We start from the raw sequence: 115,343 nt of genomic DNA, 5'->3' as shown, positions 1-115,343 counted from the left end.
GTTCGGCGTGAGCAATGTCGCGTGGGCCAGCAACGCCGCAGGGCCGAGAGCGCCCGCCCGGTGCAGTTGCTCCAAGGGTCTGACGCCGTAGAGTTCCAGGGAGCGTTCGACGGCGACCAGGTGCTCATTGACGTGGCTCTGGAACACCCGTCCGGCCTCTTCGCATAAGCGGTAGACCGCCTTCAGGGTCGAGTCCGTGGCGATTTCAGGAATGGGCACGGCCAGCGAAGGAGTGACCAGCGAGTCGTTGTCCCAATGCGACAAATGCCGTTCCGCCACCGCGAGAATCTGCAGCGCATCAAGCACTTGCTTGCCCTGAAGGTCGTTGCAGGTCTTCGCCAGTACGCAGCGGATGCCGACTTCATGAACGGCCTTGGCGATGGCTTCGACGCCTTCCATCGAACGCGTGCCGGCATCGCACACAGTGGTGAAGCCGCCGCGCAGCGATTCAAAAGCCGCCAGTTTGCTCGTCAGGTACAGCAACTCCGAATCGAGCGAGCCTTCGAGGGGAATCCATACCCGCCGAAAAATTTCCGAGGGTTCGCCGAAGACCAGGCCTTTGCCGAAGCTCTGGCTTAGATGGTGATGTGTATCGATGAAACCTGGCATCAATAACTGCTGTTCGAGACGCTGCACCTGATGAGCGGGATAACGTGCCTGCAATAGTGGCAGCGGTCCGACGTCCGCGAACGTGCCCTCGACCACCAGCACGGCCTGACCGCGCCGTGGGCCTTCTGGCAGCATCAGCCAGTCCGGCGCCAACAGCTGTTGTGGTACAAGCAGTTGTTCAGGAGAAGACGGTAAGTGCGTAGTAACTGTGCGATCCATGGAGCAACCTTAGTGAGTGTGTGGTGAGTGAGTCAGCTTGGCCTTGGCGTCCGCGGCGTTTTCCTGGCGACCCACACAATGGAAGAAGAAATTCATGACGGCGGCGGTGACGGCGCCCATGGCGACTCCATTGCCGAGCAGCCCGGCCAGGCCGTTGGGGAAATGGCTGTAAACCCCAGGCACCAGAATCGGCAATAAACCGACCGCCAGGGCAACGGACACCACGTACATGTTGCCGTGGTGACGCAGATCCACTTTGCGCAGCATGTCGATGCCCATGGTGCCGACGATGGCGAACACGATCAGGCTGGTGCCGCCGACCACCGCTTCCGGTACTCCGCCGATCAACCGCGCCAGGGGCGCCAGTAGCGCAAACAGCAGGAGCAGCACGCCGGACACCGCGGTGACATAGCGCGAGCGAACGTGCGTGGCGCGGATGACTCCGATGTTTTCGCCGCTGGTGATAATCAGCGAAGTGCCCATGAATCCGCCGAGGATGGACGCCAGTGCGTCGCCGCGAATGGTGCGGGTGACGTCCCTGTTGATATCCAGCGGCTTGTCCACGGCTTCGCTGATCGCCACGGTCTGCCCCGTCGCTTCAACCATGGAAACCAGACAAAAAAGCATCAACGGAATCGAGGCAAACAGATCGAATTGAGGAACGCCGAACGGCATGAGTGCCGGCAGGCTCAGCAACGGCCACCAACTCAACTGGGAGCTGTCAAAAGCCCCCAGGGCCACCGCCAGCAGACTGCCGCCGACCAGGCCGAGCAAGATGGATAACTGGCCAAGTGTTCCACGCAACAAACGTGAACACAGCACCGTTATGACGATCGTGGAGAACGCCAGCAGCAGTTGCTGCGGGGCGGCGAAGTCGGCGCTGCCAGGCCGGCCGACGATCAGCTCGCCCGACAGCTTGATCAGGTTGACGGACACCAGCAGCAGCATCGTGCCAACCACCACCGAGGGAAAGAAACGCAGCAGCCGGCGAAAGATCGGCAATACCACGAAGTAGAAGACACCCGTCAGAATTACCGCACCGGAGGCCGTCGCCACGCCGTTTTGCTGGGCGATCAGAATGAACAACATGATCGGCGCCCCACCGGGGAGCATGATGAAGGGTAAGCGCGCGCCACAACCGCGCAAACCTAATGACTGGATAAGCGTGCCCAGCCCGCAGACCAGAAAGGTCGCGCTCAGTAACTGCAGGGTCAGCTCGCTGGAAAAGCCCAAAGCCGTGGCCATCAGAAAGACCGATGCAACAGGCGACGCCGCCATCACCAGCACATGCTGCGCGCCAAAAATCAGCAGCTGCCGCCAGGGCAGTCGCTCATCAACAGGGGAAACGGGGTTTTTCTTGTTATCCGGCATATCCCACCTCTACGTAAAGCCAGCATCCACGGCTTATTGATTTATTGTTTTTAAACGTCACGTAGCTTTGGCTGGGATTGTGTAGGTAAATCCCAAGCCAAATCGATTTTGTTATGGACCCAAATCGATTTGGGTGAAATGTAGTCCCGTTCTGAAATGCTGTCAACGGTCTATCCGTCGTCGATGACACTGAGTGGCCGAGAACCTTCGGTGCGCGTATAACTCGGCGCATTGCTGACTGAGTTGCCCCAACCGATGCCAAACAACGACAACCACCGCCCTACCATTGCCGACGTCGCCAACGCTGCCGGCGTGTCGCGCACCACCGTTTCCCACGCGCTCAATGACCGCGGCCAGGTCGATCCGGTGACCCGCGCCCGAGTCAAAGAAGTCGCCGCCAGTCTTGGCTATAGCCCCAATCTGCGTGCCCAGCGCCTGCGCACGGGGCGGGCCAATGCCATTGCCTTGCTGTCCTCGATGCCCTTTGCCGTAGCAGGAGGATCGTCGCGCCTGGGCTTTTTGATGGAAATCGCGGCTACCGCGACGGAAGCTGCGCTGCGTCGGGGAGTGGCCCTGGTGCTGGTGCCGCCTCTGGACGAGGCCAAGGCCTTGCTGGATACGCTGGATATCGACGGCGCAGTGATCATCGAGCCGGTCGCCAATGACCCACACATCGCGCGCTTGCGTAAAAGAGGGGTGAAACTGGTATCGATCGGACGCCAGCCCGAGGCCGGTTTCACCTTGCCGTATATCGACATGCATGGCGAAGCGGCGGGCGCCCTGCTGCTCGATCACCTGCACGAGCAGGGGGCTCAACGGATCGGCTTGGTGATCGGGATTCAATCCCGGCATTCCTACTTGGACATGGAGCAAGCGTATCGCGCCTATTGCACCACCCATGGCCTGACCCCGGCGATAGTTCGCGCCGACGAAGCGGGTGGCGAAGCGGCCGGAGCTGCAGCGTGTGTGCAATTGCTGGACGAGCATCCGGACCTGGACGGTTTGTGCGTGCCGGTCGATGCTTTCGCGATTGGCGCGGTGCAGGCGCTGAGCGAAAAAGGCTTGAAGGTGCCGCAGGATGTGAAGGTGGTGACCCGTTATGACGGCTTTCGTGCGCGGGAATGTACACCGCCCCTGACTGCATTGAACATGCACCTGGAAGAAGTGGCTGCGCTGGCGATCGAGTTGCTGTTCGAACAGATTAATGAGTCCGACACCGGCCAACGTCAACGCATTGATGCGCCCATGGCCACGCTTGTCGTTCGTGAATCGAGCGCGAGTTCGCGCAAAAAAAAACCTTGAGCCGAGTCAAGCCCCGACAGGCAGTCGGGGCTTGAGTGGCTCATGCAGCATCAGGATTTGCGACCACCGCCGCCACTGTGCTCTCCACCTTTTGCCAGCTTCGGAGGATTTCTGCGGATCATCGGCGCAATTGCCGCCACGTCCGCCTTGTCCGCCACCCGACATACGCTCTTTGTCGCTGGATTGATTGCCTCCCGAAGCCTGGCTGCCTTTCTTGCCAGCTTCAGACGCCTTGTCCCGGTTATTGGCAAAATTGCCGGGATTGTATTTTCCGGTATTGGCCATTTCCATTCACCTCTAGCTGTCCGGTGGGCGAAAGTGGAAGGTAAATTTCAATGTCTGGGTTCGTCAGTCCAAGATTCCCTCGGTGAGCCCGTTCAATCATGTTCTGACGCGTTGTCGCTTAGAAGGCAGGGATGTTGTCTTAATGTCGCAGCAAGTACCCAATCCTTACTAAGGAAGCGATTTGCGTAAGTTGAGGGCGCGCTGAAGACAATCCTTGTGGCCTGCTCTTTCGAATCGCTTCCGGGATATCGCGAAGAAACTCATCGGCCTGCGACCCTAGAACGATTTGATCGCCATTCTGCTTGAAGTGTTCCCTCAGCATACTCGGGAACGCATTCCACTCTTCGCGAAAGGTCTTGGTTCTGGTGAGTTGCACTGCAAGGAACAAAGCTGAGGTTTGCTTTTGCTCATCCGAAAGGGACAAAAGCAAGTCAGCGTCGAGGATCGTGCTGACCACTAATTTAGCGTGCCCTTCTAACTCAGAGAGCACGACTCGATAGATAGCAGCTGGCCTTGATATTCAAAGTCGTAAAGCCGGTTTTCACTGGCAAGATTCTTTGTATTCGAAGAAAAGCTTGGTTAGTGGACTTATCATAGCCCCAAACTTGGTCTTTCTTTCAGTTACCGAAGTTCCGCATTAGAAATTGCGGCACGTAGTGCTGAACTTTTGCGATCTTCATCTTAGCGATGTTCTCGTGGTGTGTTAGAAGTGGCTGCGAAGAACGAGACATCGCCCCGAGAGAAACCCGACAAGGGTGACGGCACGCCCTATGGCCTTCTAGATTCGAAAGCAGCATCGATGACGCTACCTATTGGCCGTCACTGTGTCCACCGTCCGCTTCTGGCTGTGGATTCAACCGGTCGCGAACAGCTGCTGTCGGCCAAAAGCGGCCCCTCACAGAAGTGAGAACTTTTTGTTTTCGGCCTGGTGGCAAAGCTCAATCTCTATGCGTTAGGCACGAATCAATACCCTCGATAGCCATCTGAAGCTTCTGTCTAAGCAACGGGAGTTCTGATGCATTCAGCGCAAATGGTCTCCCTGCCATTCCAAGAAAGGCAGCCAGGGCAAGGTCAGAGTGCTTGACCAGTGCTACTAAATGCTCGCCTCTCGGTCCATTGTTTCCGGCCATCCAATTCTTAACTGTCCTCTCGTCAGCGCATAAGTGTTTTTTTCGCCTGATGCGTTCCACCAAGCTCCATATGAAGAGCTTTAGCCATTCCAGCTGCGTACTGTTTTTATGCCAGAAAAGAATTGCCCGTTTTCGTGAACATTTTTCTCCCCCGGTCTTCTACCTTCTTTAGAGCTATTTCAAAAACTCAGTGACCTGATCACGGCTTTGATTTCGCCCTACTGGCCGTCGGATCAGGTCGAGGATGTTGGCGATGCATACGCTCACTGGTGCGGGAGAGGCTCACCATGAATCAAGCACGACCTTGTCAGAGAGACCAACAAAGTCTGGATCACCGACATCACCTACGACCGGTTGAATCCGCCCAGTACAGCAGCTCTGATTGGCGCAGCTTTTTAAAGGCCAACAACCTGGTCGCTAGCATGAGCCGTCGAGGTAACTGTCACGACAACGCCGTAGCTGAGAGTTTTTTCCAGCTGCTGAAACGGGAACGAATCAAGAGAAAAATCTACACCACGCGGCAAGATGCTCGTGGTGATGTATTCGATTACATCGAAATGTTTTACAACCCAAAACGACGTCATAGTTTCAACAATCAGCTGTCACCGGTAGAGTTTGAAAAGCGTTACACAGCGAGCTTGGAGAGTGTCTAGAAAACCCGGGGCGATTCAATAATGGCCGGCCCGATCCGTGTTGATCGAGCCTGCCCTTGGTATCAGCGGTCGCATATTGTCTGATATGCGACCCGCTCACATCCGTACTTAACGCAACTGAAACCAGGTGGTTTTCAGTTGTGTGTATTTATCAAACGAATGCAGCGATAGATCGCGACCGAAGCCTGACTGCTTGCCTCCGCCAAACGGCACCGACACATCCAGCGCGTCGATGGTGTTGACCGAGACAGTACCGGCATTCAAGGCACGGGCCACACGGTGCGCGCGGTTCAGATCATCGCTCCACACCGACGCAGCCAGTCCGTAGATGCTGTCATTGGCTTGCTGCACCGCCTCTTCCTCAGTGTCAAAAGCGCTGACCGCCAGAACCGGACCGAACACTTCATCCCGAGAAATGCGCATGCCGCTCGTCACGTCACCAAAGATCGTCGGCTGAATGAAGTTTGAAGAACCATTGATGCTCAATTGCTCGCCACCGGACAGCAGCGTGGCCCCGTCAATACGTGCCTCTGCGACCGCTTTCATAATTCGGCTGGTTTGCTCACTGTCGACGATTGCCCCAGCAGCGCTCCCAGGGTTCAGTGGATCACCGGGCATCCACGCACGCGACTTGCTGATCAGCCGTTCAACAAATTCGTCATGGATGGAACGTTGCACGTACAGACGTGAATTGGCCGAGCACACTTCACCTTGGTTGAAGAAAATACCGAAGGCGGCCTTCTCCGCAGCCAGGTCCAGATCCTGACAGTCTTCAAACACCAGGTTCGGGCTCTTACCGCCGCATTCCAGCCAGACCTGCTTGAGGTTGGACTGTGCCGAGTACTGCATAAAGTACTTGCCTACCTGAGTGGAGCCGGTGAACACCAGACAATCCACGTCCGGATGCAACCCCAGTGCCTTGCCGGCGCTCTCGCCCAAGCCCGGTACCACGTTCAGCACGCCCTCTGGAATGCCTGCTTCCAAGGCAAGCTGAGCCAGACGCAGGGCCGAAAATGGCGATTGCTCGGCGGGCTTGAGTACCACGCTGTTGCCGGCCGCCAATGCAGGCGCAAGTTTCCACGCAGCCATGTCCAGCGGGAAGTTCCACGGCACTACTGCGGCAACTACCCCCAAGGCTTCCCGCGTGATGGTGGCCAACGCATTCTGGGCGGTAGGCGCGACCTGATCGTAAACCTTGTCGAGCGCTTCGCCGTACCAGGCGAAGACGTGGGCGGCGCCGGGCACATCCACGTTGTAGGCATCCATCACCGGCTTGCCCATGTTCAGCGAATCGAGCAGCGCCAGCTCTTCGCGGTGCACCATCAGCAACTCGGAAAGTTTGATCAGGATTTTCTTGCGCTCGCCGGGGGACATACGCCGCCAAGGGCCTGCATTGAAAGCCCGGCGTGCGGAGCACACTGCCAGGTTGACGTCTTCTTCGCCGCATGCGGCAACACGCGCGAGCAATTGATTGGTCGCAGGGTTGATGGCGTCGAATGTCGCTCCGGATATCGACGACACTGGCTGGCCGCCGATCAAGGCGGTGTCGATGAAGGATTGGCGGGCAACACGCTGCTGCCAGTAGTTAAGGTCGAACACGTTGTACTCCCACATTGACCGTCTACACGGTCAGTTGTTATTGATCTGGATGGATGGTGCGCAACTATCGAGGCAGGAAGCACTGTTACCAGACAAAATCAGGTCAGATGCGGCCAGCCTTTCGAGCACCTATGAGGAGGGACAAACCACCGTTTGTTCAGAGCCAGGCCATCGCGAAATCATGGTTTTTGCTGCTGCTCAGGTAAATACTTCCTCCCCCTTCAACTCAGGGGCTGCGGCTTGGTACAGGTCATTGAGCCGACTCAAACCGCAATAACCTGTTGTCAAAACCTGCGTGTTTTGGGATGTATCACTCCGCCATCTGCAAGTCCGGCATCTTCACCCTGAACCCACGCGTGACACCCAACAAACAAATCAGCCCCAAGCCCATCCAGCACAGACCAATCGTGAACGACATAGCGGAAAGGCTCGTCCACAGCCAAATGGTGCTGAGAAACCCCAGGGCCGGCAGCGCCGCGTACATCAGGTAGTTGCGTGTGCCGCGCAGTTTTTGGTCGACCAGGTAATGCTTGATCACCGCCAGGTTCACCGCCGAAAACGCGAAGAGCGCGCCGAAGCTGATCATGTTGGCGACGGTATCCAGGGTGATAAACAAGGCAATCAGCGAGAACAGGCTGACCAGCATGATCGCGGGGGCCGGCACGCGCTTTTTCGTGACCAGCTTGCCGAACACGCTCGGCAATGCACCATCGCGCCCCATAGCGAACAACACGCGCGAGACACTCGCCTGGGAGACCATTGCCGAAGCGAAACAGCCCGCTACATAGGTCGCGGTAAATGCGGTCACCAGCAGTTCACCGCCGACGCGGCGCATCACGTCCACTGAGGCTGAATCAGGGTCGGCGAAACTGTTCCATTCCGGAAACACCATCTGGGCGAAATACGAAACCAGCAGAAACAACAGCCCCCCGAACAACGACACCACCATAATGGCGAGCGGAATAGTTCTTCGCGGGTTGGGTGTTTCCTCGGCCATGGTCGACACGGCATCGAAGCCAAGAAACGACAGGCAGAGCACCGCAGCGCCCGCCATGATCAGCGGGACGCTGAAACCTTCATGATGGAAAGGTGCGAGCAGCGAAACCGGGGCGGAATGCCCACTCAGGTTGTGAAGCGATAACGCGACGAACACAACGATGAAGACCAACTGGGCAACCACAAGTATCCAGTTGACCCGAGTGATGGACTCGATGCCGACCAGATTTAGAACGGTGACCAGCGCAATTGAACCGAGCACCCACACGGCGGTAGGCACAGCGGGAAAATATTCCGACATGTAGATGCCGATCAGCAGATAACTGAGCAACGGCAAGAAGATGTAATCCAGTAACAAGGTCCAACCGGCAATAAAGCCGAAATACGCGCCAAATGCCTTGCGCGTATAGGTATAAACCGATCCTGAATAGGGGTGCGCCTGGACCATGCGTCCATAGCTGTAAGCGGTCAGCAACATGGCCACAAGGGTCAGCAGGTAGGCGGTGGGCAAGTGCCCTTTGGTCATCTGGGTGACGAGGCCATAGGTTGTAAACACCGCCAGCGGGACCATGTATGCCAGACCGAAAAGTACCAGTCCGACGAGCCCCAGGGGCTGTCGAAACCTACGCGATGAAGTGGGTTGCGATGGGGAATGATTGGAGGGAGTATCGGCCACGTTTGTTATTGTATTCATTGCTGACTCCTGGAAATGGGCATGCAGGACGCCGCGGTATCCGATGAAATCGATACCGTTATCCGTTGAGAAGTGGACTGCCCTATGTGTACGCAGGGCAATGTAACGATGCGATTCTCCACCCTTGAGCGGGGGTGGAAAACCGCTCACTTCACAGCTTTCTCGCGATCCGTGCGGTGCGGTCTACCGCGATACGGGTCTTGTCCACCAGTTCGTCGAGTTCCGCGCGCGTTGCTACCAGTGCTGGCGCCATGATCATGCGGCCGAGTGTCGAGCGAATGATCACACCCTCTTCAAAACCAAAGGTGCGGCACTGCCAGGCCAGGTCATTTTCATTGTCGAAGCGCTTGCGTGTGTCTTTGTCCTCGGCGAACTGCATGGCCGCGAGCAGACCGGTTCCCTGGATCTCGCCGATCATCGGATGGCTGCCAAACACTTCACGCAGGATCTGCTGCAAGTACGGCCCGGTATCTTCCTTCACCGTGCGAACAATGCCTTCATCACGCAACGCCTTGAGGTTGGCGAGGGCAACCGCCGCCGCGACCGGGTGCCCGGAATAGGTCAGGCCGTGGGCGAACACGCCGCCCCGCTCCACCAGCGCATCCGCAATGCGTTTGCTCAGCACCAGGCCGCCCATGGGGATATATCCGGAGGTCAGGCCCTTGGCGATCGACAGGGTGTCGGGCTCGAAGCCGAAATACTCGTGGGCAAACCACTCGCCCGTGCGACCAAAACCGCCAATCACCTCATCGGCGCACAGCAGCACATCGTATTGACGGCAGATGCGCTGGATTTCCGGCCAGTAGCTTTCCGGCGGGAAAATCATCCCGCCTGCGCCCTGGAAGGGTTCCGCGATAAAGCCCGCAACATTTTCGGCGCCCAGTTCGAGAATCTTCTCTTCCAGTTGCAGGGCGCAGCGACGACCGAACTCGGCCGGAGTCAAGTCGCCGCCCTGTGCGTACCAATAGGGCTCATCGATGTGCGCCACGTCCGGAATCATGCCGCCCATCTCGTGCATGAACTTCATGCCGCCCAGCGCAGAAGCCGCCAGGGTGGAGCCGTGATAGCCATTCCAGCGACCGATCATGATCTTTTTCTTGGGTTGGCCGACCACTTGCCAGTAGCGGCGAACGGTACGGATCAACACCTCGTTGGCTTCGGAGCCGGAGTTGGTGTAGATCACGTGACTGTAGTGGCCCGGGAGCAGGCTGAACAGCAGCTCGGACAGCTCAATCACCGCCGGATGAGTGGTGTGGAAGAACATGTTGTAGTACGCCAACTGGTCCATCTGCGCGGCGGCGGCGGCGGTTAGGTCCTTTCGCCCATAACCGAGCTGGGTGCACCACAGACCCGACATGCCGTCCAGGTAGCGCTTACCTTCACTGTCCCACAGATACAGGCCCTCACCACGCACCATCACGCGCGGGCCTTCGGCATTCAGCGCCTTTTGATCCAGAAACGCGTGGATGTGGTGGGCCGCGTCGGACTTCTGATAGTCCTGGGTCCGGCGTTTGGGTTCGAATGGTAGGTTCATGTTTTTTCTCTCTTGTTAGTCGTCATCCGCTCAGCGGATCTTGTTCATGTAGCTTTCAAGGGGGTCCTTGCTCAGCACGCCCTGTGCCTCGGCCAACGAATCGATGAACAGCGAAAACAGTTCCGATTGCGCACCGATATCGAGCTTGCTGTAGATGTGTTTGCGGTGAGATTTGATTGTGTCTTCCGATACACCCAGGCGCTCGGCAAGCGAGCGGGTGGAGTGCCCACGCAAGATCAATTGGGCGATACGACATTCGCGCTCGGTCAGGATCGACGAGCCAAAATTGTTCAGCGCCGAGTGAATACGCTGCTCCAGCAGGCTTTCAAAGCGGGAACCCTGCGCTTCCAGACCAACGAAGTGTTTGCCCAACACCGCCAGCACCCAGGGTGCTATACGCTTGAATTGTTGGGTGGTGGCCGCGTCCAGCTTCTGCGTAAATGCCAGTGATACCGCCAGACTCAACCCGTTGTTGGACTGCAGGATGTAGTTCAACTCATCCTCCAGGTGCGAATGTCGGTAAAACGACTGGAAGTACTCGCTGAGCTCGAAATGATCGGGGGCGACATCGGCAAGGTCGTAACACCCGGAGCCGACGCCCTCTACGCACGCGCCGTAAAACGGATCGAGCAAATAGAAGCCCGACAGGTACTGACGCACATTACCCTGCGGCAGCCATGGGCCTTCCAATTCAAATAATGCGCTGGGCATGCCACCGTGCGGATACAGGTAGAGCGTGGTGGCTTGGATCGGCCAGATACAACCGAGGGCCTCGAACAAAGTTGCGGCGAAGCCCGCTTGCCCGATGCTCTCGGTTACCTTAGCGATCTGTTCAAACCATTGCGCAGAAGAAAGCCGATCTTTTTCCACTTCGAAGACTCGCTGAAAGAACGTTAGAGATGGTCCCATACCCGGGAAACCATCGAAATCACCCTATAGGGTGAGCCTGCATCCGATATTTATGCTCACTTCCCAGCTTAATAATATTTTATTAATAGCCCCCCTCCCCCTAGCCTTGAAGTCATGCACGAACTGAATCCAACTGCATTACGCAAGGACAGACACATGACTGAAGCAATAACAAAAACAGACACCCTGGTAGTGGGAGCCGGTCAGGCTGGCGTGGCCATGAGTGAGCACCTGAGCAAACAAGGCGTGCCGCATCTGGTGCTGGAGCGCAGCCGCATTGCCGAGCGCTGGCGCACCGGGCGCTGGGATTCGTTGGTGGCTAACGGTCCGGCCTGGCATGACCGTTTTCCAAGCCTGGAATTCGATGACGTCGCCGCCGATGGCTTCGCCCCCAAAGAACGCGTCGCCGATTACTTTGAAGCTTATGCCCGCAAGTTCAATGCGCCGATCCGTACCGGCGTGGATGTACTCTCGGTGGTGCGTAATGTCGGCCGCCCAGGCTTTACCGTGCACACCAGCGAAGGCGTGATCGAAGCCAACCGCGTAGTGGCAGCCACCGGGCCGTTCCAGAAACCGGTGATTCCGCCGATTGCACCTGAAGACTCGGCGCTGCATCAGATCCACTCTGCCGATTATCGCAACCCTGCCCAACTGCCGGCCGGTGCCGTGCTGGTGGTCGGTGCAGGCTCTTCCGGTGTGCAGATCGCCGATGAGTTGCAACGTTCCGGACGCCAGGTGTACCTGTCGGTCGGCGCCCACGACCGCCCGCCCCGCGCCTATCGCAACCGGGATTTCTGCTGGTGGCTGGGGGTGTTGGGCGAGTGGGACCAAGCGGCGATGAAACCCGGTCGTGAGCACGTAACCATTGCAGTGAGCGGTGCACACGGCGGCAAGACAATCGATTTCCGTGAGCTCGCCCAGCAAGGCATGACCCTGGTTGGCCTCACGCAATCCTTCAGCGGCAACCTCGCCAGCTTCCAGCCCAACCTGGTGGAAAACCTGGCGCGTGGCGATGAAAACTACCTGGCCTTGCTGGATGCGGCCGACGCCTACGTGGAGCGCAACGGCCTGGACTTGCCGCTGGAGCCTGAAGCCCGTCGCGTGTTTCCCAACGCCGACTGTATCAAGAACCCGATTCTGGGACTGGACCTCGACAAAGCCGGCATCACCTCGATCATCTGGGCCACTGGGTTTGCCGTGGACTACAGCTGGCTGAAGGTCGATGCGTTTGACGCCGCCGGCAAGCCCCAGCATCAGCGCGGCGTCTCCAGCGAATCCGGGATCTATTTCCTCGGTTTGCCGTGGCAGTCGCGCCGTGGCTCGTCGTTTATCTGGGGCGTGTGGCACGACGCCAAGTACGTCGCCGACCATATCGCCATTCAGCGCCAATACCTTGAGTACCGCGACGCCGCCCCGGTGGTTCGTCAGTCCCCTGTCAACGCCTGATCCCTATTTTCCGGAGTTTTTTGATGCCTACTCACACTCGTATCCGTATGTTCAACACCAAGGAAACCTACCCTAACCAAACCCTGGACAACGACCTGTGCCAGGCCGTACGCGCCGGCAATACCGTGTATGTGCGCGGCCAGGTGGGCACTGATTTCGAGGGTAACCTGATTGGCCTCGGCGACCCACGCGCCCAGACCGAACAGGCGATGAAGAACGTCAAGCAACTGCTGGAAGAAGCCGGCAGCGACCTGAGCCATATCGTCAAAACCACCACCTACCTGATTGACCCGCGCTACCGCGAGCCGGTGTACCAGGAAGTCGGCAAATGGCTCAAGGGTGTGTTCCCGATCTCCACCGGGCTGGTGGTGTCGGCCCTGGGTCAGCCGCAGTGGTTGATGGAAATCGATGTAATCGCGGTTATCCCGGAGTAAGGAGGCTTCCCATGACCTTTTCAATCGTGGCCCGGTGTGCGGACACTGACCAGCTGGGCATTGCCATCAGTTCATCAAGCATCGCCGTGGGTGCCCGTTGCCCATGGCTGCGCCCTGGTGTGGGCGCGGTGTCGACCCAGAACATCACCTTGCCGGCCCTGGGTCCTGACGTGCTCGACCTGCTGGAACAGGGCCTCGCCCCGGCCGAAGCGCTTGACAAGGCCCTGACCAGCAATGGCTACAGCCAATACCGACAGCTGACGGCGATTGATCACCTGGGGCGCGCCGTGCATTTCAGCGGCAGCGAAACCCTCGGCACCCATAATGCGGTGTCGGGCGAGCAGTGCGTGGCGGCGGGCAACATGCTCGCCGACCGCGGGGTGATCGAGGCGATGGTCAGTACTTTCGAGCAAGGCGAAGGCCAGTTGGCCGATCGCCTGCTGGCCGCGATGCATGCGGCCATCGCTGCTGGCGGCGAGGCCGGTCCGGTGCACTCTGCTGCGCTGGTGGTGGTCGGTGAGCTGACATGGCCGATCATCAACCTGCGAGTGGATTGGGCCGACGAGAATCCTATCGGTGACCTTCAAAGCCTATGGGACGCCTACCGCCCGCAAGTTCAAGACTACATCGACCGCGCCCTCGCCCCCGATCGCTCCCCGGGCTACGGCGTGGCCGGTGATGACCGATGAGCAGCAGCCGCGAACTGCTGCAGACGCTGGTGGGGTTTGATACCACCAGCCGCGAATCCAACCTGCATCTGATCGAGTTTGTGCACGATTACTTGGCGGGTTTCGGTGTGGCCAGCGAACTGGTCTACAACGAAGAGCGAAGCAAGGCCAATCTGTTTGCCAGCATCGGCCCGGTGGAATTGCCGGGCATCGCACTTTCAGGGCATACCGATGTAGTGCCGGTGGATGGGCAGCCATGGACGGTACCGCCATTCGAGCTAACTGAGCGCGACGGCAAGCTGTTTGGCCGGGGCACGGCAGACATGAAGGGCTATATAGCCTGTGTGCTGGCGCTGGTGCCGGCATTGGTGAAGGCGCCGCTGCGGATCCCGGTGCATATCGCCCTGTCGTACGACGAAGAAGTCGGCTGCCTCGGTGTGCGTTCGTTGCTCAAGGTGATTGAGCAGCGGCCGGTGAAGCCGATGCTGTGCATTATCGGTGAACCGACCGAGCTCAAGCCGGTGCTCGGCCATAAGGGCAAGTTGGCCATGCGCTGTGATGTGCATGGCGAGGCATGTCACTCGGCCTATGCGCCGTATGGGGTGAACGCCATCGAGCATGCGACGGAGTTGATTGGTGAATTGGGAAGAATCGGGCAACGCCTGCGGGACACCCAAGATGCGCGTTTCGATCCACCATTCAGCACGGTGCAGACCGGGGTGATCAGTGGCGGCAAGGCGCTGAATATCGTGCCGGCAGATTGTCGGTTTGATTTTGAGATTCGTGCCTTGCCGTCGCAGGATCCGGGTGAGGTAGCTGAGGAGTTGCAGGCTTATGCCATGCAAAAAGTGCTGCCGCGCATGCAGGCAGTCAGTCGCCAGAGTGCGATTCGTTTTACCGAGTTGTCCGCTTACCCAGGCTTGGTCACCGACGAACGCAGCCAGGCGGCAGAATTGATCGCGGCGTTTTCCGGTTCGCGGGAATTTGGCACGGTAGCGTTTGGTACTGAAGGCGGGTTGTTCGATGCTGCGGGCATTCCCACGGTGGTGTGCGGGCCCGGGAGCATGGACCAGGGGCATAAGCCGGATGAGTTTGTGAGTGTGGCGCAATTAGCGGGGTGTGATGCGATGCTACTGCGGATGCTGGAATCAATCCGCGCCTGAGCCGCCTATCTACCAGACACCAAAAATCAAATGTGGGAGGGGGCTTGCTCCCGATTGCAGTGGTTCAGTCGATGCATAAGTTGACTGTCACAATGCTATCGGGAGCAAGCCCCCCTCCCACATTTTTAATCCTGGGTTTAGCCCAATAGTCGCACGAGTTCTTCGCGGCAGTAGTCGACAAATAACTGCACCGACTATGAAGCATTGCTGCCGTGGAACTGCTCACCGGAAATGCCACGGTAAACGGGAAGCGCATCTGACGGTAGGTGTGCTTCATGGATCGCATACGGTTGAGCAGCGCGGATCAGTTGATGTCGCTGATAATGTGCGCGGCGCCTTGACCACAATCGACCGTAATGAGGCGTTCATCAAGATGACGCTAGCTGTGCTGATGACGCTGTCCAGCATTGAGGCCGGCGCGATTCATACCCGGGGCCAAGCGTTAACAGGGCTGCAACAGGCGGTCGACAGTCTTGAGGTATTGTTGACGGTTCTGGGCGATGTGACGCCGCCGGTTCATCACTGACGCCGCTATCGGAAAAACTCTACCCCTAACTGGAAAAACTTTTCCATCTGAAAGGACCCCCAACCTGGGCGCTAGTGAAAATACTGCTCGCGCTTGATATTTTGAGTAGAGCAATCCACCAACGAGGTAAAGGCATGAGCAATCCAGGCGAGGATGATGTAGAAGGGCTTTACTATGCGGACGGGTATGCTGATGCCTGTGAAGGTAATGAGCCAGGCACGAACTGGAACGGCGACGACGATACGCCAGATGCCTTGTGGGATGCCTACGACGCTGGCTACAACGACGGCAAATAGCGACTATCCATAACGGCGTTTATGTTGAACAGGCCCCTACACTTTGATCCGTTGAGGGGGCTAGTTTTTTGCGGCGCGGAAACCATAACCCCAGAGGCTGGTTCACCGAGACCCGACTCTCTGGTTTGACGCACAGATCGCCAATTCGCCGAGAAGGAACTCCAGCCATGCCCTAAGCCCACGAAGGCCCGGCCACCGTGAACGTGATGGTGCTGTACATGGGCCATGAGCCCAATGAGTTGGCCTACCAAATACAGGAAGGTCTAGCGATGTCTAGCGATTTTTGCTAGACATCGCTAGCTTCGCGCATTAGTCGATCGCGGCCATGACCGCGTATTTACATGCGCTGACGCCCAGGCCAAAGGCTCGAGTCGCAAACGGCTGTAAATTTTGAGTGGATCGCAGTCGATCGTAACAGGCACCTATCGGCCCAGAGTGTGTAAAAACGCTTCGTCAAAATTGAAGTTTGCGCGTCTATGCGGAATCTGAAAATTAACGGCTGCTCAGCCGATCTGGATTTTGCGTAGAAACGCGATTTTCAGTCCAACACTGGGCTCCAATCGCGCTGAAAAACGTTTTTACACAGCCTCGGCCAGAAGCGGTCATCCGCGATCTCACACCGTAACGCCGATGAAGATCAGCAGCTCCAAAAGCGATTCGGTCCATTGCCTGCGTCGTAACTCGACATAAGCTTAGAGGGTAGCCATCCAGGTAACACACATTCCTGATGCCATCGCTTAGGGCCAAGGTGAGCGCGAACAAACTCCTTACTTCTTTTTACATCTTCGAACCCGGCATACAACGAAAACTTACATCGCCTTCCAATAATCGGCAATAACAAAAAGACCGATTACACGGAGAGTTTCAAATGCCCTTTACCCGTACTGTTCTAGCGTTGTCCCTCGGCCTGATTTTTTTGCAGAGCCAGGCCCAGGCGGCGCCGCCGCTGTCGCTCACTAACGGCAACTCCGAGCTGACTGCGCAAATCAGTAATGCCTGGATTGAAATCAACAAGACCGGGTTAGAGCACAATATCCGTACCCTGCAAGCGGAGCTGGCCGGCAAGTCGAAACTCTGTGCGGTACTGAAGGCCGACGCTTATGGTCATGGTATCGGGCTGGTGATGCCTTCGGTGATCGCGCTGGGTGTACCGTGTGTGGCAGTCGCCAGTAACGAAGAGGCGCGAGTGGTTCGCCAAAGCGGCTTTAAAGGCCAGTTAATCCGTGTTCGCACCGCCTCCCCGGGTGAGCTGGAAAATGCTCTGCAGTACAACGTCGAGGAACTGGTTGGCAACCTCGATTTCGCCTGCCAGGCGGCCGATCTTGCACATAAACACGGTCGCAAACTGCAGGTGCACATCAGCCTCAACTCAAGCGGCATGAGCCGTAACGGCGTGGAAATGGCCACCGAACAGGGCAAGAAAGACGCCGTGGCAATCACAAAGGTACCGAATCTGGAAGTGGTCGCGATCATGACCCATTTCGCGGTGGAGGATAAGGACGACGTACGCAAGGGCCTGGCAACCTTCAACGAACAAGCGGCCTGGCTGATGGACGTGGCCCAGCTCGATCGCAAGAAAATCACCCTGCACGCGGCCAACTCCTTCGCCACCCTGGAAGTACCCGAATCGCGCCTGGACATGGTGCGCACAGGGGGCGCGTTGTTTGGCGATACCGTCATTTCGCGCACTGAATATCGGCGCGTGATGCAATTCAAGTCGCATGTGGCCTCGGTCAATAGCTATCCCGCTGGAAACACAGTGGGTTATGACCGCACCTTCACCCTGACACGTGATTCGAAACTTGCCAACATCACGGCCGGTTACTCCGATGGGTATCGCCGCGTGTTCACCAATAAAGGCGTGGTATTGATCAATGGTCATCGCGTGCCGGTGGTGGGCAAGGTTTCGATGAACACCGTGATGGTCGATGTCTCGGATGCACCCGACGTCAAGGCAGGTGATGAAGTGGTGCTGTTTGGCAAGCAAGGCGCAAGCGAAGTCAGCCAGGCTGAAGTCGAAGAGATCAACGGCGCGCTTCTGGCCGACCTCTACACCGTCTGGGGCAGTGCCAACCCGAAAATACTGGTCGAGAAGTAATCCCACCACCATCGTAAATTACAGGGCGCGCTCATTCGGGCACAGTTTTGCCGAGCGCGGAAAAGCTCAAATGTATGGCTGGGGCCGACAGGAGAGAGGTCGCTTTCTCTTGTCGGAAGGTGACCATTATGTTTTTTTCCGCGCTGACTCAACGTATCGCCGGTGACGGCGCAGTTGCCTGAGATATTCACTACTGCGCCATGGCGTTGAACAGCCTAGTCCGGCACCATCTGGACAAATTCCCACCACCTCGCTCAAAAGAAAAATCAAACCTGCTAGGAAACGCCGTTACACATGGATCAAGCGAAACGTCCATCAGTGTTCGGGCCTACACAGAGAGGCTGTTGTGCTTCAGCCTAACCACCCCATTCATAAAATCACGAACCTAGCACACTGAGTCAGACTGCTAGCCTTCAGCGGGAAAGGCCGCTTTGGGTCCAGGCTGTGTGAAAACGTTTTAGAGCACGTTCGGCAGTCAGAATCGGAACGAAAATCGCGTTCCTACGTAAATTTTAGGTCTGCTGACTAACCAAACACTGGCAGATTTTACGCAGCAACGCAGACTTCAAAACGATTCGTGCGTTTTCACACAGCCTGGGTCGTTTTCTGCCTGTCACCAGCGTCAACTTTGGGCCGATTGCAGCCCTTGGTGACAGTCAGCAATCGGCCCAGAGTGTGTAAAAACGCTTAGTCAAAATTGAAGTCTACGCTTCTATGTAAAATCTGAAGTTTATCGGCTGGTTGGCAGACCTGGATTTTGCGTAGTAACGCGATTTTCAGCCCTGGGCGCCAATCGCGCTGAAAAACGTTTTTACACACTCTGGGCCAGAAGCGGACGTTCAATACGGATTAAGACAGGATGCGACGACCCGTTCTCAGCTTCAGGGCACGTGCTGTATCAACACAAAATTCGTTCCCGCGTACTCGTCGATGGATCGAATACTCCGGATCGATTATTCGGGAATCCCCGTCACCGTATGCACTACACGCATCGCACAGGGAGGTCGCGCTCCTTCCGGGTTAAGCTGTTCGCATTTCTTCAGCAGCGGGTAAGCATCGGCAAACTTCATCGCCGCCACCTTTTCAGCGTATTGCTGCGAAACGAAGCAGTGCTCGAATCGATAGGCGGCATACACCTCGGGCTGTAGAGCCTGATGATCGTAAACCTCGTCGACGATACTCTTCAGCATCTGGGACATCTGCGTGTTGGCCTCGGGGGAAATCCTGGTGAGTAGATCGTCCTTAGCGACGCCCGCCTGCCTCGCCCCAATAACCTGCTTCGATGCGCCGATCGACGCCTGCATTCCCTCCGGAAACGGGCAACCAGAAGCACCCAATACCGATGTCGAAGTCATGCAACTCAGTAAAATGAAAACTGCGGCCATCCTTGTCATGGAACTCCTTCGTTTGAAGTCAGCATTGTTGAAAAGACGATGCGGATATTAATCGATGTCAATTGAGTTCGCTTTACATAATCCTTGTCCGATATGGGTCGGTTTCAGCCGGTCGCGACAGGCAAAAATCGGCCAGAAGCGGACTTTCACTTTTCACCCTGGTACGAGAATGCGACCGCTGACCCAATTGCTTTTCCTTCACGCCCCGCGTTACCCTCGCCACAAGTCGAACACTGTAACCAAATGGACTTGCCGTCGTGACGTATTATTCCCGTCGACCAAATAAACTGATTGGAAGCTGAGGGGTAAATTGGACTTTAAAGAAGCATTCATCTTAGTAATGGATCTGGCCCACGCCATGCCTGCGATATTCGACAAGGTCGAAATAGAACTCGCCTTTGGTGACGCTAATCCCGCCATCGGCGACTGGTCGGACCCAACCAACAAAGGAATGCTCGTAACTGGCGATGGAGTTGGTTGCAAGAGCGGTGTGTACTTTTTTGGCTCTCCTGAGGGGGAAATCCTCTACATCGGAAAAGCAACCAAGAACAACCTGCACCATAGGGTTTGGGACCATGTTAAGACGCCAAGCATCCGAGAAGACGGAAGACGAACCTTTCCCAATCACCGGTTCACTGGGCTTGAGCAAGCCAAAAATCAAATGCCCCACGTTCAAAGCGGCGAAGCACGGATTGCAGTAATTACGGTCTCTGACCCTGTAGTGGTATCCCTCATTGAGGTGTATCTACATACGGCCCACAAAAAACGGCACGGTACATTGCCAGCTTTCAACAGACAAATTGGATAGACACCTAACTGGCGTTCCAAGTCGCTCGTTGGGACGGGCTAACAAAATTGGATCATCAGCAGACAATCGTATTTGACCGCTTTCGGCCGTGAGCCCACCTATCACGACAGACAGCAATCGGCCGTTAACTGTCGTCCACGAAAGGCAGTTATGGTCACTTTCAGCCCGTCACGACGGGCTTAAATTAGCCGTTTTCTGCACGTCACTAAGGGCTGCATCGGCCTGCTGAAGCATAGACTTGCACCTTAGGATGGTTCAGATTAATTTTCAACGGGATGTAATTCTACGATCTTGGGTAATAATGTGTTGGCGGAGTTAGTGTCTTCATAGTGGTGCCGAATTTTATCGCCGTCATTACTAAAATAATGACCATTCTTCATAAATATACTGTCGAACAACCCTGCCGGGCTTGGTAGGGGAATTCTTCGCGATCCGAAAGCCTCCCCCAATATTAAATTTTTAAGCTCCCTATTTTGATTCTCAGACCAGTTTTCTAAATGCTCTCCTGTTACCTCGTTCCAAACAGTGCTTGCAAAGTATGAGCAGTTCTCTTGAAGGCTCCATGCGTCATGATTTTTTATTGAATCTGAAAGCTTATGCAGTTGATGCGTTGTTATAATGGTGGTGCGATATGTATTGGGGTGCCGGCCATTTTCAAGGTCGATGTTAAGCCCTTTTCTAGATGTACGCTTACCTACAGGAATTCCTTCGTTCCACGTACCTGCAGTCCATTTTGTTCGGCCGTCGAGAGATTCATAACTCAACCAACTGTGACCAAGATAATTTGAAAGAAGTGAAGATGAGGACTGCCCCTCAATACTAGAGTGTATGGTTAGCCGGCCCACCCACTTATCGGATTCATTTTCCGAAAAGGAATCTCCTGCTCTCGCGATGCCACAGCTAATAGTTGCGCAGAGTATGTAAACTATAACTCGGAAGCTCATGCTTGCAGAAATCCCTTTGCTAATTGGATGTTTAAATTGTTCTGAAAGGCTGTTTATTGGGGGGCAATCTCAGAATGAACTGGCACTCTACTATAACATCTTCGTAATGGAGACGTTCTTCGAAACCTCTTAACGTATGGATGCGGATCAACGAGAAGCCCTCTTAAGGAAGGTCTGAAGTACCCACCGATTTTTGATGCCTTCACTACTTGAGGTTCAAAAAAAATGAATCGGTCGAAAAACAGCCCTTCTTGTCCTTAATTCACGGTTCTTTCCTCTGATCGCGCTGTTTCAGGGCGATTAGCCCGCATTACAGACGCACCTCGCCCATCCCCATCAACCGTTTTCGCACCATCCACAGATTCGACAAAGCGAACAAGGTTGTCTGTTGAGCGATGTTTTTCGACAAGCCACGAAAGCGCACTTTCGTATAACCAAACTGGCGCTTGATCACGCGAAACGGATGCTCAACCTTGGCCCGCACCTGCGCTTTCGCGTATTCGATCTTGCGTCGCATGCGCCCGATCAGGCTCTTTTTTGCGTGCTTTTTATAGCTGCTTGGTCGGGCGGCAATCGACCAGATCATCTTGCGATCCTGATGCTCGGGACGTTTGTCCACGCCGGTGTAACCGGCGTCGCCACACACGTAAGTTTCCTCACCGTGCAGCAACTGATCGACCTGCGTCACGTCCGCCACATTGGCCGCCGTGCCCACCAGGCTATGCACCAAGCCGGATTCGGCATCGACGCCGATGTGCGCTTTCATACCAAAAAAATACTGATTCCCTTTCTTGGTTTGGTGCATTTCGGGATCGCGTTTACTGTCCTTGTTCTTGGTCGAACTCGGCGCGTGAATGATCGTCGCATCGACCACCGTGCCCTGACGTAGCATCAACCCTCGGTCGCCAAGATAACCGTTGATGACCTGCAAAATCCCACCGGCCAACTCATGTTTTTCCAGCAGACGCCGGAAGTTGAGGATCGTGGTTTCATCGGGGATCCGATCCAGGTGCAGCCCCGAAAACTGGCGCAAAATTGTAGTCTCATAGAGCGCTTCTTCCATCGCCGGATCGCTGTAGCCGAACCAGTTTTGCATCAAGTGAACCCGCAACATGGCCATCAATGGATACGCCGGACGGCCCCCTTCGCCCTTTGGATAATGCGGCTCGATCAAATTAACCAAGCCCTTCCAGGGCACCACCTGATCCATCTCGATCAAGAAGCGCTCGCGGCGGGTCTGCTTACGTTTGCCGGCATACTCGGCATCGGCGAAGGACATCTGTTTCATCGGGACTCAACCGTCGTGTTCGTGTCAGGCGGGTATTTCACCAGATTTGGAAGTCTTCTTCAGAGTTTCCTTAAGCAGTTTTCTGCCTGTCGCTATCGGCAGCTTTGGCTCGCTTGGAGCCCTTGCGACAGCCGATTGCTGCATTCCACGACGGGCTGCTATGGGTCGAATAGCGACAACGGCGCACTGTGCCTGATCCACCCTGTCCTCCCCAGACGTGGAGGACGCCACCATGAACACTATTGCTACATACAGCCATCAGCCTTGGAACAAGGGAAAGTTAGTCGGCCAGAAAGCCCCGCTTAGAGTCAGAGATATCTGGGCCATCCGGGTCAGACTCCAGCTCGCGGAGAAGACACGGGATCTGGCTCTCTTCAACTTGGCTATCGACAGCAAGCTGCGTGCCTGTGACTTAACCAAGCTGCGAGTACGAGATATAGCCCATGGAGAACATGTGTCGTCACGGGCCATCATGATGCAGCAGAAAACTCAGCACCCAGTGCAATTTGAAATCACTGAGCAAACCCGTACGGTTCTTGAGGCTTGGATGCATCAGGCCCGCCTCCGCAGCGAGGACTTCTTGTTTCCGACCCGGTTGCACGACTCAGACCATCTCTCCACCAGACAATACGCTCGAATAGTCAAAGCGTGGGTGACAGCCATTGGCCTTGACCCAACCATGTACGGTACTCACACGCTACGGAGAACCAAGGCATCGCTAATCTATCGCAGGACAAAGAACCTGAGAGCTGTCCAACTCCTGCTTGGTCATACGAAGCTTGAAAGCACGGTCAGATACCTGGGAATCGAGGTCGATGATGCCCTGGAAATGGCGGAACAGACGGAACAGACGGAAGTCTGACCATCTATAGCGACGGTCGATGCTAGACCGTCGCTATCCGACCCAAAGCTGACATTAAAACTAGCGCCAAATGGTCGAAAGCGGCCGTTTACTCCAGCATTTGTCGCTGGTCCACGATATCGTTGGCCTGTCGGACTACATGCGTGAAATTCCAGTCCTGAAGATCTTCACCCTGGGCCAGGCGCATGAGCCGAGACTGCGCGTCGCGCGGAATTCTGTCCCCCCAAACGGCCTCTACGAGCAAGCCTTTCTTCCTGAGCCCCCTGGCTTGGACAAATCGCCCATCATTGGCAATCTCGATGGCCAACTCCTTGAAGAGTGCATCGAGCTTGACTGCCTCGTTCGCCGCTAGCTCTTCAAATCGGTTTTCGTGCCCGGCTATGAACTCAACGAGCAGATTGATCAGATCGTCGTACCAGTCTGTGTTGACAGCGCAGTAACGCGTTAAGCCCTGGCCAGCGTACGCATAGGTCACCCGATACTGTTTTCCATCCCGTGCTTTCATGTGATCAGGAATCATGGAAAAGCACTCTCCGATGGTCGGTGCGGTAACATTCCGACTGTTAAGTAATGTCTCTCGTCCTCCTGCTTCGAGGATTTCTGAGCGAATCAACTCGTGGACATCCAGCGCCCTGCTGCTACGGAAGACAAGTGAAGGTTGGTCTGCGCGCAAGGCCGTGGCCATCGAATCTGGAGAAAGAAAGACAACACTGCCGTCAGCCACGCTGATCAATTCGGCCTCGACACAAACCGGCTTTACATCATGGATAGCATCCACCACTGGTTTGACGAGCGTGTCAAGTTCAGAGTCCATTTTGAGCATTGTGAATCGCCTTCAAGCTGTAGGCAGGTTTCAGCCTCTATAAAGCAGTGTTTTTTGCCAATTGTAGCCTGTCACGAATGATTTAATTGGCCGTTAACTGCCTGTCCAGGATGGCCGCAATCCACAACCTGGAATGGTTACTAACGTACATTTGAGCGGTCGGCAGAATGCGCAGCATTTGTTCGGCATCAGACTTAAAGTCCTCTCAATTCTTCCGCTGTTGCCGGCCGTCCGAGCGATTGGATGTGCGCGATGTCGGCCGGGACTAGATCAAACCACTCACCCTCGAGGCGCTGGGCGCGAAAGGTGTCATGTAGTGTGCGCTCGGCCTCGGAGTAGTTTTCGAACCATGCGTAGTGCTCAACGGTAATCGGAAACGGCAACTTGACTTCGAACAAACGGGTCCGTGATTTCATGTTAACGGTCTTCCCGATCTTGAAACCGTGCGGTGATCGGATCAGGTATACATAGCCGGGAGTAGCGATAGTTGGCAAACGACGGGTGATGCTTGGAGATGGCCTGCGACTCGCAAAAGTAATTGAGTCCATGTCGGGGAAGCGTTCGGCAAAGAGATCGGCAAACCCGTAGCGCTCATTCACAGTGTCTGCAAAATTGAAGAAGGGCTTTGAACGCCAATGAGTTCTGCCAGATGGGCTTGGCTTCAGCGTGAGATCGACCTCACGCCAGTCGATCCGCGCTCCAGCGGGGCTTTGTTCAATACATACGCCCAAGGCGAAGACATATCCAAGACGTGTACCCTCATTCCACGAACCCAAGATAAGCCCTTCTGCTGAGGCGAGACGCCGCATGAGTTCGGGGGGCTCGGAGAGAAGATCTTGTTCCAATGGTGAGTAGTCAGTCGGTAAAGCTGACGTGGCAAGATACCAGTAGTTCTTGATGATCATGGCAACAGTGAGCCTGGGGTCTTGTGGTGACTAATGATTAAGGTAGCCGACGAGTAAGCGCAGCTTTCTTTAGCTCCCTTGACCCGTGGTGCTTAGCTTAGCGGAGGCTGACGCCGGTGAGAGCCGATATCAAACCCTGCCATTAGCGACAGTCTGCTCTTTGCCGAGTGCAGCCCATCGCGACAGGCAGCAATCGGCGCAGAGTGTGTAAAAACGCTTCGTAAAATTGAAGTCTGCGCGTCTATGCGAAATCTGAAAATTATCGGCTGCTCAGGATCTGGATTTTGCGTAGAAACGCGATTTTCAGTCCAACACTGGGCTCCAATCGCGCTGAAAAACGTTTTTACACAACCTCGGCCATTAGCGGTCACTGGTTGCGCCTCAAATCCGCCATCAGCAAACGTCCACCCAACCCGCACAACCCGTCATGACGCCTGTTGACGTTCTATTCAGACCTTTTATTGTCTTCGGTGACTGGATGGCCCGCTTGATTCGCGACGCGGTAACGAGGTAAGTCAATTGGACGGTGAGATCGATCCCGATGCCGAGCGCGGTAATGAATATGACTTCTGGCCAGGACAGAGCCGTCAGATCAAATGCATGGGGCAACACCGCGCCGAAAAATACGACGGCTTTAAATTACCCAGAGTCAGCACGGCTCCGGCGAGAAGGCCCGACCTGCTGAGCGCTTTGGAGGTGCCTGCATTTGTTCGGTGTTCTTGACCATAAGTTCCAGGCGATGAACAGGATAAAGGCAACGCCGAGCCATTTCACCGCGATGAAGACCGACTCGAACTGCAGGGCCAGTGCTGCAAGTCCGAGGGTGGCGACCAGCAGCCCAGGCAAACTGATCTACAGGCCGCGTTGACGTCGATGTGCGTGGCTAATCCAGGATGAACAGGTCCCCTTCCACATCCGTATCGCCGTGTTTACGACTCTCCGCCGCAGAGTCGTAGACGATCATCAGAACCTCCCCAGGCTGCTCGCCCGATTGGAACAAACACATGCCCTCAGCGTGATCGTTGCCTTGCCCGAAAGGCACCTCCAGCACCTTCTCCAATTGATCTGTGAAGACCACGCTTTCCTCGTCGGACGCGAAACCGCCGCGCCAGCGGAAGACCGTTACCGGACCGTCCTGCTCCATGGTGGGGCCCGCCAGGATCAGCAGATCGTCACCGCGGTTGCACAGGTCACGCAAGCCCAGGCCATTGAGCGCGAAGAAGTGCTTGCGGTAGCGGCGCCCATCCGGACCGATCTTCTTCAGCACCAGCGTGTCAGACGAGGCGTCGTTCAGCTCGGGGTCGATCTCCAACAACACGGCCCAGCCGCGTAGAACCGGTCCACGCAGCCCCAGCAGAAGGCGCGAGCCGATCACCGCCAACCCTTCGATATCGAAGCCGTTGTCCTTACCCGGGATAAGCAGGAAGTCGCGTAGCTGAGGATCTTCAGCAATGGCCGCGGTCAGGTCGTTACCGACTTCGTTGCCCTGCAGCTGCGCCGCTGTACGTCCATCGGCGTCCACCTTCCTGGCGAGTGCATAGCTGTCGTTCTGCTGTACCACAGGGATGCGGGCCAGCAGAAAGCGATTGCCGTCCGCCTCGACCGTCGATAGGCGCTTGATATTCTTCTGTGCAGGAGTGCCGGTTTCGGCCTTCTTGCGCTTCAGGCTATGGGAGCCCACCACCCAGAGGTAACCACTGTCATGGACATAGGCCAAGCCCTCGATATCGATCTCGGCGTCTTGTTTCGGTAGGGGCAGATCCAGATACTCCAGGAGCGGAAACGATTGGTGCTCGTCGCACCTTACGACGCCGCCGGGCGCAGCATCCTGGATTTTCAGGCGTTCCAAGCTCGTGGTTTCGTCGTTCGCCACCCAGAGTGTGTCGTCAATCTGCTGAGCGACTGAAAGGCCATCGCGCAACGACGCAAACGCCGGATCAAAGCTCAACAGCGCAAAATTGCTTCGGTGGCTCATGAGCGGTCTCCTGTCTTTATGGCGCTCCGCGCCGGTTATTCAGAACCGGATTCTGCGCGTGTTCTTCGTCCAGTGCATGCGCTCGTCCTAGCCGACCCGTCCACCGCTGATGGCTTAGGTTTCTTCGCTGCAGCTGCTAAGCAACCCGGATTAGTTCCATCAACTCCAAAAATAGCCGACTAACGGTGACCCCCGTAGGCACAAAGCCTGCAATAACCACCTCGACGAACATTTGACGTCAATCTACCGCCATACGGATTTCCTAATCAACAGACCCAATTGACACAGCTCAATAGCGTCGGTTCGAGCGCAACTGCGGCCGCAACATTCCCCGCATACAGGATTATTGACATGATCGACCTCGCCACCTGGAATTTAAGCATCCCTGAAGGCAGCCCACCGGCCACCATAGAAACGCCTCGACTGGCGCAAGGCTTCAAGGACCAGTATTTCAGTTCTGAAGCCGCTACCCTTTCCTTCTGGGCACCTGTGACCGGTTCCAGGACGGCCAACGCTGTTTACCCGCGTAGCGAGTTGCGGGAAACCTATAGCGATGGAAGGCTGCGCAACTGGCAGTATTCAGCGGCGGATAACACCCTGCGGGCGAGTCTGGCCGTCAATCAAGTGCCCAGCACCGGCAAGATCGTGATTGGCCAGATCCACAACAAGGACAGCAACAGCCCCATGGTGAAGCTGGAATACCAATACAAAACGTCGGCTTCGACGGGAAACATTGTCGCCAAGGTGCGCATGCGCCCCGACGATGAAGAGGGCCAGGTCATTACCATTGCGACGGGTGTGCCGCTCGACCGCAACTTTTCCTACCAGATCCACCTCAGCCCGAAGGGCGCGCTGGGCATCAGCGCAGCAGGATACAACTGGAGAACCACCATCGACCCGAGCTGGAAGACCAAACCACTGTATTTCAAAGCGGGTGCGTATGTGCAGGACAACACCGGCTATCCCACCGAGGGCGAAAAAGTGACGTTCAGGATGCTGGAGATCCAACACAACATTTAGTCGCTTCTTTAGATCACTACTGTTGGCACGCCGATCCGAAGGGTGAAGACTTTAGTAGATTTCCTCGTCGATCGGCTACCTAGTGGCTAGCTGTCAGTGAACTCAACCGCGCGGGCGGCAAATGCCCTCGAAGCCTTTCAAAACCATTGCGTGCTCATACAGTGGGATACGCTGCTATCGCAGTGTCGAAGGTCGCGGCACGCATCCTTACATGGTGCGATCACGTTCACTATCGCAAAGAAGGCGAGCGGGATGAGGAATGCATCAGATTGGTGGCGGAGGCTACCCAGAGAAGATTTATCCTGAATTATGAACGCTCTTTCCTGCGCCCGGTGCTGGATTGAGTTAACTAACCTTAAGGGCGTCGGTCGATTGCACCATTTCGCGATGGGCAGCTATCGGCCGAGGCTGTGTAAAAACGTTTTTCAGCGCGATTGGAGCCCAGTGTTGGACTGAAAATCGCGTTTCTACGCAAAATCCAGATCGGCTGAGCAGCCGATAATTTTCAGATTTCGCATAGACGCGCAAACTTCAATTTTGACGAAGCGTTTTTACACACTCTGGGCCAGAAGCAGACACTCTTGGTAGTACTTGGCGATGGTGTTTTTGGCGAATGGCTTTTTGAAGCAAAGCAGTATGACGCTCTGATACATTCGCCCTTTTTCAGGAGGGGAAAATTATGCGAAGGATTATCGCAACGGGGGCGGTCTTGCTGGCCTTGGGCGGGTGCGCAACATCACCCATGCGGGTTTCTGAAGCGCGGCCAGTGCCGGCCAATGAGATATACGCGTTCAAAAGCCAGGGTACGAAAGATCCGGGACGCCTGACCATTCTCCGTGATGACGGGTTTGTCGGTTCGGGATGTGACGTCGTGTTCTACATTGATGGTCAGCGCGCAGCCAAGATAGGTCCCGGTCAGAAGGCATCTTTCGTTTTGCCTGCCGGTGAAGTGAATCTCGGCACCGGGCTCGCCGAGTCTGGATTATGTGCTGGTGTGGCGATCAAAACTGTCGCGGCCAACATCAAGCCAGGGAAAGAAGTGATTTATCGAATCAACTGGGATACGCAAGGTTTCTACTTGGGCCCCTACGTTGAACATGGACGTTGAGCCCAGACAGTTCCGGCCTGTTTCGCACGCCACACCACCTATAGTGAGTGATCGCAAACACCAAAGCGTACCCTGAATACTGAACGGGTGGCTCGCAACAACTCATTCCAAAACCGGGCAATCCCTCTGTCATTACGTTGGATGAAGCGTTTCTACCTGATGCGCGTCAGAGAAAGTGGCTGATTCAAAAAAGTGGGGACACCGTGTTTCACTTTGAATGCCGACGGATGCCACCGTCTGTTCAACAATGCGCCGCATCACAAGTTTGCCTGCTGCCCCGTCAGCGACATGCCCAGGTAGCCCCGATCTTCAAGGCTACGACTTAGCTCTGCTGAGTTGATCAACACCACTCGCTTCGCATCCATTTTGCGCGAGTGGCCATCGCAAGCGCGATGGAGGATGCCATTTTTCCCAGGCTCAAATTGAGCCTACCGACATCAACATTCCCCAGGGGTCTCTGCCCCTCGGGACAGGTACCTCTGATTCGTCTCTGAGGTTCCTATGACAAAACAGATTCCTAATGCTGATACGCGTGTCGCACAGGACAATACCAGACACCAGGAAGACCTGTTGATTGAGCAGGCCATCGCGGTTCTGGAGCATCGAATATTCAAACGTGGTCCCTGCCTGGACAACCCGCAGGAAGTCCGTCGGTATCTGCGACTTAAACTCGCTGGTGAAACCCAAGAGGTTTTCTCTGTGTGTTTCCTAGACTCTCGTCTACAGGTGATGGCATACGAGTCATTGTTCCACGGCACCATAGATGCAGTTAGCGTGTATCCGAGGAGGATATTGCAGCGGGCATTAGAACTGAACAGTGCCGCGATTATCGTCGCTCACAATCACCCTTCCGGAAACACTGAACCGAGTCAACACGATAAAAACATCACTGTCCTCCTGAAAGATTGGCTACCCCGAATGGACATTCGACTTGTCGATCACTTCATCATAGGCAAAGGCGAACCCTACTCCTTTGCAGAAGCCGGCTTAATTTGAAACGTTGACACAACCTGAATATCCGACCTCACTCCAAAGCGCCCTACAGGGCGCTTTTTTCTGCACTCGAGGAATCCGGTCAATAGGGAGCAGCGTCGTATCCGTTTTTGAAGGGAAGACGCCTGCTACCACTGGTTCACTGCGCACACCGCTTTGCGCAGGATCAAACCATGACCCACATTCATTCAAAAACTTACCGCTCCGTAGCGGTTGTCGTAGCGATGGGATTACCGTTGTCGGCACCGGCTTTCAATACCGCAGCAATCACTGCCTCCAGCCTATCTCCCGACTGCCTGGCCTATCGCGTGGTTGGCATCTGTTACTGGCTCTACTGCACCAATTTCGGCTGCAAAGTCCGCACCTCCCCCAAGGTTCGTCACTACGTACCTGATGCTGTGGTGTCGAGCTACAGCAATACCGGAGACAATCCCTGGTCGGAAGTCCGAGTACTGAGCTCGAGCAATTCCACCGCCCGAGGTGGTGGCGACGGCAGCGCTGGCATCAGTCACGAAAACGATCTCGCCAAATTCAAAAACGCTGACGTGATCGGCCATCCCGGCGGCGCACTATTCAGTCAATTCGCGGGCCAGTCCGGATACGCCTGCCCAGGCACCGGCAAAATCCTCATGCCCTATTTTCTGAGCACGCTGGACACCATCGCCTGGCGCTACAACGTCCCCGAACTGGTATTCCCCGAAGCTCTCACACCAGGTGTGCGAGAGATCGGCAGTCGCACCAGTGCGAATCTGTGGGGAGCGGTATACCCCCGTGGTGGATTCCTGCATGGAGTCGACGACCACAAAAGCGCAGCTGTTGTTGCTCAACGGGCTGGCGACATCGTTACCCGCCGCGGACAGATTCATGTCTATCAGCCCATGCTAGGCAAAAAGCACGATGGATATTGGCCTGCCGGCCCACTCAAGGAAAGTGATTCCAGCACGGGTAAATGGCAAGAACTGGCTCCCAGCCAATCTCAAACCTGCGCAGTGTTTCCAAACAACCTTGCTCACACTCAATCCCCACGAGGTGATTATGCGTGGGCGCTCTGGCGGCCCTACAGCTGCTGCGAACGCAAAGGCCAACTCTTCCTGGGAAGTACAGATTTCGCCGGAGCGAACCAATGAAAGCAGCCGACCTATTCGTTGCTACCTCCTCTCAGCTCAAGCCATCCAGGATCCTGATAGCAGCCCTACTGCTGTCAGCCGCCACAGCTAATGCCGCGAGCAAATACGAGATCAACCAAAGCGGTACAGCGATCGGTGACGACGTGCTCTACAGCATCGGAGGAGGAAGTGCCGTCACCATGGGCGGTGCTGCCAGCATGGACAGCATCAGCGTCGGGGCTGGTTGGGACACTAACTTGATCTGCGGCGACATGAGCCTGAACACCACCCTGCAGAACCAACTTAACGGTGCGACAAGCGGCTTCAAGTCCATCATGAGCAACGTGATTCAGAACGCGACGAGTGCTGTGGCCTCCCTCCCCGCACTGATCATCCAGCGTGCCGACCCCGGTCTGTACAACCTGCTGACCAACGGAATCCTGCAAGCCCGTCTCGACTTCGATCGCTCTAAATCCACCTGTCGGGCCGTTGCCGAACGCATGACCGATGTCGCAGGCGGCCAGCTCGGTTGGGGCGAATTGGCTGAAGGAATGGCACTCAGTAATACAGTCAAAAGCCATGATGCCGTGGCAGCCGTTGAACAGGCCGAGAAGCATCGAGGTAACAACGGCGTTACTTGGGTCGGAGGAAACTCGGCCGGGGGCAAAAGCCAACCGTCCATCAAAGTGGTTTCCGATGTCACCCGCGCCGGCTTCAACCTACTCAACGGACGGGATGTCGGCAATCGATCTGCAATCGCCAAAAATACCTGCGGCAACCGCCTGAGCTGCCAAACCTGGTCGTCCCCACAGGAGGCGGAGGCCTGGGCAACCCGAGTCCTGGGCGAGCGCGAGCACCAGACGTGCGACAGCTGCACCAAAACTAAAACCAAACCTGGCGTGGGTCTCACCCCACTGATTCAAGAAGAGTACGACACCAAGTTGCAGGCCCTTGAAGCTCTGGTGAAGGGCAGCAAACCGACCTCCGTCGAGAACTTGCTCGCAGCTAGCAGTCAATCACTGCCCATTACCCGAGGCGTGATCGAAGCGCTGCGTGATGAACCTGACCAGGACTTGCTGGCAAGACGCCTGGCCTCTGAGGTGGCGCTCTCCAGCGTCCTGGAAAAAGCCCTCCTACTCCAACGAACCCTGATGACAGGACGCAAGGAACCCAACGTAGCTGCCAATCAGTTGGCTCAGCAGGCCATCAGCACCGAAAGCGAAGCCCTGACACAGGAAATCAACAGCCTCAAAACCGAGCTCGAACTTCGCCGCACCCTGGCGGGCAATTCCCCCATGGCGCTGATCCAGCGCCAAAACGACCGAGCAGCAGGTTCTCGTGGCGTCTATCAGGGTGATCCAGTGCGCAATCGTCTGGACCTGATCCAGCAAGCGATACCCAAGGATTAGTAGCCATGAAACAAGCCCAAACTCGTCGAACACCCAAAGGTCAGCTCATCCTCTGGGTGGCACTGATCACCCTGGCAGTAGTCGTCATCGGCCTGTTGGGCATTGACGCAGCTCATAACATCACAGGCTTGAGCCAGTGGCTGCGCACACAAGCGTCAGCCCTACTGATCTGGCGTCTGACTCTGTACAGCGGCACCGTATACGGCTGGTACCGCATGCGACGGCGCTTCGCTTACCAAGGATTTACTTCACCACGGCATCAACGTCTGCTGCACGCAGAAGTCGCCGCCGTTTCTGCGATTGCACTGCTCGAATTAATGACCTTCAGCTCGAACTGACCACGGACGATCCCATGACGCTCTACACAAATGACTATCTGGAGTTTTACCTGACTTTGGTTGGGTGGATCGTCAACAACGGAATCTGGGAGCTGCTGGTTGCCAGCGGCGTGTTCGCCCTGCCCTTTCTGGTGATCATTCTTCAGGAGTGGCTCAGAGCTCGAACCGAAGGTGCCGATGAGGGCAACAAAGGCGTGCTGTCCTCATTGCGAATCGAAAACCGAGTGTGGGTCGCCATCATCGTCATCATGTTCGCGGGTATCCCTTTCATTGATGTCGACTTGAACACCATTGAGTTCGACAGCACTCGCTCCAACCAATGCCAAGTCAGCGTCCCCAAGCCAGAAGACACTCGCTGGTCCAACAGCTTCACAACGCTCAACAACCAAAGCGCCAAAGTGCCCATCTGGTGGTTCTTCATGCACTCGATTTCCAAGGCTATTACCGGAGGATCCATCGCAGCCATTCCGTGCGGTACGGACCTGCGGCAAATGCGCATGGACATTGACGCCACTCGCATCGACGACCCAATTCTGGCTCAGGAAGTAGCTGACTTCAGCAACGATTGCTACGGGCCGGCGCGTGCCAAATTGTTCATGAGCCGTCCCACCCTGAGCGACGAACAATTGGACGACATCAACTGGATTGGCTCAAAACACCTGCTCAACACCAGCGGTTACTATGACAAGTATCACTCCAAGACACCTCGCAGCCGTTGGCCATTCAACACCGCGCGCGACGCTGGACTAGCTCAAGTACCAGGTGGCGGGGGTTATCCAACCTGCCGGCAATGGTGGTCAGATGCAGGCCACGGATTGCGATCAAGGCTTCTGCAACAGGTCGACCCAGACCTACTCACCCGACTCAGTAAGTGGGCAGGCTTCCTGAGCAAAACTGAAGCCGATGACGCCGTCATCCGCTCCGTCGTATCCCCACGTCAACAGACGCTGAACCAAGGACAGGTCTACTCCAGCTACGGGGGCCAGATCGACATGAAGGCGTCAAACATCGCTGCGCGCGCTGCCGCAGACTTGGGTCTGACCGTTGGATCAACAGCCTTCTTTCCGGCCATGGATGTCGTTCGCCAAGCCCTACCCATGGTCCTTTCCTTCCTTAAGATGGCACTGACCATCTGCATCCCACTGATCCTGGTCATCGGCACCTACGACCTCAAAGCCCTCATGACCATCAGCTGCGTTCAGTTCGCCCTGTTCTTCGTAGACTTCTGGTTTCAACTGGCCCGCTGGATCGACAGCACTATCCTCGACGCGCTGTACGGCTGGAACTCACCGCACAGCAATTTCAACGTACTCATGGGTCTGAACAACTCCTTCAGCGACATGCTGCTGAATTTCGTTATGGCGACGATGTTTATCGTTCTACCAGGGTTTTGGGTTGCGAGCTTGGCTTGGGCAGGCGTCCGTGTGGGAGGCATCCTCCAATCACTCAATGACAGTACGAAACAGGCTGGAGATGCAGGTTCCAAAGGGAGCAGCCTGGGCCTGAAAATGCTCAAGTGAACCCCTTCCTTTGAATCAATCATCAAAACGGGGATCATCCGGATCGTTGAAATTAATGGGGTCATAGAAAACACTTTTTTTATGATCGTTTGGATCTCCAACGGCCCACTCCCCGCTTTCTCGTGCTGAGTCCACATGGCATTTTGATGATACATAAGCGATGGCTACGATCGCAGCGAGCGAACCGACCACGAGCAGTATCATCAGAAGGAGATTGAACCGCATTGTCCACGCCAAGGTACTGGCAACATAACCAGACATTCCTTTGCCTTTGAACCAAAGGATCGCCTCAGTCTCTCGGCGAACATATCTGCGCCATTGTCTCCCAGCCCATTGACCAAATCGCGCCGCCCTCGTAGGTCGTTCCCCCTCCATTTCAAACACCTCCCTGTTCGCAGAATCCTGCTGTCCATAAAAAGGGGACGACTCGCTCGCCCATTCAACGTAGCGACCACCAAGCAGGTTGCCGCAGCCTCAAAAGGTAAACGGAAAAAAGGAACGGACCAAGGGAATGGAGCACAAGGGGAAAGGCCCTACCCAAAAAGGAGAAAAGTCCTTCCTCCAGACCATGCTAACAGGAGGAAACATGCTTTCAATTTTCTATCGCAAGCCCAAACCAACTCAAAAGGACACTGCCCAAGCCGAGCAATCAACTCCCACAGGACTCACCGCTCCGATGTCAGCTCTGTCACTGCTGGCAACAAACCGCCGACAAAAATTGCTAAACAACATTTGGCAGCGTACCGCCCTCTCCCGCGACCAATTCAATAAGCTCTACCTTGATCCCATCAGACGCTATGCCGAATTGGTACAACTGCTTCCTGCCTCAGAAAGTCACCACCATGCCTATCCCGGCGGAATGCTGGACCATGGCCTCGAGGTAGTTGCCTACGCCTTAAAACTGAGGCAGTCCCTACTCCTTCCCACGGGTGCACAACCGGAAACTCAGATCGCCCAAGCTGAAGCCTGGACAGCAGCAATCGCCTACGCCTCCCTTGGCCACGACCTGGGCAAAATCGCTGTCGATGTACACGTCGAATATGCCGACGGGACGCTCTGGCATCCGTGGCACGGTCCTTTGTCACGCCCCTACCGACTGCGCTACAGAAAGGATCGCCAATACCGGCTACACGGCGCTGTATCAGGCGTGCTGATCTGCCAAATACTGAACAATGACATTCTGGATTGGCTCTGCACATTCCCTGAACTCTGGACCTCGCTGCTGTTCAACCTGGCAGGCCAGCAAGAGTACGCCGGCGAGCTAGGCACTCTTGTCTCTCAAGCCGACCAGGCGTCAGTAGCCCAAGCACTCGGTGGCGACCCAAGCGTGGCGATGACAGCACCCAAACACGCACTGCAGCGAAAGCTATTGGAAGGACTCCGTTACCTGCTCAGCGAAGAGCTGAAAATCAATCAGCCTCAAGCCTCAGATGGATGGCTTACCAATGACGCACTGTGGCTCGTCAGTAAAACAGTCTCTGACAAACTTCGCGCACACCTACTTTCACAAGGCGTCGGCGGCATTCCAGAAAAAAACATCGCCGTCTTCAACGTCCTTCAGGAGCACGGTATCGCTCTACCGAGTGCTGACGGAAAAGCCATCTGGAATGCTACCGTCACTAGTGATACCGGCTGGACCTACAGTTTCACCTTCCTGAAATTGTCGCCAGCATTGATCTGGGAGGCCGGTGCGCGCCCAGAACCATTCACCGGAAGCATCACCGTCGACGTAATCGATAAACCGATCAACTCTGCCGGCACCGCCATCGTCGTCTCCAACCCGCCATCGCCACCTGCAAATGCAACAAACCAAGCTCTGTCGAAACCAAACCCACCAGCAGCACCTGCTCCTGGACGAGCAGCACCAGATTCAGTTGATATGTTGATGGATCTGTTCGGCTCCCCTCCTCCCTACTTTGAAGAGCTAGACGCCATGGAGGACATTGAGCTTCAAGTCATACAGGCACCGACTATCCCGACCATCGTCGAGCCATCTGGAGCCCACTTCATGGAGTGGTTTACCAAGGGCGTTCAGACACATCGCATCATCACGAACGACAAGAGAGCACTGGTCCATAGCGTCAGCGACACTCTCTACCTCGTCACACCCGGGATCTTCCGACGCTACGCACAGGAGCATCCTCACCTGGCCAAAATCGCCAAGCAGCAAGGTTTGTACGATTGGGAATGGATACAGAGACGCTTCGAAGAGCTGAAGCTGCATCGAAAGCAACGCAGCGGGCTGAACATCTGGGTGTGCGAAGTCACCGGCCCACGCAAAACAAGGTTACTGAACGGATACCTGCTCAAATCACATGGAGGCTTACTCAACGATCTTGCCTTGAACAATCCATACCTGAAGCTGGTGAAGCCTGGCCGAACAGAAGAATCGCCACCCGCTTCAGGACACACTCAGTAACCGGTTTTTGGATTGACAGAGCACGCGTTTGAAAGCACTTTAGGGAAACTCTGAAGAAGACTTCCAAATCTGGTGAAATACCCGCCTGACACGAACACGACGGTTGAGTCCCGATGAAACAGATGTCCTTCGCCGATGCCGAGTATGCCGGCAAACGTAAGCAGACCCGCCGCGAGCGCTTCTTGATCGAGATGGATCAGGTGGTGCCCTGGAAGGGCTTGGTTAATTTGATCGAGCCGCATTATCCAAAGGGCGAAGGGGGCCGTCCGGCGTATCCATTGATGGCCATGTTGCGGGTTCACTTGATGCAAAACTGGTTCGGCTACAGCGATCCGGCGATGGAAGAAGCGCTCTATGAGACTACAATTTTGCGCCAGTTTTCGGGGCTGCACCTGGATCGGATCCCCGATGAAACCACGATCCTCAACTTCCGGCGTCTGCTGGAAAAACATGAGTTGGCCGGTGGGATTTTGCAGGTCATCAACGGTTATCTTGGCGACCGAGGGTTGATGCTACGTCAGGGCACGGTGGTCGATGCGACGATCATTCACGCGCCGAGTTCGACCAAGAACAAGGACAGTAAACGCGATCCCGAAATGCACCAAACCAAGAAAGGGAATCAGTATTTTTTTGGTATGAAAGCGCACATCGGCGTCGATGCCGAATCCGGCTTGGTGCATAGCCTGGTGGGCACGGCGGCCAATGTGGCGGACGTGACGCAGGTCGATCAGTTGCTGCACGGTGAGGAAACTTACGTGTGTGGCGACGCCGGTTACACCGGCGTGGACAAACGTCCCGAGCATCAGGATCGCAAGATGATCTGGTCGATTGCCGCCCGACCAAGCAGCTATAAAAAGCACGCAAAAAAGAGCCTGATCGGGCGCATGCGACGCAAGATCGAATACGCGAAAGCGCAGGTGCGGGCCAAGGTTGAGCATCCGTTTCGCGTGATCAAGCGCCAGTTTGGTTATACGAAAGTGCGCTTTCGTGGCTTGTCGAAAAACATCGCTCAACAGACAACCTTGTTCGCTTTGTCGAATCTGTGGATGGTGCGAAAACGGTTGATGGGGATGGGCGAGGTGCGTCTGTAATGCGGGCTAATCGCCCTGAAACAGCGCGATCAGAGGAAAGAACCGTGAATTAAGGACAAGAAGGGCTGTTTTTCGACCGATTCATTTTTTTTGAACCTCAAGTAGTGAAGGCATCAAAAATCGGTGGGTACTTCAGACCTTCCTTAGGGCAATGTTTTGCTGATTCGATCAGCTACATGCCCAGCTGACAGGATCTTTCAGTCGGTGCTACGGTTCAACCGTAGGATCCATCCCAATGACCGCATCGCTTCCGGTAGCGCGGTCAGTCGACTAAGTCGATGGAAGCACAGTTTTTCTCACCCACGACGGGCCTTCCCGTTGTGGGTAGGCCTTTGTATTTTTTTGGAGGCCTTATGAAAATGGAACTGGCTCTATATACAGCGTTGATTTCGATCAACGTCCCCGAGCTGAAAGCCCATGCAGTCATCGAAGCGTTGGAATCAGACATGCAAACCTTTCTAGCAACCAAGAGTGATATCAGTATTCTTGAACATCGGCTGACCAGCGATATTTCTACTCTTGAACATCGGCTAACGGCGGAGATTGCTAAAGCTGATTTGAAACTTACAATTCGTATGGGTGTGATGCTGTCGGCTACCATTGGTATTTTGATCGCAGCTATGAGGTTCATTCACTAAATAATCTGGCTAGAACTAATCCGGAACCACCTGTCTTACGACAGGTGGTTTTTTTATGCGTATCTAGTGGGTGGAAACTGCGGATGAAGCGCATCCGATTTTCTGAGACAACTGCCCGCGTTTAGATTTCAGATCTGCCTGAACGTCCTGTGACAAACTGCTCCACAGCGTCAGACCCGAACGTTCTTCTATCTCTTCTACCGTCACCTGGAAGTCACAGAAGCTCGCTGAGCGTGGGATGCTTTGCTCCATGATGAAAGCCGCATAGAGGCCGTTGGCAGGAGTACTACCAGTAAAGATCACTTTCCAGTAGCCACTGGGGATCGTATGGATCTTGTTTGTGCCTGGTAGCGAACCGATGTTCTTTTCGTAGAGAGGACCTGTGGCCACATACACGGCATCGATGTCAGGCGCCTTGCTCAGGTTGCGTTCTTGATCCTCTAAGCGAGCCCATGCGCCTTGGTTCAAGTCAGCTTTTTGCGGGGTGATGTTGGTGAGGTAGTTCAGGGTCTGCCAATCGGTTACGCCGCCCATGGAAGCGAGGTTTGCCTGGTGGCCCCTGTCAATTTTCAGGGCGACGCTGGCTCCGTTGTAGTCGACCGGGTTTAGCGTTTCTCCGGTGGGAACGTCGGGGTCTGTTTTCCAGTTTCGGGGGCGTCCGCTGGCTGGGGTTTCCTTTGTGATTTTGTAGGCAACCCAGTTGGCAAATTTCGTTGAGCCGTTGTTGTTTAGGGTATAGGTCTGACGGTTGAGTGTCAGTTCACTGCCGCCAGAGGGACAGCCTACTGAGCAGTTGTCGACGGCTGAGGATGGCGCTAACTGAGGTCGCTGGGACTTACTGGAAACGTCAGCTGGCAGGGGAATGGTGCACGCCGCTAAAAGTGGGATCGCGGCGATGGATAGGAACTTGATTTTTTGCACTCCTTGCATCGAAAAAATCTCCTGAAAATGGCCGCTGAGCATAAAGATCAACCGCTAGTAAGGCCATATCGCGGACGTGCCAATATGTATCAGGAAATGCGAAGGCTCACTCCTGAGCGACCAAAAACCGTAACTCCGATGCGACTCGGGACGCATCCTAAGGGGCTGGCTCCGGAAAGAAATGGGAGCACAGCATCGGGGATCAGGTGGTGACTTTGAATGTGGGGCTTATGGAGCGCTTACTTCAGATCGACCTTGCCGGTCAGTGCCAAGGGAGAAACTTCCACCACCAAGGGTGCATTGCCAGCCTCTGGTTTGACCGTCGGCTCAACAATGGCAGCAATAGACGCGCTGGTGAGCAAGAGTAGAAATAGCCAGTACACATAAATGACGCTCCATGACATCGATTGAGAAAGCAGCTTTTCCGAAGCTGCCTCCCAAACTTAGGCGATGTCTGTAGCCTGTCAAAAATGTGTCCGTTACAGGATGTGAAACAATCAGGGTTCGAGGCGACGTTGCTGGTAGATCCAGTCAACGATCTCGCCATCGGGGGTGTAGCCGCTGACGGTTTCGCGCAGGAGCTGACGGACGCGACTGTAATCGTCATGATCGACAGCAATCAGCAACTCCCTCAAACGGCCCTTGAGTACATCCCAGGGCAGATGATCTTCGTTCGCGCTCATGATCATCGGATGTTGCGTCGCTGCCACGTTGTCGCCGATCAGCAACTCCTCGTAAAGCTTCTCCCCAGGACGCAGACCGGTGAATTCGATGGAGATGTCACCCTGCAAATTCTTGTCTGAACGAACGCTTAAACCCGACAGGTGAATCATCTTCTCTGCCAGCTCGACAATCTTCACCGGCTCACCCATGTCCAGAACGAACACATCACCGCCCTGCCCCATGGAACCCGCCTGGATCACCAGTTGCGCAGCTTCGGGGATGGTCATGAAATAGCGAGTGATTTTCGGGTGGGTGACCGTCAACGGGCCACCTGATTTGATCTGCCTGTGAAACAGCGGGATCACTGAGCCGGATGACCCCAGCACATTACCAAAGCGCACCATGGTGAACCGGGTCTTGTTGACCCGGGAAACATTGGCCGTATCGCCAAACAGCACTGGAGCGATTTCGCGACTCAAGGCTTGTAGCGTCAGTTCAGCAAGGCGCTTGGTACTGCCCATTACGTTTGTAGGCCGGACAGCTTTATCCGTGGAAATCAACACGAAATTCGCTACGCCCGACTGTAACGCTGCCTGAGCGGTATTGAGGGTACCAATGACGTTGTTCAAAACCCCTTCAGCAATATTGTGCTCGACCATGGGTACGTGCTTATACGCGGCAGCGTGATAAACGGTATCCACATGCCACGTCTTCATCACATCCAGAAGTTTGTCCGGGTGGCGGATGGAGCCCAGAATCGGCAATAAGCGGACCGAAACAGACTCTCGGCTGACCCGATGTTCCAGCTCAGACAGGATGCTATAAAGGTTGAACTCACTATGTTCGAATAACAAAAGCGTGGTCGGCCCGAGAGAAAAAATCTGCCGGCAAAGCTCTGCCCCAATCGATCCGCCAGCCCCCGTCACCATCACGGTCTTGCCTTTGACGCAGCGCTCTAGGAGATCAGGTTGCGCTGGCACCGAATCACGCCCCAGCAAGTCGGCGATATCCACTTCCTGGATATCCTCGACCTTGACCCGGCCACTGGCCAGATCGGTGAAGTTGGGCACGCTGCGAACATGAAGCGGGAAATCTTCCAGAAGATTGAGAATTTCCCGACGTCGTGCACGAGTAGAGGAAGGGAGCGCCAAAAGGATTTCTTGCGCTCCGGTGACATCGATCATTTGCTGGATGTGCTTGGGTTTATAAACTTGCAACCCGGAAATGGATCGATCGGAAATACTTGAATCATCGTCAATAAATGCCACTGGGCGCATTACGCGTCCCATGCGCAGCGCCGCCACCAGCTGATTCCCGGCCACGCCTGCTCCATAAATAGCCACTTTGGTCAAACCATCGTCGCGATTAGTGAAAGGAACGTGTTGCGCCGCGGTGAACCAATCCCCCATGAAGTACTGCCGCATACACAAGCGCAAACCGCCTATGATCACAAGGCTTAGCCACCAATAATTGAAAATGATAGAGCGCGGGATGACGGTCTCGTGATTGCTGTACCAATAGACCACGAGTGCCAGAATCAGCGAGGACATGCTGACGGCCTTGATTATCGTGATCAGCGCATCATTGCCGAAGTAACGCATGACCGCCCGGTACATGCCAAAGCGGATGAAAAGAGGAATGGCGATCACAGGCGCGCTGGCGAAGAGCCAGAAGTGAACACGGAAAGGGTTGTACATATCATCAATGCCAAGACGCACGATGAACGCCAGCCATAGCGCAATCCAAACAAGAATGCCGTCGGTGGCGACTTGAATCAGTCGTTTTTGCCTGCGAGGCAGACCCAGCAGAAAAATTCGAAATTTATCCATAAATAATTGGCCGTCTCTGGCCCCATCCCCCTACAGAAACCGATGGCTCATTGTACGTAATTGTGGACACCGCCCGCTAACCAAAAATTCTTACCTAAAGCATTATCCATAAAGTTTCACCCCTGACCTTGTAGTAGAGCCCTCTAAACCTCCCCCCTTTTCCACAATCGCGACAGCCCCTATGGGCTGAACAGCAGAATCAACACTTCAAAACAAAGTGAGAAGCATTTCTAAAGCGCCAACTCCGTACCCGTGCGCCAGTGCAGGCCAAATGCCAGCCAATATCGAAAAAAAAGCTGTCGAGCGCTGCGCGTCAGGCAAAAATGGACGGCTGACTAGTGAAAAAACCTGGCCCAATGCGATACCATGCGCGACGCGGCTGGAGCCGGGTGCTGCACGAACAGATCGTGCCGGCAAACCTTATCTGGCCGACACCAATCAAGGCGATAAATGCATGGAAACGTATAGGCAGGACTATAACGGGAGGGCCCGATTTTCTCCCTCGCAACGGATCATCGCTCCCATCGTTCAAATCATGTTTTCAAATGGGCCACTAGCAAAAGAAGTCGAGTCAAATCACTGATGCAAAATTACTCAGCACACCCTTTCGAAATGATAAAAAGCCTGTGGCGTAACAAACGTCTCATTGTGCAACTAAGCAAACGTGAAGTGCTCGGAAGATATCGTGGCTCGGCGTTGGGTTTATCATGGTCTTTTTTCAACCCAATATTAATGTTGGTCATTTATACGTTTGTGTTTTCAGTTGTGTTCAAGGCCCGCTGGGGTACAGGAGCAGATGAAAACAAAACTGACTTCGCCATCATTCTGTTTGTCGGCTTGTTAATTCACGGTTTTTTTGCCGAGTGCATAAACAAATCGCCCACGCTTATTACTTCCAACGTCAGTTACGTGAAAAAGGTTGTCTTTCCGCTCGAAATTTTGCCGTGGGTCGCCTTTTGCTCCGCCTTGTTCCATGCAGCCATCAGCCTGTTGGTATTGCTGGTTGCTCAACTGATTTTCAAACACAGTATTCCAGTCACAGCCCTGCTTCTCCCTATTGTGGTGCTGCCATTGCTGCTCGGCATTATGGGGTTGAGCTGGCTATTTGCGTCGCTGGGTGTCTACCTGCGGGATATCAGTCAGATAACGGCCATGTTCTCCACCGTCCTGCTATTCATGTCGGCAGTATTTTTCCCGATAACCGCCCTGCCGGAAAAATATCAGTTCTGGATCAGAATTAATCCTTTGGCCTCCCTGATCGAACAGAGCCGCAACGTGCTCGTGTTTGGTCAACTCCCCGATTTCACTGCTTGGGCCATCATGTTTACCGTAGGAGCATTGATCGCGTGGTGCGGATTCGCCTGGTTCCAAAAGACACGCAAGGGGTTCGCTGATGTCCTCTGATGCGGTCATTAAAATCGACAACCTTAGCAAGTGCTATGAGGTCTATGACAAACCGCATAAACGCTTGCTGCAAATGCTGTTCCGGGGGAAGCGCAAGTACTTCCACGAGTTCTGGGCATTAAAAAGCGCCTCTCTGGAAGTCAAACCGGGTGAGACCGTCGGTATAATAGGAAGTAACGGCTCAGGCAAGTCGACATTGCTTCAGATGCTTTGCGGAACCTTGAATCCAAGCTCAGGCACAATCACCGTCAAAGGTCGGGTTGCCGCCCTTCTGGAGCTTGGCGCAGGCTTCAATCCCGAATTTACCGGCAAAGAAAACGTCTACCTCAACGCTGCGATTCTGGGTCTGAGCCGCGACGAAATTGATAGCCAGTATGCGGCCATTGAAGAGTTCGCGGAGATTGGCGAATTCATCAGCCAGCCTGTAAAGACCTACTCTTCCGGGATGTACGTTCGACTCGCTTTTTCGGTTGCCGTCCATACCAAACCCAGCATCCTGGTGGTTGACGAAGCGCTTTCCGTGGGTGATGCACGCTTTCAGGCCAAATGCCTGGATCGCATCAAGCAGATGAAAGAGTCCGGGGTCAGCATCTTATTTGTTTCTCATGACGTCGCAGCAGTGCGCACATTATGCGATCGGGCGCTTTGGCTAGATAAAGGCACTGTACGCGGTCTCGGCGACGTCTTCCCGATCACGGCACAATACACCGAGCACCTGTTTAACAATGCGCCCAACACCGGAAATGCGCCGAGCAAGGCAGTCACCGATACCGAACCGCATAAAGCCAGCCAACCCATTAATCATTGGGGTTCACATATTGGCATTATTCAGGATGCCGGTATTTACGACAGCACTGGCGTAAAAAAGAATCTGTATTCCGATCACGAAAAAATGTTTGTGAAGATCAGGTTCAATATTGATGCACTCCGAAGTATAGAGGGCCTGTCCGTTTCATTTTCACTGAAAAACTTGTCTGGCAGCGATCTGATTGTCGGTAGCACTTGGAACGACAAGCTGAAATTCTCCAACGACGAAAAATTTCAAGAAGTAAGCTTTGAACTTGAAAACCCACTCTGTTCTGGAGAATACCTGTTAGTCGCTGCGATAGAAAACCGCTCTTCCGCCGCTATCCATTACTACGAGTACATGGAAGGCGCGCAGTATTTTTCATCATCTTTCCTCAGCAATGCATCCGGGCAATTCATGCCTCGAATCTCTATCAATATTGAAAAAAGCAATTCCGGCAAGGGAGCAACAACACCATGAAAAAACCGTCTGATTCCATAACGACCACTGGTGAAGTGAACTCCAAGACTTACTGGGATTTTCGCTTTTCAAATGACTGGGAAGAAAACTTCGGCAGAGAGCAAAGTATCTTTTTCAGTGAAGTGGCGGCCGAGAAAATTCCCGCATGGTTGTCATCGCTGATCGCCACCGACAACCTGACGATGTGCGACTGGGGCTGCGCGCAAGGTGACGGCACCCAACACCTGTCCAAGCGCCTGAACACTCCCGGCCTTGTGGGCGTGGACTTTTCTTCGGAAGCTATTGAAAAAGCGAAGCAGGCTTATCCGCAGTGCCAATTCCTGTGTGATGACTTTCTAGCAGGCAGCGACGCTCCACAATGGGACATTCTGTTTTCGTCCAATACGCTCGAGCACTTCGAGTCGCCATGGACTGTGCTGGACACCGTATCGGCCAAAGCGAAAAAATTCATCGTCCTGTTGCTGCCTTTCCGGGAAAAAGAACTCATTGATGAACACTTCTACTCCTTTCAGTTCGACAATATTCCAGCTTTTTTCGGAAATTGGGCACTCACGCACAGCAGCATCACCGATACATCGGACTGCCAGCCAAACTACTGGCCGGGCGAGCAAATTCTGCTGATTTACACCAATGTCCAGGAACACTCAGCCCAGACGCTGAGCCTGGCCAACGTTCATGTGGAAGCCGACACAGCCCTTTCGGACCTGAAGCGCCGAATGGTAGAGGCACGCAACAAAATCACCGAGACAAATGCAACTATTGACGAGCTAATGACGCGTCTGGCTGATACGGAGCAAGCCCTTCACAAGAGCCAGGAAAATAGTATTGCCATCTCCGACCACCTTGTTCTTATCCAGTCGCAATACAACGAGGTAATCAACAGTCATTCCTGGAAGATCACTCAGCCGCTGAGATTCTCGACTCGCCTACTGCGTCATGGCCTGCAACCCAGCGACAAGCGGGCTCTGAAGAACAAACTGCGCAGCATTTTCAATCGACTTCCTTTACCAGAAGCCATCAAGACAGCTATTCGCAAGTCATATACCCACTTGGTCCGCACGCCTATGTCCGCGATGAAAGGGCAGTTTCTGGCAGGTGGGCAATTCGACCTTCCCGGTATTGTGCCAGCACCTCAGGAAAAAGGGCTGCCTGACTATATCTTCTGGGGCGTGATTGACTGGCACTTCAGACACCAACGCCCCCAGCAATTGGCACAGGCCATTGCGGGCGCGGGACGGCGGGTTTTTTACGTTTCGGTCAACCTGGTTGATGATCCCCGCGGCGGCTTCACCGTTGAGCAACTGGATAGCGCCGGGCGGCTCTTCCAGATCAATCTTTACGCCAAAGGTGCGCCCGTTATCTACAACAACCCACCGGGCGTTGATATCGCCGATCAGTTGAAGGCATCTATTGGCCAGGTTTTGAACTGGGCACAATCCGGTCAGCTCGTCTCGGTGATTCAGCACCCATTCTGGTACGAAACAGCGGCAGTGCTGCCTGACAGCGAACTCGTCTACGACTGCATGGATCACCACGAAGGATTCGGAAACGTCTCTGAAGAGGTGCTGTCCATCGAGCGAGCGCTGATGCGTAACGCCGACATCACAATCACCACGTCCACCTGGCTGGATGAAATCGTCGCGCAGCATACCGACAACCGGGTTCTCATCAGAAACGCGGGCGAATATGACCATTTCGCAGTCAAGCCTGCCGACATGTACGTCGATCCTCAGCAACGCAAGATCATTGGTTATTACGGCGCCATCGCCGAATGGTTTGATGTCAAGCTGCTGGAAAACGTCGCCAAGGCGTTCCCTGAACATTCGATTTTGATGATCGGTGCTGACACCGTCGGAGCCCGTGAAAAACTTGCGCACTTAAGCAACGTGACGTTCACCGGCGAGATGGCCTACAGCGAACTGCCGAAGTACTTGCATGCCTTTGATGTTTGCCTGCTGCCGTTTCAGGTCATCCCCCTCACCCTGGCCACCAATCCGGTCAAGGTGTACGAGTACCTGAGCGCGGGTAAACCGGTAGTCTCGGTTGACCTGCCGGAAATCAAGCAATTTGAAAACCTGGTCCATGCAGCACCAACCACCGAAGCCTTTATCAGTGCTATCAATGAAGAATTGAACGCCACGGACTCGGCTGACCGAGTGCAGGCCCGCCAACACTTTGCCAAGAACCAGACCTGGGCGCATCGAGCCGAACAGATGATCAACCGGATCGAACTGTCTCGGTCAGTACCTAATGTCAGCGTCATTGTGGTGACTTACAACAATATCGAGCTGACCAAAGCCTGCCTCGCCAGTCTAGACATGCACTCCAACCATGAAAATCTGGAAGTTATTGTTGTAGACAACGCGTCTGCGGACGGCACGCCTGCCCTCTTGCAGGAATGGGTGACCCAAGGCTCGAACCGCTCGATCATCTTGAACGAAGACAATCGAGGCTTTGCTGCCGGCAACAACCAGGGCCTGGCCGTAGCCACTGGCGAATACCTGGTGCTGCTCAATAACGATACCTATGTCACTCCAGGCTGGGTCCGGACGCTTTATCGTCATTTGCAACGCAACAAGACCATCGGGATCATCGGCCCGATCACCAATAACATTGGTAACGAAGCCAAGATCCAGATCAGTTACAACAACATGGACGAGATGCTCGTGGAGTCGGGCAAGTACACCCGTAGCCATATTGGCAAGGTCCAGCAACTGTACACAGCCGCCTTCTTTTGCGTGATGTTTTCCCGCAAGACCTACGAAACCATTGGTCCATTGGACGAAGCGTTTGGTCGTGGCTTTTTCGAAGATGATGATTACTGCCGCCGAGTCGAGCAGCTTGGCCTAACCATTGGTTGCGCCGAAGATGTCTTCATCCACCATCATTTGTCGGCTTCGTTCAATAAGATGAGAAGTGCCGATCGCCAGGCTCTTTTCGAACAGAACAAAGCCACGTACGAGGCTAAATGGGGCACTTGGACACCTCACACTTACAAGAACACCCAGAAATGAGTACATCAATGGCTCTTCACAAAGCATCGACATGCTCCCCCTTTTTTCCGACGTGGCGATGAACAAGGACCTCGACTTCCCCAGTGCGATCAAGAAGGTACTTGATCGTCATTGGTATGTGCTTGGGGAAGAAGTCAGCAACTTTGAAAACGAGTTTGCACAATACGGTGGCATTAATACTGCCTTTACCTATGGACTGTACTTCGGCCTGCAAGTGATTATGCCTTACCAGGTTGCCTATGCATTTGCATTTGCACTGGGTATCGTTTTTTCATACTGGTTTAATTCGACAATTGTGTTCAAAACACCCGTCAGCTGGAAAGGCTTCATGACCATTCCGCTGGTGTATTTGATCCAATATGTGCTATCCGCCATACTACTTGGATTTTTTGTCGAACAGATTGGCATTAATCAACTTTTTGCGCCGCTGTTCGTCATCATCGTTACCGTCCCCACTACCTTCATACTGACCCGCTGGCTCCTGCGAAGAGCGAAGGTCCCACCCAATTCAATAAATTTTGCATAGGAAACACTATGAAAATGAAAATTATCTGCACCGTCGGCACACGCCCGGAAGCCATCAAGATGGCCCCCGTCATCCTCGCCCTCAAGCAACAGCCTTGGGCAGAAGTACGGGTTCTGGCCACAGCGCAACACCGCCACATGCTCGACCAGGTCCTGAACTTCTTCGGCATCGTACCCGACATTGACCTGAACATAATGCGCCCGAATCAGACGCTGACTGCGCTGACCGCCCGACTCCTGCTGGAACTGGATGACGTATTACTAGCCGAGAAACCTGACGTAGTTCTGGCTCAAGGTGATACGACGACCGTTATGGCCATGTCCCTGGCCTGCTTCTATCACCGCATTGCGTTTGGTCACGTCGAAGCAGGGCTGCGGACCTGGGACATGCAGAACCCGTTCCCCGAGGAAGCTAATCGCGTACTCGCTGGCCGGCTGACCCGCTGGCATTTCGCGCCTACCGAGAGCTCCAAGAGCAACCTGATGCGCGAAGGTATCGCGGAAAGAGACATCACTGTGACCGGCAATACCGTGATTGACGCCCTGCTGATGACCGCTTCGAAGGATTTGACTCTGGACATCGAACTGGATGACAGCAAGCGCCTGATTCTTGTGACATCCCACCGCCGTGAGAACTTCGGCGAACCCTTCAAAGGCATCTGCCGCGCACTGAAGGCTCTGGCCGAGCGCAACAGCGATGTGCAGATCCTGTATCCGGTTCATCCGAACCCGAATGTCAAAGACGTCGCTTACGAAATTCTGGGCAATACGCCAAATATCATTTTGTGCGAGCCTCTGGATTACGCGCCGTTCATTGCCGCGATGAAAAAGTCCTACCTGATCATCAGTGATTCGGGTGGCGTTCAAGAAGAAGCTCCGGCACTGGGTAAACCGGTTCTGGTCTTGCGTGATGAGACAGAGCGACCTGAAGCAGTGGAAATGGGCGTCGTGAAACTGGTTGGCCCGAACCATGACCGAATTCTGGAAGAAGCGCAGACATTGCTTGATAGCCAGGACGCTTACAAAGCGATGGCACGGGGCGTCTCTCCTTATGGTGATGGCAGAGGCGCAGAGCGCATTGTGGCGGTTCTTAAAGAGCACTGCCGTTAATGCGTCTTGTCTATTTGTCACCCGTTCCATGGTCCAGTTTCGCCCAGCGACCGCAAAAGTTCGCACGCTGGTTCCATGCATCAACCGGTGGCGAAGTACTGTGGCTGGACCCCTACCCCAGCCGCTTTCCTTCTTTGGCAGACTTCAAAAAAATTGGCGTCAGCGATCAAACGGAAAAAGACGACCTGGAACCGTGGTTGACCGTATTGAAGCCCAGGGCTTTACCTATAGAACCGTTACCGGCATCAGGCCTTATCAATGGCGTGTTGTGTTGGGCTGATCTGCTTAAGACGGTCCAGGCTTTTTCGCAACAAGGCAGTACTTTACTGGTCATCGGAAAACCCACCGTACTGGCCCTGAAAGTGTTGAACCAGCTGAAAGATCATCCATCGGTATATGACGCCATGGATGATTTCCCGACGTTTTATTCGGGCATCTCAAAAAATGCCATGGCGCGTCGAGAGCTCGAAATCGGTCGAAAAACAACCTTTTTGCTGGCATCTTCGACAAAATTGAAGAAAAAGTGGGAACGTCAGCGACCAACCGTTAAATTTGTTCCCAACGGCCTCGATGTCACGCTCTTGCCACCCGCGAAAGAGAAAAGTGGTAACCCATCGCCAAAGGTTTTCGGGTATGTCGGAACTGTTGGCGCGTGGTTCGACTGGAAATGGTTGATCAACCTCGCAGAAAGCCGGCCAGATGATCAGATCCATGTCATAGGGCCCGTGTTTAACCCGACCACACTGATGCTGGCACCGAATATCACGTTTTTTCCGCCGTGCAGCCATAAAGATGCCCTGCAGAAAATGCTGACATTCGATGTCGCACTTATCCCGTTTCTGCAAAATGAACTTACATCGTCTGTTGATCCGATAAAGTATTACGAGTACCGAGCGTTAGGCTTGCCGATTCTCTCAACAAGCTTTGGTGAAATGGCTTACCGGGGGGAACAGGACGGGGTTTATCTTTGCGATTCACCCGCTGACTTCAATCCTGCGATAGGCCAAGCGCTTGAATACTCAAATACAACAGCATTTTCCGAGCAGTTCAAACAGGAAAACAGCTGGGAGGCACGCTTCAACGACGCCGCTTTAGTTTGAGTCCCTGAGAGTACTCACTCCATGACCGGATCGACGGAACATGGCGTGAGTACACGTCAGAAAATTGCGCCCGTACAGCCGCTACGCGATTTACCCACATACCCATGTAATGTCCCTCCCGGTCAGCAGGTCACTCCTGTCACTCGATAGTTAAAAGAGCCGATCTACTTTGAGCTCTCCGGCCTCCCCCTCCCGCCCACCTTTTTACTGGCAAAGTCAGTGACCTGTAACGATGAAACGATTAAGATATTGGCAATCATGCCGAGAACCTGAATCTTGGTCCTGCCTTGTTGAAAAGGGAGTTAACAGTGGAAACGCTACAAAAAATTGCGGTCGTAATACCCAGCTTCAAAGTAAAAGGGCAGATATTGGATGTCATTTCAAAAATCGGCCCAGAAGTAAATCGCATTTATGTAGTTGATGATTGCTGCCCGCAAAACACCGGAAATTACGTCAGTGAACATTGCACGGATCTACGTGTCAACGTTCTGTACAACCCTGTAAACCTCGGTGTAGGGGGAGCCGTGATGAATGGTTATAGCGCCGCCATTCAAGACGGGATGGACATCATTGTTAAAGTCGATGGTGATGGGCAAATGGACCCTCGCCTGATTCGGCAGTTCGTAGCACCGATTATTGGTGGTGAAGCGGATTATACAAAAGGAAATCGTTTCTTTGACCTTGAAGAAATTCACGCAATGCCAAAAATGCGTTTATTTGGCAATGCTGTTCTCTCCTTCTTGACAAAACTTTCCTCCGGATACTGGGACCTGTTTGACCCCACCAATGGCTTTACCGCGATTCACCGGGATGTGGCCAAACACCTGCCGTTTCATAAAATTAGTAATCGCTACTTTTTCGAGACCGACATCCTCTTCCGCCTCAACACACTAAGAGCCGTTGTGATCGACATCCCAATGGACGCTAAGTATGGTGACGAAGAAAGCAATTTGAAGATATCAAAAATTGTTGGTGAGTTCCTTGTTAAACACCTGAGGAATTTGTCAAAGCGAATCTTCTATAACTATTACTTGAGAAATATGTCGCTGGCTTCCCTTGAACTACCACTGGGCATTTTGATGCTCACCACAGGCACTGTGTTCGGTATAAGCCACTGGGCAATGGCAATTAACTCTGGCATTCCCACTCCTGCTGGTACGGTGATGCTATCCGCGTTGCCGATAATTTTGGGCACCCAGTTTATACTTGCTTTTATCGGCCATGACGTTGCCGCAGTTCCTAAACGCCCATTCCATTTAAATGTACAGTTTAAAAATCACCGGCTCGACCAATGCAAAGATTGATCAACCGCACACAATCAATGTTGGCAAAATGTTTCATGACGCTTGGTAGCCTTTAATATGTACGACAAAAAATTATTGCCAACGCTGGTCGCAGGCCTACTTCTATTATTTACAATCAGCATCCCGATGCTGATTAATCAGTACTCAGGGACTTTCCCCTATTACTGGAACCTGCCGCTGATATTAGACACTCTCGCCTGGGCACTACTTGTACTTCTGTTCGCTGCGTTACTGACATTTACAGGCTCAAGATACTCAAACCATCTACTTATTGGTGGATTATTTATCTACCTAGCTTTGGGTACTGGTGTATTGTCAGCACTGTCCAGCCTCTTATTTATCACCTCAGCCTATTTACTCGGCAGAGGGGCGTTTCACCTAACCTCGAACAATGATGACCACAAGACATATTTTTATCGCGCAACATTGGTAGGCATCGCCCTATATGTCGCACTGTTCAGTATCCTAATTCATTTCCCAATCAATACTAGATCGCTTTACCTGGCGATTGTTGCTCTGCCCTTCTGCACACTGACCCTACGTTCGTTCCGCGAGACACTCTGGTTAGCCCTAACATCAAAAGCACAGAGAAGTTCCCAAGCGCTGCAAGCAATATCCTTTCGCTCCGTCGTCGCATCCACTTTTATCATCGGCTATATTTTACGCTTCGCGTTCTTTCCGACTATAGGTAGTGACGACAATGTCATGCACTTACGGATGTGGACCGAACTCACCAATACCCTGCACTACAGTTTCAACGTTGAAAACCAGATTTGGTCCGTCGCACCCTTTGCCTATGATTTACTCCACGCCATACTGTCGATCATTTCCAACGCAGATGCGCGTGGCTCGCTGAACCTGATCGTTTTAACCCTGTTACTTTACGCTCTTTGGGCTATTTCGGCCTCTACCCTAAAAAGCAATGCTGACAGACTATTGGTGATACTACTTTTCTGCAGCACCCCCATTATCGCGCCGCTATTGATCTACTTACAGACTGAGCTTTTTTTGGCATTTCTTGTGACCAGTGCGGTAAAAATTCTGCTTGAAAGGGAAGAGAATGCAGCTGTATCCAAACTAATATCGGTTCTGGCAGTAGCTGCCCTATGCGCTGCAACAAAACTACCCGGAATGGTCTTGGGCGCCATTGTGCTGACTGCATACCTCCCGGCACTCATAAAGGATAGAAATTTACTTCTCAAAGGCAAAAACACGTATAAAACACTCGCTTTCTTAGCATTAGCTGCTCTTTTTTCTTTCGTAGCTTTACAATCATATGCCTTTTCATGGCTGAGGACGGGCAACCCTCTTTTCCCGCTTTACAATGGAATTTTCAAATCCCCCTACTATTCGCTAGATAATTTTTCAGACCCTCTTTACCAGAAAGGCTTCACGCTACAAAGTTTCTGGTCACTGTTCTATAACAGCGGCGCTCATTACGAGGCAAATAACTTTACCTCTGGCTTCCAGTATCTGTACCTTTTCCCGCTAGGGCTGATTGCACTTATAGCCAGCAAGGCGACCAGTCGAGTTATAAAGTTTTTACTTGTATTACCAGTGTTTGGATTTGGGCTGGCGATGTTTTCCGCTACGCAATACTGGCGATATCTATTCCCGATCCTGCCCCTTGCTAGCATCATCATTGGTTACCTTTTGGTCAATCCTAAGAACATCGATGGCACACCCGAAATCGGACACAGAGTTACTCAAACTGTATTTGTTTTCCTCATCGGCGTAAACATTTACTTTCTTCCTGGAATTGCGTGGTTTCTGACTACCCCGGCACAAGATGCTTTCACCAATAACGGCAAAACCAGCATTAGTGAGAGCCTGGCCCCTTCCAGAGCGATAACAGCCTATTTGAACGCCACCACGCATAACCCGGTGGTGCTGTACGATGTCAGCGCATCCTATGGTGCAACTTTACTAGGACAACCCATCTATACCAGTTGGTACTCCCCGGCGAAAAGCAGGGCGTTCGGCAGTGTAAAAACTAAAGATGAAATCGCCTTGCTGATAGATCAATGGAAAATCGAATACGTTGTCTGGAATTCATCTTTTGCAACGTCCATCGCGAGTCGTCAAGCGATGCTGGGCTATCTGACAGAGCACGGCCAGCCTATCTACCAAATGGGTTCAGTCTTTCTTTACAAGCTTTCTAAAGAAAAAATCGACTATCAGCTTGTTTACAGCCTCCAACAGCAAACCGCCTCTAACTTAATAATGACTGAGACCCAGAACTTCGTCGCCGATACAACACCTCGGGTTATTTCGACGATTGACAGCCAAAACTCCAAGTCTGCGAAGTATGATGTAACGTTTGAATGTTCGAGCAACAGCGGTTCGTTCATTGCACAAATCAACTGGAATGTTCCGCCCGTTTATTACAAGCTCATCCCTTGTAATGAGGGACGCACCAGATTTACAGAAACACTTCCTATCCCGGTAGGTGCTACATCTGGAGATGTTTACATTACAGCTAGAGACCGTGACAACGTCGAGGTGATCAGCCTTACTGTTGGTGTTGCCCACCCCTGAATCAAAGAGTCAGGCAGCGTTAGTGACCGATAAAGCCGGTTGCTAATGCTGCTGCTGGCAAGTACGGTCGCGGTAGGAATGGCAGTCACCTGCCACCCCCCGCACAGATCCGTACGTGCGGAATTACCGCATACGGCTCCCGCCTTGGGGTTTGACGCCGAAGCGGGTTATGGGATAAGGGTGCATCGGTAACTCACGCGGATAGGGGATGAATAGTCTTGCCAGAGCAGTCATGCGCTCCCAATTCAGACGGTGTCGCTGACTCCGCCGTTTAAGAGCATGCCTCCATGCACTGATAATTTGGTCGCGGTAGGAATGGCAGTCACCTGCCACCCCCCGCACAGATCCGTACATGCAGAATTACCGCATACGGCTCCTGCCTTGGGTTTTGACGCCGAAGCGGGTTATGGGATGAGGATGCATTGGTAGCTCGCGTGGATAAGGTATGAACAACCGGGCCAGTGCAGTCATGCGCACCCAATTCAGTCGGTGTCTCTGACTCCGCCGTTTAAGGGCATGCCTCCATGCGTCGATAATTTCACGGCGAAAAGCATCCAACCGCCGCGTATTACCGGGGACATTGTAATAGTTGCAATACCCTCTAAACAGCCGGCTCAACCACTGGCCAATCACTGGGACTGGCTCATGCCTGCGTTTGTGAAGTTGCGCCCGTATCTCTTTGAGCGTTGCCCTCATACGTTTGCCGATGGTTACACGCCCAACCACGAACATACCGCTCTTGGTTTGATCACAGAAATGGGTGAACCCGAGAAAATCGAACGTTTCGGGCTTACCTTCTCCGCGCTTATTACGATCTTCGACCGCGAACCAGCCAAACCGCAGCAAACGTGTTTTCTCGGGATGCAAAGTCAGGTTGAACTGGGCAAGTCGAACTTCCAACGCATGGCGAAAACTCCGTGCATCTTCATGTTTTTCAAACCCTAGCACGCTGTCGTCTGCGTACCGCACGGCGATCATCTCGCCCTGTGCTGTACGCCCACGCCATTGCCTAACCCACAAATCCATCACGTAGTGCAGGTAGATATTGGCTAATAGCGGTGAAATAGGCGCACCTTGTGGTGTGCCCTGCTTCGCAGGAGTTCGCTTTCCGTTTTCAAGAACACCTGTACGCAACCATCGGGCTATTAACGCTAACACCCGTCGATCCGCGATTCGGTGTTGCAGGAAACACATCATCCACTCGTGATCGATGGTGTCAAAGAACGCACGAATATCCACGTCCAATACCCAGCGCACACGAGAGTTTTGTATTCCTACCGATAAAGCATCCAATGCATCGTGTTGCCCTCGACCAGGGCGAAACCCATACGAAAGTCCGAGAAAGTTCTGCTCGTAAATTGCATTGAGCACTTGCACGACTGCGGCCTGGACGATCTTGTCTTCCAGCGCAGTAACGCCCAGCGGTCGCTCGCTGCCATCTGCCTTTGGGATGTATACCCGCCGAACAGGTTTGGCTCGATAGCGACCACTGTGCACTTTGTCGTGCAGGACTTTCAGCTTCGTGAGCAGGTCTTGCTCGTACTCTCGCCACGATAGGCCATCCACACCACTGGCCGCATCTCGTTTGAGGTTGTAGAAACTCTCGCGCAATAACTGTATCCGCTCCATGAACTCCACATTCCAAGCGGATAGCTGACGGCTGATGCTGTGCTCCCGATTTCCATCAGGAGCCCATCACCATGATGCGTCCCAATGCCAACGTTGAAAAAGTGTACCTCTACCCGAAGCCTGTAGATTTTCGAAAGTCCATCGACGGCCTGGCTGCATTGGTCGAACTGGACATCAAAGTTGCGGTGTTCGACCCCGTGCTTTTCGTCTTTCTAAATCGCCACCGCAACCGCGTCAAAGTGTTGTACTGGGAGCGCAACGGCTTCTGCCTTTGGCTCAAGCGCCTGGAGTCTGAACGTTTCAAACTTTCCCCTGATGAGGTCGACGAGGCGATCGTGCTGACTGTCCAGGAATTGAACTGGTTACTGGATGGCTTTGATCTCTGGCGCAATCGTCCTCATAAGGTTTTAACGCCAAGATTCGTCGCCTGACGGGTATAATCCCCGGCATGAATTTGATACCCGAAGACCTTCCCGATGATCCTGTTTTGCTCAAGCAAATGTTGCTTGAGGCACTCAGTCGTCAGCAAGTAACGGCTGAGGCATACCAGACTCATATCGTCGATTTGAAAGAACAGATCAAGCTGCTGCGCGACCGTTTGTTCGGTCGAAAATCCGAGCAGACGATCGAGCCCAACACGCCGCAACTGGCGTTGTTCAATGAGCCCGAAAGCGAGCCGATGCTTCCAGTCGGCGACGCTGACGAAGAAGTTGTTGCTTCGACGCCACGTCGCGGCAAACGCAAGCCACTGTCGGCTGATCTACCACGCTTCGAAGTGACCCACGAACTGCCCGAGCACGAACTGACCTGCGCTTGCGGCTGCCGCAAACACGTCATCGGTGAAGAAACCAGCGAACAGCTGGAGATCGTGCCGATGCAGATTCGCGTACTCAAACACATACGCAAAGTTTACGGTTGCCGCGGTTGTGAAACCGCGCCGGTCACCGCAGACAAACCCGCTCAGATGATCGAAAAGAGCATGGCCAGCCCCAGCGTATTGGCCATGCTCTTAACCACCAAGTACGTCGATGGCCTGCCGTTGCATCGTTTCGAAACCGTGCTGAGTCGACACGGTGTGGATATTCCAAGACAAACACTGGCGCGCTGGGTCATCCAGTGCAGCGAACACTTCCAGCCTTTGCTGAATTTAATGCGCGACCGATTACTGGAAAGTCCGGTCATCCACTGCGATGAAACAAGAGTCCAAGTATTGAAAGAGCCGGATCGAGACCCAACCAGCCAATCGTGGATGTGGGTGCAGGCCAGCGGGCCGCCGGATCGAAAAGTTGTGCTGTTTGACTACACCTCCAGCCGTGCGCAGGAAGTGCCTCTACGCCTGCTGGAAAGTTATCGCGGCTACGTGATGACCGACGACTACGCGGGTTACAACGCGTTGGCGTTGCAGCCAGGTGTTGAGCGGTTGGCGTGCATGGCGCATGCACGACGTAAGTTTGTCGACGCGCAGAAAGTGCAGCCCAAGGGCAAGAGCGGACGTGCCGATATCGCGCTGACGATGATCAACAAGCTGTATGGAATCGAGCGTGAACTCAAGGACGTCAGCGATGAACAGCGATTTATCGGTAGACAAGAAATGAGCCTGCCGATCTTGGCCCAGCTGAAAAGCTGGCTGGATAAAACACAGTCACAGGTGACGCCACAAAGTGTGTTGGGTAAGGCCGTGAATTATCTGGCGAACAACTGGAGTCGGCTGGAGCGCTACGTGGAGGCTGGGTTTTTACCAATCGACAACAACGCCGCCGAAAGAGCGATAAAGCCTTTTGTTATCGGGCGCAAGGCATGGCTGTTTAGTGACACGCCCAAAGGCGCGGCGGCCAGTGCACAGATCTACAGCTTGGTCGAGACCGCCAAGGTCAACGGCCAGGAACCCTATACGTGGCTGCGCCACGTACTGGAGCGGCTGCCGCAAGCGCAGTCGTTGGAAGACTATGAAGCGCTGTTGCCGTGGAACTGCTCGCCAGAGATGCCACGGTAAACGACTGCCTCATCTTGAGGTAGGTGTAGTTCGTGGATCGGTTACAGTTGATCGGCATCCGCGTGGCTGATGTGACGCTGGAAGCCACGCCCTCGGTGTGCCTGCACGGCAAAGGGCGTAAGCAGCGAACCGTGTCGCTGTGGAAGGAAACGGCCGTCGAGATCCGTCACTGGATGCAGTACGTTGGTTTGCGGGCGGAGCAGCCCCTCGTCCCCAGCCGACGCGGACTGCCGATGACGCGCTCAAGTGTGGCTGAGCGGATTGCCTTGGCTGTCACTGGGGCGATAAAGACGTGCCCCCAGTTGCAGCAACGCAAGGTATCACCACACACGCTGCGTCATTCGACAGCCATGCACCTTTTGCAGGCCGGGGTGGATATCACCGTCATCGCTCTATGGTTGGGCCACGAAAGCCCGGTCACCACTCACGGTTATGTCGAAGCCGATCTGGCCATGAAGGAACATGCGCTTGCCACCATCGGCCCACCCGAAACCAAGCGCACGCGCTATCGTCCGACTGACGCCCTGCTGAAGTTTCTGGAAAGTCTCTGAAATTATGCAACGTCGGCAGTGGTGTGCAGCCAGGCGTACTGCCACCGCCGCCGCATACCCGACATAATTTCCGACTGCGGATAATTGCGATTATGCCAAGCTTAGCATAAGCGCAAGAACTGGCTGTTCAGCGCCCCCCCCAAAGGCGCCACGGCCAGCGCTCAACTTTACAGTTTGGTCGAGACAGCTAAAGCCAACGGTCAAGAGCCCTATGCTTGGCTGCGCCATACACTTGAACGGTTGCCGCGAGCCGCTGCAGTAGAAGACTTCGAAGCCTTACTGCCGTGGAACTGCACGCCGCAAATTCCAAGAGAGCCATAGATCCCCACCTTTAAAATGTGGGCTCATGGTGCTCTTACGTAAGTACAATAAGCGCACTTATTGCAAAGTGGGGATCGTGGTGCGATCACGGTGAATTCATGTGCGATAGCTTTTGATGTAGTTCATCAATAGCATTTTGCATCGTAGGCCAATCGAGAAAGCCACGTCGTTCGTAATAAAGAGGTTGCTGATGCGGAGGCTGCTCCAGACGCTGTCTATTGACATCTTGTAACTGTTGGACACCATGAAATAAATAATGACCGCCCACGAATGGGAATAAACCCAACCAAGTCCGCCATTGAGATGGATAGGACAGACAAAGCCTTATGTATCGAAAACGATTTCGCCAAGCAATAGGCTGTCGTTCAATGGGACCATTTTCTGGAAGTGGTGACAATACGCGAAAAAGTGGACCAATGCAGTTTCTGGCATTGTAAAGTGAATATTGCCGAACGGTGACCGAGGTTGCTCGTGTCATCAGTAACTCCACGGCAATAGCATGCAGTAGGTCATGATCAGGGTGGCCGCCTTCCCAAGCAGGCACAAAACAGGCCTGGAGAGATGAGTGGTCATTAAGAAAACAATCAAGCCAGTCTGTAAATACGCCAACATGCTGATGCAGTTGACCATCAGCAATTGACAGATGGCGGCCGACAAAAAGAATGTCCGTCGTTGCAACACCTAGCTTCTGAAGCACTGCTCGCGACTCACGATCTCGGCGGTTAGAATCAGCAGTGGCAGCGCCATCGGTGATGTATATACAGCGGACCCAGCGACCAGCAACTAACTCATGCTCGATTTGATGGAACACCCCGAACTCGTCATCTTGGTGAGCCATCAGAAATATAGAACTTGGTTTCATGTGCGCACCTCGAAATCACGGTATATCAATTGTGTCGATATTTAGGTACTTGATTTTTTCCAGAAAGGCATTATTTTTTTCCGCCTGTTCGGTAAGGCATTTGTAGCCAAAGCTTCTCGGCTCGAAAAGGAAATTTGGCACCTTGATAAAAAAAACGCCTGGACGATAGGCGGACAACGTGATGACAAGCCCGAAATTGGAAGAGTAAAGCCCATCACTGCCGAGTAGGTTGACCAGGAATGGTTTCTTTCTAGTGAACCATCCACTTGCTGGCCTTGCCAATTTCCATAAGCCACTTTGGTTGATCGGCTTTCTAAAAAAACGCCAAAAAAATGGTACACCCACATACAAGTATAAACTTCCATTAATGGTCCAGCCCAAGCCTTTTTCACGTATCCTTCTAATATTTTTATTGGGGTAGCCACAAACCACATGTATATCTTCCTCAAGGAATGATTTATACAGTCGTTTCCCTAGAATAACCGATGATCCTTTTTGAGTTCCATCGGACATGGTGTCTGTAGAAAGGAAAACAGCGGAGTCCTCGTGGCTTAATCTTAATCCACAATAAGCCGCCACCATGGTGCCGTCTTTGACGCTATAACAAATTCTTGAGTCGTTGAGCAAGTATTTTTGAAAGACACGGGTCGCATTTTTCTCGGCGCCCCCGAAACACCTCTGGAATAAACGAGTCCACTGCGCAATGAGTTCATCGCTATAGCTGTTACGCCTAACGATATGAATGCCATCATCCAATAAGTCACTCATGAGAAGTCTCGTTCCTTTTGAAAATTATAAATTTCGATTGTGCATAACTGATGAGTACAAGGAGTACGTCGGACAGGATTTTGGCGACAACTTCCATCGACGTGATCCACAGCATGGCAGACAGAATCAAGGCTGAAAGTGGAATATTCAGCGCCAAGAGAGTGAAGTAACGCACCGCTTGCTGGGCCCGGCCCTTGGCGTTTATCACCCTAAAAGTGAAGGCCCGGTGTGCGGCGAACGAAAATACCCCAGCTAAAACCTTGCTGATCATATTGGCAAGGAGCAAATCCATTCCGAAAACATTAAACAGCAGAAGGAACACGCTAAGGTCCGCGCAATAGGTTAGCCCCCCGACGAGCAGGTAGCGAGCGAACTGAATTAGACTTCGTTGCATTAAATTCCTGCGGGTGCATATCCGCTTAACAGTAGTACTACAACAGAAGGTCCTTGAAGCTTTGATCCCTTAATAAATCAGCAAACCAACGCACATCAGTCCTCCCCTTTTTTACGGCCGGTTTTGGGGCTTTCCTGTGATCAGAGTATCGCAGATACATCGTAACCAATAAAGCTAAGGAAGAGCTGAATACCAGCAAGGAAAGGCAAGGCTGACCGTATCGTGGTTCCCACAGCTGTGGGAACCGTGGCGATCCGAATAGTCACCGGTGATGGTTTCACCCGTGATCAGCTCTTCTGTCTCGAGTGTCCCAAGCGGTTAATTCAATAACCGATTCTTTATCATCCCTAGCCTTGCTTCGTTTACAGAGCTGATGATTGATTCAGCCGTCTTGTTCCACCGGAAAGGGTGGGCCGTAAGGTGATTTGGGGCTTCAATAAATTGACGAATAGCCGCTTTCAGTTCGGAAACGCAGCTGAAGACACCCCGATGCAGTGCCCGTCTTTCCAGCTGTGTGAACCAGCCTCCCACGGCGTTCAGCCACGAAGTACTGGTTGGCGTGAAGTGCAGCTTGAAACGCAGGTGGTTCCCGAACCATTGCTTGACGGCCGCCGCTTTGTGAGTCGACCTATTTTCCAGGATGACGGTAACCGCTCCACAAACTCCGCATTCAAAGCTGCGATGTGATGCCCGATGCTGTGCTACCGATCTCTTTCAGAAGCCAGCGGCCATGATGCGTCCCGATGCCAAAGTCGAAAAAATGTACCTCTACCCTAAACCCGTAGACTTTCGAAAATCCATCGACGGCTTAGCCGCACTGGTGGAGCTGGATATAAAAGTGGCGGTGTACGATCCGGTGCTTTTGTCTTTCTCAACAAACCCCGCAATCAGGTAAAGATTTTGTATTGGGAACGCAACGGCTTTTGTCTTTGGCTCAAACGCCTTGAATCCGAACGCTTCAAAACGTCGCCCGATCACACCGACGAAGCCATCGTGTTGACGGTCCAGAAGCTGAACTGGCTGCTCGATGGTTTTGATCTGTGGCGCAACCGTCCACATCAGGTTTTGACACCTCGATTTGTCGCCTAATTCGGTATAATCCCCGGCGTGATTTCCATGCCCGACAACCTTCCCGATGACCTGACTGCGCTCAAGCAATTACTGGCTCTGATGCAGTCCAAGGTTGTTCATCTCGAAGAAGAAAATGCGCTGTTCCGTCAGCGTCTCTTCGGGCGAAAATCCGAACAAACAGTCGATCCCAGCGACCCGTAATTGGCTCTTTTTAATGAAGCCGAAAGGGTCGCTGAACCTGCCGCCGAATAGGCGGAGGAAGAAGTCGTCGCTCCGACCAAACGCCGAGGCAAACGCAAGCCTCTGCCCGCCGACTTACCCCGTATCGAAGTCATCCACGAACTGCCCGAGCACGAGCTGACTTGTGCTTGCGGCTGCCGCAAGCATGCCATCGGCGAAGAAACAAGCGAGCAGCTGGAAATCGTGTCGATGCAGATCCGCGTGATCAAACACATCCGCAAGGTCTACGCCTGCCGTGGCTGTGAAACCGCGCCGGTCACCACTGATAAGCCAGCGCAATTGATTGGAAAGAGCATGGCCAGCCCGAGTGTGTTGGCGATGCTGTTGACCACCAAGTATGTCGATGGATTGCCGCTGCATCGTTTCGAGACGGTATTGAGCCGACACGGTATCGATATCCCACGTCAGACCCTTGCACGCTGGGTTATCCAGTGCGATGAGCACTTGCAGCCGCTGCTGAATTTGATGCGCGAGCGCTTACTGGAAAGTCCAGTCATCCACTGTGATGAGTCTCGCGTCCAGGCACTCAAAGAACCGGATCGAGATCCGACCAGCAAGTCCTGGATGTGGGTGCAGGCCAGGGCCCGCCGGATCGAAAAGTCGTGCTGTTTGTTCGACTATACGTCCAGCCGTGCGCAGGAAGTGCCGCTACGAGTGCTGGAAAGTTATCGTGGCTACGTGATGAGCGACGATTACGCAGGTTATAAGTATGCGTCCGGCCAAGTCATCTACCCAGCCCCGCAAAGCCAAGACATGGTGTGCACTTAAATTTAAGTGGGCACCAGTTCTAGCCTTTTAAGCGGGTATTTCATGCAGCCACAACGCCGTTCCTACTCCAAATCCTTCAAAAGCCCAGGTCATTCAAGAGTGTGCCCAGCCCGGCGCTTCGATTGCCAGCGTCGCGCTGAGCCACAGTCTCAACGCGAACCTCGTCCATAAGTGGATTCGGCTACAGTCGCAGAAAAGTGTCGCCCTGCAACCTGCCTTTATCCCGGTGGCATTACCGTCGCCAGCGTCACGATCGGATTTCACCCCGGCCATGATCTGCCTCGAAATCCCACACCCACTCGGCACCGTCAAAGTGAACTGGCCGACCGACAGCGCGGCTGTCTGTGCGACCTTTCTTCGAGACCTGTTGCGATGATCCGCATCGACGCCATCTGGCTCGCCACCGAGCCCATGGACATGCGCGCCGGCACTGAAACCGCTCTGGCGCGTGTGGTCGCCGTGTTCGGTGCGGCGCAGCCGCACTGTGCTTATTTGTTTGCCAACCGCCGCGCCAATCGCATGAAAGTGCTGGTGCACGACGGGTTGGGTATTTGGCTGGCGGCGCGCCGCCTGCATCAAGGCAAGTTCTTCTGGCCCGGTTCTCGACACGGCTCTCAGATGGAATTAGGTGCCGAACAACTGCATGCCCTGGTGCTGGGTTTGCCTTGGCAAAGAGTTGGGCCAAGCGGCGCGATTTCCATCGTGTGACGCCTGCCATGGCCAGCCTGGCCGTGCAATTGTCCGATGAGTCTATCGCCGGTGTAGCCTTGCTCTGGCAAAATCGGCGGCATGACTTCGCTTCCAAACCTCGACCAACTAAACCCTGAACAACTGTAAGCGATCCAAGAACTACACCTACCTCCAGATGAGGCAGTCGTTTACCGTGGCATCTCTGGCGAGCAGTTCCATGGCAGCAAGGCTTCGTAGTCCCCAACCGATTGCGCCTGCGGCAGTCTTTCCAGTACGTGGCGCAGCCACGTATAAGGCTCCTGGCCGTTGACCTTGGCGGTCTCGACCAAACTGTAGATCTGCGCACTGGCGGTGGCACCCTTGGGCGTGTCGCTGAACAGCCATGCCTTGCGCCCGATTACAAACGGCTTTATCGCGCGCTCCGCCGCGTTGTTGTCGATCGGTAAAAAACCGGCCTCCACGTAGCGCTCCAGACGGCTCCAGTTGTTGGCCAAATAATTCACGGCTTTACCCAACACACTTTGCGGCGTCACCTGCGGCTGCGTTTTATCCAGCCAGCTTTTCAACTGCCCCAGGATCGGCAGGCTCTTCTCCTGACGACCGATAAAACGCTGTTCATCGCTGACGTCCTTGAGTTCACGCTCGATTCCATACAGCTTGTTGATCATTGTCAGCGCGATATCGGCACGCCCGGTTTTGCCCTTGGGCTGCACTTTCTGCGCGTCGACAAACTTACGACGCGCATGAGCCATGCACGCCAATCGCTCAACACCGGGCTTCAACGCCAACGCGTTGTAACCCGCGTAATCGTCGATCATCACGTAGCCGCGATAACTTTCCAGCAGGCGTAGAGGCACTTCCTGCGCACGGCTGGTGGTGTAGTCAAACAGCACAACTTTTCGATCCGGCGGCCCGCTGGCCTGCACCCACATCCACGATTGGCTGGTTGGGTCTCGATCCGGCTCTTTCAGTACCTGGACTCTTGTTTTATCGCAGTGGATGACCGGACTTTCCAGTAATCGGTCGCGCATTAAATTCAGCAAAGGCTGGAAGTGTTCGCTGCACTGGATGACCCAGCGCGCCAGTGTTTGTCTTGGAATATCCACACCGTGTCGACTCAGCACGGTTTCGAAACGATGCAACGGCAGGCCATCGACGTACTTGGTGGTTAAGAGCATGGCCAATACGCTGGGGCTGGCCATGCTCTTTTCGATCATCTGAGCGGGTTTGTCTGCGGTGACCGGCGCGGTTTCACAACCGCGGCAACCGTAAACTTTGCGTATGTGTTTGAGTACGCGAATCTGCATCGGCACGATCTCCAGCTGTTCGCTGGTTTCTTCACCGATGACGTGTTTGCGGCAGCCGCAAGCGCAGGTCAGTTCGTGCTCGGGCAGTTCGTGGGTCACTTCGAAGCGTGGCAGATCAGCCGACAGTGGCTTGCGTTTGCCGCGACGTGGCGTCGAAGCAACAACTTCTTCGTCAGCGTCGCCGACTGGAAGCATCGGCTCGCTTTCGGGCTCATTGAACAACGCCAGTTGCGGCGTGTTGGGCTCGATGGTCTGCTCGGATTTTCGACCGAACAAACGGTCGCGCAGCAGCTTGATCTGTTCTTTCAAATCGACGATATGAGTCTGGTATGCCTCAGCCGTTACTTGCTGACGACTGAGTGCCTCAAGCAACATTTGCTTGAGCAAAACAGGATCATCGGGAAGGTCTTCGGGTATCAAATTCATGCCGGGGATTATACCCGTCAGGCGACGAATCTTGGCGTTAAAACCTTATGAGGACGATTGCGCCAGAGATCAAAGCCATCCAGTAACCAGTTCAATTCCTGGACAGTCAGCACGATCGCCTCGTCGACCTCATCAGGGGAAAGTTTGAAACGTTCAGACTCCAGGCGCTTGAGCCAAAGGCAGAAGCCGTTGCGCTCCCAGTACAACACTTTGACGCGGTTGCGGTGATTTAGAAAGACGAAAAGCACGGGGTCGAACACCGCAACTTTGATGTCCAGTTCGACCAATGCAGCCAGGCCGTCGATGGACTTTCGAAAATCTACAGGCTTCGGGTAGAGGTACACTTTTTCAACGCTGGCATTGGGACGCATCATGGTGATGGGCTCCTGATGGAAATCGGGAGCACAGCCTCAGCCATCAGCTATCCGCTTGGAATGTGGAGTTCATGGAGCGGATACGAACAACTGCGCGCTCTGGCGGCGCAGTTGATGCGGCGTGTCGAGAATCTCGATCAGAAAGTCGAGACGATGGGTAAGCAAATCCACCATCACAAAACGGTTAACGAGAAACTGGCCCACGAGATCGCGCAGCTCAAGCGCTTCAAGTTTGCCAAGCGCAGCGAGCAACTGAGCCCGGATCAGGCCAGCCTGCTTGACGACCTGATCGACACTGACATCGCAGCCATCGAAGCCGAACTTGAAGCGCTACAACCCGCTCCCGTTTCGACCGAGGCTCGACTGGCTAAACGATATTAAGATGAGCTGATGAGCGCCCTGACAGCCTCGGCATTGAATGTAAAGAAGGGGCGCAGCCGTGTCGGCTGCAACGGAGATTACGACGGATGAGATTATATCGACACGACACTGGGTGACCAAACTTGCAGAGTCGCCAACTTCAACAAAACGATCAATCTCGCAATCACTGGGCCCGGCGGTTTGGATACCGGCGCCTCGCCAGTCAGCGGTTGGGTGGCGCTGTCGTCGCAGAGTTTTACTGATGGATTTTCGGAAGTCGACGGGTTTGGGGTAGAGATAGACTTTTTCGACTTTTGCGTCGGGACGCATCATGAGGGGCTGGCTCCAGAAAGGAATCGGGAGCACAGCATCGGGGATTAGGTGGTGACTTTGAATGTGGAGTTTATGGAGCGCTTACGTTTTACTGAGTTCAAGATTCCGATGCTTTGAAAAAAATAAAGAGCAAGTGAATTAGAATGATGAAAGGCCGCTAGCCTTTCAGAAAGATTCAGCTCCTTCAAGAGCGATTAGAATCCCTCTTACCACAGTTAAACAGATGTTGATTTTACGTTTTTGGTCTGCCGCTAAGGAACTCTGAAATTGTTTTAGGCTCACTGTATGTAAACCCAAGAAGTCTCTTTATGTCTTCTGATAAATTGCTGGCATCAATATTGGCTGGCAGATTGATTTGTTGCTTGAAAAATGGGATGGTAAAAACGTGATTTAAACCTCTTCGAACAAGGCTTGTTGAGTTAAATCCACCTGCGTGAAAAAGCATGCAATCCAAAATGATGAAATCTCCGGCCATTGCCTCTATTTGAATCGCATTATTATTTATATATTCAGCTGAAGGGAAACTAGTTGACTTGTGCGACGCCGGCAAAACAAATGTGCCGCCATTGTTTTTCGTAAAATCGTCAACGCAAAATATTGCATTTATCGCAATGGGACTGCTAGAAGTGAAGTGCTGATATGGCAAGTCTCTATGCCAAGCCCCCTGGTTATACTGTTTCTTCGGAGGATTTATAATACTATTTTGCTGATTTAAAATGAACTGACCTTGTATTAATCTTCCGACCGTGAATAAAAGCGTTTCATTTGTGGCAATTTTCAGGAAGGACTCTGGCCCATGAGTTAGCGGTGCACGGACAGTGTTGAGTTCGTCAGTAGATGAAAGTTTGTCTAGTCCAAAGGTTTCAATGTACTGGTTGTGGTTTGAGTCAAAATCTTTTTGAAAACTGTTCAGCTCGTCGATGCTAAGTCCGGACGGAATAGTGGCGTACCCCAAAGAGCCAACTTGCTCTACAGCTAAGTCGATGAGATTTTCGGATATTGTTCTTTGCAGAACTCCATAGCTGCTCGTAGGAGTGTTATTAGACATTTTCTCTTCCTGAGTTGTGTATTGCTTTAATTATGGTATATGGGCGTTGTTTTATTTCCATAAAAATCTTTGATATATAAATTCCTTGAATTCCTAAAAACAATATTATCAGGCCAGAAAAAAGCCAGATGGAGGCGACTATTGAAGTGTAGCCACTAGGGATTGTGGAGTGTGATAGGAATTGAATTATTAATAAGAGAATGAAGCACGTGGCGGTTGCGGAGATTATAAGTCCCGAGTAAAAGGTGAAGACTAAAGGGGAACTGCTGAACGATGTTACGGCGTTAACTAAGTGACTGATTTTCCTTCGAAGCGAATATGTTGTTGGGCTGGTGTTGTGTTTCGTCACTTCGATGCCTGATTGTTTGAATCCAGTAATGACCCAGATGCCGCCGATATTTAGTTCGCGCTCTTTGTGCATTAGCAAGGCATTAACATAACGTCGCGACATCAGTCTTGCAGTAACTATGTTGTCTGGTTGATCTATGCCCGTCAGAGTTCTGAATAGCCGATAAAATAAAAATCCTGATAACCTTTCAAATCGCCCTCCTTTTCGAGTGCTTTGTGTTCCGTATACAACATCCAAGTTGTCGCTGTTGTTTATTGTCTCAGCAAAGGAGGCTAGCCATTCTGGATCTTCCTCTAAGTCACTATCAATTAAAAAAACCTGTTCGCCAGTTGCGTATGATAGACCGGTCATCATAGCCTTGTGATGACCGAAGTTTCGCGACAGATCTATTACTGTTACGTGTTTATCTGTTTTTGATATTTCTATCGCGATGTTCACGCTGTTGTCAGGAGAACCGTCATTTACGAAAATTATTTCGTAACTTTTCCCAGCATAAGTCTCTGCTGTCCACTTTGATCTTCTATAAAACTCATCAATATATTTTTCTGATTGGTATAAAGTGGATACTATTGATAGCTTCATCTTAATGGCATTCTCAGAATCGTAAAAACAACTTGGCCGTAGAGCATCGACAAAGTATACCGATATTGGCGTGGTGAGTCATAGCCTCGCTAAAAATTTGCTTGATTGACCCAGGACGATTGATTCCGCAAGATTTTAGGGGTGCTCCGCACGTTACTCCGACAAGTCAAGATGGACTAGATCAGCAAGTGATGAGAAGCTTAGCGCCCACAAAGGAGGTCCCCATGGACGTTTTGCCACCTGGTACGATACTGCAACTGATGTACCTCAAAGAGCGGATTTCTGGACTGAAACCAGGCAGATTTGTCGAGATCGGTGCCGGTTCTGGGCACATATCTCATCTTCTGCTGTCATTAGGGTGGTGTGGAAAGGCTTTTGATTTGTCACTGACAACAGCCGAAACGCTGCGTAATCGTTTCGCTGGCCAGATCGCCAATGGTAGTTACGATGTTGTCGTGGGAGATTGGCTGTCTGCGCCAACTGAGCCTTGTGATCTCGTGATTTCATGCATGGTCATGGAGCATTTTGATGACGAGGGGCAGCGTGCTTTTATATCGCATGGGCGGAATTGCCTGACTATCGATGGAACTATGATCTCTATTGTCCCAGGTTCTACTGCCCATTGGGGAATCGAAGACGAAATCGCCGGCCACTATCGTCGATATAATCGGGATACCGCGACAAGCGCTTTCGGTCAAGAAGGCATGAACATGGTCCACATTGCCGGGCTCACTTATCCAGTGTCCAATATATTGTTCCCCTTGTCGAACTTCATTGTGAAACGCAGCGAGTCTAAGAAGCTATCTCTCAGCATGATCGATCGGACGAAGCAATCGGGTATCCGCGGCGTTCCCATGAAGACTACTTTCCCTAAAGCTCTCGGCTTGCTTTTGAACGAAAAAGTGATGTTTCCGCTGCATATTATTCAGAAAGCTTTCGGAAAATCTGACAAGGCAATGGTCTTGTACTGCGAGACCAAGCGCACCGAAATCTAACACGGCCAACCATATCCCCGCCTTGTGCTTTTTTTCTGGAGAGAGTAATGACAGTAGCCGACAGAGACCGCGATATCCTCGCCCGCACGCTCTGAGGGAAAGCCTCGTGGTGAAAACTTGGCGGGGCAGCGCCGCGGCTTCGACCATCTGCAACCCCGTCAACGATAGCAAGGTCAAGTCGCGGTGGCTGAAAAAAGCTCTCGGCTACAGCGTTGTCATGGCAGTTACCTCCGCGACTCATGCTGCAGCCAGGTTGTTCGTCTTCAGAAAACTGCGCCAATCGAGTTTGCTGTACTCGCTGTCTTGGTCGGAGTGAATCATCACCTGCTGTTTTGGTTTGCGCCACCAACCAGCCATCAAGAACGCATTAATGGCTAAATCTGACGGTACTTGGTGGGAGGAAGAGCACCACGAGTTACTGGTCCTTCCCCCTAATGTCTACTTTCCCTCCGTAAAAAGACCCACGTCAATAATTGCAGCATCGATCGCGCTGTCGCGCTCTACATAGATATCTACTACACGACCATCGTGAACAACGCTCTCGGGTAATACCAAGCGATGCCAAAGTACGGATCGCTGATTCAGTGAGGTTTCAAGCAGCTGCTGACCGTCAATCTCGACTCGATACTTAAAGGTTGACACCACTGGTGATTCCCACAAGAAAGGAAACCGTCCTTCACTCATGAAGAAGGATATGACTTTGGTATCTGCTGACAAAGGGATCCGCATACCAGCACACTTGACGCCTGGCGGGGTCGAAAGCCTGACCCGCTTATAGTTTTTTTCGAGTATATATTTGTTTGAATCGCAATCCTTGCTGCCCTCTCGGGCTGGAGCAAGAGCTAACGCTTTAAGAGAGGGGCCGGGGCGTACGTGTTTTGCTATGTTCAGCAGAGCTAGAACTGCCAAAAAAATAACAAAGATCAGCGCACAGCCCGAGAGCACTTTCAACGCCATCGACCGACGATTATCATAAGCACTAGTCACCCGAGAGCGCTCAAAAAAACTCAGCCCCATAAAAAGAGCAAGTACCGGGGCAACGAGGATACTGTATCGCGGCTGAGACTCTCCCACTCCCAAAACAACAAGGGAAAACATCGCAAACCAAATAACAGCTACAAACCCAGGACCATTAAGTGTCGTGGTCAGCACAACCCAAAGTGACACCAGCAAATAAACGGCCATTAAACTTGCAAGCCAAGGGAAAAAACCGGAGTCAAAATAAACAGTACTTTCTTTTACTGTATATACAGTATCAGGATTGAAGCCGGGAAAGGGAAACGAGGAAAGCCCATAATAACCGGACCCGTTAAATAAACTGGCTGCCTTTTGGTATAAATAACCAGGCCACTCTGAGAAGCCATAAACAACCTCTAAATAGAGCTTTTCCAAGGCAGCCGAAGCACGAGCTTCTGGAGGGATAGAGAACCAAAAGTGCTCTCCCCATGGATAATTATTCCCAAAGTCCTGGGACGAAGAAAAATCGATCGAAGATAACGCTTTTAAAAACTGAAGTGGATCAGCTATACCAGGAGGAGTTACCAGGGAAAGGCCATATCCTATTGCGCCGTAAATAACTACAAACCCCAGAAAACACCCAGCGTAAATAAAGCTTTTTCTAATCACCGCATGATATAACGCCCACAAAAAAAACACGAGAATCAAAATAGGCCCAAGTGTTCGAAGAAGATTTGCGGAAAAAGTTATCAGCGCTATGCCACACAACAATAAGAATGATCTTGGGTTTACTAATAACCTTGGCAGTAAACAAAGAAACGACACAATGAAAAGCACTGCTGCATTATCGGTAGTAGCGATAGTCGAAGTAAACCACCACTCCGGATAGAAAAGCACGCATAGACTGGATATTGTAGCGACCTTTGCACCGTAGAATGACCGAACTCCAAAGTACCATACAATAGATGTCACTATGTGCAGAGCGGCATTAAACAATTTTAATTCAAAATAGCTATCACCTCCTACCCAAGAAAAAAGTGATGTATAGAGTAACGATCGAGACCAATAAATGAGGTTCTCGTGCAGATATTTGGATTGGCAGTTTTCCAACCACTGCAAAGTATCAGAACTTATAGCAGTTCCACACTTATAGTAGACGCCAAAATCGCTGTTTTGAACTGTATCAAAAAACAACACCCACCCTACTACAGCAAACGCTCCAAGCAAGACTACTAATTTACCAAGCCTATCCCAAACTCGGTCCGCAATATGAAATTTTGCCAAACAATGGTGACACAGCAAGGTGCCAGTCACCAAAAGCATGACAGTCAACTTAAGTAACGGAGGAACGCTCTGGGCAACGGCATAAGTGTATATCCCCAACACCAGGATAATACTTACCCAACTTCGCAAAAAAATTTCCAATAGAGAGACAAAAATCCCCCCTGGCGCCCGTAACGCATCAATATGTATAATCTTCAATTTTTGGTCTGCCAGATTCTATACTTGTTTTTGTAAAGCATCCGTCAATACACGAATCACATGATCTTGCTGCGCGTCGGTCAAGCCATTCCATAAAGGAAGCCTTATCAATCGTTCAGCATAATTTTCCGTTACAGTCAGATCACCGTGGGCGCGACCATACTTTTTCCCCGCTGGCGATGTATGTAAAGGTACGTAGTGAAATAGTGCAGATATATCATTTTCTTTAAATTTATCCAGTACTGCTCGACGATCAACTTCCGGCGATAGAAGAACATAGTACATATGTGCGTTGTGCTGGCACTCTACCGGAACTATAGGCCTTCTGAGCAATCCATCATTTTCCAAGCTATGCAATGCGGCATGATAACGGTCCCATTTAACCAGCCGCTCCTGCGTAATCCGATCAGCTTCCTCGAGTTGCGCCCATAGAAAAGCGGCGATAATCTCACCCGGTAAAAAGGATGAGCCAACCTCCTGCCAAGTGTATTTATCTATCTCGCCTCGAAAAAACCTGGAGCGATCGGTGCCTTTCTCCCGGATTATCTCTGCACGGGTTACTAGTGAACTGTCATTAACCAGAAGAGCACCGCCTTCACCAGAAATTACATTTTTTGTTTCATGAAAGCTATACGCGCCCAAATCACCGATACAGCCCAATGCTCTGCCTTTGTAACTTGACATAACACCTTGAGCCGCATCCTCTACCACCTTAAGACCGTGCTTGCTAGCAATGGACATGATTGTATCCATTTCACATGCAACCCCAGCATAATGAACTGGAACAATAGCTTTTGTGCGCGATGTGATGGCCGCTTCAATAAGACGCTCGTCCAAGTTCATCGTATCTTCGCGAACATCTACAAATACTGGAATCGCACCACGTAAAACGAAAGCATTTGCGGTAGAAACGAAAGTATATGACGGCATTATTATTTCGTCACCGGGTTCTAAATTGAGCAGTAAAGCAGACATCTCAAGTGCAGCGGTACAAGAATGCGTGAGCAAAACCTTACTCGATCCGGTACGCTGCTCCAACCAGTTATGGCAACGCTTCGTGAATGGTCCGTCCCCCGCTAAACATCCATTGAAATGAGACTCAGCAATGTAATAAAGTTCCTTTCCTGTCATATATGGCCAGTTGAAAGGAATATTGTTTTTACTCATCTTTATACTGCTCCATTCTCAAAGACTGCACGAGGCATGTATACCAAACTAGCAGATTTTTAAAAGTAAAAACCCAATAGAAAAAACATATCAAAAGCGACAATTAATTCCCACAGCGAACCTGAACAACATGGACAGAACCATAAGCTTTTCGCCCAAGCTCCATCAGTGACGAAGCGAAATGCTCACGACAGTACCCTTCAAGTAGCTGCTTATTCGCACCAACAATCTTTATACCGTCAGTAGTTGTTACCAGTTTATCAAATCCACGGGATTGCTGCTGCTCCATCGAAGCAAGAGAAAAAGGAGCAAGAGTGAACACTCCCAGCGCGTAGATCTTGAACTCCTTTGAAACAAGCTCGCTACCTCCTAACACAGGGTATAGCGACTCAAAGGGAAGCTCCCCCCCCCACACAACCACTGGTTCCGTGGGAAACTCTGCGAGTTCAGTAAGACTCTTTTTAGAAAGCGATGTTGCAATATTTGAATCGACAGTAACGAAGTATGAATTAACTACAGCCCCCGCAAACAATATGGCCGCTACAACAAATTGACGGGCGCCATGGAAGCGACTAAACAACAATGGGCTTAGCACAAGCAAACAGAGAACAGGAACGTAAACCCTTAATATCGCCGGCCGCCCTAGCAAACCAAGCAAACATATAGCCGAAATAAATAAAACCCAACTCAGAATAACTCTACGGCTTGGGAAAAATACGGAGAGAACCAAAGCGGAAAGTGTCAGAATAAGGAGTTTTGGATGCCACAAAGCCTCAATGCCGGCCCATATATTAGAAATAACAATAGATTCTTCCGGAAAAAAACCTATTTGAGAAAGCATCGACTCTAGCACTTTAGCATTGGCAATATTTGGATCTGCAAAAAACCAATTACTTACTAAATCGACGTCATTAACACTATAATAATTTTGCTCCAAAACATCCGTTCGTAATTTTAGAGTGGCTCCTGCTCCGAAGTCGGTAAATTTCGCTCTTACCAGATTGAAATCATTGAAAGCTTTCCATGACTCTCCCTGATATGCCTGTCGATCTATGATCGAAGAACTGGCCAAAAAGAGAAAAAGTATTAGGATCGTGCATCTGCAAACTTTGTCTTCATACATCTTCCTCAACGGAAGCAACGGTAGTGCAACTAAAATCACCAGTATAAACTCTTGGCTTCTAACTAAGAATGCACAAGACGATAAAACTAAAGCAGCAACGCATGCTGAGATGCTTCGATTGTTACCGAAAGAACACCAGCACAGCACTGCAGCGACACTAAGCAAGCCAGAATTCACCGTAAACTGAGGAAAAAGCATTGGCCGAAGCATTACTAACAGAAGAACCGCCGCTATGCACAGAACTCCTGCGCCCGCACGTGACAACAAAAAGAGAAACACCGCTCCCGTTAATACCAGCACAGCTACCGTTGCAACAGAGTAGCCGAGCACACCATTAATCGCTGGAATTAAGCGAACAATATCCCCCCATAAAACATTTGAAAAAATAATGGTGGGAGAGTCCGTTTTTGCCAATCCGTATCCATGGGCAACCATTGACATGGCAACGTCATCGTTCGTTTCCCATATCGGCGGATAAATGCTATAGATACAGGTAATGATCACCATAAAAATCAGAAGTGAAAACCAAAAGTTTCTTTGTACTAAAGACAAGAAACTATTTGCCGTTTTGTTCTTATCCACGCGCAGCCACCACGGTTCCGATCACTATAAAGGAGATCCCTAATATTTTTTGTAAAGTCATCGGCTCACTCAAAATCCATGTCCCTAAAATCAGCACCACAACAAAATTTAAACTCATGAAAGGATACGCGTGGTTCAAGTCGAATTTCGACATCGCAGCCATCCACGTAACTGAGGCCAAAAATGCGGCGAAGAAACCGGAAAATATTCCGGGATCCATAAATAAATTAGCAAAAAACTTAAACTTCCCAAAGAGATCTTCCGGTAAAGCACCGAAGCGTGAAATCCTCCATTTCAACATAAGTTGGCCATACACAGTAAAAGCGATAGTTGCAAATATATATACATAATCGAACAAACGAGCCATCAACTTCTCTCCAGTACAGCCAGGCCAAAGCCGGTTTTACCGTAGCCGTTGCCGTTATAAAGCATGTATCTTTTCCCTTTGTGGTCAAACACAAACGGGTATTCGATCATTTCCGAATCCCAGCCTTCAGGAGAAACATCAATAGCGGTTTCATCCAGCGCCAGTCGCCATTGCTTACCTTGGTCAGTGGTTGCGTAGCCTATTCGATACGTGTCCCCGGTTCCACTTCGATAGGAAAACCACATCTCCAGTCCACCCAGAGGATTTTTTGAAACGGTGGGGCGTGAAAAAGCTTGAGCGACACCTACTTCGAATGGGATTGCCAGGCCGTCACGATGCCAACTATGCCCGTCAAAGGAATGTGCCGAGTTGATAACGTGGATCATTTCTCCATTGCCGGAATCCCAAGTCCGGGTCGATCCATACCACATGTCATAACCGCCGCTGCCGTCTTCAAGTACCCATGGGTAGGAAAGGCTTATGGGGTCCATTTCGTCAGCGCTCATGAACGGAGCGTCGCTATCGAGCGTCAGTGTAATATCTGCATTGACAATTAGCCTACCGACGTCGCCTCGCCAATGCTGATTATCTGGCGATTGCCACCCCATGAAAAGCATGTACTGAACGCCGTCGACGGTGTAGCAATTGCCAATGCTCACGCCATCAGCATAAAAACTGCCTTTTGGTCCGTGCTCCAGAAACGGAAAATGGTGTTCCTTGATGACTTTTCGCTGTTCAATATCGATGTCTACTGCGCCGACAGAGGAGCGGTTGTCGCAATCTCGGCCGCTAAAAAATACTCGAAAGATATCATCGTGCAAATATACCGGTAACGGGTTGGCGGCGTGAGATACCAGCTTGGGATGGCGTTTCTCGCCCTCAACAACAAACAGCTGCCCGAGTTTTTTCCATGTCGACTTCATAGCTTTCTCAGCTTGCTGCTGGGTACTTTTGAGCGTTCAGTTGCCGTGCCAATAAATACGCCTTCCTGCTCAGCGTTTGCCAACAGCAATGTACCTGCGCCAATCACACACTTGTCTTCCACCTTTATATGATCGCGCAGCGTCGCATTGACCCCGATAAAACACTGTTCGCCGATGTGAACGCCTCCAGAGATCACCACGTGGGACGCGATAAAAGTATGGTCTTGGATCGTAGAGTGATGGCCTATATGGTTGCCACTCCACAAGGTGATGTTATTACCAATGGTCACAAATGGCTGAATGGTATTGTCTTCAAGGATAAAGCAGTTGTCGCCAATTCGGCCTTCGTTAAGCACGGTGGCATGACTGCTGATGTAATTGGCAAGGGTGTAGCCTAGTGCTTTTGCCGCAAGATACTTTTCTTTACGCACGGCATTGAGCTTTGAATAGCTCAGGGCGATAAACATCTCGTGGCTTTCGGTCGAGTAGTGGTCGGCGATATTTTCGAACGCGACGACGGGCAGCCCACAGAAGGTGGAATCCTCGATATAACTACCGTCTACAGTGAAGGCCACAATTTCAAAAGCGGAGTCTGTGCTGAAGTAAAAGTGCGCCAACTGTGCGATATCGCCAGAGCCAAATATCACTAATTTTTTTTTCATCACATTTTCCTTACAAGAATGGTGAACTCATAAAGGCCGTAGTCATGAAGAAGGGCAACTTGTCGGGAGTAACGTCGCTTGCATAAATCAAATAACAAGCAAGGGTCGGCGTAGTACAGATCATCCCGTTTCTTATCTTCGTCAGAGTAGGAAGTCAGGCAGTTGAAGGCAAATCCCAGACGGCTTGTTCGGTCCAGAACGTCAAGAGTGTTTTCAAGGTAGGTCAGCCATCCGGCGTCCGAACGACCCAGGCGAACATTGAAGATACCGCTAGCAACGACGTAGTCCGCCACAGAGTCGGGTTCAGAGGCAGAAATGAATCGAGCTTCAGGTGCTCCCATGTAGCGCTGCTTCGCGGCCTCGATCATTTCGGTTGAAATATCTATTCCAAGATATGAAAACGGTAGATTCTTGTTTTTCAGGTAATCGACCAGCGCGCCGTAACCACAGCCAAGGTCACTGATAGAGAACGCTTGCAGGCCGTTGATGACCTTGCACAGTTGTTCGAAGCGAAGGGCTTGGCCTTGCTCACCATTCCAGTCCACCCCGTTCGGCGTTTCACCGTGCAGCGCGAGCTTTTTCGAGTAATAGCTCGCTACTTCGTCAAGTAGTTCAGTCTTATCGCTGTGCATAAATCTGTCTCACGATGGTGTAGGGGCGTGGTTTTGATTCGAAAAATATCTTCGAAAAATAGATGCCAACTACCCGATAAACGAGATGATCGTTCCGCCAAGAAGCCAGATGGAGGCCATGACTGTTGTCAAGCCGCTCATCGGGTTCCCGAGGAAACATGCCTCATTTGGCGATGGGCATCTTTTCCGCAGTTGAAGAGCAGGTCAAGGATCGTAACACCATGGGTGAACTCGCCCCATAGTTGCGGATACTCCGGATAGCCTGCGTAGTCGAACCAGGTCAGTTTGATGTTCATCGTTTCGAATACCTGTTCATCGACGTAATCCCTGGCGGCTGGGCCAGAGATGTACTCGGTACCCCCCGCCTGTGCGCAGAGGCCGGCAAGGCGTTCCGTTTTACCGTCGATCAGTGCGTAGTCCCATGAATGACTGATGATGGTCGTTATTTCCATATAATCGCAAACAGCTTGAATAAATCGCTGATTAAGCTCTGAAATATGGGTGTACGAATTGTCTAGATAGAGGGGTTCCAGCCATTTTGCGATTTCATGAAAGTGCGGTGCGCGACTGTAATTCTGAACCAATGCTTTCCAGTGCATGGCGGCCCATTCGGAACCATCAATTTCAGTTTCCCTAATTTTCTGATGGTACTTGCCTTTCACCAGAACAGGTACGGTCAACCATTGCACACCTTGCGAAGTTTTGATCTGGTTACGGTTTCGCCAGTCACGCCTTGTATATTGCATGTCGTCATAGAGGATGAACTCATCCACTGATGCGATCATGTCAAAATACCCCTTCCAAGGAATGTAGTTTGATTGAAGAATTGCAACCTTTTTCACACTTTTCGCCCCAAAAGCTGTATCGCTAGTTAACTCGTCCGATAGCATCAAGCTGTTGGCCGAATCTCGTGGCACGGATTAACAGCTTCCGTACCATCCACTTGTTATTAGCCGCCGCTCAGGCCTGTTTTTATTAAAATCAGGGTTGACAGCTCATTTTTACTTCGTTTCGCAGACACCGGCATCGAACTTTATAGCAAGCCAGATCAATGGCGCATAGGTCAGTAGCAAGCCAGTAAATCCATCTAGCCGGTCTGTCCCCACCAAAAATGCCATAGGCAGCACCCACAACAAATTTACTCCTACGACACCTAGCGTCACTGTTTTGTGGCTTGAGTAATGCCGGGCCGCTTGCTGATAGGCATGACTGCGATGAGCCTGGTAAATTTTTTCTTTTCGAATCAACCGCCTGAGTAGAGTGATCGTAGCGTCTACTGTAAAAACGCCCAACAAAATCAGCCAACTCCACATTAATTCAGATCCCTCCCACGCAGCCTGGATTGTCAGTATCCCAATCACGAGCCCCAAAAAACCACTACCCGCATCGCCCATGAAAATCCGCGCAGGTGGATAGTTCCATACCAGAAAGCCAGCAACTGCTGCTGTCAGTAACAGTGGAGCCCATATCACCGAGTCATGACCGCTTATCCAGGAAATGACACCTGCCCCTGCACATACAAAAATCGCCTGTGTACTGGCCAGCCCGTCAATCCCGTCCATGAAATTGTAAAGATTGAGCGTCCATACCAAATAGATTACAGCGAGGAGATTACCTAAAACACCGAGGTCAACCGTGCTGCCAAATAAATCTATTGGTGGTAGACCATTCAGCCAGAACAACGCCCATGCGGCTGCAGCGAAATGCCCCAGCAACCGCCAACGCGCAGCGATGTGCCCGTGATCATCTGCAAATCCAATGACGGCTACCAACAAACCCGAGCCTATCAAGCCCCAGATTACTGGCCAACTCACTGCACCAAGAATGCTCAAGATCGGTAATGCCAAAATAAAGGCAACGACGATTGCCACGCCCCCCCCGCGCGGCGTCGGGATCGAATGCGAGCTACGTTCGTTCGGAACATCCATCAAGCTCTTGGCCAAGGCATAGCGCCGCAGCAAAAGTGTCAGTGCCCAGGATACGGCGAACACCGAAAGTAGCAGACACCAAAGAATCATTTCGTTTGCTTATCCATATAATGGCCTGCGGTCTGACGCATGGCTTTGTCCATGTCGATGGGTGGAACCCACCCCAACAATTCGCGATTTTTGCTGATATCGACCTGCAGCGAACCGCAGATACGTTGCGCAACCGCTTGCTTGCCCACTATTGATGCCACGAGCTTTAGCACCCCTTCAGGCAATGACAGTAACCAGGCTCTTTTGCCCAAGGCAAGCGCCAGGCGTTGCAGCAAACGTGTTGTGGATAAGTCTTCGCCGTCACTGACCAAGAAGGTCTGGTTGGCCGCCGCCGGATGATCAATACAGGTGATGACCAGGTCTACCAGATTATCGATCGCCACCAGACTCCGCTGATTGCCTATGGCACCCAGCGGCAGTGGTATGCCTTTATTGAGCCAATTCAACATGCTCAGGAAATTGGCTTTGACACCAGGACCATAGACCAGAGGCGGACGGATGATGACAACTTCCATGCCGGTAGTGTGGCCAAGCTGTTTGAGCGCCTCTTCAGCTTCATATTTCGACACGCCATAGGGGTCCGCCGGAGCGGGACGATCATCGGCTTTGAACGGCTTACCTGGAGCTGTACTTTCACCGTTGACCTTGATCGAGCTGATAAAAATGAAACGCTTTACCCCTGACTCAGCGGCATGCCGAGCCAGTCTGAGAGTGCCCTCAACGTTGACCTTGCGAAACTCGGCCAAGATATCACTGGCCGTTTCATTCATTACATGTACACGGGCAGCGGCGTGGATGATTACCTGAACTCCATCAAGCGTGGGCAAGCATTGAGTGTCTGTCAGATCAAACGGCACCACGGCGCACAAACCGTGCAGCGTTGTTGCACTTCGCGCTGCCGCGACGGGGATGAATTTACGGTCCAGCAATAGCCTGAACACCACCGCCCTGCCGACAAACCCGCTTGCCCCCGTGACGAGTACCTTCGGCTCTTTCATTCAGCTTTACTCCCTAACAACGCGGTCGCCCAGCAGATACAAAAGAAAAACAATTTATCGCGACCGCGACGCCGGCACTGCAACGACTTGAAAGACAGCTTCACCAAATCACGACGACGCAATCGCAGCCAGGTTTTGACAAAGGGATCGGAGCCCAGCCCTACCAAACAGGCAATTGTCTGCACCTGTTTGAACCACCAACCATCATGAATGGTTTTATAGCGTGCAATGAGCGGGCTCAGGCCCTTGTTTGCGCCGACCTGGTTGTTTTCATGCTGGCGGTAACTCATTGATGGCAACGGATCGATGTACCAGCGGTAATCGTGGCTCCGTACAAAGGCGTAGCAATACCAGTCGTGCAAAGTGACTGTCTGAAGTTGCCGCCAATTGGCAAGCATCGACGCTTTCAACGAATCAGCAAGACCTCTGCTGAACACGTAGGTGCATCCTGGGCCGGCAGCTTCGAACAAAAAGTCCCAAGCGACTTGCGGCTGGGCCTTGTCCAGTAAATGAGTTCTGCCGTCGGGCCAACAGGCTGTGACATTGCTTGAATAGGCGTCGACCTGGCGACTCTGAATGGCAGTAGTTGCGCGCTGCAACTTGTCGGCATGCCAGATATCGTCCTGATCGGCAAACGCAATGAAGTCATAAGCGGAATAGTCGACATCACGGATCAAGCGAAAGAAGTTGCGTGCTGCACCACCGAACTTACCCACCTCCGGTAAGATGATGATGTTCGGATGCGCGGCAGAAAACGTCGCACACCAAGCTTCGGTTCCGTCAGTCGAAGGGTCGATGCTGACATAAACAGTGACGTCGACGGCAATCTGATCAAGGATCGAGGTCAGTTGCTCCTCAATCCACTGCATGCCGTTATAGGCAGCCAGCAAAACCGCTATCTTTGGATATTTTACTGGCATGCCATTCCTGCTTGCACCGGTTGAACGTTACCGCTCGAAAGGATAAATCTGTCGACTCAAGAGGAAGGTGCATCCAACAGTTTTTGCAGGTACTGACCGTAACCAGTCTTTTTGAGCGCCTTGGCTTGAGCGCTCAATTGCTCAGAGGTGATCCATCCGTTGCTGTAGGCAATCTCCTCGAGGCAGGCTACTTTCAAGCCTTGACGCTTCTCAATGGTATGCACGAAGTGACTGGCTTCAAGCAACGAATCATGAGTACCGGTATCCAACCAGGCAAAGCCGCGGCCGAGCATCTCGACATTCAAACTCTTCTGCTCGAGGTAGGCACGATTTACATCGGTAATTTCCAGTTCACCACGCTCGGATGGCTTGATGTTCTTGGCTATCTCGACAACTTGGTTGTCGTAGAAGTACAAGCCTGTCACCGCGTAGTTGGATTTGGGTTTCAGCGGCTTTTCTTCGATGCTCAGCGCCCGGCCGGATGCGTCGAATTCCACAACACCAAAACGTTCCGGATCTGACACGTGATAGCCAAATACTGTTGCGCCATGCTCTTGAGCGCTGGCAGAACGCAGGTTGTCCGAGAAGTGCTGACCATAGAAGATGTTGTCGCCCAGGATCAGGCAGCAAGGATCTTCGCCGATGAACGCTTCGCCGATGATGAAGGCTTGTGCAAGGCCGTCTGGGCTTGGCTGCTCGGCATAAGTCAGCTTGATGCCATACAGGCTGCCGTCGCCCAACAACTTGCGGAAACAAGGCAAGTCTTCCGGGGTGGAGATGATCAGGATCTCTCGCATACCCGCCAGCATCAGCACCGACAGCGGATAAAAGATCATCGGCTTGTCGTAGATAGGCAGCATCTGTTTGGATACACCAAGGGTCAACGGATGCAGACGCGTGCCCGAGCCGCCAGCGAGGATGATCCCTTTACGATTTGTCGTGGTCATTTATTCAAAACTTCCCTAAGCATTCGGGTTACGCCACTTTGCCAATCCGGCAGGTGTAGTGAAAAATTGTCACATAGCTTCTGAGTATTCAAACGCGAATTCAAAGGCCGACGTGCAGGTGTTGGGTAAGCGGTTGTTTCTATGGGGTCAATCGCCGTTACGGTGAGCTCTTCACCGTTAGCCCTGGCAAAATCGATCACGTGGTTGGCATAGCCATGCCAGGACACTTCGCCGCTGGCCGCTAGGTGATACAAGCCTGCCAGTTCAGGGCGCTGCAAGACCTGCTGAATGGCCAAGGCAGTTACGTCGGCAACCAGATCGGCGCCAGTGGGGGCGCCAATCTGGTCATTGATAACCCTCAAGGTCTCTCTATCCTTGGCAAGGCGCAACATTGTTTTGGCAAAGTTGTTGCCTCGAGCGCCATAAATCCAGCAGGTACGGAAGATCAGATGCTTGCAGCCAGACGCAATAATCGCCCGTTCACCAGCAAGTTTGCTTGCGCCGTAGTGATTCACCGGAGCGACTGCATCCGTCTCAAGCCATGGCGTCGAACCCTGACCACTGAAGACGTAGTCGGTCGAATAGTGAATCAGCCAGGCATTCAGAGCTGCTACTTCCTCTGCGAGGATCTGACTTGCCTGACCGTTCACTCGGTCAGCCAAATCAGTTTCGGACTCGGCTTTGTCAACCGCCGTATACGCAGCAGCATTAACAATAATGTCGGGGTTTACCTGGCGGATCGTCGCACGCAACGCATCGAAATCAGACAAGTCACCGCATAAGCCATCAACCACATGACGATCCAGGGAAATCAATTCGCCAAGCGGTGCGAGGGAGCGTTGCAGCTCCCAGCCCACTTGGCCGTTTTTTCCCAGCAGAAGTATTTTCATGCTTTATTCGAACGATCTGCGTAGTTCTGATCGATCCACTGCTGATAGCTACCGCTCTTCACGTGAGCGACCCATTCGGTGTTGTTGAGGTACCACTCCACCGTTTTGCGGATGCCGGTTTCAAAGGTTTCTTCCGGCGTCCAACCCAGTTCACGCTGGATTTTGCTGGCGTCGATTGCGTAACGCTGATCGTGGCCCGGGCGATCCTGAACATAGGTGATCAGGCTTGCGTGTGGACGGTGAGCTGAATCGGGACGCAGCTCGTCGAGCAGTGCGCACAGGGTATGCACCACTTCGATGTTTTGCTTTTCGTTATGGCCACCGATGTTGTACGTCTCGCCGATCACGCCTTCGGTCACGACTTTGTACAGTGCGCGGGCGTGGTCTTCGACGTAGAGCCAGTCACGGACCTGATTGCCTTTGCCGTAGACCGGTAGCGGCTTGCCTTCCAGTGCGTTGAGAATGATCAGCGGGATCAACTTCTCAGGGAAGTGGCACGGGCCGTAGTTGTTCGAGCAGTTGGTGATCAGGGTCGGCAAGCCGTAAGTACGGCTCCAGGCGCGAACCAGGTGATCGGAACTGGCCTTGCTGGCGGAGTAAGGCGAGCTTGGCTGATACGGCGTGGTTTCGGTGAAGAGGTCTTCCGGACCTTCGAGGTCTCCGTAAACTTCGTCAGTCGAAATATGGTGAAAGCGGAAGTTGGCTTTACGCGCATCATCCAGCGCCGCCCAATAGTGGCGTGCAGCTTCCAGCAGGGTGTAAGTGCCGATGATGTTGGTCTGGATGAATTCAGACGGACCGGAGATTGAGCGATCGACGTGAGACTCTGCGGCCAGGTGCATGATCGCATCCGGTTGATGTTCACGCAGGACGCGGTCGATCTGATCGCGGTCGCAGATGTCGACGCGCTCGAACACGTAACGCGAGTTCTGGCTAACTTCGGCCAATGACTCAAGGTTACCGGCGTAAGTAAGCTTATCGACGTTAACGACAGAGTCGGTAGTGTTGGAGATGATATGACGGATGACTGCCGAGCCGATAAACCCGGCGCCGCCGGTTACTAGAATTTTCACGCGAAACCATACCCTTGAGTTACTGACAGGGCCGCCAACCGAGCACTGTCTAATCCATGAATGCAGAAGCCATCAAATCAGCTGAGGCCTCTGACAGAGTCAGTTTGAACCGACGTGGGCATATGCCACTATCGGACAAGCGCAGCATTTTACAGCTTAATGACGGTTTTACTAATGGATATAGACAAGCCGTGGCTAAAGTTTAGTGCGCCTTGCGCGTCATGTCGCAATCAGACAAGGCGCTTGCGTGAGACTCTGGACGTACGTCCCAGAAACCAGCCAAGAATCGGCCCGATCACCATCCCAATCAACAACGCAACAACCATGATCAGCGATACCGGTAGCTGCGGCCCCGCCCACCCCAGGAACAGCAGGGAAACCGATTGTTGATTCTCGAGAACGAACGCGAGGATCGCCAAAACCAGCAACAGGACGAATACGGCGAGCAGTACGCGCTTGAGGTTACGCATGAGCGGTTCCTTGCATTGCGGTGGCCGTCAAAGCCCTTCCTCCTCGTCCTCGTTCACACGATCGCGCAATTCTTTGCCTGGCTTGAAATGCGGCACGAACTTGCCGTCGAGGCTGACGGACTGACCGGTTTTTGGATTGCGACCTACGCGCGGCGCGCGGTAGTGCAAAGAGAAGCTGCCAAACCCACGGATCTCGATGCGATCACCGGTGGCCAGACATTGGGACATTTGTTCAAGCATGGTCTTGATGGCCAGCTCCACATCCTTGGATGAGAGCAGCCCTTGATGGGTGACAATTCGTTCGATCAACTCCGACTTCGTCATATTTTTCCCTTCTTTTTCAAGCAGCTAGATCAGCGCTTCAAAGGTTTTAGCACGCCCGGATCAATTTGAACAGCCCGAGTTTTTGACATTCTTCACCCGCAATGAGATGCCCTCTTCCAGAGCCACGGAACATTGATCGTGCACTCTCGCACTCATCTACAGATAACCAGCATGGTGCGCGTCAGATAGCCCGCGGGGTTGAAGCCAAAGGGATACTCATCCTCGTCTTTGGCATCATCGGACCTGGCTACAACTTTGTAGCCCTCCGCCTTGCACTCCTTGTTCGCTCGCTTGTGACACTTCTCCCACCCCGACCCCAGTCCTGAGCAATCGATCTCGATACCACTGACCCCACGTACGGCGTGAGTCTTGGCACTAGTGGTACAGCCCGCCAATGCCAGTACTGCTATTACGACAATGAGCTTGTTCATTCGCTTCCTTAGGTCGGACGCTCTGCCCGACGGTCGTTCGCTTCAGGCTAAAGACTAGCCGCAAATAAACGATTGATCCTATTAAAGAAAGAGACAGCTTTTGGACACAATTGGTTTCATGGGCATTTGCGGGAGGAGGCATGACCGGAAGATTCCTGCCTGCCCCCTTGACGATCCAGCGTGCGATCTCTTAGTTAAGGGCTGAGCGCGAGCCCAGACCAATGCGATCAGCTAGAAATACAGCTGCGCTCGCCGAGAACCTCACCTCCTCGGTGCAATCACAGGCCCCTGAAAACTTTTACTACGTAGCGAAATGCCTCAGGACTGGCCAATGTTCTTGCAACGAAAGGACGCTACTTTCACAATGGCAACGCGGGACAAGCGTTTGGTTTAAGGATGAGATCGCGTGTACAAACTTTCTTCGTTACAAGCCGCCAGAGGCTTGGCAGCTCTTATGGTCGTTGCATTCCACTCACTGTTTATTAGTTCTAAATATTTAGAAAGCAAAAATTTTCTACCGGAAATGTTTTTTTTCGGACAAACCGGCGTTGATCTTTTTTTTGTAATCAGCGGATTTGTGATGATTATCGCCTTCCGTAACAAATTCGGAAAAAAAGGTGAGATATTCAATTTTCTGAAAGGCCGCTTCTTTCGTATATACCCTACTTACTGGATTTACTTTCTCGCCGTTTTTCTTGTATTCCAGATAAAGCCCGAGATGATGAACGGATCGCAAAGTGGGAATGTTGACCTCACGGCCTCCTTACTGTTGCTACCCGCCTCGGCACTACCGTTGCTGATGGTCGCTTGGTCATTGATCCACGAAGTGTGGTTCTATCTGGTCTTTGCAGTAATTCTGCTACTGCCGTCCAAATGGGTACTGAGTGCCTTTTCCTTCTGGCTTATAGCAATCATTTGCGCATCTGTATTCGCAGCCACGCCGGATAACCCGTACTTACGCGTGATGACCCACGCGTTTTCCCTTGAGTTCATCTTTGGCGCATTGGCTGGCATCGCCTACTTGAAGCTCTCGAAACAACCTACGCTCTCGCCTCTCGCTGCGGCCTTGATGGTACTTGTCGGACTGAGCGCTATCGCTTATGCCTTGAGCGCAGGAGCTGTCGACGGCTCTGACGTGATTAAATCCATATCCCTGGAGCGGGCCTTTGCGGTCGGAGGCGGATACACCCTTCTTCTGTTGGCGTCCGCACTGCTAGAGTCGACCAACAGATTGAAGGTGTTCGGTTTGCTAAAGTCGGTCGGGGACATGTCCTACTCACTTTATCTCTCACACATATTGACGCTAAGTGTTTGCGGGAGAGTGTGGTTTTCGCTTGGGTATACGGGGAGTGGTGTTTGGGGGGCAATGGCGTTTTGGGCAGCCTCGTACGGCGCTGTTATTTTGGTCGCTTACTTGAGCCATCGCTTGATCGAAAAACCTCTACTTGCACTTACGACCTCTTATAGAAGCGTAAAACCTGTCAAACAGCCGCCCACTGCCGAGGGAGATACCTGATACGCCAGGAAGAGGAATAAGGTTGCCAGCACAAATTGGCAACTACCGCCTTGCACTCCGTGTTCGCTCGCTTGCGACACGTCTCCCATCCCGACCCCAGCCCTGAGCAATCGATCTCGATGCCACTGACCCCACGTACGGCGTGAGTCTTGGCACTAGTGGTACAGCCCGCCAATGCCAGTACTGCCATTACGACAATGAGCTTGTTCATTCGCTTCCTTTGGCCAGGCACGCCGCCCGACAGTCGTTCGCTTCAGGCTAGAGACTAGCTGTAAATAAACGATTGATCCTATTAAAGAAAGAGACAACTTGTCGGGAGGATTGGTTTCACGGCAAACGATCGCAGTGCCATGTAACCATCAGAATCACTAAATCGCAGGCGCAAAAAAGGGCGACCGAAGTCGCCCTTTTTCTATGGTCTGACAGAACTTAGTTCTGTTTTTCCATTTGTGCACGCAACAGGTCGCCCAGAGTGGTAGGACCAGCAGCAGGAGCATCCGAAGCTGGCTTGTCGCGCAGGCTTTGGATTGCTTCTTTCTCTTCAGCATCGTCTTTCGACTTGATGGAGAGCTGGATTACGCGGCTCTTACGGTCAACGCTGATGATCTTGGCTTCTACTTCCTGGCCTTCTTTCAGAACGTTGCGCGCGTCTTCAACGCGGTCACGGCTGATTTCGGAGGCTTTCAGAGTCGCTTCGATATCGTCGGCCAGAGTGATGATGGCGCCTTTAGCGTCAACTTCTTTCACGATGCCTTTAACGATTGCGCCTTTGTCGTTCTCTTGAACGTACTCGGAGAACGGATCGCTTTCCAGTTGCTTGATACCCAGGGAGATACGCTCGCGCTCTGGGTCAACCGACAGGATAACGGTGTCCAGCTCGTCGCCCTTCTTGAAGCGGCGAACGGCTTCTTCGCCCACTTCGTTCCAGGAGATGTCGGACAGGTGAACCAGACCGTCGATGCCGCCGTCCAGACCAATGAAGATACCGAAATCGGTGATCGACTTGATGGTGCCGGAGATTTTATCGCCCTTGTTGAACTGGCCAGAGAAATCTTCCCATGGGTTAGATTTGCACTGCTTGATGCCGAGGGAGATACGACGACGCTCTTCGTCGATGTCCAGAACCATAACTTCCACTTCGTCGCCGACTTGTACGACTTTCGAAGGGTGGATGTTCTTGTTGGTCCAGTCCATTTCGGAAACGTGTACCAGGCCTTCAACGCCTTCTTCCAGCTCAGCAAAGCAGCCGTAGTCGGTCAGGTTGGTTACACGAGCGGTAACGCGAGTGCTTTCTGGGTAACGGGCTTTGATAGCAACCCATGGATCTTCGCCCAGTTGCTTGAGGCCCAGGGAAACACGATTGCGTTCGCGATCGTACTTCAGAACCTTGACATCGATCTCGTCGCCAACGTTGACGATTTCGGAAGGATGCTTGATACGCTTCCAAGCCATGTCGGTAATGTGCAGCAGGCCATCGACGCCACCCAGATCGACGAATGCGCCGTAATCGGTGAGGTTCTTGACGATACCTTTGACTTGTTGGCCTTCCTGCAGGGATTCCAGCAGAGCTTCACGCTCAGCGGAGTTCTCGGCTTCGAGGACGCTACGACGGGAAACGACAACGTTGTTGCGTTTCTGGTCAAGCTTGATGACCTTGAATTCCAGCTCTTTGCCTTCCAGGTGCGTGGTGTCGCGCACTGGACGAACGTCAACCAGAGAACCTGGCAGGAACGCACGGATGCCGTTAACGTCGACAGTGAAGCCGCCTTTAACCTTACCGTTGATAACGCCCTTGACCACTTCTTCGGCTGCGAAGGCTGCTTCCAGAACAATCCAGCATTCAGCGCGCTTGGCTTTTTCACGGGACAGCTTGGTTTCACCAAAGCCGTCTTCAACCGAGTCCAGAGCAACGTGAACTTCGTCACCGACGTTGATAGTCAGTTCGCCAGCATCGTTGTAGAACTGCTCAAGCGGGATGAGTGCTTCAGACTTCAGGCCAGCGTGAACGGTTACCCAGCGAGCTTGGTAATCGATATCAACGATAACACCGGTGATGATGGAGCCTGCCTGAAGGTTCAGGGTTTTTAGGCTTTCTTCAAAGAGTTCCGCAAAGCTTTCGCTCATTTTAATTCCTGATGATAAGGGCGAAGAATACGCCCATCTCCACATCCCAGACGACGTGGGTTACGTTCATTTAAAGAAACAGCGCAGGACTATGACTGGTCCCCTGCAGAGTCTCTTGGTCACCCGGCGATATCGCGGAGTGCGATCTCGCTCATGATGCGTTCCAGCACCTGATCGATGGATAATTCCGTGGAATCCAGCTGTATGGCGTCAGCCGCCGGCTTGAGCGGGGCTACCGCTCGCTGGGTGTCACGCTCATCGCGTGCACGTATCTCATCTAGCAGACTCGACAGACTAACACCATCGACTTTGCCCTTCAACTGCAAGTATCGACGGCGAGCACGCTCCTCGGCACTGGCAGTCAGGAATATCTTCAGCGGCGCATCGGGGAAAACCACCGTGCCCATGTCGCGACCATCGGCTACCAGACCCGGCGGCTCCTGAAACGCCCGCTGGCGCTGCAGCAAGGCGTCGCGCACCGCCGGCAGAGCGGCCACTTGCGAGGCCCATGCGCCGACTTGTTCATTGCGCAGATCATCAGTGACATCGTCACCTTCGAGAATGATTCGTTGCGGATGACCTTCGGTCGCGCCGACGAACTGCACGTCCAGATGAGCGGCCAGCAGCTTCAGCGACTCTTCATTGGTCAGATCGACGCCATGGTTACGCGCGGCGAATGCCAGCAGACGGTACAGCGCACCGGAATCCAGCAGGCACCAGCCCAGGCGCTTGGCCAGAATCCCGGCAATAGTGCCCTTGCCCGAACCGCTAGGCCCGTCGATGGTGATGACCGGTGACTTGATAATCACGACTGAGCCTCTTGTGCAACACGGATACCGACCTGCGCGCACAGCGCGAGGAAGTTCGGGAACGACGTCGCGACGTTGGCGCAATCATGGATGCGGATCGGTGCAGTGGCGCGCAGCGAAGCAACACTGAAGGCCATCGCAATGCGGTGATCGCCGTGGCCGTGCACTTCGCCGCCGCCGATCTGGCCACCGTCGATAATGATGCCGTCCGGGGTCGGTTCGCATTTGACGCCCAGTGCCAGCAAGCCATCCGCCATGACCTGAATCCGGTCCGACTCCTTGACCCGCAGCTCTTCAGCGCCACGCAGGATGGTGCGCCCTTCGGCACAGGCGGCGGCCACGAACAGCACCGGGAATTCGTCGATGGCCAGCGGAACCAGCGCTTCGGGAATCTCGATACCCTTGAGTTTAGCTGCACGTACGCGCAGATCCGCCACCGGCTCACCGCCGACTTCACGCTGGTTTTCCAGGGTGATGTCAGCACCCATCAGACGCAGAATATCGATCACACCGGTACGGGTCGGGTTGATGCCGACGTGCTCGAGCACCAGCTCCGAACCTTCGGCAATCGATGCGGCCACCAGGAAGAACGCCGACGACGAGATGTCGCCCGGCACTTCAATGTGGGTCGCGGTCAGTTTGTGGCCGGACTCGACCGAAGCAGTCGCACCGTTGACCGTGACCGGGTAGCCGAAGCCACGCAGCATGCGCTCGGTGTGGTCGCGGGTTGGCGCTGGCTCGGTGACGGTGGTCTTGCCTTCGGCGTACAAACCCGCCAGCAGCAGGCAGGATTTAACCTGGGCACTGGCCATTGGCATGGTGTAGGTCAGGCCTTTGAGCTTATTGCCGCCTCGAATAGTCATCGGTGGACGACCTTCGGCAGCGGTTTCGATCACAGCGCCCATTTCACGCAGCGGATTGGCCACGCGATTCATCGGACGCTTGGACAGCGAAGCATCGCCCGTGAGCGTGCTGTCGAAGTTCTGCGCAGCCAACAGGCCAGACAGCAGACGCATCGACGTGCCGGAGTTGCCCAGATAGATCGGGCCCGGCGCAGGCTTCAAGCCATGCAGGCCGACGCCGTGAATGGTCACGCGACCGTGGTGCGGACCTTCGATCACGACGCCCATATCACGGAAGGCTTGCAAGGTTGCCAGGGCATCTTCGCCCTCGAGGAAACCTTCCACTTCGGTGACGCCTTCAGCCAGGGAGCCGAGCATGATCGAACGGTGGGAAATCGATTTGTCGCCCGGTACACGAATCCGCCCAGTCAGGCGGCCACCAGGTTGTGCCAGGAAAATCAGGTCGTTGGAATTCATAGCGTCCACATAAGCCCGGCGGGCCAGGATTTTACTGAAATGTTCGCGGGCAACCCGGGCGCGAGTGAACACGCCCAACAATTGGTGCCCATCCCCTGCATCGACCGCGTCGCGCAAGGCGTCGAGGTCGCTGCGAAATGTATCGAGTGTGCGCAGGACAGCTTCGCGATTGGCGAGGAAGATGTCGTGCCACATGACCGGGTCGCTACCCGCAATTCTTGTGAAATCGCGGAAACCGCCCGCAGCGTACCGGAAGATCTCAAGGTTTTCATTGCGCTTGGCCAACGAATCGACCAAACCGAACGCCAACAAGTGCGGCAAATGGCTGGTCGCCGCCAACACTTCGTCGTGACGCTCAACCTGCATGTGCTCGACATCGGCGCCCAATTCGCGCCACAACCGGTCGACCACTGCCAGCGCTGCCGGATCAGTTTGATCCAGCGGCGTCAGAATCACTTTATGGCGACGGAACAGCTCGGCGTTGGAGGCTTCCACCCCGCTCTGCTCGGAACCGGCAATCGGATGCCCCGGCACGAAACGCGACGGCATGCCGCCAAACGCCTCAGTTGCCGCACGCACCACGTTGCCCTTGGCGCTGCCGACGTCGGTCAGAATCGCTTGCCCCAGGTCCATGGCGGCCAATCGGCCGAGCATTTTTTCCATGGCAAGGATTGGCACGGCGAGTTGAATGACGTCGGCGCCCTGGCAAGCAACGGCCAGGTCTTCTTCGCAGCGATCCACCACACCCAGCTCAACCGCCAGTTTGCGCGACTGCGGGTCGAGATCGACCCCGATCACTTCGCGGCACAGCCCGCTTTCACGCAAACCCTTGGCAAACGAACCACCGATCAGCCCCAGACCGACCACCACCAGGCGACCGATCATAGGTTCAGCAGATGGCAGTGCAGTGACATCAACCACGAGCCAGAACCTTGGTCAGCGCTTCGAGGAAGCGGCTGTTTTCGGCCGGCAGACCGATGGTGATGCGCAAGTGGCTCGGCATGCCGTAGTTGGCCACCGGACGCACGATCACGCCTTCGCGCAGCAAACCCTGGAAGACCGGCGCCGCCACTTGCCCCAGATCGACGCAGATGAAGTTGCCCTTGGACGGAATCCAGCTCAACCCCAGCTCACGGAAACCCGCTTGCAGTTGCTGCATGCCGGATTCGTTCAGGCGGCGGCTTTCAGCCAGGTAGTCGGTGTCTTGCAGCGCAGCGCACGCAGCGGCCAGGGCCAGGCTGTTGACGTTGAACGGCTGACGCACACGGTTCAGCACATCCGCAACCACCGCGGTGGACAAGCCATAACCGACCCGCAACGCCGCCAGACCGTAGGCCTTGGAGAAGGTGCGCGAAACCAGCAGGTTCGGGTAAGCCGCCAGGTAGTCCAGGCCATCCGGCAAGTCGCTGCCTTCGGCGTATTCGATGTAGGCCTCGTCCAGCACCACCAGCACGTGTTCCGGTACATCCTGCAGGAATTCGTCCAGCGCCTCGGCGTCGAACCAGGTCCCGGTCGGGTTGTTCGGGTTGGCGATGAACACCACACGGGTATTGGCATCGATCGCGGCCAGCATGGCCGACAGATCATGGCCCCAGTCTTTGGCCGGGATCACTTTTGCCTGGGCGCCAACGGCTTGGGTCACGATCGGATAGACCGCAAACGCGTGCTCGCTGAACACCGCGTTCAGACCCGGCGCCAGATAGGCACGCGCGACCAGTTCCAGAAGGTCGTTGGAACCGTTGCCCAATGTCACCTGATTGAGCTCGACGCGGCACTGATCGGCCAGCAGGGTCTTGAGTGCAAAACCGTTGCCGTCCGGATAACGGGTCAGCTCGGCCAGCGCCTCGTGAATCGCTGCCAGCGCCTTGGGACTGGCGCCCAACGGGTTTTCGTTGCTGGCCAGTTTGACGATGCTGGCCGGATCAATGTTCAGCTCGCGCGCCAGTTCGTCCACGGGCTTGCCCGGAACGTAAGGCGAAAGTTGTTGCACGCCCGGCTGTGCCAGAGCGAGGAAGTCACCACTCATTTGCTACCGCCCTTAGAGAACTGCTTTCGGGTAGGAACCCAGCACTTTGAGTGCCACTGCTTCCTGACTGATCTTTTCCAGCACACCTTTTATCAGCGGATCGCGGTGATGGCCGACAAAGTCGATGAAGAACACGTAGGTCCATTTACCGCTGCGCGACGGACGCGTCTCGATGCGTGTCAGGTCGATGCCGTTGTCGTGGAACGGCACCAGCAACTCGTGAAGTGCGCCGGGCTTGTTGCTCATGGAGACGATGATCGAGGTCTTGTCGTCGCCGGTCGGTGGCACTTCCTGGCTGCCGATCATCAGGAATCGCGTGGAGTTGTCCGGGCGATCCTCGATTTTCTCGGCCAGACGGGTCAGCCCGTACAAGCCTGCGGCCATGTCGCCGGCAATCGCCGCCGAGTTCCACTCACCCTTGACCCGTTTGGCCGCTTCGGCGTTGCTGGACACCGCCACGCGCTCGACATTCGGGTAATGCGCGTCCAGCCATTTGCGGCACTGGGCCAGCGACTGGGCGTGGGAATAGATGCGGCTGATGCTGTCGGTCTTGGTGTTTTCACCGACCAACAGGTGGTGGTGAATCCGCAGCTCGACTTCGCCACAGATCACCATGTCGTGTTCGAGGAAGCTGTCGAGGGTGTGGTTGACCGCGCCTTCGGTGGAGTTCTCCACCGGGACCACGCCAAAGTTCACCGCACCGGCCGCCACTTCGCGGAACACTTCGTCGATCGCCGCCATCGGCTTGCTGATCACCGCGTGGCCGAAGTGCTTCATGGCGGCGGCTTGGGTGAAGGTGCCTTCAGGGCCGAGGTACGCCACTTTCAGCGGCTGCTCGAGGGCCAGGCACGAGGACATGATTTCGCGGAACAAACGCGCCATCTCTTCGTTGCCCAGCGGCCCCTGGTTACGCTCCATCACGCGCTTGAGCACCTGAGCTTCACGCTCAGGACGATAGAACACCGGCACTTCGCCTTCGGCCAGCGAGGCCATCTTTACTCGCGCAACTTCCTGGGCGCAGCGTGCGCGCTCACTGATCAGCTCCATGACCTTGGTGTCCAGAGCATCAATGCGAATGCGCAGTGCCTTGAGTTCTTGCTCAGACATTAACCGTGTTCCTTCTCGAACTCTGCCATGTACGAAATCAGTGCGTTGACCGCAACGATGTCGACGGCGTTATAGATGGAGGCACGCATGCCACCCACGGAACGGTGACCCTTGAGGTTCAACAGGCCACGTTCTTCGGCACCGGCCAGGAATGGCTTGTCGAGACGATCGTCAGCCAGACGGAACGGCACGTTCATCCACGAGCGATCCGACTTGTTGATCGGGTTGCTGTACAAGCCGCTGGCGTCGATGAAGTTGTACAGCGTGCGCTGTTTAACGTCGTTGAGCTTGCCGATGGCTTCAACACCACCCTGCTCCTTCATCCACTCGAATACCAGACCCGAGAGGTACCAGGCCAGGGTTGGCGGGGTGTTGTACATCGAGCCGTTATCGGCCGCGACCTTGTAGTTGAGCATGGTCGGGCAAATGGAACGGGCGTGACCCAGCAGGTCTTCGCGAATGATGTTCACGACGATGCCGCTCGGGCCGATGTTTTTCTGGGCACCGGCGTAGATCATGCCGAAGCGCGAGACATCCATCGGACGCGAAAGAATGTCCGAGGACATGTCGGCGACCAGAGGGACATCACCGGTTTCCGGGATCCACTGGAACTCCAGGCCGCCAATGGTTTCGTTCGGCGCGTAGTGAACGTAGGCCGCGTCCTTGGACAGGTTCCATTCGTTCTGACCGGGAATAGCGAAATAGTCGTAAGGCTTGGCGGTGGCGGCAACGTTGACGTTACCGTAGCGCGACGCTTCTTCGATGGCTTTCTGCGACCAGATACCGGTGTCGATATAGTCGGCGGTGCCGCTTTCCGGCAACAGGTTCAGAGGAATCTGAGCAAATTGCTGGCTGGCGCCACCTTGCAGAAACAGCACTTTATAGTTCGAGGGGATATTCAGCAGATCACGCAGATCCTGCTCGGCCTTGGTGGCGATGGACACGAATTCATCACTGCGATGACTCATTTCCATGACCGACAGGCCTTTGCCGTGCCAATCAAGGAGTTCACCCTGAGCGCGCTTCAGGACAGCTTCAGGAAGCGCCGCAGGACCGGCACAGAAGTTATAGGCTCTCTTGCTCACATCCAATCTCGCTCTGATTTGGTGGTATCACGCAATAAATAATCAGCGACACAGACCTTATTTGGAACAAGCTTTTGTGGGAGCTGGCTTGCCTGCGATTGCATCACCGCGGTGCACAAGACACACCGCAGCGCCTGCATCGCGGGCAAGCCCGGCTCCCACAAAAGCCCTTTCACACAGGATCTTCGTGGGTGTCGATATTTTCAACAGGGACAAACAACAAGGGGGCGAATTTTCATCCGCCCCCCGTTTGTCCGCTTATTCCTGCGGTTCTTCGTCGGCGGCGGCGTCGAGTTGCTGGTCTTCGGCAACGTCGTCGATCACGACTTCACCGTCGAACACTGCACCCTCTTCCTCTTCACCTTCCAGCTCTTCACCTTCGACTTCCGACGGTTCCTGAACCCGTTCCAGACCTACCAGTTTTTCATCGCTGGCCAGCTTGATCAGGGTCACGCCCTGGGTGTTACGACCCAGGCTGGAGACTTCGTCAACACGCGTACGCACCAGGGTGCCCTGGTCGGAAATCAGCATGATTTCCTCGCCATCGAGCACCTGGACTGCACCGACCAGACGGCCGTTACGGTCGTTGCTGACCATGGCGATAACGCCCTGACCGCCACGTTTGTACTCAGGGAACTCGGTGATCGCCGTGCGCTTGCCGTAACCACGCGCCGAAGCGGTGAGGATCTGGCTGCCTTCTTCCGGGATCAGCATCGAAATCAGCTTCTGGCCTTCCGGCAGACGCATACCGCGAACACCGCGAGCGGTACGGCCCATGGCGCGAACATCGGTTTCCTTGAAGCGAGTGACCTTGCCGCCGTCGGAGAACAGCATGACTTCGCGCTCGCCATCGGTAATGGAGGCAGAAATCAGCACGTCGCCTTCGTCCAGCTCCAGCGCGATCAGGCCAACGCTGCGCTGTCGGCTGAAGGATTCCAGCGGGGTCTTCTTCACGGTGCCGTTGGCGGTGGCCATGAAGATGAAGTGACCTTCGGTGTACTCATCGACCGGCAGCATGGTGGTGATGTATTCACCCTCGCCCAGCGGCAGCAGGTTGACCAACGGACGACCACGGGCAGCGCGGGACGCTTCCGGGATTTCGTAGGTTTTCAGCCAGTACACTTTGCCTTTGCTGGAGAACAGCAGCAGCGTGGTGTGGCTGTTGGCGACCAGCAGGTGAGCGATGTAGTCCTCATCCTTCACGCCAGTAGCCGATTTGCCTTTACCGCCACGACGCTGAGCCTGGTACGCAGCCAAAGGCTGGGTCTTGGCGTAGCCACCGTGGGAAATGGTCACGACGCGCTCTTCTTCCGGGATCATGTCACCCAGGGTCAGGTCGAGACGGGCATCGAGAATCTCGGTGCGACGCACATCGCCGTATTCGGCGCGGATCACTTCCAGCTCTTCACGGATCACTTCCATCAGGCGCGTGGCGCTGCTGAGGATGCGGATCAGTTCGCCGATCTGGTTGAGGATCTCTTGATACTCGGCCAGCAGCTTTTCGTGTTCCAGACCGGTCAGACGGTGCAGACGCAGTTCCAGAATGGCTTGCGCCTGTTCCGGCGACAGGAAGTACTTGCCTTCGCGCAGACCGTATTGCGGGTCCAGGGTCTCTGGACGGCACGAATCGGCACCGGCACGCTCAACCATCGCAACCACGGCGGAAGATTCCCACGCAGTCTTGATCAGCGCTTCCTTGGCTTCCGACGGCGTTGGCGAGGCTTTGATCAGGGCGATGACCGGGTCGATATTCGACAGGGCAACCGCTTGACCTTCCAGAATGTGACCACGTTCGCGGGCTTTACGCAGTTCGAACACGGTACGGCGGGTAACGACTTCGCGACGGTGACGAACGAAGGCTTCCAGCAGGTCCTTGAGGTTCAGGATCCGCGGACGGCCGTCGATCAGCGCGACGATGTTGATACCGAATACCGCTTGCAGCTGGGTCTGGGCGTAGAGGTTGTTGAGGATCACCTCAGGCACTTCGCCGCGACGCAGCTCGATCACAACGCGCATACCGTCCTTGTCGGACTCGTCGCGCAGTTCGGTGATGCCTTCGAGCTTCTTCTCTTTTACCAGCTCGGCGATCTTCTCGATCAGACGGGCCTTGTTCAACTGGTAAGGGAGTTCGGTGATGACGATCTGCTGACGGCCACCGACCTTGTCGATGTCTTCGATCATCGAGCGGGCGCGCATGTAAATGCGGCCACGACCGGTGCGGTAGGCTTCGATGATGCCGGCGCGACCGTTGATGATCGCGGCGGTCGGGAAGTCCGGACCAGGGATGTATTGCATCAGCTCATCGATGGTCAACTCGGGGTTGTCGATGAGTGCCAGGCAACCGTCGATGACTTCACCGAGGTTGTGCGGCGGAATGTTGGTCGCCATGCCCACGGCGATACCGCTGGAGCCGTTGACCAACAGGTTGGGAATACGGGTCGGCATGACCGCAGGGATCATTTCGGTGCCGTCGTAGTTCGGCACCCAGTCCACGGTTTCTTTGTGCAGGTCAGCCAGCAGCTCGTGCGCCAGCTTGGTCATGCGCACTTCGGTGTATCGCATGGCGGCGGCGTTGTCGCCGTCCACGGAACCGAAGTTGCCTTGACCGTCTACCAGCAGGTAGCGCAGCGAGAATGGCTGCGCCATCCGAACGATGGTGTCGTACACCGCGGTATCACCGTGAGGGTGATACTTACCGATCACGTCACCGACAACACGGGCAGATTTCTTGTACGGCTTGTTGAAGTCGTTGCCCAGCTCGCTCATCGCGAACAGCACACGCCGGTGCACGGGCTTCAAGCCATCGCGCGCATCCGGCAGTGCCCGCCCGACAATTACGCTCATCGCGTAGTCGAGGTAGGACTGCTTCAGCTCGTCTTCGATATTGACCGGGAGGATTTCTTTGGCCAGTTCGCCCATGAGAAGCCTGATTCCTTTTTCTGGTGAAACCTCGTCACATCCATATGGGACGAACGAAGCTCGCCGCTGCAGGCTGAGTGCCATGCACCGACTTACGACAAATCAACGAGTTATGCCATGGATCTGCGCAGTAAAGGCAGCCACATCGGGCCACCTTGGAAACCGCCGAATGTTATCACAAGAGCCGCCACGCACCTATCCCCCTGATGCGCATGGAGTGTAGTTAGTTGACTGGTGGCAGGCTGATAGGGGACTAGAGAGGCTTAGAGAGTTGTCGAATGAGGATTTCAGGCTGATTTGTTGACTTTGCGGGCCCTATCGCGAGCAAGCTCGCTCCCACAGTTGACCGTGCCTGATTGAAGAACGCGATCAAATGTGGGAGCGAGCTTGCTCGCGATTGCGATTTATCTGACACCAGAGACCGTCAGTGCAGACGCTTGCGGCACATCAACTGCGCCATTTTCGCGGTGTCCGGGCGCTCGACGATGCCTTTTTCGGTCACGATCACATCGATCAAGTCAGCCGGCGTCACGTCGAATACCGGGTTGAACGCATCGACATCGGCGCCGACTCGCTTGCCGCCGACTTCCAGTAACTCGCAACCATCTCGCTCTTCAATCGGAATGTCATCACCGCTGGCCAGGTTCATGTCGATGGTCGAACTCGGCGCCACCACCATGAAGCGCACGCCGTGGTGCATGGCGTTCACCGCCAGCTGATAGGTGCCGATCTTGTTGGCCACGTCGCCATTGGCGGTGATCCGGTCAGCGCCGACGATCACCCAGGTAATGCCTTTGGTCTTCATGATGTGCGCAGCGGCGGAGTCGGCATTGACGGTCACGGGAATGCCTTCGTTGGCCAATTCCCATGCGGTCAGCCGCGAACCTTGCAGCCAGGGACGGGTTTCGTCGGCATAGACGCGCTCGACCATGCCCTCAATGAACGCCCCCCGAATCACGCCAAGCGCCGTACCAAAGCCGCCGGTAGCCAGTGCGCCGGTGTTGCAGTGGGTCAGAATCGCCTGGGCGTTGCCCTGATGCTTGCGGATCAGGTCCACACCCAGTTGCGCCATAGTCAGGTTGGCTTCGCGATCACTCTCATGAATGGCAATAGCCTCCGCCTCCAGCACCGCCAGCGGATTGGCGTGATGCTTCAGACGCTCAAGTCGGTCGCGCATGCGGCCCAGCGCCCAGAACAGGTTAACCGCGGTCGGACGGGAGTCGGCGAGCAGCGCGAAATCCTCTTCCAGCGCCGCCTGCCAGTCGCCGCCCCGGGCAAACCGCGCGCGGGCCGCCAGCACAACACCATAGGCGGCACTGATGCCAATCGCCGGCGCGCCGCGCACCACCATCGAACGAATGGCCTCGGCCACGCCAGCAGCGCTGGTGTAGGCGATCCACGTTTCCTCGAACGGCAAAATACGCTGATCCAGCAGGTACAGGGCGCCATCACGCCAATCGATGGCCTTCACCTTCTCCGCAGCCAACAGTCGATCGCGCATCCCTCACCCCGCACTCATGAACAAAAGCCGTCGATTATAGCGATCCCCCTGCGAAGACGCTCGGGTATACTTCGCCATCCTTTACAAAAGCTCTGGAACCGACTCTCGATGCCGAACACTGCCGTTGCGCTCGACCTGTTATTACTGCCGACCTGGCTGGTACCGGTCGAACCCGCTGGCGTTGTCCTTAAAGAGCACGCCCTCGGCATCCGTGACGGGCGCATTGTCTTTATCGGCCCGCGCGCCGCAGCACTGAAGCTTAACGCAACCGAAGTCCGCGAATTGCCGGACATGTTGCTCTGCCCTGGCTTGATCAATGCCCACGGGCATGCGGCGATGACGCTGTTCCGCGGTCTGGCCGATGATTTGCCGCTAATGACCTGGCTGGAAAACCACATCTGGCCGGCCGAAGCCAAGTGGGTCGATGAAGCTTTCGTACGTGACGGCACTGACCTGGCGATCGCCGAGCAGATCAAAGGTGGCATCACTTGCTTCTCTGACCTGTATTTCTTCCCGAAGGCTGCCAGCGAACGCGTCCATAACAGCGGCATTCGCGCACAAATCGCGACTCCGATCCTCGACTTCCCGATCCCGGGCGCCAGCACAGCGGATGAAGCCATTCGTCAGGGCGTCGAATTGTTCGGCGATCTCAAGCACCACGAACGCATCAAAGTGACCTTCGGCCCTCACGCCCCCTACACCGTGGGCGACGAGACCCTGGAGAAAATCCGGGTGATCGCCGAAGAACTGGACGCTTCGATCCATATGCACGTGCATGAAACGGCTTATGAAGTGCAGCAGTCCGTCGAGCAGCGCGGCGAACGCCCATTGGCCCGCCTCGGGCGCCTGGGTTTGCTGGGGCCGCGCTTTCAGGCGGTTCACATGACTCAGATCAGCGATGAAGACCTGGTGTTGCTGGTAGAAAGTAATACCAACGTGATTCATTGCCCGGAGTCGAACCTGAAGCTGGCCAGCGGGTTCTGCCCGGTGGAGCGCTTGTGGCAGGCTGGCGTCAATGTGGCGGTCGGCACCGATGGCGCGGCCAGCAACAATGACCTGGACCTGCTCGGCGAAACCCGCACGGCCGCGTTGCTGGCCAAAGCCGTCGCCGGCTCGGCCACCGCGCTGGACGCTCATCGCGCCCTGCGCATGGCCACGCTCAATGGTGCCCGTGCGCTGGGGATCGAGGCTGACGTCGGTTCGCTGGAAGTCGGCAAAGCAGCAGACATCGTCGCGTTCGACCTCTCCGGCCTGGCGCAGCAACCGGTGTACGACCCGGTTTCGCAGCTTATATATGCCACCGGCCGCGATTGCGTGAAACACCTTTGGGTCGCCGGCAAGCAACTGCTCGACGACCGTCGCCTGACTCGCCTGGATGAAGAACAGCTGTGCGCCACCGCCAAGGCCTGGGGCCAGCGCATCAGCGGCCATACCGAATCGTAAGCACCCCGGACCTACCACCGTGGCAACAGGATTTTTCAAGTTTTAGAGGACTTAACCATGAGCAACGTCGACTACGCCGAAATCGCCAAATTCGAAGCCCTGGCCCATCGCTGGTGGGACCGCGAGAGCGAGTTCAAACCGCTGCACGACATCAACCCGCTGCGGGTCAACTGGATTGACGAACGCGTCAGTCTGGCCGGCAAGAAAGTCCTCGACGTCGGTTGCGGCGGCGGCATCCTCAGCGAAGCCATGGCCCAGCGCGGCGCTACCGTCATGGGCATCGACATGGGCGAAGCGCCGCTGGCGGTCGCGCAACTGCATCAACTGGAGTCCGGCGTGAGTGTCGAATACCGGCAGATCACCGCCGAAGGGCTGGCCGAAGAAATGCCCGAGCAGTTCGACGTGGTCACCTGCCTGGAAATGCTTGAACACGTGCCGGACCCGTCCTCGGTGATCCGCGCCTGTTTCCGCATGGTCAAACCCGGCGGCCAGGTGTTCTTCTCCACCATCAATCGCAACCCGAAGGCGTACCTGTTCGCCATCGTCGGCGCTGAATACATCATGAAGCTGCTGCCGCGCGGCACCCACGACTTCAAGAAATTCATTCGCCCGTCCGAGCTCGGCGCCTGGAGCCGCATGGCCGGCCTGACCGTCAAGGACATCATCGGCTTGACCTACAACCCGCTGACCAAGCACTACAAACTGGCCTCCGACGTGGACGTCAACTACATGATCCAGACCCTGCGCGAGGAGTAAGCCTATGCGTATCAGAGCAGTTCTTTTCGACATGGACGGCACGCTGCTCGACACCGCGCCAGACTTCATTGCGATCTGTCAGGCGATGCGTGCCGACCGCGGCCTGCCGCCGATGAACGACCAGCACATTCGCGACGAGATCTCCGGCGGCGCCAAGGCGATGGTTGCAGTGACCTTCTCCATGGACCCGGAATCACCGGGTTTCGAGGAATTGCGTCTGGAGTTCCTGGAGCGCTACCTCGCCGGTTGCGCGGTTCACAGCAAACTCTTCGACGGCATGGGCGAACTGCTGGCCGACATCGAGAAGGCCAACCTGATCTGGGGCGTGGTCACCAACAAGCCACTGCGGTTTGCCGAGCCGATCATGCAGCAGCTTGGATTGGCCGAGCGCTCGGCGCTGTTGATCTGCCCGGACCATGTGAAGAACAGCAAACCGGACCCCGAGCCGTTGATTCTGGCGTGCAAGATGCTCGAGCTGGACCCGGCCAGCGTGCTGTTTGTGGGCGATGACTTGCGCGATATCGAGTCCGGTCGCGATGCCGGCACCAAAACGGCTGCCGTGACCTATGGCTACATTCATCCGGACGACAACCCGCGGCATTGGGGCGCGGATGTGGTGGTCGATCATCCGCTGGAGTTGCGCAAGGTGCTGGATAGCGCCTTGTGTGGTTGCTGATCTGACTGGCTGCAGGATGCTTTGTGGCGAGGGGATTTATCCCCGTTGGGTCGCGAAGCGGCCCCCTGCAATTCCAGTCACACCGAATTGTTCAGGGTTTACGACTGCTGCGCAGCCGAACGGGGATAAATCCCCTCGCCACAAAAGCCCTCTCGCCACAAGTGCGATGCTTGCCTATTGAATTGTTGAGGGGTTTTTATGTTTGATTATTCCGCCCGCCCAGATTTGCTCAAGGACCGGGTCATCCTGGTCACCGGCGCTGGCCGTGGCATCGGCGCTACCGCCGCGAAAACCTTCGCCGCGCACGGCGCCACCGTGCTGTTGCTGGGCAAGACCGAAGCCAACCTGACCCAGGTCTACGACGAAATCGAAGCCGCCGGCCATCCACAAGCGGCCGTGATCCCGTTCAACCTGGAAACCGCCCTGCCCCATCAATACGATGAGCTGGCAGCGATGATCGAAACCGAATTCGGCCATCTCGACGGTTTGCTGCACAACGCGTCGATCATTGGCCCGCGTACGCCGATCGAGCAGCTGTCCGGCGAAAACTTCATGCGCGTCATGCACGTCAACGTCAACGCCATGTTCATGCTCACCAGCACCCTGCTGCCGCTGCTCAAGCTGTCTCAGGACGCCTCGGTTGTGTTCACTTCCAGCAGCGTCGGTCGCAAGGGTCGCGCGTATTGGGGCGCCTATGGCGTCTCCAAGTTCGCCACCGAAGGCTTGATGCAAACCCTGGCCGACGAAGTCGATACCGTGGCACCGATGCGCTCCAACAGCGTCAACCCGGGCGCTACCCGCACCAGCATGCGCGCCCAGGCCTACCCCGGTGAAAACCCGCTGAACAACCCGACGCCTGAGGAGATCATGCCGGTCTACCTCTACCTGATGGGTCCGGACAGCACCGGCGTCAACGGCCAGGCGTTCAACGCTCAGTAACGCCCGTGCGTCGCTTTTGTGCCGCGACGGCTTTCCGTCGCGGCCCTCAAAGTGCGGCGCAACCACACACCAATGGCAAGTCAAACAACTGCCACCGCATTCGGGGAAAATTTTAAAACAATCATCAAGCTATTGATTTATAACGTATTTTATTTGACGGAACTGAATGGCACGACTTTCGCTCTAAAATTGCTCAGACACGCAGTGTGAAAGCAAACGGGCGGACGCCACATGAAATCACCTTCCCAGACCAACGCAATTGACTTCGATGTTGCCAAATTGCAACGCCTGGGCTTTGGTCAGCAGACTTCCCTTCGGGAGAGGCCTGTCAACCTTGCGCAACTGCGCCAGAAGCTGAGCCTGCAGTTGCAAACCAGTCTTGAGCCGCAACGCATTCTCGGGCTCTTCTTTCGTGAAATTCAGCGACTCGTACCGCTCGACGCCTTGATCTATCAGCACAAGGCCAGCGACTTGCGCCTGGAGTTCGGCCTGCGCGGCCATCACTCGATCAGCTACAGCCTCAGCCATGAAGGCGAGCATCTGGGTGAACTGGTATTCCGTCGCAATCAGCGCTTCAGTGAGCAGGAACAAGCCAACCTCGAGTCGCTGCTGTCCGCATTGATGTATCCGATGCGCAATGCCCTGCTCTACCGCGCCGCCACCCAAAGTGCCTTGCGCGATCCGCTCACGGACACCGGCAACCGCATCGCCATGGATCAGACCCTGCAACGGGAAATCGAGATGGCCCGTCGGCATATGCAACCCTTGTCGCTGCTGATGCTGGACATCGATCACTTCAAACACATCAACGACAACCACGGACACAGCGCCGGCGATGACGTGCTCAAGGCCGTCGCAGCCTCGATCAAAAGCCAGTTGCGCAACGTGGACATGGTTTTCCGGTTTGGCGGCGAGGAGTTCCTGATTCTGCTGTCCAACACCAACCGGGAAGCGGCCGCCCTGGTCGGCGAGCGACTGCGGCTTGCCGCGCAGGCTGAAGATTATGCCGCCGACGGCCATTTGGTCGAGCTGACGGTCAGCCTTGGCTGCTCGACCCTATTGCCCGGCGAGTCTGCCGATAGCCTGTTGCGACGGGCCGACAGTGCGTTGTATGTGGCCAAGCGCGAGGGGCGCAACCGATTGGCGATGGCGGGCTGAACATCCGCCAGAGCAGGCTCGCTGGTGCAGCGGCCCGCATGGACAGGTATTAGCGAACAGTACCGCGCAAATCCCCCACCAACCCTTGTAACCGGGCGGGTTCTGCCGATTCAACCGACACCGCAGGCCCTGCCACCAGCGTCACCCGCGACCACAACCGGCGAAACACGCCCTTTTGCGGATCGCGGCTGAAGAAACTCCCCCACAACCCCTGCAATGCCAGCGGAATCACCGGCACCGGCGTCTGTTCGAGAATCCGCCTCAGCCCGCCCTTGAACTCGTTGATCTCGCCATCGGCGGTCAATTTGCCCTCAGGGAAGATGCACACCAATTCGCCGTCCTTCAGATATTGAGCAATGCGCGTGAACGCTTTTTCGTAGATCTGAATGTCTTCCTGCCGCCCCGCGATCGGAATGGTCCCGGCCGTGCGAAAGATAAAGTTCAGCACTGGCAAGTTGTAGATCTTGTAATACATCACAAAGCGAATCGGCCGACGCACCGCGCCGCCAATCAGCAAGGCATCGACGAAGGACACGTGATTGCACACCAGCAGCGCCGCGCCTTCATCGGGAATCAGCTGCAGATTGCGATGCTTCACGCGGTACATAGAATGGCTGAGCAGCCAGATCATGAAGCGCATGCTGAACTCGGGGACGATGCTGAAGATGTAGGCGTTGACGCCGATGTTCAGCAGCGACACCACCAGGAACAACTGCGGGATCGACAGCTTGACCATGCTCAGCAAGACGATCGAGACAATCGCCGAGATCACCATGAACAGCGCGTTAAGAATATTGTTGGCGGCAATCACCCGCGCCCGCTCGTTCTCGGGGGTACGTGACTGAATCAGCGCGTACAGCGGCACGATGTAGAAACCGCCGAACACGCCAAGCCCCAGAATGTCGATCAACACCAGCCAGGCGTGACCGAAGCCGAGGATTTCGATCCAGCCATGGCCGGTGACACTGTCGGGAATTCCGCCGGAGTGCCACCACAGCAGCAAACCAAACACCGTCAGACCGAACGAGCCGAACGGCACCAGACCAATCTCGACTTTGCGTCCGGACAGTTTCTCGCAGAGCATCGAACCGAGTGCGATACCGACCGAGAACACGGTAAGAATCAGCGTCACTACGGTTTCATCGCCGTGCATCCACTCCTTGGCGTACGCCGGGATCTGCGTCAGATAAACCGCCCCGACAAACCAGAACCACGAGTTGCCGACAATCGAACGCGACACCGCCGGGGTCTGCCCCAAGCCCAGTTTCAACGTGGCCCAGGACTGGCTGAAAATGTTCCAGTTCAGACGCATTTCAGGTGAGGCGGCCGCCGCCCGCGGAATGCTGCGACTGGCCAGATAACCGAGCACCGCAATGCCGATGATTGCCATGGAGACAATCGGCGCGTAATGACTGGACGACATCATGATCCCGGCGCCGATGGTCCCGGCGAGGATCGCCAGGAAGGTGCCCATTTCCACAAGGCCGTTGCCACCCACCAGCTCTTCGTCACGCAAGGCCTGCGGCAGGATCGAGTATTTCACCGGCCCGAACAGCGCTGAGTGAGTGCCCATGGCAAACAGCGCCACCAGCATCAGTGACAGGTGATCGAACATGAAACCGACTGCGCCGACCGCCATGATGGCGATTTCCCCGAGCTTGATCAGACGGATCAACGCGTCCTTGGCGAACTTTTCGCCAAACTGCCCGGCCAGCGCCGAGAACAGAAAAAACGGCAGGATGAACAGCAGCGCACACAGGTTGACCCAAATCGAGCGATCACCCTCGATAGTCAGCTTGTACAAAATGGCGAGGATCAGCGACTGCTTGAAGATGTTGTCGTTGAACGCCCCGAGCGACTGCGTGACGAAGAATGGCAGGAAGCGCCGGGTGCGAAGCAAGGTGAACTGTGAGGGGTGACTCATCTTCCGTGTGTCCCTGATTTGCATAAAAGAGTGGGTAGAGAGTGGCGTGGATTCAGTTATTGGAATATCGAACGACGATCCAGGCCACACATTACCTATCTTCGCCGGTTATTTCTTCAATCCGGCTATGCACGGCGAGACAAATAACTCGCCCCGCCACGCCCCTTGCACCGTACGTTTGGCGACGATCAGCCACATCACCGCCAGCAACACCACCAGCACACAACCGAAGACACTGAAAAACGTGAGGTTCAAGGTGCTGGCCAGTTTCAACGTCGCCAGAGAATAGACGCCCAACGGGAAGGTAAAACCCCACCAGCCGAGATTGAAAGGGATACCGACGCGCAGGTAACGCAGGGTGATGAGCACCGCGATCAGCATCCACCACAAACCAAAACCCCACAGTGTGATCCCGGCCACCAACCCCAGCCCTGCGGCGATTTCACCGATGCCCGGCAGACCGTTGGCCGCAAAGATGGCCGGCGCATCGGCACCCAGCAGCAACATGCCCAGCGCTCCGGTGCCGATCGGGCCGAGCGCCAGCCAGCTGGAGGCGGCCATGTTTTCGTGGGGCAATTTATGCAGCGCCATGCGCAGCAACAGAATGGTCAGAATGCTGAACGCCACCGGTAAGGAAAAGGCCCAAAGCACGTAGCTCGTCACCAGCACCACCAGTTGCGAATGGGCGTCCGCCAGGTGCGGCGCCAACAGACCACCGCTGGCGGCCGCCACTTCCGCCGCCACCACCGGCAACAACCAGACGGCAGTCATCTGGTCGATGCTGTGTTCCTGACGGGTGAACATCATGTAGGGAATCAGCACGCCGCACGCCAGCGATATCGCCACATCCAGCCACCACAGCACCTCGGCGACTGGAATCACGCCCTCGCCCCAACGCGGCAAACCGAACAACAGAAAACCATTAATGATGGTCGCCAGGCCCATGGGGATGGTGCCAAAAAACATCGAAACCGTGGAGTGACCGAAAATCCGCCGCGCTTCATCGAAAAACAGCGCCCAACGCGCCACATACATAACCGTGAATAAAACAAACAGCACAATATTGAACAGCCAAAGGGCTTCGGCAACCGCGTGCAAACCGGGATTTGCAGTAGGCAGCTGCGCCAGCGCCAACGCCAGCACGCCGGTGCCCATGGTGGCGGCGAACCAGTTCGGCGTGAACTGGCGGATGACTTCGCGCGGGTGCTGCAAATGACTGAAAGGTTTGAAACCGGCTGGGGCGGTGTTGGGGCATGTCATGGTGAACTCCTGTCCTCTATTGAGGTGGAGCTCATGGTAGATCCGAATCGAATATCGATATAACGGGTAATATTTATAACTGTTATCTGTTTTGCAGATATAGCGTCAGACGCTGCCTTCAGTTTCGATCACCAGGATTCTTGCCGCACCCTGCGGATGGGCAACGTGCTCGGTGCCGACATCGGCGTAAAAGATATCGCCTACACGCAACACCACTTGTTTCTCCTGACCGTCTTCGCGATAACGCATCTGCACGACTCCATCCAGCACCACGAACACTTCTTGCCCATCATTGATGTGCCATTTATAGGGCTGATCGGTCCAGTGCAAACGCGTGGTGATGCCGTTCATGTTGGCGATATCCAAAGCGCCCCAGGCACGGTCAGCGGTGAAGGAGTTGCTGCGGATGATTTTCATGCGTCGGTCCGTCGAAATGAATGGCGGCGCCAAGGCTAGCGGTCATCGCACATCGACGCCACAGACTTTCACGGACCGCTGACGCATCAATGTGAGCAGAGCGCCGACCGAGAGAATAATCAGCACCGCGCCGTAACCATCGGTGGTGGCCACTAGTCCAAAAGTCCGGGTCAAGTTTCCGGCCAGCAACGACGGCAAGCAGAACGCCATATAACTGAGCACATAAAAAGCCGACATCAACCCTGCCCGTTCATGGGGCAAGGCCAGCGGCACGACACTGCGCAACGCACCGAGGAAACCGGCGCCGAAACCACATCCGGCGACCAGAGTGCCGAGGAAAAACAGCGTCAGGCTGGCGCTGTGCACCGCCATTAGAATCAGCGCGATGCCGGCAGGCAGCAGACTGCCGCCCAATCGCAAGACCTTGTCGGCCGGCCGATTGCGCAGGGTGTAGATCATCAACGCGCCGGTCACCGTCAACACAGCGACCGTCGCACCGCCAATCAGATTTGAGGTCGATCCGGTGGCCGTACGAACCAGAGACGGTGCCAAAGAAGCGTAAAAACCACCGAGCGCCCACACCGCGATGTTGATCGGCAGCACCAGCCACAACGCGCGCCGCGCCTGGATCGGCACATGCAGTGTCGGGCGCAGCGAGGCCCAGGCTCCCGGTTGCCGACTGACGCTTTCCGGCAAGCGCCAGACGTACAGCGCCTGCAGCACAAACAGGGCGAACAGCACCCAATAGGTCAACTGCAACGGCAGCGGCGCAAACTCGGCCAACAAGCCGCAACCCATGGCACCCGCCGCCATGCCCAGCAACGGCGCGACACTGTTGACCAGCGGCCCTTGCTGGCGATCGGTGTCCAGCAGCGCCGCACTCAATACGGCAGTGGCCATCCCCGTGGCAAAACCCTGAAGCACTCGTGCACTGATCAACCAGGCGACACTGTCTGCATTGATAAACAGCAGCATCGCCAGCATGTTCAACATCACCGCGGTAAAAATCACCGGTTTGCGCCCCAGGTAATCCGAGAGCGAACCGACCGTGAGCAAGGCCACCAGCAAGCTGATGGCATACACGCCGAAAATCAGGGTGAGGGTCGCTGCCGAAAACTGCAGGTGTTCCTGGTACAAGTGATACAACGGCGTCGGCGCCGTGGACGCTGCGAGAAAACTGAGTAAGGTGATCGCCAGGAACCACAGGCTTGAACGATTGGAAGTTGAACTGGACATGGGCACACTCCGCAAAAGCTAACTTTTTGCTTTTGCGGAGTGTGCGACTGGCCAGCGCTTAAAGCAAATTCTTTGTGTTAAGGTCCGATGCATGGCTATTAAAGAAGGATTACGCCCCGGCGGTAGAAGCGCCCGGGTGCAAGAGTCGGTTCATTCGGCGGTCCGCCTTCTTCTCGAAGAGCAGGACCGTGCCACCGTGACCGTCCCGCAAATCGCCGCGCGCGCCGGCGTCACGCCGTCGACCATCTACCGGCGCTGGGGCGATCTGTCGGTATTATTGGCGGATGTCGCCCTCGCCCGCATGCGCCCCGAGAGCGAGCCCGCCACTACCGGCAGCCTGCGCGGTGACGTGAAGGCCTGGGCGGAGCAGTATCTGGACGAGATGAGTTCCGAGCCCGGCCGCCACATGTTGCGCGACGTGCAATGCAGCACCACACCGGCCGTGTGCGCGACGATCATTGGCGGGCAGTTGCAGACGATACTGGATCGTTACCCCGGTCAGCCAAAGCCCAACGTTGATCGGCTGATTAACATGGTGGCGGCGCCGACGGTGTTTCGTATCCTGTTTTCGGCGGCGCCGCTGGAAGTTGGGGAATTGCATCGGTTGATCGAGATTGCTTTGAATCAGTGATACCGCCATCGCGAGCAAGCTCGCTCCCACAGTTGATCTTCAGTGGATACGTAATTTGTGCCCGACATAGATCCAATGTGGGAGCGAGCTTGCTCCGGGCGGCGTTCCGACGATGAGGCCAGCACAAACACCCAAGATCGAACTGGCACACAGCCTGCGGCACCCCGCCGCGCCGCGACCTTGGTCGACACTGACTAACCCCTGACATCGTGCGAGACTGTCTGTCCGGGCGGGAGTCCCGGGTGTCTTTTGTCTGGAGTTCCCATGTCGCTGTCCAGCGGGCTGATCGCCGCCGTCGCCCTGGCCTATATGGCCATCTTGTTCGCCATCGCCTTCTACGGCGACCGTCGCAGCACGCCGCTGCCGCCGCGGGTGCGCGCCTGGGTGTACAGCCTGTCGCTGGCCGTCTATTGCACCAGCTGGACCTTCTTTGGCGCCGTGGGCCAGGCCGCCGAACAGCTCTGGTCTTTCCTGCCGATCTACCTTGGGCCGATTCTGCTGCTGGTGTGTGCGCCATGGGTCCTGCAAAAAATGGTGATGATCAGCAAGCAGGAGAACATCACCTCCATTGCCGACTTCATCGCCGCCCGCTATGGAAAATCCCAGTCGCTGGCGGTGGTGGTGGCGCTGATCTGCCTGGTCGGCGTGTTGCCCTACATCGCGTTGCAACTGAAGGGCATCGTGCTCGGGGTGAACTTGCTGATCGGCGCCGGTGCCGACGCCATGGGCACGCGCGCCCAGGACACGGCGTTGATCGTGTCGCTGGTGCTGGCGCTGTTCACCATCGTCTTCGGTACCCGCAACCTCGACGCCACGGAACACCACCGCGGCATGGTGCTGGCGATTGCGTTCGAATCGCTGGTCAAGCTGTTCGCTTTTCTTGCGGTCGGCGCATTTGTGACTTACGGCCTGTACGACGGTTTCGACGACCTGTTCGACCAGGCGATGCTCGCACCGCGCCTCGAAGAATATTGGAAGGAAACCATTAATTGGCCGTCGATGGTGGTGCAGACCGGCGTGGCAATGATGGCAATCATCTGCCTGCCCCGACAGTTCCACGTGACCGTGGTGGAAAACATTGACCCTCAGGATCTGCGCCTGGCCAAATGGGTGTTTCCCGCCTATCTGGCGCTGGCGGCACTGTTTGTCGTCCCCATCGCCCTCGCCGGCCAGATGCTGCTGCCGAGCTCGGTACTGCCGGATTCTTTTGTCATCAGCCTGCCGCTGGCCCAATCCCATCCTGCCCTGGCGATGCTGGCGTTTATCGGTGGTGCCTCGGCGGCGACCGGCATGGTGATCGTCGCCAGCGTGGCGCTGTCGACCATGGTCTCCAACGACATGCTGTTGCCATGGTTGCTGCGGCGCAACAACGCCGAGCGGCCGTTCGAAGTGTTCCGCCAGTGGATGCTCTCGGTGCGCCGAGTGAGCATCGTGGTGATTCTGCTGCTGGCCTACGTCAGTTATCGCCTGCTCGGCTCGACGGCGAGCCTGGCGACCATCGGCCAGATCGCCTTCGCCGCCGTGACCCAACTGGCGCCGGCCATGCTCGGCGCGCTGTACTGGAAACAGGCCAATCGTCGCGGTGTATTCGCCGGCCTCGCCGCCGGGACATTCCTCTGGTTCTACACACTGATTCTGCCGATCGCAGCCCACAGCCTCGGCTTATCCCTGAGCAGTTTCCCGGGGCTGGCCTGGTTGCACAGCAACCCGCTGAAACTGCCACTCACGCCGCTGACACAAGGCGTGGTGTTGTCGCTTGCGGCCAACTTCACGCTGTTCGCCTGGGTATCGGTGCTGTCACGTACGAGGGTTTCGGAACACTGGCAGGCGGGTCGCTTCATCGGTCAGGAAATCAGTGCCCGCCCCAGCGCCCGTTCAATGCTGTCGGTGCAGATCGACGATTTGTTGCAGCTGGCGGCGCGGTTCGTCGGCGAAGAACGCGCCCGTCAGAGTTTTATCCGCTTCGCCTACCGCCAAGGCAAAGGCTTCAACCCGAACCAGAACGCCGACGGTGAATGGATCGCCCATACCGAACGCTTGCTGGCCGGTGTGCTCGGCGCTTCTTCGACCCGGGCGGTGGTAAAAGCCGCTATCGAAGGTCGGGAGATGCAACTTGAGGACGTCGTCCGAATCGCCGATGAAGCCTCGGAGGTGCTGCAATTCAACCGCGCGCTGCTGCAAGGCGCGATCGAGAACATCACCCAGGGCATCAGCGTGGTCGACCAGTCGCTGAAACTGGTGGCCTGGAACCGGCGCTATCTGGAGTTGTTCAATTACCCTGATGGGCTGATCAGGCTTGGCCGACCGATTGCCGACATCATTCGCTACAACGCCGAGCGCGGCCTGTGCGGTCCCGGCGAAGCCGAAGTGCACGTCGCCCGCCGCTTGCACTGGATGCGTCAGGGCCGCGCCCACACCTCTGAAAGACTTTTCCCCAATGGCCGTGTGATCGAGCTGATCGGCAACCCGATGCCGGGCGGCGGTTTCGTCATGAGTTTCACCGACATCACCGCGTTCCGCGAGTCGGAGCAGGCGCTGACCGAGGCCAACGAAGGTCTGGAGCGACGGGTTACCGAGCGGACCCACGAATTGTCGCAACTCAACGTTGCCCTGACCGAAGCCAAGGGCACCGCGGAGTCGGCCAACCAGTCGAAAACCCGTTTCCTGGCGGCGGTCAGCCATGACTTGATGCAACCGTTGAACGCCGCGCGACTCTTCTCGGCCGCCCTTTCCCACCAAGACGACGGCTTATCCGGCGATGCGCAGAAACTGGTCCATCACTTGGACAGTTCACTGCGCTCGGCCGAGGATTTGATCAGCGACCTGCTGGACATTTCCCGCCTGGAGAACGGCAAGATCAACCCTGATCCCAAGCCTTTTGTGCTCAACGAACTGTTCGACATCCTCGGTGCCGAGTTCAAGGCGCTGGCCAGGGACCAGGGACTGAAATTCCGTGTCAGGGGCAGTACGTTGCGAATCGACAGCGACATCAAACTGTTGCGACGAATCCTGCAGAATTTTCTGACCAATGCCTTCCGCTACGCCAAAGGCCCGGTGCTGCTGGGCGTTCGCCGGCGCAAGGGAGAGCTGTGCCTGGAGGTCTGGGACCGTGGTCCGGGCATTCCAGAGGATAAACAGCGGGTCATTTTCGAAGAATTCAAACGCCTCGACAGCCATCAGACGCGTGCTGAAAAAGGCTTGGGGCTGGGCCTGGCCATTGCTGACGGACTGTGTCGCGTACTGGGTCATACCTTGCGCGTACGCTCCTGGCCGGGGCGCGGCAGCGTGTTCAGCGTCAGTGTGCCGTTGGCTAGTGCTCAAACCGCCCTGCCGACCAAGACCGTCGAGTTCAACGGCAAATTGCCGAGCGGCGCGCAGGTGCTGTGCATCGATAACGAAGACAGCATCCTGATCGGCATGAACAGCCTGCTCACCCGCTGGGGTTGTCAGGTCTGGACCGCCCGTAACCGCGATGAATGCGCGGCGCTGCTCAGTGACGGAGTGCGGCCGCAATTGGCGCTGGTGGATTACCACCTGGACCATGGCGAGACCGGAACCGAGTTGATGGCGTGGTTGCGCACCCAACTGGGTGAGCCGGTGCCTGGGGTAGTAATCAGCGCCGATGGGCGACCGGAGATGGTGGCCCAAGTGCATGCGGCGGGGCTGGATTACCTGGCAAAACCGGTGAAACCGGCGGCGTTGCGGGCGTTGCTGAGTCGGCATTTGCCGTTGTAGCGCGGCGGACCTGAACCTTGTCGTGGTGCAACTGCCGCCATCGCGAGCAAGCTCGCTCCCACATTGAACTGCATTCTATCTGGAAGAACTCGGTCAAATGTGGGAGCGAGCTTGCTCCGGGCGGCGCTCCGACGATGCCTTTTGGCTACTCCGGTAATTCGACCAAGCCATCCACATCGGTCATCGCCCGCTCCAGCAAGTCTGCCGGCAGGCTTTTGCTCGCCCGCGCGCCAAGCAACTTGAGCTGCTCGCTACGACTGACCAGATTGCCGCGCCCCTCTGTCAGCTTGTTGCGCGCAGAGCTGTAGGCTTTGTCCAACTGCTGTAAGCGATTGCCGACTTCATCCAGATCCTGGATGAACAACACGAACTTGTCGTACAGCCACCCGGCGCGCTCGGCGATTTCCCGGGCGTTCTGGCTTTGGCGCTCCTGCTTCCACAGGCTGTCGATAACACGCAGGGTCGCCAGCAAAGTGGTCGGACTGACAATCACGATGTTACGGTCGAAGGCCTCTTGAAACAGCGTCGGCTCAGCCTGCAATGCGGCGGAAAACGCCGCTTCGATCGGTACGAAAAGCAGCACGAAATCCAGGCTGTGCAAGCCATCGAGACGCTTGTAATCCTTGCCGGCCAGCCCTTTGACGTGATTACGCAAGGACAGCACATGCTGCTTGATCGCGATCTCGCCGATGGCATCGTCTTCGGCCGCGACGTATTGCTGATAGGCCTTGAGGCTGACCTTGGAGTCGACCACCACCTGCTTGTCGCCCGGCAGATAAATGATCACGTCCGGCTGGAAACGCTCACCGTCAGGGCCTTTGAGGTTGACCTGGGTCTGATACTCGCGCCCCTTCTCCAGACCCGCATGTTCAAGCACCCGCTCAAGAATCAGCTCACCCCAGTTGCCTTGGGTTTTCTGGCCTTTCAAGGCGCGGGTCAGGTTGGTGGCTTCGTCGCTCAAGCGCAGGTTCAGCTGTTGCAGCCGCTCCAGTTCCTTGGCCAGGGAAAAACGTTCGCGGGCTTCAGCCTGATAGCTTTCCTCGACGCGCTTTTCGAAGGACTGGATGCGTTCTTTCAACGGATCGAGTAACTGACCGAGGCGTTGCTGACTGGTTTCGGCAAAGCGCTGCTCGCGCTCGTCGAAGATCTTGCCCGCCAGCTCCGCGAACTGCGCTCGCAGTTCGTCTCGCGAGCCCTGCAGGTCGTTCAGGCGCTGCTGATGGCTTTCCTGCTGCTCACGCAGCTCGGCGTTGAGCGAGGCGGTCTGGGCGTCCAGACGACGCAACTCAGCCTCTTTGCCGGCGCGCTCCAGATTCCAGGCGTGAGCGGCGTCGCGGGCGTCGTCACGTTCGATCTGCAGCAGTTCGACTTCACGGCGCACGGCGGCCAGGTCTGCCTGCTTGGCGGCGTTGGCCTGGCCCAGATCACCGATTTCATCGCGACAGGCTTCGAGTTGGGCGTTCAATCCGTCCTGGGCCAGATGGGCCGTGGCCAGACGCTCTTCCAGCAGCGCAACCTCTGACTGC

Annotated in this window: 100 protein-coding genes and 6 pseudogenes (1 of these 106 only partly in view); 49 read left to right on the top strand and 57 right to left on the bottom strand. The window is 54.5% G+C overall.

What is annotated here, in order from left to right:
• Both ACYZT7_RS10340 and ACYZT7_RS10335 read right to left on the bottom strand, forming a co-directional pair.
• On the bottom strand, positions 1–828 hold the 5' portion of the coding sequence (locus ACYZT7_RS10340; RefSeq protein ID WP_462040937.1) for an amidohydrolase family protein. The gene continues 570 nt to the left of window position 1, outside the view; only the first 828 of its 1,398 coding nucleotides appear in the window; it begins with the start codon at positions 826–828; its stop codon lies beyond the left edge, outside the window.
• 9 nt (positions 829–837) lie between these two features.
• The gene (locus tag ACYZT7_RS10335) at positions 838–2,199 is read right to left on the bottom strand and encodes a uracil-xanthine permease family protein (RefSeq protein WP_462040936.1); all 1,362 of its coding nucleotides are present in this window, start codon (positions 2,197–2,199) and stop codon (positions 838–840) included.
• Between the two features lie 255 nt (positions 2,200–2,454).
• Here ACYZT7_RS10335 and ACYZT7_RS10330 point away from each other — a divergent pair, with 255 nt between their 5' ends.
• The gene (locus tag ACYZT7_RS10330; RefSeq protein WP_462040935.1) at positions 2,455–3,501 is read left to right on the top strand and encodes a substrate-binding domain-containing protein; all 1,047 of its coding nucleotides are present in this window, start codon (positions 2,455–2,457) and stop codon (positions 3,499–3,501) included.
• 6 nt (positions 3,502–3,507) lie between these two features.
• Here the strand turns inward: ACYZT7_RS10330 and ACYZT7_RS10325 are convergent, their stop codons facing one another.
• Complete coding sequence (locus tag ACYZT7_RS10325; RefSeq protein WP_462040934.1) at positions 3,508–3,786, bottom strand: con-10 family general stress protein; 279 nt, start codon at positions 3,784–3,786, stop codon at positions 3,508–3,510.
• A 1,486-nt stretch (positions 3,787–5,272) separates the two neighbouring features.
• Between ACYZT7_RS10325 and ACYZT7_RS10320 the strand changes: the two are divergent.
• A pseudogene (locus tag ACYZT7_RS10320) lies at positions 5,273–5,569 on the top strand (IS3 family transposase); the annotation flags it as partial.
• A 108-nt stretch (positions 5,570–5,677) separates the two neighbouring features.
• Here ACYZT7_RS10320 and ACYZT7_RS10315 read toward each other — a convergent pair.
• The 4 genes from ACYZT7_RS10315 to ACYZT7_RS10300 all read right to left on the bottom strand — a co-directional run bounded on the left by ACYZT7_RS10315 (position 5,678) and on the right by ACYZT7_RS10300 (position 11,301).
• Positions 5,678–7,168: an aldehyde dehydrogenase gene (locus ACYZT7_RS10315; RefSeq protein ID WP_462040933.1), complete on the bottom strand. Its 1,491-nt coding sequence runs from the start codon at positions 7,166–7,168 to the stop codon at positions 5,678–5,680.
• Between the two features lie 310 nt (positions 7,169–7,478).
• Positions 7,479–8,858, bottom strand: coding sequence for an APC family permease (locus tag ACYZT7_RS10310; protein WP_462041767.1), 1,380 nt, complete (start codon positions 8,856–8,858; stop codon positions 7,479–7,481).
• Between the two features lie 151 nt (positions 8,859–9,009).
• Complete coding sequence (locus tag ACYZT7_RS10305; protein WP_462040932.1) at positions 9,010–10,392, bottom strand: aspartate aminotransferase family protein; 1,383 nt, start codon at positions 10,390–10,392, stop codon at positions 9,010–9,012.
• 30 nt (positions 10,393–10,422) lie between these two features.
• A complete protein-coding gene (locus tag ACYZT7_RS10300) occupies positions 10,423–11,301 on the bottom strand; it encodes a response regulator transcription factor (protein WP_462040931.1) in 879 nt (292 codons plus the stop codon).
• Between the two features lie 114 nt (positions 11,302–11,415).
• On the opposite strand from ACYZT7_RS10300, the gene ACYZT7_RS10295 reads away from it, so the two are divergent.
• The 7 genes from ACYZT7_RS10295 to alr all read left to right on the top strand — a co-directional run bounded on the left by ACYZT7_RS10295 (position 11,416) and on the right by alr (position 17,932).
• On the top strand, positions 11,416–12,747 hold the full coding sequence (locus tag ACYZT7_RS10295; RefSeq protein WP_462040930.1) for a flavin-containing monooxygenase: 1,332 nt from the start codon (positions 11,416–11,418) through the stop codon (positions 12,745–12,747).
• A gap of 23 nt (positions 12,748–12,770) precedes the next feature.
• Positions 12,771–13,181 carry a RidA family protein gene (locus tag ACYZT7_RS10290; RefSeq protein ID WP_223513339.1) on the top strand — a complete coding sequence of 137 codons (411 nt, stop codon included), beginning with the start codon at positions 12,771–12,773 and terminating at the stop codon, positions 13,179–13,181.
• A gap of 11 nt (positions 13,182–13,192) precedes the next feature.
• On the top strand, positions 13,193–13,870 hold the full coding sequence (locus ACYZT7_RS10285) for a DUF1028 domain-containing protein (RefSeq protein ID WP_462040929.1): 678 nt from the start codon (positions 13,193–13,195) through the stop codon (positions 13,868–13,870).
• Positions 13,867–15,012 carry an acetylornithine deacetylase gene (gene argE, locus ACYZT7_RS10280; RefSeq protein WP_462040928.1) on the top strand — a complete coding sequence of 382 codons (1,146 nt, stop codon included), beginning with the start codon at positions 13,867–13,869 and terminating at the stop codon, positions 15,010–15,012. Before ACYZT7_RS10285 ends, argE begins: the two co-directional genes overlap by 4 nt.
• A gap of 337 nt (positions 15,013–15,349) precedes the next feature.
• Positions 15,350–15,538 (top strand): hypothetical protein, encoded by a 189-nt coding sequence (locus tag ACYZT7_RS10275; protein WP_462041898.1) that lies wholly within the window; start codon positions 15,350–15,352, stop codon positions 15,536–15,538.
• Between the two features lie 134 nt (positions 15,539–15,672).
• Positions 15,673–15,834, top strand: coding sequence for a hypothetical protein (locus ACYZT7_RS10270; RefSeq protein ID WP_462040927.1), 162 nt, complete (start codon positions 15,673–15,675; stop codon positions 15,832–15,834).
• Between the two features lie 868 nt (positions 15,835–16,702).
• Positions 16,703–17,932, top strand: a complete 1,230-nt coding sequence (alr, locus tag ACYZT7_RS10265; protein ID WP_462040926.1) for an alanine racemase — start codon at positions 16,703–16,705, stop codon at positions 17,930–17,932.
• Between the two features lie 953 nt (positions 17,933–18,885).
• Here alr and ACYZT7_RS10260 read toward each other — a convergent pair.
• Positions 18,886–19,326, bottom strand: a complete 441-nt coding sequence (locus tag ACYZT7_RS10260) for a hypothetical protein (protein WP_462040925.1) — start codon at positions 19,324–19,326, stop codon at positions 18,886–18,888.
• Between the two features lie 310 nt (positions 19,327–19,636).
• Here ACYZT7_RS10260 and ACYZT7_RS10255 point away from each other — a divergent pair, with 310 nt between their 5' ends.
• Positions 19,637–20,134, top strand: coding sequence for a GIY-YIG nuclease family protein (locus tag ACYZT7_RS10255; RefSeq protein ID WP_462040924.1), 498 nt, complete (start codon positions 19,637–19,639; stop codon positions 20,132–20,134).
• Positions 20,135–20,394: 260 nt separating this feature from the next.
• Here the strand turns inward: ACYZT7_RS10255 and ACYZT7_RS10250 are convergent, their stop codons facing one another.
• Together ACYZT7_RS10250 and ACYZT7_RS10245 are read right to left on the bottom strand one after the other, a co-directional pair.
• Entirely contained in the window at positions 20,395–20,898 is a 504-nt protein-coding gene (locus ACYZT7_RS10250) for a hypothetical protein (protein ID WP_462040923.1), read from the bottom strand.
• Between the two features lie 490 nt (positions 20,899–21,388).
• Positions 21,389–22,366 (bottom strand): IS5 family transposase, encoded by a 978-nt coding sequence (locus ACYZT7_RS10245; RefSeq protein ID WP_462039262.1) that lies wholly within the window; start codon positions 22,364–22,366, stop codon positions 21,389–21,391.
• 232 nt (positions 22,367–22,598) lie between these two features.
• Here ACYZT7_RS10245 and ACYZT7_RS10240 point away from each other — a divergent pair, with 232 nt between their 5' ends.
• Positions 22,599–23,228 (top strand): tyrosine-type recombinase/integrase, encoded by a 630-nt coding sequence (locus ACYZT7_RS10240; protein ID WP_462040922.1) that lies wholly within the window; start codon positions 22,599–22,601, stop codon positions 23,226–23,228.
• Between the two features lie 88 nt (positions 23,229–23,316).
• Here ACYZT7_RS10240 and ACYZT7_RS10235 read toward each other — a convergent pair whose 3' ends face one another.
• The 3 genes from ACYZT7_RS10235 to ACYZT7_RS10225 all read right to left on the bottom strand — a co-directional run bounded on the left by ACYZT7_RS10235 (position 23,317) and on the right by ACYZT7_RS10225 (position 26,931).
• Positions 23,317–24,051 carry a hypothetical protein gene (locus ACYZT7_RS10235; protein WP_462040921.1) on the bottom strand — a complete coding sequence of 245 codons (735 nt, stop codon included), beginning with the start codon at positions 24,049–24,051 and terminating at the stop codon, positions 23,317–23,319.
• Between the two features lie 194 nt (positions 24,052–24,245).
• Positions 24,246–24,956, bottom strand: a complete 711-nt coding sequence (locus ACYZT7_RS10230) for a GIY-YIG nuclease family protein (RefSeq protein WP_462040920.1) — start codon at positions 24,954–24,956, stop codon at positions 24,246–24,248.
• Positions 24,957–25,839: 883 nt separating this feature from the next.
• Complete coding sequence (locus ACYZT7_RS10225; RefSeq protein ID WP_462040919.1) at positions 25,840–26,931, bottom strand: DUF3616 domain-containing protein; 1,092 nt, start codon at positions 26,929–26,931, stop codon at positions 25,840–25,842.
• A gap of 351 nt (positions 26,932–27,282) precedes the next feature.
• On the opposite strand from ACYZT7_RS10225, the gene ACYZT7_RS10220 reads away from it, so the two are divergent.
• From ACYZT7_RS10220 to ACYZT7_RS10190, 7 genes are all read left to right on the top strand, one after another.
• Positions 27,283–27,951 (top strand): polysaccharide lyase family 7 protein, encoded by a 669-nt coding sequence (locus ACYZT7_RS10220; protein WP_462040918.1) that lies wholly within the window; start codon positions 27,283–27,285, stop codon positions 27,949–27,951.
• A gap of 679 nt (positions 27,952–28,630) precedes the next feature.
• On the top strand, positions 28,631–29,059 hold the full coding sequence (locus ACYZT7_RS10215) for a hypothetical protein (RefSeq protein WP_462040917.1): 429 nt from the start codon (positions 28,631–28,633) through the stop codon (positions 29,057–29,059).
• A 501-nt stretch (positions 29,060–29,560) separates the two neighbouring features.
• Positions 29,561–30,055: a RadC family protein gene (radC, locus tag ACYZT7_RS10210; RefSeq protein WP_462040916.1), complete on the top strand. Its 495-nt coding sequence runs from the start codon at positions 29,561–29,563 to the stop codon at positions 30,053–30,055.
• Positions 30,056–30,225: 170 nt separating this feature from the next.
• Positions 30,226–31,179 carry a TIGR03756 family integrating conjugative element protein gene (locus ACYZT7_RS10205; protein WP_462040915.1) on the top strand — a complete coding sequence of 318 codons (954 nt, stop codon included), beginning with the start codon at positions 30,226–30,228 and terminating at the stop codon, positions 31,177–31,179.
• Positions 31,176–32,567, top strand: a complete 1,392-nt coding sequence (locus tag ACYZT7_RS10200; protein WP_462040914.1) for an integrating conjugative element protein — start codon at positions 31,176–31,178, stop codon at positions 32,565–32,567. The genes ACYZT7_RS10205 and ACYZT7_RS10200 overlap by 4 nt, the downstream gene beginning before the upstream one ends.
• A gap of 5 nt (positions 32,568–32,572) precedes the next feature.
• Positions 32,573–32,905, top strand: coding sequence for a hypothetical protein (locus ACYZT7_RS10195; RefSeq protein WP_462040913.1), 333 nt, complete (start codon positions 32,573–32,575; stop codon positions 32,903–32,905).
• A gap of 14 nt (positions 32,906–32,919) precedes the next feature.
• Positions 32,920–34,425: a conjugal transfer protein TraG N-terminal domain-containing protein gene (locus ACYZT7_RS10190; RefSeq protein WP_462040912.1), complete on the top strand. Its 1,506-nt coding sequence runs from the start codon at positions 32,920–32,922 to the stop codon at positions 34,423–34,425.
• 15 nt (positions 34,426–34,440) lie between these two features.
• Here the strand turns inward: ACYZT7_RS10190 and ACYZT7_RS10185 are convergent, their stop codons facing one another.
• Positions 34,441–34,800, bottom strand: coding sequence for a DUF3742 family protein (locus ACYZT7_RS10185; RefSeq protein WP_462040911.1), 360 nt, complete (start codon positions 34,798–34,800; stop codon positions 34,441–34,443).
• 211 nt (positions 34,801–35,011) lie between these two features.
• On the opposite strand from ACYZT7_RS10185, the gene mobH reads away from it, so the two are divergent.
• The 3 genes from mobH (at position 35,012) to ACYZT7_RS10170 (ending at position 38,573) form a co-directional block, all read left to right on the top strand.
• On the top strand, positions 35,012–36,844 hold the full coding sequence (mobH, locus tag ACYZT7_RS10180) for a MobH family relaxase (protein ID WP_462041766.1): 1,833 nt from the start codon (positions 35,012–35,014) through the stop codon (positions 36,842–36,844).
• A 113-nt stretch (positions 36,845–36,957) separates the two neighbouring features.
• The gene (locus ACYZT7_RS10175) at positions 36,958–37,935 is read left to right on the top strand and encodes an IS5 family transposase (RefSeq protein WP_462039262.1); all 978 of its coding nucleotides are present in this window, start codon (positions 36,958–36,960) and stop codon (positions 37,933–37,935) included.
• Between the two features lie 353 nt (positions 37,936–38,288).
• The gene (locus tag ACYZT7_RS10170) at positions 38,289–38,573 is read left to right on the top strand and encodes a hypothetical protein (protein WP_462040910.1); all 285 of its coding nucleotides are present in this window, start codon (positions 38,289–38,291) and stop codon (positions 38,571–38,573) included.
• 63 nt (positions 38,574–38,636) lie between these two features.
• On the opposite strand, the gene ACYZT7_RS10165 is transcribed toward ACYZT7_RS10170, so the two are convergent.
• The 3 genes from ACYZT7_RS10165 to ACYZT7_RS10155 all read right to left on the bottom strand — a co-directional run bounded on the left by ACYZT7_RS10165 (position 38,637) and on the right by ACYZT7_RS10155 (position 41,986).
• Complete coding sequence (locus ACYZT7_RS10165) at positions 38,637–39,503, bottom strand: DNA/RNA non-specific endonuclease (RefSeq protein ID WP_462041765.1); 867 nt, start codon at positions 39,501–39,503, stop codon at positions 38,637–38,639.
• A gap of 230 nt (positions 39,504–39,733) precedes the next feature.
• A complete protein-coding gene (locus tag ACYZT7_RS10160) occupies positions 39,734–39,877 on the bottom strand; it encodes a hypothetical protein (RefSeq protein WP_462040909.1) in 144 nt (47 codons plus the stop codon).
• Between the two features lie 114 nt (positions 39,878–39,991).
• Positions 39,992–41,986 carry a polysaccharide biosynthesis protein gene (locus ACYZT7_RS10155; RefSeq protein ID WP_462040908.1) on the bottom strand — a complete coding sequence of 665 codons (1,995 nt, stop codon included), beginning with the start codon at positions 41,984–41,986 and terminating at the stop codon, positions 39,992–39,994.
• A 271-nt stretch (positions 41,987–42,257) separates the two neighbouring features.
• Between ACYZT7_RS10155 and ACYZT7_RS10150 the strand changes: the two genes are divergently transcribed.
• The 9 genes from ACYZT7_RS10150 (at position 42,258) to ACYZT7_RS10110 (ending at position 54,248) form a co-directional block, all read left to right on the top strand.
• Positions 42,258–42,569, top strand: a complete 312-nt coding sequence (locus tag ACYZT7_RS10150; protein WP_462040907.1) for a hypothetical protein — start codon at positions 42,258–42,260, stop codon at positions 42,567–42,569.
• Positions 42,569–43,390 carry an ABC transporter permease gene (locus ACYZT7_RS10145; RefSeq protein WP_462040906.1) on the top strand — a complete coding sequence of 274 codons (822 nt, stop codon included), beginning with the start codon at positions 42,569–42,571 and terminating at the stop codon, positions 43,388–43,390. The genes ACYZT7_RS10150 and ACYZT7_RS10145 overlap by 1 nt, the downstream gene beginning before the upstream one ends.
• Positions 43,380–44,657 carry an ABC transporter ATP-binding protein gene (locus tag ACYZT7_RS10140; RefSeq protein WP_462040905.1) on the top strand — a complete coding sequence of 426 codons (1,278 nt, stop codon included), beginning with the start codon at positions 43,380–43,382 and terminating at the stop codon, positions 44,655–44,657. The genes ACYZT7_RS10145 and ACYZT7_RS10140 overlap by 11 nt, the downstream gene beginning before the upstream one ends.
• Positions 44,654–47,671, top strand: a complete 3,018-nt coding sequence (locus ACYZT7_RS10135) for a glycosyltransferase (RefSeq protein ID WP_462040904.1) — start codon at positions 44,654–44,656, stop codon at positions 47,669–47,671. The genes ACYZT7_RS10140 and ACYZT7_RS10135 overlap by 4 nt, the downstream gene beginning before the upstream one ends.
• 31 nt (positions 47,672–47,702) lie before the next feature.
• On the top strand, positions 47,703–48,197 hold the full coding sequence (locus ACYZT7_RS10130) for a GtrA family protein (RefSeq protein ID WP_462040903.1): 495 nt from the start codon (positions 47,703–47,705) through the stop codon (positions 48,195–48,197).
• A gap of 8 nt (positions 48,198–48,205) precedes the next feature.
• The gene (wecB, locus tag ACYZT7_RS10125; RefSeq protein ID WP_462040902.1) at positions 48,206–49,306 is read left to right on the top strand and encodes a non-hydrolyzing UDP-N-acetylglucosamine 2-epimerase; all 1,101 of its coding nucleotides are present in this window, start codon (positions 48,206–48,208) and stop codon (positions 49,304–49,306) included.
• The gene (locus ACYZT7_RS10120; protein WP_462040901.1) at positions 49,306–50,406 is read left to right on the top strand and encodes a glycosyltransferase family protein; all 1,101 of its coding nucleotides are present in this window, start codon (positions 49,306–49,308) and stop codon (positions 50,404–50,406) included. Before wecB ends, ACYZT7_RS10120 begins: the two co-directional genes overlap by 1 nt.
• Before the next feature lie 308 nt (positions 50,407–50,714).
• Positions 50,715–51,710: a glycosyltransferase family 2 protein gene (locus tag ACYZT7_RS10115; protein ID WP_462040900.1), complete on the top strand. Its 996-nt coding sequence runs from the start codon at positions 50,715–50,717 to the stop codon at positions 51,708–51,710.
• A gap of 57 nt (positions 51,711–51,767) precedes the next feature.
• Entirely contained in the window at positions 51,768–54,248 is a 2,481-nt protein-coding gene (locus tag ACYZT7_RS10110) for a hypothetical protein (protein WP_462040899.1), read from the top strand.
• 360 nt (positions 54,249–54,608) lie between these two features.
• Here the strand turns inward: ACYZT7_RS10110 and ltrA are convergent, their stop codons facing one another.
• Positions 54,609–55,877, bottom strand: a complete 1,269-nt coding sequence (gene ltrA / locus ACYZT7_RS10105; RefSeq protein ID WP_462040898.1) for a group II intron reverse transcriptase/maturase — start codon at positions 55,875–55,877, stop codon at positions 54,609–54,611.
• A 71-nt stretch (positions 55,878–55,948) separates the two neighbouring features.
• On the opposite strand from ltrA, the gene tnpB (ACYZT7_RS10100) reads away from it, so the two are divergent.
• From tnpB (ACYZT7_RS10100) to ACYZT7_RS10085, 4 genes and pseudogenes are all read left to right on the top strand, one after another.
• Positions 55,949–56,308 (top strand): IS66 family insertion sequence element accessory protein TnpB, encoded by a 360-nt coding sequence (gene tnpB, locus ACYZT7_RS10100; RefSeq protein ID WP_462040897.1) that lies wholly within the window; start codon positions 55,949–55,951, stop codon positions 56,306–56,308.
• A 17-nt stretch (positions 56,309–56,325) separates the two neighbouring features.
• A complete protein-coding gene (gene tnpC, locus ACYZT7_RS10095; RefSeq protein ID WP_462040896.1) occupies positions 56,326–57,870 on the top strand; it encodes an IS66 family transposase in 1,545 nt (514 codons plus the stop codon).
• 32 nt (positions 57,871–57,902) lie between these two features.
• Entirely contained in the window at positions 57,903–58,421 is a 519-nt protein-coding gene (locus ACYZT7_RS10090; RefSeq protein WP_462040895.1) for a tyrosine-type recombinase/integrase, read from the top strand.
• 111 nt (positions 58,422–58,532) lie between these two features.
• A pseudogene (locus ACYZT7_RS10085) lies at positions 58,533–58,742 on the top strand (transposase domain-containing protein); the annotation flags it as partial.
• A gap of 85 nt (positions 58,743–58,827) precedes the next feature.
• Here ACYZT7_RS10085 and ACYZT7_RS10080 read toward each other — a convergent pair.
• From ACYZT7_RS10080 to ACYZT7_RS10065, 4 genes and pseudogenes are all read right to left on the bottom strand, one after another.
• The gene (locus tag ACYZT7_RS10080; RefSeq protein WP_462040894.1) at positions 58,828–59,604 is read right to left on the bottom strand and encodes a PIG-L deacetylase family protein; all 777 of its coding nucleotides are present in this window, start codon (positions 59,602–59,604) and stop codon (positions 58,828–58,830) included.
• Between the two features lie 15 nt (positions 59,605–59,619).
• A complete protein-coding gene (locus tag ACYZT7_RS10075) occupies positions 59,620–60,372 on the bottom strand; it encodes a hypothetical protein (RefSeq protein WP_462040893.1) in 753 nt (250 codons plus the stop codon).
• Positions 60,365–60,766, bottom strand: a complete 402-nt coding sequence (locus ACYZT7_RS10070) for a GtrA family protein (RefSeq protein ID WP_462040892.1) — start codon at positions 60,764–60,766, stop codon at positions 60,365–60,367. The genes ACYZT7_RS10075 and ACYZT7_RS10070 overlap by 8 nt, the downstream gene beginning before the upstream one ends.
• A gap of 318 nt (positions 60,767–61,084) precedes the next feature.
• Positions 61,085–61,411, bottom strand: a pseudogene (locus ACYZT7_RS10065) (transposase); the annotation flags it as partial.
• An 85-nt stretch (positions 61,412–61,496) separates the two neighbouring features.
• Between ACYZT7_RS10065 and tnpB (ACYZT7_RS10060) the strand changes: the two are divergent.
• The 5 genes and pseudogenes from tnpB (ACYZT7_RS10060) (at position 61,497) to tnpB (ACYZT7_RS10040) (ending at position 63,553) form a co-directional block, all read left to right on the top strand.
• Positions 61,497–61,661: an IS66 family insertion sequence element accessory protein TnpB gene (gene tnpB, locus ACYZT7_RS10060; protein ID WP_462040891.1), complete on the top strand. Its 165-nt coding sequence runs from the start codon at positions 61,497–61,499 to the stop codon at positions 61,659–61,661.
• Positions 61,662–61,666: 5 nt separating this feature from the next.
• Positions 61,667–61,855 carry an IS66 family insertion sequence element accessory protein TnpB gene (tnpB, locus tag ACYZT7_RS10055; protein WP_462040890.1) on the top strand — a complete coding sequence of 63 codons (189 nt, stop codon included), beginning with the start codon at positions 61,667–61,669 and terminating at the stop codon, positions 61,853–61,855.
• Between the two features lie 27 nt (positions 61,856–61,882).
• Positions 61,883–62,800: pseudogene (gene tnpC, locus ACYZT7_RS10050) on the top strand (IS66 family transposase); the annotation flags it as partial.
• An 82-nt stretch (positions 62,801–62,882) separates the two neighbouring features.
• Positions 62,883–63,221 carry an IS66-like element accessory protein TnpA gene (gene tnpA / locus ACYZT7_RS10045; protein WP_462041764.1) on the top strand — a complete coding sequence of 113 codons (339 nt, stop codon included), beginning with the start codon at positions 62,883–62,885 and terminating at the stop codon, positions 63,219–63,221.
• A complete protein-coding gene (gene tnpB, locus ACYZT7_RS10040; protein WP_462040889.1) occupies positions 63,218–63,553 on the top strand; it encodes an IS66 family insertion sequence element accessory protein TnpB in 336 nt (111 codons plus the stop codon). The genes tnpA and tnpB (ACYZT7_RS10040) overlap by 4 nt, the downstream gene beginning before the upstream one ends.
• Before the next feature lie 170 nt (positions 63,554–63,723).
• On the opposite strand, the gene tnpC (ACYZT7_RS10035) is transcribed toward tnpB (ACYZT7_RS10040), so the two are convergent.
• On the bottom strand, positions 63,724–65,268 hold the full coding sequence (gene tnpC, locus ACYZT7_RS10035; RefSeq protein ID WP_462040888.1) for an IS66 family transposase: 1,545 nt from the start codon (positions 65,266–65,268) through the stop codon (positions 63,724–63,726).
• Positions 65,269–65,285: 17 nt separating this feature from the next.
• Positions 65,286–65,642, bottom strand: a complete 357-nt coding sequence (tnpB, locus tag ACYZT7_RS10030; RefSeq protein ID WP_462040887.1) for an IS66 family insertion sequence element accessory protein TnpB — start codon at positions 65,640–65,642, stop codon at positions 65,286–65,288.
• A 60-nt stretch (positions 65,643–65,702) separates the two neighbouring features.
• Here tnpB (ACYZT7_RS10030) and ACYZT7_RS10025 point away from each other — a divergent pair.
• Positions 65,703–66,005, top strand: a pseudogene (locus ACYZT7_RS10025) (transposase domain-containing protein); the annotation flags it as partial.
• A 562-nt stretch (positions 66,006–66,567) separates the two neighbouring features.
• On the opposite strand, the gene ACYZT7_RS10020 reads toward ACYZT7_RS10025, so the two are convergent.
• Together ACYZT7_RS10020 and ACYZT7_RS10015 are read right to left on the bottom strand one after the other, a co-directional pair.
• A complete protein-coding gene (locus ACYZT7_RS10020; protein WP_462040886.1) occupies positions 66,568–67,383 on the bottom strand; it encodes a phytanoyl-CoA dioxygenase family protein in 816 nt (271 codons plus the stop codon).
• A complete protein-coding gene (locus ACYZT7_RS10015; RefSeq protein WP_462040885.1) occupies positions 67,376–68,314 on the bottom strand; it encodes a glycosyltransferase family 2 protein in 939 nt (312 codons plus the stop codon). The genes ACYZT7_RS10020 and ACYZT7_RS10015 overlap by 8 nt, the downstream gene beginning before the upstream one ends.
• A gap of 224 nt (positions 68,315–68,538) precedes the next feature.
• On the opposite strand from ACYZT7_RS10015, the gene ACYZT7_RS10010 reads away from it, so the two are divergent.
• Positions 68,539–69,309 carry a class I SAM-dependent methyltransferase gene (locus ACYZT7_RS10010; protein WP_462040884.1) on the top strand — a complete coding sequence of 257 codons (771 nt, stop codon included), beginning with the start codon at positions 68,539–68,541 and terminating at the stop codon, positions 69,307–69,309.
• A 187-nt stretch (positions 69,310–69,496) separates the two neighbouring features.
• Here ACYZT7_RS10010 and ACYZT7_RS10005 read toward each other — a convergent pair.
• The 18 genes and pseudogenes from ACYZT7_RS10005 to ACYZT7_RS09920 all read right to left on the bottom strand — a co-directional run.
• Positions 69,497–69,696, bottom strand: a pseudogene (locus ACYZT7_RS10005) (IS3 family transposase); the annotation flags it as partial.
• A 51-nt stretch (positions 69,697–69,747) separates the two neighbouring features.
• On the bottom strand, positions 69,748–71,748 hold the full coding sequence (locus ACYZT7_RS10000) for an ArnT family glycosyltransferase (protein WP_462040883.1): 2,001 nt from the start codon (positions 71,746–71,748) through the stop codon (positions 69,748–69,750).
• An 18-nt stretch (positions 71,749–71,766) separates the two neighbouring features.
• The gene (rffA, locus tag ACYZT7_RS09995; RefSeq protein WP_462040882.1) at positions 71,767–72,915 is read right to left on the bottom strand and encodes a dTDP-4-amino-4,6-dideoxygalactose transaminase; all 1,149 of its coding nucleotides are present in this window, start codon (positions 72,913–72,915) and stop codon (positions 71,767–71,769) included.
• A 103-nt stretch (positions 72,916–73,018) separates the two neighbouring features.
• On the bottom strand, positions 73,019–74,620 hold the full coding sequence (locus ACYZT7_RS09990) for a hypothetical protein (RefSeq protein WP_462040881.1): 1,602 nt from the start codon (positions 74,618–74,620) through the stop codon (positions 73,019–73,021).
• Complete coding sequence (locus tag ACYZT7_RS09985) at positions 74,613–74,987, bottom strand: EamA family transporter (RefSeq protein ID WP_462040880.1); 375 nt, start codon at positions 74,985–74,987, stop codon at positions 74,613–74,615. The genes ACYZT7_RS09990 and ACYZT7_RS09985 overlap by 8 nt, the downstream gene beginning before the upstream one ends.
• Positions 74,987–75,910: a glycoside hydrolase family protein gene (locus tag ACYZT7_RS09980; protein ID WP_462040879.1), complete on the bottom strand. Its 924-nt coding sequence runs from the start codon at positions 75,908–75,910 to the stop codon at positions 74,987–74,989. The genes ACYZT7_RS09985 and ACYZT7_RS09980 overlap by 1 nt, the downstream gene beginning before the upstream one ends.
• Positions 75,907–76,572, bottom strand: a complete 666-nt coding sequence (locus ACYZT7_RS09975) for an acetyltransferase (RefSeq protein ID WP_462040878.1) — start codon at positions 76,570–76,572, stop codon at positions 75,907–75,909. The genes ACYZT7_RS09980 and ACYZT7_RS09975 overlap by 4 nt, the downstream gene beginning before the upstream one ends.
• Positions 76,572–77,204 (bottom strand): class I SAM-dependent methyltransferase, encoded by a 633-nt coding sequence (locus ACYZT7_RS09970; RefSeq protein ID WP_462040877.1) that lies wholly within the window; start codon positions 77,202–77,204, stop codon positions 76,572–76,574. The genes ACYZT7_RS09975 and ACYZT7_RS09970 overlap by 1 nt, the downstream gene beginning before the upstream one ends.
• Positions 77,205–77,341: 137 nt before the next feature.
• Positions 77,342–78,121, bottom strand: coding sequence for a WbqC family protein (locus ACYZT7_RS09965; RefSeq protein ID WP_462040876.1), 780 nt, complete (start codon positions 78,119–78,121; stop codon positions 77,342–77,344).
• 84 nt (positions 78,122–78,205) lie between these two features.
• A complete protein-coding gene (locus tag ACYZT7_RS09960) occupies positions 78,206–79,222 on the bottom strand; it encodes an MraY family glycosyltransferase (RefSeq protein ID WP_462040875.1) in 1,017 nt (338 codons plus the stop codon).
• A complete protein-coding gene (locus tag ACYZT7_RS09955; RefSeq protein ID WP_462040874.1) occupies positions 79,219–80,181 on the bottom strand; it encodes a UDP-glucose 4-epimerase family protein in 963 nt (320 codons plus the stop codon). The genes ACYZT7_RS09960 and ACYZT7_RS09955 overlap by 4 nt, the downstream gene beginning before the upstream one ends.
• Positions 80,178–81,101 (bottom strand): glycosyltransferase, encoded by a 924-nt coding sequence (locus tag ACYZT7_RS09950; RefSeq protein WP_462040873.1) that lies wholly within the window; start codon positions 81,099–81,101, stop codon positions 80,178–80,180. The genes ACYZT7_RS09955 and ACYZT7_RS09950 overlap by 4 nt, the downstream gene beginning before the upstream one ends.
• A 56-nt stretch (positions 81,102–81,157) precedes the next feature.
• Positions 81,158–82,048 (bottom strand): glucose-1-phosphate thymidylyltransferase RfbA, encoded by an 891-nt coding sequence (gene rfbA, locus ACYZT7_RS09945; protein ID WP_462040872.1) that lies wholly within the window; start codon positions 82,046–82,048, stop codon positions 81,158–81,160.
• A complete protein-coding gene (gene rfbD, locus ACYZT7_RS09940) occupies positions 82,045–82,938 on the bottom strand; it encodes a dTDP-4-dehydrorhamnose reductase (RefSeq protein ID WP_462040871.1) in 894 nt (297 codons plus the stop codon). The genes rfbA and rfbD overlap by 4 nt, the downstream gene beginning before the upstream one ends.
• Complete coding sequence (gene rfbB, locus ACYZT7_RS09935; RefSeq protein ID WP_462040870.1) at positions 82,935–84,011, bottom strand: dTDP-glucose 4,6-dehydratase; 1,077 nt, start codon at positions 84,009–84,011, stop codon at positions 82,935–82,937. The genes rfbD and rfbB overlap by 4 nt, the downstream gene beginning before the upstream one ends.
• 230 nt (positions 84,012–84,241) lie before the next feature.
• Positions 84,242–84,481, bottom strand: coding sequence for a LapA family protein (locus tag ACYZT7_RS09930; protein ID WP_462030529.1), 240 nt, complete (start codon positions 84,479–84,481; stop codon positions 84,242–84,244).
• Between the two features lie 27 nt (positions 84,482–84,508).
• Entirely contained in the window at positions 84,509–84,805 is a 297-nt protein-coding gene (gene ihfB / locus ACYZT7_RS09925) for an integration host factor subunit beta (RefSeq protein WP_003369729.1), read from the bottom strand.
• A 152-nt stretch (positions 84,806–84,957) separates the two neighbouring features.
• Entirely contained in the window at positions 84,958–85,236 is a 279-nt protein-coding gene (locus ACYZT7_RS09920; RefSeq protein ID WP_462040869.1) for a hypothetical protein, read from the bottom strand.
• Between the two features lie 406 nt (positions 85,237–85,642).
• Here ACYZT7_RS09920 and ACYZT7_RS09915 point away from each other — a divergent pair, with 406 nt between their 5' ends.
• Complete coding sequence (locus tag ACYZT7_RS09915) at positions 85,643–86,752, top strand: acyltransferase family protein (protein WP_462040868.1); 1,110 nt, start codon at positions 85,643–85,645, stop codon at positions 86,750–86,752.
• A 429-nt stretch (positions 86,753–87,181) separates the two neighbouring features.
• Here ACYZT7_RS09915 and rpsA read toward each other — a convergent pair whose 3' ends face one another.
• The 8 genes from rpsA to mtnA all read right to left on the bottom strand — a co-directional run bounded on the left by rpsA (position 87,182) and on the right by mtnA (position 99,642).
• Complete coding sequence (gene rpsA, locus ACYZT7_RS09910; RefSeq protein WP_131061368.1) at positions 87,182–88,876, bottom strand: 30S ribosomal protein S1; 1,695 nt, start codon at positions 88,874–88,876, stop codon at positions 87,182–87,184.
• Positions 88,877–88,995: 119 nt separating this feature from the next.
• Positions 88,996–89,685 carry a (d)CMP kinase gene (cmk, locus tag ACYZT7_RS09905; protein ID WP_462040867.1) on the bottom strand — a complete coding sequence of 230 codons (690 nt, stop codon included), beginning with the start codon at positions 89,683–89,685 and terminating at the stop codon, positions 88,996–88,998.
• Positions 89,682–91,889: a bifunctional prephenate dehydrogenase/3-phosphoshikimate 1-carboxyvinyltransferase gene (locus tag ACYZT7_RS09900; RefSeq protein ID WP_461971118.1), complete on the bottom strand. Its 2,208-nt coding sequence runs from the start codon at positions 91,887–91,889 to the stop codon at positions 89,682–89,684. The genes cmk and ACYZT7_RS09900 overlap by 4 nt, the downstream gene beginning before the upstream one ends.
• A 28-nt stretch (positions 91,890–91,917) precedes the next feature.
• Positions 91,918–93,030, bottom strand: a complete 1,113-nt coding sequence (hisC, locus tag ACYZT7_RS09895) for a histidinol-phosphate transaminase (RefSeq protein WP_462040866.1) — start codon at positions 93,028–93,030, stop codon at positions 91,918–91,920.
• A gap of 12 nt (positions 93,031–93,042) precedes the next feature.
• Positions 93,043–94,137: a prephenate dehydratase gene (gene pheA, locus ACYZT7_RS09890; RefSeq protein WP_282377606.1), complete on the bottom strand. Its 1,095-nt coding sequence runs from the start codon at positions 94,135–94,137 to the stop codon at positions 93,043–93,045.
• Complete coding sequence (gene serC, locus ACYZT7_RS09885) at positions 94,137–95,222, bottom strand: 3-phosphoserine/phosphohydroxythreonine transaminase (RefSeq protein WP_462040865.1); 1,086 nt, start codon at positions 95,220–95,222, stop codon at positions 94,137–94,139. The genes pheA and serC overlap by 1 nt, the downstream gene beginning before the upstream one ends.
• Before the next feature lie 258 nt (positions 95,223–95,480).
• A complete protein-coding gene (gene gyrA, locus ACYZT7_RS09880) occupies positions 95,481–98,141 on the bottom strand; it encodes a DNA gyrase subunit A (RefSeq protein WP_462040864.1) in 2,661 nt (886 codons plus the stop codon).
• A 424-nt stretch (positions 98,142–98,565) separates the two neighbouring features.
• Complete coding sequence (mtnA, locus tag ACYZT7_RS09875; RefSeq protein ID WP_462040863.1) at positions 98,566–99,642, bottom strand: S-methyl-5-thioribose-1-phosphate isomerase; 1,077 nt, start codon at positions 99,640–99,642, stop codon at positions 98,566–98,568.
• A 108-nt stretch (positions 99,643–99,750) separates the two neighbouring features.
• On the opposite strand from mtnA, the gene ACYZT7_RS09870 reads away from it, so the two are divergent.
• From ACYZT7_RS09870 to ACYZT7_RS09850, 5 genes are all read left to right on the top strand, one after another.
• Complete coding sequence (locus ACYZT7_RS09870; protein WP_462040862.1) at positions 99,751–101,085, top strand: TRZ/ATZ family hydrolase; 1,335 nt, start codon at positions 99,751–99,753, stop codon at positions 101,083–101,085.
• Positions 101,086–101,142: 57 nt separating this feature from the next.
• A complete protein-coding gene (gene ubiG, locus ACYZT7_RS09865) occupies positions 101,143–101,841 on the top strand; it encodes a bifunctional 2-polyprenyl-6-hydroxyphenol methylase/3-demethylubiquinol 3-O-methyltransferase UbiG (RefSeq protein WP_449645694.1) in 699 nt (232 codons plus the stop codon).
• Between the two features lie 4 nt (positions 101,842–101,845).
• Positions 101,846–102,517, top strand: coding sequence for an N-acetylmuramic acid 6-phosphate phosphatase MupP (gene mupP / locus ACYZT7_RS09860; protein WP_462040861.1), 672 nt, complete (start codon positions 101,846–101,848; stop codon positions 102,515–102,517).
• A 198-nt stretch (positions 102,518–102,715) separates the two neighbouring features.
• The gene (locus ACYZT7_RS09855) at positions 102,716–103,456 is read left to right on the top strand and encodes a YciK family oxidoreductase (RefSeq protein WP_462040860.1); all 741 of its coding nucleotides are present in this window, start codon (positions 102,716–102,718) and stop codon (positions 103,454–103,456) included.
• A gap of 231 nt (positions 103,457–103,687) precedes the next feature.
• Positions 103,688–104,614, top strand: a complete 927-nt coding sequence (locus ACYZT7_RS09850; protein WP_462040859.1) for a GGDEF domain-containing protein — start codon at positions 103,688–103,690, stop codon at positions 104,612–104,614.
• Positions 104,615–104,663: 49 nt separating this feature from the next.
• Here the strand turns inward: ACYZT7_RS09850 and ACYZT7_RS09845 are convergent, their stop codons facing one another.
• From ACYZT7_RS09845 to ACYZT7_RS09830, 4 genes are all read right to left on the bottom strand, one after another.
• Entirely contained in the window at positions 104,664–106,538 is a 1,875-nt protein-coding gene (locus tag ACYZT7_RS09845; RefSeq protein ID WP_462040858.1) for an MFS transporter, read from the bottom strand.
• A 108-nt stretch (positions 106,539–106,646) separates the two neighbouring features.
• Positions 106,647–107,798: a TDT family transporter gene (locus tag ACYZT7_RS09840; protein WP_462040857.1), complete on the bottom strand. Its 1,152-nt coding sequence runs from the start codon at positions 107,796–107,798 to the stop codon at positions 106,647–106,649.
• 105 nt (positions 107,799–107,903) lie between these two features.
• Positions 107,904–108,215 carry a cupin domain-containing protein gene (locus tag ACYZT7_RS09835; protein ID WP_462040856.1) on the bottom strand — a complete coding sequence of 104 codons (312 nt, stop codon included), beginning with the start codon at positions 108,213–108,215 and terminating at the stop codon, positions 107,904–107,906.
• A gap of 42 nt (positions 108,216–108,257) precedes the next feature.
• Positions 108,258–109,451, bottom strand: coding sequence for an MFS transporter (locus tag ACYZT7_RS09830; RefSeq protein ID WP_462040855.1), 1,194 nt, complete (start codon positions 109,449–109,451; stop codon positions 108,258–108,260).
• A 91-nt stretch (positions 109,452–109,542) separates the two neighbouring features.
• Between ACYZT7_RS09830 and ACYZT7_RS09825 the strand changes: the two genes are divergently transcribed.
• Positions 109,543–110,082, top strand: coding sequence for a TetR/AcrR family transcriptional regulator (locus ACYZT7_RS09825; RefSeq protein ID WP_462040854.1), 540 nt, complete (start codon positions 109,543–109,545; stop codon positions 110,080–110,082).
• 264 nt (positions 110,083–110,346) lie between these two features.
• The gene (locus ACYZT7_RS09820) at positions 110,347–113,817 is read left to right on the top strand and encodes a hybrid sensor histidine kinase/response regulator (protein ID WP_462040853.1); all 3,471 of its coding nucleotides are present in this window, start codon (positions 110,347–110,349) and stop codon (positions 113,815–113,817) included.
• Between the two features lie 145 nt (positions 113,818–113,962).
• Here the strand turns inward: ACYZT7_RS09820 and ACYZT7_RS09815 are convergent, their stop codons facing one another.
• The gene (locus ACYZT7_RS09815; RefSeq protein ID WP_462041763.1) at positions 113,963–115,327 is read right to left on the bottom strand and encodes a DNA recombination protein RmuC; all 1,365 of its coding nucleotides are present in this window, start codon (positions 115,325–115,327) and stop codon (positions 113,963–113,965) included.
• Between the last annotated feature and the right edge of the window lie 16 nt (positions 115,328–115,343).

This window comes from Pseudomonas sp. RT4P38 (assembly GCF_054897765.1).
The sequence above is the reverse complement of the archived record's forward strand: the minus strand, read 5'-3'. Positions and strand labels throughout refer to the sequence as shown.

Bases quoted from the DNA above. Each gene is read 5' to 3' on its own strand.
- ACYZT7_RS10335 (WP_462040936.1), bottom strand. From the start codon at position 2,199: ATGCCGGATAACAAGAAAAACCCCGTTTCCCCTGTTGATGAGCGACTG.
- ACYZT7_RS10330 (WP_462040935.1), top strand. From the start codon at position 2,455: ATGCCAAACAACGACAACCACCGCCCTACCATTGCCGACGTCGCCAAC.
- ACYZT7_RS10325 (WP_462040934.1), bottom strand. From the start codon at position 3,786: ATGGCCAATACCGGAAAATACAATCCCGGCAATTTTGCCAATAACCGG.
- ACYZT7_RS10310 (WP_462041767.1), bottom strand. From the start codon at position 8,858: ATGAATACAATAACAAACGTGGCCGATACTCCCTCCAATCATTCCCCA.
- ACYZT7_RS10305 (WP_462040932.1), bottom strand. From the start codon at position 10,392: ATGAACCTACCATTCGAACCCAAACGCCGGACCCAGGACTATCAGAAG.
- ACYZT7_RS10300 (WP_462040931.1), bottom strand. From the start codon at position 11,301: ATGGGACCATCTCTAACGTTCTTTCAGCGAGTCTTCGAAGTGGAAAAA.
- ACYZT7_RS10295 (WP_462040930.1), top strand. From the start codon at position 11,416: ATGCACGAACTGAATCCAACTGCATTACGCAAGGACAGACACATGACT.
- ACYZT7_RS10290 (WP_223513339.1), top strand. From the start codon at position 12,771: ATGCCTACTCACACTCGTATCCGTATGTTCAACACCAAGGAAACCTAC.
- ACYZT7_RS10285 (WP_462040929.1), top strand. From the start codon at position 13,193: ATGACCTTTTCAATCGTGGCCCGGTGTGCGGACACTGACCAGCTGGGC.
- argE (WP_462040928.1), top strand. From the start codon at position 13,867: ATGAGCAGCAGCCGCGAACTGCTGCAGACGCTGGTGGGGTTTGATACC.
- ACYZT7_RS10270 (WP_462040927.1), top strand. From the start codon at position 15,673: ATGAGCAATCCAGGCGAGGATGATGTAGAAGGGCTTTACTATGCGGAC.
- alr (WP_462040926.1), top strand. From the start codon at position 16,703: ATGCCCTTTACCCGTACTGTTCTAGCGTTGTCCCTCGGCCTGATTTTT.
- ACYZT7_RS10260 (WP_462040925.1), bottom strand. From the start codon at position 19,326: ATGACAAGGATGGCCGCAGTTTTCATTTTACTGAGTTGCATGACTTCG.
- ACYZT7_RS10245 (WP_462039262.1), bottom strand. From the start codon at position 22,366: ATGAAACAGATGTCCTTCGCCGATGCCGAGTATGCCGGCAAACGTAAG.
- ACYZT7_RS10240 (WP_462040922.1), top strand. From the start codon at position 22,599: ATGAACACTATTGCTACATACAGCCATCAGCCTTGGAACAAGGGAAAG.
- ACYZT7_RS10235 (WP_462040921.1), bottom strand. From the start codon at position 24,051: ATGCTCAAAATGGACTCTGAACTTGACACGCTCGTCAAACCAGTGGTG.
- ACYZT7_RS10230 (WP_462040920.1), bottom strand. From the start codon at position 24,956: ATGATCATCAAGAACTACTGGTATCTTGCCACGTCAGCTTTACCGACT.
- ACYZT7_RS10225 (WP_462040919.1), bottom strand. From the start codon at position 26,931: ATGAGCCACCGAAGCAATTTTGCGCTGTTGAGCTTTGATCCGGCGTTT.
- ACYZT7_RS10220 (WP_462040918.1), top strand. From the start codon at position 27,283: ATGATCGACCTCGCCACCTGGAATTTAAGCATCCCTGAAGGCAGCCCA.
- ACYZT7_RS10215 (WP_462040917.1), top strand. From the start codon at position 28,631: ATGCGAAGGATTATCGCAACGGGGGCGGTCTTGCTGGCCTTGGGCGGG.
- radC (WP_462040916.1), top strand. From the start codon at position 29,561: ATGACAAAACAGATTCCTAATGCTGATACGCGTGTCGCACAGGACAAT.
- ACYZT7_RS10205 (WP_462040915.1), top strand. From the start codon at position 30,226: ATGACCCACATTCATTCAAAAACTTACCGCTCCGTAGCGGTTGTCGTA.
- ACYZT7_RS10200 (WP_462040914.1), top strand. From the start codon at position 31,176: ATGAAAGCAGCCGACCTATTCGTTGCTACCTCCTCTCAGCTCAAGCCA.
- ACYZT7_RS10195 (WP_462040913.1), top strand. From the start codon at position 32,573: ATGAAACAAGCCCAAACTCGTCGAACACCCAAAGGTCAGCTCATCCTC.
- ACYZT7_RS10190 (WP_462040912.1), top strand. From the start codon at position 32,920: ATGACGCTCTACACAAATGACTATCTGGAGTTTTACCTGACTTTGGTT.
- ACYZT7_RS10185 (WP_462040911.1), bottom strand. From the start codon at position 34,800: ATGGAGGGGGAACGACCTACGAGGGCGGCGCGATTTGGTCAATGGGCT.
- mobH (WP_462041766.1), top strand. From the start codon at position 35,012: ATGCTTTCAATTTTCTATCGCAAGCCCAAACCAACTCAAAAGGACACT.
- ACYZT7_RS10175 (WP_462039262.1), top strand. From the start codon at position 36,958: ATGAAACAGATGTCCTTCGCCGATGCCGAGTATGCCGGCAAACGTAAG.
- ACYZT7_RS10170 (WP_462040910.1), top strand. From the start codon at position 38,289: ATGAAAATGGAACTGGCTCTATATACAGCGTTGATTTCGATCAACGTC.
- ACYZT7_RS10165 (WP_462041765.1), bottom strand. From the start codon at position 39,503: ATGCAAGGAGTGCAAAAAATCAAGTTCCTATCCATCGCCGCGATCCCA.
- ACYZT7_RS10155 (WP_462040908.1), bottom strand. From the start codon at position 41,986: ATGGATAAATTTCGAATTTTTCTGCTGGGTCTGCCTCGCAGGCAAAAA.
- ACYZT7_RS10150 (WP_462040907.1), top strand. From the start codon at position 42,258: ATGCCAGCCAATATCGAAAAAAAAGCTGTCGAGCGCTGCGCGTCAGGC.
- ACYZT7_RS10145 (WP_462040906.1), top strand. From the start codon at position 42,569: ATGCAAAATTACTCAGCACACCCTTTCGAAATGATAAAAAGCCTGTGG.
- ACYZT7_RS10140 (WP_462040905.1), top strand. From the start codon at position 43,380: ATGTCCTCTGATGCGGTCATTAAAATCGACAACCTTAGCAAGTGCTAT.
- ACYZT7_RS10135 (WP_462040904.1), top strand. From the start codon at position 44,654: ATGAAAAAACCGTCTGATTCCATAACGACCACTGGTGAAGTGAACTCC.
- ACYZT7_RS10130 (WP_462040903.1), top strand. From the start codon at position 47,703: ATGCTCCCCCTTTTTTCCGACGTGGCGATGAACAAGGACCTCGACTTC.
- wecB (WP_462040902.1), top strand. From the start codon at position 48,206: ATGAAAATGAAAATTATCTGCACCGTCGGCACACGCCCGGAAGCCATC.
- ACYZT7_RS10120 (WP_462040901.1), top strand. From the start codon at position 49,306: ATGCGTCTTGTCTATTTGTCACCCGTTCCATGGTCCAGTTTCGCCCAG.
- ACYZT7_RS10110 (WP_462040899.1), top strand. From the start codon at position 51,768: ATGTACGACAAAAAATTATTGCCAACGCTGGTCGCAGGCCTACTTCTA.
- ltrA (WP_462040898.1), bottom strand. From the start codon at position 55,877: ATGGAGCGGATACAGTTATTGCGCGAGAGTTTCTACAACCTCAAACGA.
- tnpB (WP_462040897.1), top strand. From the start codon at position 55,949: ATGATGCGTCCCAATGCCAACGTTGAAAAAGTGTACCTCTACCCGAAG.
- tnpC (WP_462040896.1), top strand. From the start codon at position 56,326: ATGAATTTGATACCCGAAGACCTTCCCGATGATCCTGTTTTGCTCAAG.
- ACYZT7_RS10080 (WP_462040894.1), bottom strand. From the start codon at position 59,604: ATGAAACCAAGTTCTATATTTCTGATGGCTCACCAAGATGACGAGTTC.
- ACYZT7_RS10075 (WP_462040893.1), bottom strand. From the start codon at position 60,372: ATGAGTGACTTATTGGATGATGGCATTCATATCGTTAGGCGTAACAGC.
- ACYZT7_RS10070 (WP_462040892.1), bottom strand. From the start codon at position 60,766: ATGCAACGAAGTCTAATTCAGTTCGCTCGCTACCTGCTCGTCGGGGGG.
- tnpB (WP_462040891.1), top strand. From the start codon at position 61,497: ATGATGCGTCCCGATGCCAAAGTCGAAAAAATGTACCTCTACCCTAAA.
- tnpB (WP_462040889.1), top strand. From the start codon at position 63,218: ATGATCCGCATCGACGCCATCTGGCTCGCCACCGAGCCCATGGACATG.
- tnpC (WP_462040888.1), bottom strand. From the start codon at position 65,268: ATGAATTTGATACCCGAAGACCTTCCCGATGATCCTGTTTTGCTCAAG.
- tnpB (WP_462040887.1), bottom strand. From the start codon at position 65,642: ATGATGCGTCCCAATGCCAGCGTTGAAAAAGTGTACCTCTACCCGAAG.
- ACYZT7_RS10020 (WP_462040886.1), bottom strand. From the start codon at position 67,383: ATGTCTAATAACACTCCTACGAGCAGCTATGGAGTTCTGCAAAGAACA.
- ACYZT7_RS10015 (WP_462040885.1), bottom strand. From the start codon at position 68,314: ATGAAGCTATCAATAGTATCCACTTTATACCAATCAGAAAAATATATT.
- ACYZT7_RS10010 (WP_462040884.1), top strand. From the start codon at position 68,539: ATGGACGTTTTGCCACCTGGTACGATACTGCAACTGATGTACCTCAAA.
- rffA (WP_462040882.1), bottom strand. From the start codon at position 72,915: ATGAGTAAAAACAATATTCCTTTCAACTGGCCATATATGACAGGAAAG.
- ACYZT7_RS09985 (WP_462040880.1), bottom strand. From the start codon at position 74,987: ATGGCTCGTTTGTTCGATTATGTATATATATTTGCAACTATCGCTTTT.
- ACYZT7_RS09980 (WP_462040879.1), bottom strand. From the start codon at position 75,910: ATGAAGTCGACATGGAAAAAACTCGGGCAGCTGTTTGTTGTTGAGGGC.
- ACYZT7_RS09975 (WP_462040878.1), bottom strand. From the start codon at position 76,572: ATGAAAAAAAAATTAGTGATATTTGGCTCTGGCGATATCGCACAGTTG.
- ACYZT7_RS09970 (WP_462040877.1), bottom strand. From the start codon at position 77,204: ATGCACAGCGATAAGACTGAACTACTTGACGAAGTAGCGAGCTATTAC.
- ACYZT7_RS09960 (WP_462040875.1), bottom strand. From the start codon at position 79,222: ATGATTCTTTGGTGTCTGCTACTTTCGGTGTTCGCCGTATCCTGGGCA.
- ACYZT7_RS09955 (WP_462040874.1), bottom strand. From the start codon at position 80,181: ATGAAAGAGCCGAAGGTACTCGTCACGGGGGCAAGCGGGTTTGTCGGC.
- ACYZT7_RS09950 (WP_462040873.1), bottom strand. From the start codon at position 81,101: ATGCCAGTAAAATATCCAAAGATAGCGGTTTTGCTGGCTGCCTATAAC.
- rfbA (WP_462040872.1), bottom strand. From the start codon at position 82,048: ATGACCACGACAAATCGTAAAGGGATCATCCTCGCTGGCGGCTCGGGC.
- rfbD (WP_462040871.1), bottom strand. From the start codon at position 82,938: ATGAAAATACTTCTGCTGGGAAAAAACGGCCAAGTGGGCTGGGAGCTG.
- ACYZT7_RS09930 (WP_462030529.1), bottom strand. From the start codon at position 84,481: ATGCGTAACCTCAAGCGCGTACTGCTCGCCGTATTCGTCCTGTTGCTG.
- ihfB (WP_003369729.1), bottom strand. From the start codon at position 84,805: ATGACGAAGTCGGAGTTGATCGAACGAATTGTCACCCATCAAGGGCTG.
- ACYZT7_RS09920 (WP_462040869.1), bottom strand. From the start codon at position 85,236: ATGAACAAGCTCATTGTCGTAATAGCAGTACTGGCATTGGCGGGCTGT.
- rpsA (WP_131061368.1), bottom strand. From the start codon at position 88,876: ATGAGCGAAAGCTTTGCGGAACTCTTTGAAGAAAGCCTAAAAACCCTG.
- ACYZT7_RS09900 (WP_461971118.1), bottom strand. From the start codon at position 91,889: ATGATCGGTCGCCTGGTGGTGGTCGGTCTGGGGCTGATCGGTGGTTCG.
- hisC (WP_462040866.1), bottom strand. From the start codon at position 93,030: ATGAGTGGTGACTTCCTCGCTCTGGCACAGCCGGGCGTGCAACAACTT.
- pheA (WP_282377606.1), bottom strand. From the start codon at position 94,137: ATGTCTGAGCAAGAACTCAAGGCACTGCGCATTCGCATTGATGCTCTG.
- gyrA (WP_462040864.1), bottom strand. From the start codon at position 98,141: ATGGGCGAACTGGCCAAAGAAATCCTCCCGGTCAATATCGAAGACGAG.
- mtnA (WP_462040863.1), bottom strand. From the start codon at position 99,642: ATGCGCGATCGACTGTTGGCTGCGGAGAAGGTGAAGGCCATCGATTGG.
- ACYZT7_RS09870 (WP_462040862.1), top strand. From the start codon at position 99,751: ATGCCGAACACTGCCGTTGCGCTCGACCTGTTATTACTGCCGACCTGG.
- ubiG (WP_449645694.1), top strand. From the start codon at position 101,143: ATGAGCAACGTCGACTACGCCGAAATCGCCAAATTCGAAGCCCTGGCC.
- mupP (WP_462040861.1), top strand. From the start codon at position 101,846: ATGCGTATCAGAGCAGTTCTTTTCGACATGGACGGCACGCTGCTCGAC.
- ACYZT7_RS09855 (WP_462040860.1), top strand. From the start codon at position 102,716: ATGTTTGATTATTCCGCCCGCCCAGATTTGCTCAAGGACCGGGTCATC.
- ACYZT7_RS09850 (WP_462040859.1), top strand. From the start codon at position 103,688: ATGAAATCACCTTCCCAGACCAACGCAATTGACTTCGATGTTGCCAAA.
- ACYZT7_RS09845 (WP_462040858.1), bottom strand. From the start codon at position 106,538: ATGAGTCACCCCTCACAGTTCACCTTGCTTCGCACCCGGCGCTTCCTG.
- ACYZT7_RS09840 (WP_462040857.1), bottom strand. From the start codon at position 107,798: ATGACATGCCCCAACACCGCCCCAGCCGGTTTCAAACCTTTCAGTCAT.
- ACYZT7_RS09835 (WP_462040856.1), bottom strand. From the start codon at position 108,215: ATGAAAATCATCCGCAGCAACTCCTTCACCGCTGACCGTGCCTGGGGC.
- ACYZT7_RS09830 (WP_462040855.1), bottom strand. From the start codon at position 109,451: ATGTCCAGTTCAACTTCCAATCGTTCAAGCCTGTGGTTCCTGGCGATC.
- ACYZT7_RS09825 (WP_462040854.1), top strand. From the start codon at position 109,543: ATGGCTATTAAAGAAGGATTACGCCCCGGCGGTAGAAGCGCCCGGGTG.
- ACYZT7_RS09820 (WP_462040853.1), top strand. From the start codon at position 110,347: ATGTCGCTGTCCAGCGGGCTGATCGCCGCCGTCGCCCTGGCCTATATG.